Annotated in this window: 89 protein-coding genes and 2 pseudogenes (2 of these 91 only partly in view); 46 read left to right on the top strand and 45 right to left on the bottom strand. The window is 68.1% G+C overall.

Annotated elements, in window-relative coordinates; genetic code table 11:
- The 5 genes from IEY60_RS30000 to IEY60_RS29980 form a co-directional block, all read left to right on the top strand.
- Window positions 1–1027 carry the 3' portion of an acyl-CoA dehydrogenase family protein gene (locus IEY60_RS30000; RefSeq protein ID WP_189033932.1) on the top strand. It extends 131 nt beyond the left edge of the window, so only the last 1027 of its 1158 coding nucleotides appear in the window; the start codon falls outside the window, past its left edge; its stop codon occupies window positions 1025–1027.
- Window positions 1028–1306: 279 nt separating this feature from the next.
- Window positions 1307–1633 (top strand): hypothetical protein, encoded by a 327-nt coding sequence (locus tag IEY60_RS29995; RefSeq protein ID WP_189033869.1) that lies wholly within the window; start codon window positions 1307–1309, stop codon window positions 1631–1633.
- A complete protein-coding gene (locus tag IEY60_RS29990) occupies window positions 1630–1797 on the top strand; it encodes a hypothetical protein (RefSeq protein ID WP_189033868.1) in 168 nt (55 codons plus the stop codon). The genes IEY60_RS29995 and IEY60_RS29990 overlap by 4 nt, the downstream gene beginning before the upstream one ends.
- 162 nt (window positions 1798–1959) lie before the next feature.
- The gene (locus IEY60_RS29985) at window positions 1960–2751 is read left to right on the top strand and encodes a GTP pyrophosphokinase (protein ID WP_229740255.1); all 792 of its coding nucleotides are present in this window, start codon (window positions 1960–1962) and stop codon (window positions 2749–2751) included.
- A 176-nt stretch (window positions 2752–2927) separates the two neighbouring features.
- Window positions 2928–3725: an SAM-dependent methyltransferase gene (locus tag IEY60_RS29980; protein WP_189033866.1), complete on the top strand. Its 798-nt coding sequence runs from the start codon at window positions 2928–2930 to the stop codon at window positions 3723–3725.
- Between the two features lie 10 nt (window positions 3726–3735).
- Here IEY60_RS29980 and IEY60_RS29975 read toward each other — a convergent pair whose 3' ends face one another.
- The gene (locus IEY60_RS29975; protein ID WP_229740263.1) at window positions 3736–4980 is read right to left on the bottom strand and encodes a PucR family transcriptional regulator; all 1245 of its coding nucleotides are present in this window, start codon (window positions 4978–4980) and stop codon (window positions 3736–3738) included.
- Between the two features lie 127 nt (window positions 4981–5107).
- Between IEY60_RS29975 and IEY60_RS29970 the strand changes: the two genes are divergently transcribed.
- From IEY60_RS29970 to IEY60_RS29915, 12 genes are all read left to right on the top strand, one after another.
- Window positions 5108–6031, top strand: a complete 924-nt coding sequence (locus IEY60_RS29970) for an SMP-30/gluconolactonase/LRE family protein (RefSeq protein WP_189033864.1) — start codon at window positions 5108–5110, stop codon at window positions 6029–6031.
- A 33-nt stretch (window positions 6032–6064) separates the two neighbouring features.
- Window positions 6065–7324 (top strand): acyl-CoA dehydrogenase family protein, encoded by a 1260-nt coding sequence (locus tag IEY60_RS29965; RefSeq protein WP_189033863.1) that lies wholly within the window; start codon window positions 6065–6067, stop codon window positions 7322–7324.
- Between the two features lie 2 nt (window positions 7325–7326).
- Window positions 7327–8112, top strand: coding sequence for an SDR family NAD(P)-dependent oxidoreductase (locus IEY60_RS29960; RefSeq protein ID WP_189033862.1), 786 nt, complete (start codon window positions 7327–7329; stop codon window positions 8110–8112).
- On the top strand, window positions 8109–8852 hold the full coding sequence (locus IEY60_RS29955) for an SDR family oxidoreductase (RefSeq protein WP_189033861.1): 744 nt from the start codon (window positions 8109–8111) through the stop codon (window positions 8850–8852). Before IEY60_RS29960 ends, IEY60_RS29955 begins: the two co-directional genes overlap by 4 nt.
- A 337-nt stretch (window positions 8853–9189) precedes the next feature.
- Entirely contained in the window at window positions 9190–11091 is a 1902-nt protein-coding gene (locus IEY60_RS36060) for an N-acetylmuramoyl-L-alanine amidase (RefSeq protein WP_229740254.1), read from the top strand.
- Between the two features lie 264 nt (window positions 11092–11355).
- Complete coding sequence (locus IEY60_RS29945; RefSeq protein WP_189033860.1) at window positions 11356–11523, top strand: hypothetical protein; 168 nt, start codon at window positions 11356–11358, stop codon at window positions 11521–11523.
- A 455-nt stretch (window positions 11524–11978) separates the two neighbouring features.
- Window positions 11979–13007 (top strand): fused (3R)-hydroxyacyl-ACP dehydratase subunits HadA/HadB, encoded by a 1029-nt coding sequence (locus tag IEY60_RS29940; protein ID WP_189033859.1) that lies wholly within the window; start codon window positions 11979–11981, stop codon window positions 13005–13007.
- 611 nt (window positions 13008–13618) lie between these two features.
- Window positions 13619–14584 carry a GGDEF domain-containing protein gene (locus IEY60_RS29935; protein WP_189033858.1) on the top strand — a complete coding sequence of 322 codons (966 nt, stop codon included), beginning with the start codon at window positions 13619–13621 and terminating at the stop codon, window positions 14582–14584.
- Between the two features lie 1230 nt (window positions 14585–15814).
- Entirely contained in the window at window positions 15815–16927 is a 1113-nt protein-coding gene (locus IEY60_RS29930; protein ID WP_229740253.1) for an AraC family transcriptional regulator, read from the top strand.
- Between the two features lie 54 nt (window positions 16928–16981).
- A complete protein-coding gene (locus IEY60_RS29925) occupies window positions 16982–18577 on the top strand; it encodes a GMC family oxidoreductase N-terminal domain-containing protein (protein ID WP_189033857.1) in 1596 nt (531 codons plus the stop codon).
- On the top strand, window positions 18574–19410 hold the full coding sequence (locus IEY60_RS29920; RefSeq protein WP_189033856.1) for an SDR family oxidoreductase: 837 nt from the start codon (window positions 18574–18576) through the stop codon (window positions 19408–19410). The genes IEY60_RS29925 and IEY60_RS29920 overlap by 4 nt, the downstream gene beginning before the upstream one ends.
- Window positions 19411–19483: 73 nt before the next feature.
- A complete protein-coding gene (locus IEY60_RS29915) occupies window positions 19484–20218 on the top strand; it encodes a transposase (protein WP_189033929.1) in 735 nt (244 codons plus the stop codon).
- 119 nt (window positions 20219–20337) lie between these two features.
- Here the strand turns inward: IEY60_RS29915 and IEY60_RS29910 are convergent, their stop codons facing one another.
- Window positions 20338–20556, bottom strand: a complete 219-nt coding sequence (locus IEY60_RS29910; RefSeq protein WP_229740252.1) for a hypothetical protein — start codon at window positions 20554–20556, stop codon at window positions 20338–20340.
- 2763 nt (window positions 20557–23319) lie between these two features.
- Between IEY60_RS29910 and IEY60_RS29900 the strand changes: the two genes are divergently transcribed.
- Together IEY60_RS29900 and IEY60_RS29895 are read left to right on the top strand one after the other, a co-directional pair.
- Window positions 23320–24156 (top strand): metal-dependent hydrolase, encoded by an 837-nt coding sequence (locus IEY60_RS29900; RefSeq protein ID WP_189033854.1) that lies wholly within the window; start codon window positions 23320–23322, stop codon window positions 24154–24156.
- Between the two features lie 437 nt (window positions 24157–24593).
- Complete coding sequence (locus IEY60_RS29895) at window positions 24594–25340, top strand: phosphotransferase family protein (protein ID WP_189033927.1); 747 nt, start codon at window positions 24594–24596, stop codon at window positions 25338–25340.
- Between the two features lie 135 nt (window positions 25341–25475).
- Here IEY60_RS29895 and IEY60_RS29890 read toward each other — a convergent pair whose 3' ends face one another.
- Window positions 25476–25901: a hypothetical protein gene (locus tag IEY60_RS29890; protein WP_229740249.1), complete on the bottom strand. Its 426-nt coding sequence runs from the start codon at window positions 25899–25901 to the stop codon at window positions 25476–25478.
- A gap of 679 nt (window positions 25902–26580) precedes the next feature.
- On the opposite strand from IEY60_RS29890, the gene IEY60_RS29885 reads away from it, so the two are divergent.
- Entirely contained in the window at window positions 26581–27456 is an 876-nt protein-coding gene (locus IEY60_RS29885) for a serine/threonine protein phosphatase (protein WP_229740248.1), read from the top strand.
- On the opposite strand, the gene IEY60_RS29880 is transcribed toward IEY60_RS29885, so the two are convergent.
- Entirely contained in the window at window positions 27441–27992 is a 552-nt protein-coding gene (locus tag IEY60_RS29880) for a dihydrofolate reductase family protein (protein WP_189033852.1), read from the bottom strand. The genes IEY60_RS29885 and IEY60_RS29880 overlap by 16 nt on opposite strands.
- A 122-nt stretch (window positions 27993–28114) precedes the next feature.
- On the opposite strand from IEY60_RS29880, the gene IEY60_RS29875 reads away from it, so the two are divergent.
- Window positions 28115–28660, top strand: coding sequence for a nitroreductase/quinone reductase family protein (locus IEY60_RS29875; protein WP_189033851.1), 546 nt, complete (start codon window positions 28115–28117; stop codon window positions 28658–28660).
- Between the two features lie 147 nt (window positions 28661–28807).
- Here the strand turns inward: IEY60_RS29875 and IEY60_RS29870 are convergent, their stop codons facing one another.
- Window positions 28808–30094: an NADH:flavin oxidoreductase/NADH oxidase family protein gene (locus IEY60_RS29870; protein ID WP_189033850.1), complete on the bottom strand. Its 1287-nt coding sequence runs from the start codon at window positions 30092–30094 to the stop codon at window positions 28808–28810.
- Window positions 30095–30199: 105 nt separating this feature from the next.
- Between IEY60_RS29870 and IEY60_RS29865 the strand changes: the two genes are divergently transcribed.
- Entirely contained in the window at window positions 30200–30778 is a 579-nt protein-coding gene (locus tag IEY60_RS29865) for a TetR/AcrR family transcriptional regulator (protein WP_189033849.1), read from the top strand.
- Window positions 30779–30787: 9 nt separating this feature from the next.
- On the opposite strand, the gene IEY60_RS36420 is transcribed toward IEY60_RS29865, so the two are convergent.
- From IEY60_RS36420 to IEY60_RS29835, 5 genes are all read right to left on the bottom strand, one after another.
- Entirely contained in the window at window positions 30788–31996 is a 1209-nt protein-coding gene (locus IEY60_RS36420; RefSeq protein WP_308426141.1) for an aldehyde dehydrogenase family protein, read from the bottom strand.
- Window positions 31993–32145: an aldehyde dehydrogenase family protein gene (locus IEY60_RS29850; RefSeq protein ID WP_229740247.1), complete on the bottom strand. Its 153-nt coding sequence runs from the start codon at window positions 32143–32145 to the stop codon at window positions 31993–31995. The genes IEY60_RS36420 and IEY60_RS29850 overlap by 4 nt, the downstream gene beginning before the upstream one ends.
- 224 nt (window positions 32146–32369) lie before the next feature.
- The gene (locus IEY60_RS29845) at window positions 32370–33323 is read right to left on the bottom strand and encodes an alpha/beta hydrolase (RefSeq protein ID WP_189033848.1); all 954 of its coding nucleotides are present in this window, start codon (window positions 33321–33323) and stop codon (window positions 32370–32372) included.
- Window positions 33324–33337: 14 nt separating this feature from the next.
- Window positions 33338–33592 carry a hypothetical protein gene (locus tag IEY60_RS29840; protein WP_229740246.1) on the bottom strand — a complete coding sequence of 85 codons (255 nt, stop codon included), beginning with the start codon at window positions 33590–33592 and terminating at the stop codon, window positions 33338–33340.
- Window positions 33564–34265, bottom strand: coding sequence for a type 1 glutamine amidotransferase domain-containing protein (locus IEY60_RS29835; RefSeq protein WP_229740245.1), 702 nt, complete (start codon window positions 34263–34265; stop codon window positions 33564–33566). Before IEY60_RS29835 ends, IEY60_RS29840 begins: the two co-directional genes overlap by 29 nt.
- Before the next feature lie 189 nt (window positions 34266–34454).
- Between IEY60_RS29835 and IEY60_RS29830 the strand changes: the two genes are divergently transcribed.
- From IEY60_RS29830 to pepN, 5 genes and pseudogenes are all read left to right on the top strand, one after another.
- Window positions 34455–35249: an alpha/beta fold hydrolase gene (locus IEY60_RS29830; protein WP_229740244.1), complete on the top strand. Its 795-nt coding sequence runs from the start codon at window positions 34455–34457 to the stop codon at window positions 35247–35249.
- 51 nt (window positions 35250–35300) lie between these two features.
- A pseudogene (locus tag IEY60_RS29825) lies at window positions 35301–38611 on the top strand (protein kinase domain-containing protein).
- 99 nt (window positions 38612–38710) lie between these two features.
- Complete coding sequence (locus tag IEY60_RS29820) at window positions 38711–39247, top strand: hypothetical protein (RefSeq protein WP_189033846.1); 537 nt, start codon at window positions 38711–38713, stop codon at window positions 39245–39247.
- A 95-nt stretch (window positions 39248–39342) separates the two neighbouring features.
- Window positions 39343–39792, top strand: coding sequence for a DUF4383 domain-containing protein (locus tag IEY60_RS29815; RefSeq protein ID WP_189033845.1), 450 nt, complete (start codon window positions 39343–39345; stop codon window positions 39790–39792).
- 65 nt (window positions 39793–39857) lie between these two features.
- The gene (gene pepN / locus IEY60_RS29810; RefSeq protein ID WP_189033844.1) at window positions 39858–42335 is read left to right on the top strand and encodes an aminopeptidase N; all 2478 of its coding nucleotides are present in this window, start codon (window positions 39858–39860) and stop codon (window positions 42333–42335) included.
- 64 nt (window positions 42336–42399) lie between these two features.
- On the opposite strand, the gene IEY60_RS29805 is transcribed toward pepN, so the two are convergent.
- Window positions 42400–47865 carry an ATP-binding protein gene (locus IEY60_RS29805; RefSeq protein WP_189033843.1) on the bottom strand — a complete coding sequence of 1822 codons (5466 nt, stop codon included), beginning with the start codon at window positions 47863–47865 and terminating at the stop codon, window positions 42400–42402.
- A gap of 296 nt (window positions 47866–48161) precedes the next feature.
- Here IEY60_RS29805 and trxA point away from each other — a divergent pair, with 296 nt between their 5' ends.
- A complete protein-coding gene (gene trxA / locus IEY60_RS29800; RefSeq protein ID WP_189033842.1) occupies window positions 48162–48488 on the top strand; it encodes a thioredoxin in 327 nt (108 codons plus the stop codon).
- A 13-nt stretch (window positions 48489–48501) separates the two neighbouring features.
- Here trxA and IEY60_RS29795 read toward each other — a convergent pair whose 3' ends face one another.
- From IEY60_RS29795 to IEY60_RS29780, 4 genes are read right to left on the bottom strand one after another with little or no spacing between them, the layout of a single operon-like run.
- On the bottom strand, window positions 48502–49467 hold the full coding sequence (locus tag IEY60_RS29795) for an ABC transporter substrate-binding protein (RefSeq protein WP_189033841.1): 966 nt from the start codon (window positions 49465–49467) through the stop codon (window positions 48502–48504).
- A gap of 9 nt (window positions 49468–49476) precedes the next feature.
- Window positions 49477–50235: an ABC transporter ATP-binding protein gene (locus tag IEY60_RS29790; protein ID WP_189033840.1), complete on the bottom strand. Its 759-nt coding sequence runs from the start codon at window positions 50233–50235 to the stop codon at window positions 49477–49479.
- Window position 50236: 1 nt separating this feature from the next.
- Window positions 50237–51076, bottom strand: coding sequence for an ABC transporter permease (locus IEY60_RS29785; RefSeq protein ID WP_189033839.1), 840 nt, complete (start codon window positions 51074–51076; stop codon window positions 50237–50239).
- Window positions 51073–52416 carry an aryl-sulfate sulfotransferase gene (locus tag IEY60_RS29780; protein ID WP_189033838.1) on the bottom strand — a complete coding sequence of 448 codons (1344 nt, stop codon included), beginning with the start codon at window positions 52414–52416 and terminating at the stop codon, window positions 51073–51075. The genes IEY60_RS29785 and IEY60_RS29780 overlap by 4 nt, the downstream gene beginning before the upstream one ends.
- A gap of 163 nt (window positions 52417–52579) precedes the next feature.
- On the opposite strand from IEY60_RS29780, the gene IEY60_RS29775 reads away from it, so the two are divergent.
- Window positions 52580–53599 (top strand): LacI family DNA-binding transcriptional regulator, encoded by a 1020-nt coding sequence (locus IEY60_RS29775; protein WP_229740242.1) that lies wholly within the window; start codon window positions 52580–52582, stop codon window positions 53597–53599.
- Window positions 53600–53653: 54 nt separating this feature from the next.
- On the opposite strand, the gene IEY60_RS29770 is transcribed toward IEY60_RS29775, so the two are convergent.
- Window positions 53654–54310: a CatB-related O-acetyltransferase gene (locus IEY60_RS29770; RefSeq protein ID WP_189033836.1), complete on the bottom strand. Its 657-nt coding sequence runs from the start codon at window positions 54308–54310 to the stop codon at window positions 53654–53656.
- A gap of 158 nt (window positions 54311–54468) precedes the next feature.
- On the opposite strand from IEY60_RS29770, the gene IEY60_RS29765 reads away from it, so the two are divergent.
- The gene (locus IEY60_RS29765) at window positions 54469–54633 is read left to right on the top strand and encodes a hypothetical protein (RefSeq protein WP_189033835.1); all 165 of its coding nucleotides are present in this window, start codon (window positions 54469–54471) and stop codon (window positions 54631–54633) included.
- A gap of 16 nt (window positions 54634–54649) precedes the next feature.
- Here IEY60_RS29765 and IEY60_RS29760 read toward each other — a convergent pair whose 3' ends face one another.
- The 4 genes from IEY60_RS29760 to IEY60_RS29745 form a co-directional block, all read right to left on the bottom strand.
- A complete protein-coding gene (locus IEY60_RS29760; protein WP_229740241.1) occupies window positions 54650–55729 on the bottom strand; it encodes a PQQ-dependent sugar dehydrogenase in 1080 nt (359 codons plus the stop codon).
- Window positions 55730–55792: 63 nt separating this feature from the next.
- On the bottom strand, window positions 55793–58375 hold the full coding sequence (locus IEY60_RS29755; RefSeq protein ID WP_189033833.1) for a helix-turn-helix transcriptional regulator: 2583 nt from the start codon (window positions 58373–58375) through the stop codon (window positions 55793–55795).
- A 92-nt stretch (window positions 58376–58467) separates the two neighbouring features.
- Window positions 58468–59562 carry a catalase family protein gene (locus tag IEY60_RS29750; protein WP_189033832.1) on the bottom strand — a complete coding sequence of 365 codons (1095 nt, stop codon included), beginning with the start codon at window positions 59560–59562 and terminating at the stop codon, window positions 58468–58470.
- Window positions 59559–61340 (bottom strand): peroxidase family protein, encoded by a 1782-nt coding sequence (locus IEY60_RS29745; protein ID WP_189033831.1) that lies wholly within the window; start codon window positions 61338–61340, stop codon window positions 59559–59561. The genes IEY60_RS29750 and IEY60_RS29745 overlap by 4 nt, the downstream gene beginning before the upstream one ends.
- Window positions 61341–61576: 236 nt before the next feature.
- On the opposite strand from IEY60_RS29745, the gene IEY60_RS29740 reads away from it, so the two are divergent.
- Window positions 61577–62329 (top strand): hypothetical protein, encoded by a 753-nt coding sequence (locus tag IEY60_RS29740; protein WP_189033830.1) that lies wholly within the window; start codon window positions 61577–61579, stop codon window positions 62327–62329.
- Window positions 62330–62339: 10 nt separating this feature from the next.
- On the opposite strand, the gene IEY60_RS29735 is transcribed toward IEY60_RS29740, so the two are convergent.
- The 6 genes from IEY60_RS29735 to IEY60_RS29710 all read right to left on the bottom strand — a co-directional run bounded on the left by IEY60_RS29735 (window position 62340) and on the right by IEY60_RS29710 (window position 69150).
- Window positions 62340–62744: a hypothetical protein gene (locus IEY60_RS29735; protein WP_189033829.1), complete on the bottom strand. Its 405-nt coding sequence runs from the start codon at window positions 62742–62744 to the stop codon at window positions 62340–62342.
- Window positions 62745–62860: 116 nt separating this feature from the next.
- Window positions 62861–64849 (bottom strand): trypsin-like serine peptidase, encoded by a 1989-nt coding sequence (locus IEY60_RS29730; RefSeq protein WP_229740240.1) that lies wholly within the window; start codon window positions 64847–64849, stop codon window positions 62861–62863.
- A 117-nt stretch (window positions 64850–64966) separates the two neighbouring features.
- On the bottom strand, window positions 64967–66838 hold the full coding sequence (gene legP / locus IEY60_RS29725) for a Dot/Icm T4SS effector Zinc-dependent metalloprotease LegP (protein WP_189033828.1): 1872 nt from the start codon (window positions 66836–66838) through the stop codon (window positions 64967–64969).
- Window positions 66839–66932: 94 nt separating this feature from the next.
- A complete protein-coding gene (locus IEY60_RS29720; RefSeq protein WP_189033827.1) occupies window positions 66933–67283 on the bottom strand; it encodes a hypothetical protein in 351 nt (116 codons plus the stop codon).
- A gap of 21 nt (window positions 67284–67304) precedes the next feature.
- Window positions 67305–67751: a hypothetical protein gene (locus IEY60_RS29715; RefSeq protein ID WP_189033826.1), complete on the bottom strand. Its 447-nt coding sequence runs from the start codon at window positions 67749–67751 to the stop codon at window positions 67305–67307.
- A gap of 220 nt (window positions 67752–67971) precedes the next feature.
- A complete protein-coding gene (locus IEY60_RS29710) occupies window positions 67972–69150 on the bottom strand; it encodes a cytochrome P450 (protein WP_189033825.1) in 1179 nt (392 codons plus the stop codon).
- 93 nt (window positions 69151–69243) lie between these two features.
- Between IEY60_RS29710 and IEY60_RS29705 the strand changes: the two genes are divergently transcribed.
- Entirely contained in the window at window positions 69244–70056 is an 813-nt protein-coding gene (locus IEY60_RS29705; RefSeq protein WP_229740239.1) for an SAM-dependent methyltransferase, read from the top strand.
- Here IEY60_RS29705 and IEY60_RS29700 read toward each other — a convergent pair.
- Both IEY60_RS29700 and IEY60_RS29695 read right to left on the bottom strand, forming a co-directional pair.
- On the bottom strand, window positions 70053–70901 hold the full coding sequence (locus tag IEY60_RS29700; protein WP_189033824.1) for an alpha/beta hydrolase: 849 nt from the start codon (window positions 70899–70901) through the stop codon (window positions 70053–70055). The two genes, IEY60_RS29705 and IEY60_RS29700, sit on opposite strands and share 4 nt — an antisense overlap.
- A gap of 47 nt (window positions 70902–70948) precedes the next feature.
- On the bottom strand, window positions 70949–72418 hold the full coding sequence (locus IEY60_RS29695) for a long-chain-fatty-acid--CoA ligase (protein WP_189033823.1): 1470 nt from the start codon (window positions 72416–72418) through the stop codon (window positions 70949–70951).
- A gap of 106 nt (window positions 72419–72524) precedes the next feature.
- Between IEY60_RS29695 and IEY60_RS29690 the strand changes: the two genes are divergently transcribed.
- Both IEY60_RS29690 and IEY60_RS29685 read left to right on the top strand, forming a co-directional pair.
- Window positions 72525–73712, top strand: coding sequence for a PucR family transcriptional regulator (locus tag IEY60_RS29690; protein ID WP_189033822.1), 1188 nt, complete (start codon window positions 72525–72527; stop codon window positions 73710–73712).
- Window positions 73713–73837: 125 nt separating this feature from the next.
- Window positions 73838–76744, top strand: coding sequence for a UPF0182 family protein (locus IEY60_RS29685; RefSeq protein WP_189033821.1), 2907 nt, complete (start codon window positions 73838–73840; stop codon window positions 76742–76744).
- Window positions 76745–76756: 12 nt separating this feature from the next.
- On the opposite strand, the gene IEY60_RS29680 is transcribed toward IEY60_RS29685, so the two are convergent.
- The 5 genes from IEY60_RS29680 to IEY60_RS29660 form a co-directional block, all read right to left on the bottom strand.
- Window positions 76757–77866, bottom strand: coding sequence for a carboxylate-amine ligase (locus IEY60_RS29680; RefSeq protein ID WP_189033820.1), 1110 nt, complete (start codon window positions 77864–77866; stop codon window positions 76757–76759).
- Between the two features lie 182 nt (window positions 77867–78048).
- Window positions 78049–78426 carry a DUF5313 family protein gene (locus tag IEY60_RS29675; RefSeq protein ID WP_189033819.1) on the bottom strand — a complete coding sequence of 126 codons (378 nt, stop codon included), beginning with the start codon at window positions 78424–78426 and terminating at the stop codon, window positions 78049–78051.
- A complete protein-coding gene (locus IEY60_RS29670; protein WP_189033818.1) occupies window positions 78426–78884 on the bottom strand; it encodes a MarR family winged helix-turn-helix transcriptional regulator in 459 nt (152 codons plus the stop codon). The genes IEY60_RS29675 and IEY60_RS29670 overlap by 1 nt, the downstream gene beginning before the upstream one ends.
- A gap of 86 nt (window positions 78885–78970) precedes the next feature.
- On the bottom strand, window positions 78971–79852 hold the full coding sequence (locus IEY60_RS29665) for a siderophore-interacting protein (RefSeq protein WP_229740238.1): 882 nt from the start codon (window positions 79850–79852) through the stop codon (window positions 78971–78973).
- A 14-nt stretch (window positions 79853–79866) separates the two neighbouring features.
- Complete coding sequence (locus tag IEY60_RS29660; RefSeq protein ID WP_189033817.1) at window positions 79867–80481, bottom strand: TetR/AcrR family transcriptional regulator; 615 nt, start codon at window positions 80479–80481, stop codon at window positions 79867–79869.
- A 59-nt stretch (window positions 80482–80540) separates the two neighbouring features.
- Here IEY60_RS29660 and IEY60_RS29655 point away from each other — a divergent pair, with 59 nt between their 5' ends.
- Entirely contained in the window at window positions 80541–81005 is a 465-nt protein-coding gene (locus tag IEY60_RS29655) for a nuclear transport factor 2 family protein (protein ID WP_229740236.1), read from the top strand.
- Between the two features lie 9 nt (window positions 81006–81014).
- Here IEY60_RS29655 and IEY60_RS29650 read toward each other — a convergent pair whose 3' ends face one another.
- From IEY60_RS29650 to IEY60_RS29625, 6 genes are read right to left on the bottom strand one after another with little or no spacing between them, the layout of a single operon-like run.
- A complete protein-coding gene (locus tag IEY60_RS29650) occupies window positions 81015–81476 on the bottom strand; it encodes a VOC family protein (protein ID WP_189033816.1) in 462 nt (153 codons plus the stop codon).
- The gene (locus IEY60_RS29645; RefSeq protein WP_189033815.1) at window positions 81473–82306 is read right to left on the bottom strand and encodes an alpha/beta fold hydrolase; all 834 of its coding nucleotides are present in this window, start codon (window positions 82304–82306) and stop codon (window positions 81473–81475) included. Before IEY60_RS29645 ends, IEY60_RS29650 begins: the two co-directional genes overlap by 4 nt.
- Before the next feature lie 45 nt (window positions 82307–82351).
- Window positions 82352–83785: an MFS transporter gene (locus IEY60_RS29640; RefSeq protein WP_189033814.1), complete on the bottom strand. Its 1434-nt coding sequence runs from the start codon at window positions 83783–83785 to the stop codon at window positions 82352–82354.
- Window positions 83782–84480, bottom strand: coding sequence for a DUF3108 domain-containing protein (locus IEY60_RS29635; RefSeq protein ID WP_189033813.1), 699 nt, complete (start codon window positions 84478–84480; stop codon window positions 83782–83784). Before IEY60_RS29635 ends, IEY60_RS29640 begins: the two co-directional genes overlap by 4 nt.
- A 14-nt stretch (window positions 84481–84494) precedes the next feature.
- A complete protein-coding gene (locus IEY60_RS29630) occupies window positions 84495–85889 on the bottom strand; it encodes a condensation domain-containing protein (RefSeq protein WP_189033812.1) in 1395 nt (464 codons plus the stop codon).
- A 20-nt stretch (window positions 85890–85909) separates the two neighbouring features.
- Window positions 85910–92323 (bottom strand): type I polyketide synthase, encoded by a 6414-nt coding sequence (locus IEY60_RS29625; RefSeq protein WP_189033811.1) that lies wholly within the window; start codon window positions 92321–92323, stop codon window positions 85910–85912.
- A 317-nt stretch (window positions 92324–92640) separates the two neighbouring features.
- On the opposite strand from IEY60_RS29625, the gene IEY60_RS29620 reads away from it, so the two are divergent.
- Entirely contained in the window at window positions 92641–94836 is a 2196-nt protein-coding gene (locus tag IEY60_RS29620; protein ID WP_189033810.1) for an MMPL family transporter, read from the top strand.
- Window positions 94837–94878: 42 nt separating this feature from the next.
- On the opposite strand, the gene IEY60_RS29615 is transcribed toward IEY60_RS29620, so the two are convergent.
- Window positions 94879–95916 (bottom strand): alpha/beta hydrolase, encoded by a 1038-nt coding sequence (locus IEY60_RS29615; protein ID WP_189033919.1) that lies wholly within the window; start codon window positions 95914–95916, stop codon window positions 94879–94881.
- A 417-nt stretch (window positions 95917–96333) separates the two neighbouring features.
- Here IEY60_RS29615 and IEY60_RS29610 point away from each other — a divergent pair, with 417 nt between their 5' ends.
- On the top strand, window positions 96334–97557 hold the full coding sequence (locus tag IEY60_RS29610) for a PucR family transcriptional regulator (protein ID WP_189033809.1): 1224 nt from the start codon (window positions 96334–96336) through the stop codon (window positions 97555–97557).
- Here IEY60_RS29610 and IEY60_RS29605 read toward each other — a convergent pair.
- Window positions 97552–98772, bottom strand: a complete 1221-nt coding sequence (locus tag IEY60_RS29605) for a PucR family transcriptional regulator (RefSeq protein WP_189033808.1) — start codon at window positions 98770–98772, stop codon at window positions 97552–97554. The genes IEY60_RS29610 and IEY60_RS29605 overlap by 6 nt on opposite strands.
- A 161-nt stretch (window positions 98773–98933) precedes the next feature.
- Between IEY60_RS29605 and IEY60_RS29600 the strand changes: the two genes are divergently transcribed.
- From IEY60_RS29600 to IEY60_RS29585, 4 genes are all read left to right on the top strand, one after another.
- Window positions 98934–100376 carry a class I adenylate-forming enzyme family protein gene (locus IEY60_RS29600; RefSeq protein WP_189033807.1) on the top strand — a complete coding sequence of 481 codons (1443 nt, stop codon included), beginning with the start codon at window positions 98934–98936 and terminating at the stop codon, window positions 100374–100376.
- An 89-nt stretch (window positions 100377–100465) separates the two neighbouring features.
- Window positions 100466–102277, top strand: coding sequence for a DUF3556 domain-containing protein (locus IEY60_RS29595; protein ID WP_189033806.1), 1812 nt, complete (start codon window positions 100466–100468; stop codon window positions 102275–102277).
- Window positions 102172–103722, top strand: a complete 1551-nt coding sequence (locus IEY60_RS29590) for a phytoene desaturase family protein (protein ID WP_373291788.1) — start codon at window positions 102172–102174, stop codon at window positions 103720–103722. The genes IEY60_RS29595 and IEY60_RS29590 overlap by 106 nt, the downstream gene beginning before the upstream one ends.
- A 184-nt stretch (window positions 103723–103906) precedes the next feature.
- Complete coding sequence (locus tag IEY60_RS29585) at window positions 103907–105124, top strand: sensor domain-containing diguanylate cyclase (protein ID WP_189033804.1); 1218 nt, start codon at window positions 103907–103909, stop codon at window positions 105122–105124.
- Window positions 105125–105256: 132 nt separating this feature from the next.
- Here the strand turns inward: IEY60_RS29585 and IEY60_RS29580 are convergent, their stop codons facing one another.
- Window positions 105257–107179, bottom strand: coding sequence for an acyl-CoA dehydrogenase family protein (locus IEY60_RS29580; protein WP_189033803.1), 1923 nt, complete (start codon window positions 107177–107179; stop codon window positions 105257–105259).
- A 108-nt stretch (window positions 107180–107287) separates the two neighbouring features.
- On the opposite strand from IEY60_RS29580, the gene IEY60_RS29575 reads away from it, so the two are divergent.
- Window positions 107288–107914 (top strand): TetR/AcrR family transcriptional regulator, encoded by a 627-nt coding sequence (locus tag IEY60_RS29575; RefSeq protein WP_189033802.1) that lies wholly within the window; start codon window positions 107288–107290, stop codon window positions 107912–107914.
- Here IEY60_RS29575 and IEY60_RS29570 read toward each other — a convergent pair.
- Both IEY60_RS29570 and IEY60_RS29565 read right to left on the bottom strand, forming a co-directional pair.
- Window positions 107898–108921: pseudogene (locus tag IEY60_RS29570) on the bottom strand (AarF/UbiB family protein). The gene IEY60_RS29575 and the pseudogene IEY60_RS29570 sit on opposite strands and share 17 nt — an antisense overlap.
- Window positions 108922–108974: 53 nt before the next feature.
- Complete coding sequence (locus IEY60_RS29565; RefSeq protein WP_229740235.1) at window positions 108975–109796, bottom strand: TetR/AcrR family transcriptional regulator; 822 nt, start codon at window positions 109794–109796, stop codon at window positions 108975–108977.
- Window positions 109797–109862: 66 nt separating this feature from the next.
- Here IEY60_RS29565 and IEY60_RS29560 point away from each other — a divergent pair, with 66 nt between their 5' ends.
- From IEY60_RS29560 to IEY60_RS29545, 4 genes are all read left to right on the top strand, one after another.
- Window positions 109863–111587 (top strand): FAD-dependent oxidoreductase, encoded by a 1725-nt coding sequence (locus IEY60_RS29560; protein WP_189033801.1) that lies wholly within the window; start codon window positions 109863–109865, stop codon window positions 111585–111587.
- Window positions 111588–111774: 187 nt separating this feature from the next.
- Window positions 111775–113196, top strand: coding sequence for an ATP-binding protein (locus IEY60_RS29555; protein WP_189033800.1), 1422 nt, complete (start codon window positions 111775–111777; stop codon window positions 113194–113196).
- Window positions 113193–113612, top strand: a complete 420-nt coding sequence (locus tag IEY60_RS29550) for a roadblock/LC7 domain-containing protein (RefSeq protein WP_189033799.1) — start codon at window positions 113193–113195, stop codon at window positions 113610–113612. Before IEY60_RS29555 ends, IEY60_RS29550 begins: the two co-directional genes overlap by 4 nt.
- A gap of 98 nt (window positions 113613–113710) precedes the next feature.
- Window positions 113711–114928 carry a cytochrome P450 gene (locus IEY60_RS29545; RefSeq protein WP_189033917.1) on the top strand — a complete coding sequence of 406 codons (1218 nt, stop codon included), beginning with the start codon at window positions 113711–113713 and terminating at the stop codon, window positions 114926–114928.
- A 39-nt stretch (window positions 114929–114967) separates the two neighbouring features.
- Here IEY60_RS29545 and IEY60_RS29540 read toward each other — a convergent pair whose 3' ends face one another.
- Window positions 114968–115343 carry the 3' end of a cytochrome P450 family protein gene (locus tag IEY60_RS29540; RefSeq protein ID WP_189033798.1) on the bottom strand. It continues 860 nt past the right edge of the window, so only the last 376 of its 1236 coding nucleotides appear in the window; its start codon lies off the right edge, out of view; the stop codon is at window positions 114968–114970.

Genomic DNA, 115343 nt, shown 5'->3' with positions numbered 1-115343 from the left:
GAGCCGGGAGGTCTACCGCAAGGCCGGCGAGCTCGGCCTGTTGTGCATGTCGATCCCCGAGGAGTACGGCGGTGGCGGCGGCACCTTCGCCCACGAGGCCGTGCTGTTCACCGAACAGGTCAAGGGCGGCGATTCGGCCATGCAGCTCGGCGTGCACACCGGCATCGTGCCCCACTACATCCTCGCCTACGCCTCGGAGGAGAACAAGAAGCGCTGGCTGCCCAAGCTCGCCTCGGGCGAGTGGATCGGGGCCATCGCCATGACCGAGCCCGGCACCGGCTCCGACCTGCAGAACATCGCGACCAAGGCGGTCAAGGACGGCGACGACTACCTGATCACCGGCGCCAAGACCTTCATCTCCAACGGCCGCAACTGCGACCTGCTGATCATCGCGGTCAAGACCGATCCGACCCAGGGCGCCAAGGGAGTCTCGCTGGTGGTCGCCGAGGTTTCCGACGACACCCCCGGCTTCGAGCGCGGCAGGCTGCTCAAGAAAATCGGCCAGAAGGGCCAGGACACCACCGAGCTGTTCTTCGACGGCCTGCGTGTGCCGCAGGCGAACCTGCTCGGCGCCGAGGGCGAGGGCTTCATCCAGCTCATGCAGCAGCTGCCCCAGGAGCGGCTGATCTGCGGTGTCGCGGCCGCTGCCGCGATCGAGGCGGCCGTCGACGAGACGCTGGCGTATGTCAAGCAGCGCAACGCTTTCGGCAAGCCACTGTTCGCCATGCAGAACACCAGGTTCGAGCTGGCCGAGTGCGCGACGATCGCCGAGGTGGTACGCACGTTTGTCGACTCCGCCGTAGACAAGCACCTGCGCGGCGCTCTGGACGTCAAAACCGCCGCGATGGTCAAGTACTGGACCACCGATCAGCAGTCCCAGGTGATCGACCGGTGCGTCCAGCTACACGGTGGCTACGGCTACATGGAGGAGTACCCGATCGCCCGAATGTGGGCCGACGGCCGCATCTCGCGCATCTACGCCGGCGCCAACGAGGTCATGAAGGACCTCATCGCCCGCTTCCTCTGACGTGCGCCGCCCGCGCCTCCTCGCCCCCCTGCGCGACGGGCGCGGGCCGGCGATTCCTCCCCGGCGGTGCCGGTCAGCGTGTACGGGAGCGAGTGGTGCGGGCGGGCTCGCTCTTCCAGAAGACATCGCGGACAACAGATCTGGAACACGTACTGCACCAATCCGCGGGTGAGGATGTTCTCGAATTGCAGGCCGAGCTTGGCGATGTTGGCCCCGCCTCGGCGAATTCGACCGTCCCGCAGCAAGCTAAGGTTGTCGGTACTGCCGTTACCGGATAACGTGGACGAAGTCAGTGCACAATTGTTCACTCAACAGTTCAGCGGGGTGGCGGCGATGAGGTTGCTGGTGTCGGCGATGGTAGGCGCCTTGGTCGAGAAGACCGCGGAAGATCGGCAGGCGATCGGCGAGTTCGCGCGGGAAGTGCGGGCCGCGGTGGTCGCTCGCCAGGGGGAGATCGGGCGGGCGGCGTCCGCCTCTGGCCGCGAATTGCTACGGGAGGGGCGTTCACTGGCCTTCGACATCGCCGATCTGGCGGATGCGGCCAGGCGGGCACGGGCAGACCGGCTTCGGAAGGACCAGCGCCGGTCTGCCGGGAGGAAGTGGTGATCGGCACGGCATTGGCGGTGCTGGTCGGACTCTGCGTGCTCGCACTGTGCTCGCTGCTGGCCGGATACGCCGTCGTGGTCGTCATCTACTGGCTCGAACTGCACCGGCGGCCGGTCGTCGCGGAGCGCGATGGCGTGGCGCGAACGGACGAGCGCGCCGGCTGATCGTCCGGATCGTCAGGATTCCGCGGCGAGGCGTACACCGAACCCGACGAGGACCAGCGGCGCGGTGGAACCAGCCGCTGCGCCTGCCGCCACGTCGACTCGTAAACGGGCTCTACCTGGTGCGGCGGCGGCGCTCGCGGCGGAACAGGCACAATGGACTCGATGAAACCTTGGCAACCGGATCAGCTCACCATCGACGACGGCCCGCCCCACAACGGGGAGCGGGTCGTGATCGACGACCTCCGGTTGCTGCGGGAACAGTTCGTCGACTTCATGCTCGGCTACAAGTTCGCAATCGACGAGGTCACCACCAAGATCGATATCCTGCGTGAGGACTTCAACAACGCGCACGAGTACAACCCCATCGAGCATGTGCGGTCGCGGCTGAAGTCGCCGGAGAGCGTGCTGGAGAAGGTCCGGCGCAAGAACTACGCGATGAATCTCGCCGCGATCCGGGAGAACGTGCTCGATATCGCCGGTGTCCGGGTGGTCTGCAGCTTCATCTCCGATATCGACACGATCAGGGCCATGCTGGTCGGCCAGGAGGACATCACCGTCCTGGAGGAGCGCGACTACATCACCCACCGCAAGCCGAACGGCTATCAGAGCCTGCACCTGATCGTGTCGATCCCGGTGTTCCGCTCCGATCGCACCGAACGGATCCCGGTCGAGATCCAGATCCGCACCATCGCGATGGACTTCTGGGCCAGCCTCGAGCACAAGATCTACTACAAGTACCGCGGCGAGGTCCCCCCGAACCTGCGCAGCGACCTGGCGCAGGCCGCCGAGGTGGCCACCCAGCTCGACGAGAAGATGGAAGCCCTGCACCGCCAGGTCGATCGCGGCCCGCAGCCCAAGCGCGGCGCGGTCGATTCGCTCGATCTCAGCGTGCTGTACAACAGCCTCACCGCGGCCCATCCCGTTCACCTGCGGCCGGGCGATCTACCCACCTGACCAGGCCCGAAGCGACCGCGAATTCGGGAGCGTGCGGCCACAATTCGGCGCCTGCCCGATCCACCACCCAGGGGTGGCGTGAATCTTGTACTGTCGCAACAGATCAGGTGCTGTCCCGCCGACGGTTCCTTCCCCGGGATGGGCACCGCTGTCACACTTGCAGAGGAGCGAGGCGTATGGCCGACGTGCACACCCCGGTGATCCGGACCGACATTCCGCATTCGGCGCGGATCTGGAACTACTGGATGGGCGGCAAGGACCACTACGAGATCGACAAGATCGCCGGTGACGCGGGTCTGGCCGTCGACCCGGACATCTCGACCATGGCCGTGCAGTCGCGGCAGTTCCTGATCAGGGCCGTCCGGTTCCTGGCGCGCGAGCGTGGCATCCGCCAGTTCCTCGACATCGGCACCGGACTGCCGACGATGCAGAACACCCACGAGGTCGCCCAGGGCGTCACTCCCGATGCCCGCGTAGTGTACGTGGACAACGATCCGCTGGTACTCACCCATGCGCGGGCGCTGCTGACCAGCACCACCCCCGAGGGCGTCACCACCTACATCGACGCCGATTTCCACGATCCCGAACAGATCATCGCCGACGCGCGCAACGTCTTGAACTTCAACGAGCCGATCGCGGTGATGTTCATGGGCGTGCTCGGTCACGCCAGGACCTACGACGACCTGCTGCGGATCGTCCGGACCGTCCTCGGGGCGGTGCCGTCGGGCAGCCACCTGATCATGTGGGACGGCACCGACGACAGCCAGGCCTACGTGACGCTGTGTGAGAACTACACCGGCACCGGCGGCACACCGTACATCCCGCGGCCGCAGGCCCAGATCCGCGCCGTGTTCGACGGTTTGGAGCTGGTGGAGCCCGGCTTCACGTCGATCACCCAGTGGCAGGCGGAGGGCACCGAGGTGGGCGAGGTCCGTCCGATCTCGGCGTACGGCGCGGTCGCCCGCAAGCCCTGATCGCCAATGGTCAGCGAGGTGGCGACTGCTCGCGATGCAGCAGCCACCACGCGACGACGAGATCGTCGGTGCGGTCGAGGTCGAGGCCGGTGAGCTCGGCGAAGCGGGTGAGCCGGTTGCGAACGGTGTTGCGGTGCAGGTACAGCGCGGCCGCGGTGTCGTCGATGCGCCGGTCGCAGTCGAGATAGGTTTCGACGGTTCCGAGGATCTCCCCGGCCGCACCACCGTGGCGGCGCAGCGGCTCGAGGTGTTTGTCTTCGAGCAGCTGCGCGACGTCCTCGGCCGCCCCGAGCAGTGGTAGCGGGCCGAGGGATCCCAGATCGACCAGACCGCGGCGGCCGTGGCGCACAGCCAGATCGAGCGCGCGCCGGGCCTGGCGATAGGACGCCGGGGCATCGCCGAGCAGCACAGCGGATCCCAGGGCGACCACGCTCTCGTCCGGCAGCGAATCCGGGGTGCGTGGCAGCAGCGCGACGACGTGCTGGTCGACCACCGTGTCCACGACCGGGAGTTCCGCCGTCGATCCACGGGCCCGCAGGGCGGCGAGCAGGTCGGTGGTGGCGGCTGTTTCATTCCATGCGGCGCAGGCGATCCGGTAGCGATGCTCCGGGTCGAGGCGGTGGTCGCGGGCGTCGACGAGCAGCACGGCGGGTGAGAGGGTGCCGTCGACGAGGCTGCGCAGGAAATCCGCGCGGCGGGCGGCCCCGGCCACGGCCCGCTCCTGCGCCACGACGTGCACGGCGGTGGCTGAGGCAGTCGCCCATTCCCAGGTGAGGTCCTGCATCTCGTCGATCTCGGCGGCGGGGATGTCACGGGCCGCGGCGCGACGGCGGATCAGTTCGAAGATCCGGCGCGCGCCGATCTGGAGGCTGTGCGCCACCAGGTCGAGGGGGATCTGCTGGTCGGCCCAGGTTCTGGCGAGGGTGGTGAGCTCGTCGAAGCCCGCGTGCTGTGCTTGCGAGTCGCCGAGCTGGGCGACGACGATGCGCAGCACCGCGCGGGTGTTGTTCTCGATCGAGCTCGCGTCGACCTGGTCGTAGACGGGGATGTGCTCGCGGTACAGCCGGGTCAGGTCCGCCGCGATCTCGTTCAGCTCGGGGTCCATCTCCGCGATCATTGCCGCGATCTGGGCCGCGATCTTGCGGCGGTGTGGTCCCAGCGGGAGGGCCGGCACTGGCCTGCCGATGTGCATATGCACATCAAACTCGGTCTCCGCGCCCATTTCAATGCTGCCGACCGGCGTCGAGAATTGCATCTGCACACGCACAGCGTTGGGAGGCACGATGGGTGATGGTGTTGGGTCAGGGTCGCGCATGGAACCGGTTCGCTGGTCACCGCCGACGGCAACACCACGGGCAGGTACACGGCAGAGTTCCCCACCGATGCCCGCCGTACGACGTATCGAACTCCCCGGCGTCGGACCCGAAGACGTGGTCATCGGCACCGAAGGCCTCGCCTACACCGGAATCGGCGACGGCCGGATCCTGCGTGTCGACCTCACTTCAGGGGCCGTCGAGACGGTTCTGAACACCGGTGGTCGCCCGCTCGGTCTATGCGCGGGTAGTGATGGTTCGCTGCTCATCTGCGACGCGCACCGTGGCCTGCTGCGCTGGCCGGGCACCGGGACCGAGGTCGATGTTCTCGTCGACGCGATCGAGGGTGTGCCGCTGAACATGGCCAGCAATGTCGTGCAGGATCCCGCTGACGGCACCATCTACTTCACCGCGTCGTCGCGTCGATGGCCGCTGGATCAGTGGATGGGCGACATGCTCGAACATTCCGGCACCGGCCGCCTGCTGCGCTACTCCCCCGACGGCACGGTGGACACCCTGCTCGACGGTCTGCACTTCGCCAACGGCGTCGCCTTCGCACCCGATCGCGCCTCGCTGATCGTCGCCGAGACCGGCGCCTACCGGCTCGACCGGTACTGGTTGCGCGGCCCGAAGGCCGGTACGCGCGAGGTACTGATCGACAACCTGCCCGGCTTCCCCGACAACATCGCCCTCGGCAGCGACGGCCTGATCTGGGTCACCCTGGTCTCGCCACGCAACCCACTGCTCGACCTGCTGCTGCCACAACCTGGCCTCGTGCGAAAACTGCTGTGGCAGTTGCCCGATCGACTCATGCCACGGCCGGTGCGCACCGCCTGGGTGATCGCGGTCGATCAGGACGGAACCCTCGTCCACGATCTCCAGCGCGACGGCGCGGCCTACGCCATGGTCACCGGTGTCGCCGAAGCGCACGGCACCCTCGTCCTCGGCAGTCTCGACGAGGCCGCCCTCGCGGTGACCCGCATTCCGGCCTGAGCGCCCCGTTCCCCTTCACCGAAAGCAGACGATATGGACTTCGCCCCCAGCGTCCGCGCCACGGGTCTCGTCGACCGGGTCCGCGGTTTCATCGCCGAGGAGATCACCCCGATCGAGGCGGACTACCACCGCAGCGTCGCCGCCCTGCGCGATTCCGGCGCTGACCCGTGGAATCCGCTGCCCGTGCTCACCGAGTTGCGGACGAAGGCGCGCGCGGCGGGATTGTGGAATCTGTTCCTGCCCGCGGCGCACGCAGGCGAGTACGCCGCGCGGTTCGGCACCGACGGCGGCACCGGCCTGACCAATGTCGACTACGCGCCGATCGCCGAGGAGACCGGGCGCTCGTTCCTGGCTCCGCATGTCTTCAATTGCAACGCACCGGATTCCGGGAACATGGAGGTGCTGCTCCAGTTCGGTACTCCGGCCCAGCGACAGCGGTGGCTGGAACCGTTGCTGGACGGCACCATTCGTTCGGCGTTCGGCATGACCGAACCCGACGTCGCGTCCTCCGACGCGACGAATATGGCGGCGACCGCGATGCTCGACGGCGAGGACGTCGTGATCAACGGCCGCAAGTGGTGGACCACCGGCATCGGCCATCGCGACTGCGCCGTCATCATCTTCATGGGCCTCACCTATCCCGAGGCCGAGAAGCATCGCAGGCACACGATGGTGCTCGTCCCCGTCGACACCCCCGGCGTGCGGATCGAGCGGATGCTGCCCGCGATGGGCCGCTACGACGAGCCGTTCGGGCACGGCGAGGTGTCGTTCACCGATGTGCGGGTGCCCGCCGAGAACATCGTGCTCGGGCCGGGTCGCGCGTTCGAGATCGCGCAGGGCAGGCTCGGTCCCGGTCGCGTTCATCACTGCATGCGGCTGATCGGGCTGGCCGAGTCCGCGCTCGCGGCGGCGTGCGCCCGTGGCGTGGAGCGCACGGCGTTCGGCAGGCCGCTGGCCCAGCTGGGCGGTAACCGGGAGCGAATCGCCAAGGCGCGCATCGCGATCGACGCGGCGCGGCTGCTGGTGCTCAATGCGGCGTGGAAGCTCGACACGGTCGGCGCTTTCGGCGCGCTGAGCGAGATCAGCCAGATCAAGGCGCACGTGCCGATGATGGCGCAGGAGGTCATCGATTTCGCCATGCAGATCCACGGTGGTGCCGGGCTTTCCGATGATGTGCCGTTGTCGGCGGCGTGGACGACCGCGCGGGCGGTGCGGCTGGCCGATGGGCCCGACGAGGTGCATCTGGATGTCGTGGGCCGGCTCGAGCTCGCCAAGTACATGCAGGGGCGGTGAGCATGGCCAGGGTTCTGATCACCGGTGGGGCATCCGGTCTCGGTGCGGCGCTGGCCCGGCGGTTCGCCGGACGCGGTGACCGCGTCGTGGTCACCGATCTCGCCGAGGACGCCGTGGTCCCGGCGGGTGCGTCGTATCTCCGGCTGGATGTGACCTCCGAGGACGACTGGGTGCGGGCGCGCACCACCGTGCAGGAGAGCTTGGGCGGGCTGGACATTCTCGTCAACAACGCGGGCATCGCCGCCGGTGGGCGGATCGACCGTGTCCCCCAGAACGAGTGGGCGCGGGTCATGAACATCAATGTCCTCGGCGTCGCAACCGGCTGCCGGACGTTCACACCGATTTTCAAGGCGCAGCGCTCGGGTCATCTGGTCAACACGGCGTCGCTGGCCGGGCTCGTGCATCCGCCCGCGATGGCGTCCTACTCGGCGGCCAAGGCCGCTGTCGTGGCGCTCAGCGAGAGCTTGCGCTACGAGCTCGCCCCGCACGGCGTCGACGTCTCGGTGGTGTGCCCGTCGTTTTTCCGCACGAATCTGGCGGCGTCGCTGAGCGATGCCGATCCGCTGATGACCAAGGTCGCCCGGAGTCTGATCGACGGTGCGGCGCTGGATGCCGACGACATCGCGGCGGCCGCGCTGGCCGGGATCGACGCGCGTCGCTTCCTGGTGCTCACCGATCGCGCCGGGCGCAAGGCGTTCTGGACGAAACGACTGCTGCGCCCGCTCTACGACCGGCAATTGATGGGTATGGGCCGCCGTACCGCGGACGACAAGGAGATCTCCGGATGAGCACCAACGTCATCACCGGCGCCAGTTCCGGGCTCGGCGCGGAGATGGCGCGCCAATTCGCCGCTCGCGGTCACGATCTCGGGCTGTGTGCCCGGCGGGTGGATCGGCTCGACGCGCTGCGCGCCGAACTGCTCGCCGCCCATCCCGGGATCGTCGTGCACACCGCGGCACTCGATGTCACCGACGACGCCGCCGTGCAGACGGTGTTCGAGAAGTTCCGGGCCGAATTCGGCACGCTCGACCGGGTTGTGGTGAACGCGGGCATCGGCCACGGCGCCGCGCTGGGCACCGGCGGGCACGCGGCCAACCGGCGGACCGCGCTCACCAATTTCGTCGGGGCACTGTCGCAGAGTGAGCATGCGCTGGCGGTGTTCCGGGCGCAGGGTCATGGGCATCTGGTGCTCATCTCCTCGTTCTCCGCGGTGCGGGGCATGCGGCGGTCGATGACCACGTATGCCGCGAGCAAGGCCGGTGTGGCCGCGCTCGCCGAGGGGCTGCGTTCGGAACGGATTCCGGGCGTGGATATCTCGCTGATCTGTCCCGGCTATATCCGGTCGGAGATGACGGAGGCACAGGCCGATCGCGCCAAGTTCATGGTCGACACCGAGACGGGTGTCGCGGCGATGGTGCGCGCCATTGAAGCGCGCAAGGCCGTCGCGTATGTCCCGGCGTGGCCGTGGGTTCCGCTCGCGGTCGCGATGAAGGTGCTGCCCCTGTCCATCGTGAGAAAGCTGACATGACCCACTCCCCCCGCCGTCTCGGACGCACGGGACGTGCGTGCCGAGGACACCTTCGACGTCGCGGCACTGTCGGCATGGCTCCGCGCCGAGCTGGGCGATTCGTCGCTCGCGGAGCACCCGCAGGTGCGCCAATTCTCCGGTGGCGCTTCGAAGAGCGGGCTGACCAACTATGGCGGTGCGGATCGTCGATCGGCGGGTCGGCCCAGGTGTCGCATCGGGTTACCATCTGGCTATACTCTCAAGTGTCACTTGAGAGTTGGGGTGATTGTGGTTGATGTGATCGGTGGTACTCGTTCGGGGCTCCGCCAGTCGCGGTTGTACCGGAGTAGGAGTACCAGTGCCGAACTACGCACGCAGACGGTCCTATGCGCTTCCCGTGGTCGCGCTGGCTATGGTGGCAGCGCCGGTCGCGGCCGCTTTTCTCGGCGGCCCCGGACCGTACCGGTTCTCCAACGACACTGATACGGACGGTCTTTCGCCAACTGCGATCGCCCAGATCGGGCTGTCGGAGGCTCCGACAGTGGTGCTGCCGTTACGCGAACTGACGGGCATGCGATTGCCGGCCCTGCGAGTCGCTGATCTGAGGTTGGTGCCCGGTGCGCCGCCGCTACCTGCGGGTTCCGGGGTCAATCCGATCGGTCTAATCGCCGCCGAGGGCGCTGCGCCAGTCTCAGGCAGGACTTCGGCGTTGGACCCTGGTGTGGTGCCTGAGCAGTTGGCTGATCGAGTCGGCGCCCAGGTCAAAGAGCTCACCCGCCAGAGCCGTTTCAGCATGATCGGTTTGACCGCACCAGATCTGAAAGGCACCACAACGATGGTGCGGGCCCGGCAACTCGATGGTTCCTGGGGTCCGTGGTTCGAGGCCGGTATAGATGACAGCGTCGCGGCTCGTCGCCCGGGCACGGGGCGCAAGCAAGGTAGTGAACCGGTCTACATCGGTGACACCAACGCCGTGCAAATCCTGAGCACGCACGAACCCGACGCCACGGATCAACCCGGATCGCAGGGACCGAGTACGGTAGCGGGCGCAGACCATCTCGATCTCGCTATCCCCGAGTTGACTGCGGTCGTGCTCGATCCCGGGCGCGGCGAGCGGGACGAATTGGCGACCGCGACACCGCAGGCCGATGGATGGCCCCCAGTCATAAGCCGCGCCCAGTGGGGTGCGGATGAATCGATGCGATGTGAAGATCCGACCTACGACGACGGCCTCGCCGGTGTGGTCGTCCATCACACCGCGGGCCGCAACGACTACAGCCAGGCCGAGTCCGTGGCGATCGTGCGCGGTATCTACGCCTACCACGCCCAAACATTGGGGTGGTGCGACATCGGCTACAACGCGCTCGTGGACAAGTACGGCCAGATCTTCGAAGGACATTTCGGCGGTTTGGACCGGCCCGTCCAAGGTGCGCACGCCGGTGGATTCAACAAAAATACCGCTGGGATCGCGTTCATGGGTAATCACGAATCCGAAGAACCGACCCAGGTCGCGGTGACATCGATGGGTCAGCTCATCGGTTGGCGCACCCGTATCGCGGGATTGGATCCCCTAGGGACCACCACCATGATTTCCGAGGGCACCGACTTCACCCCCTTCGCCGAGGGTGAGCAGGTGCAGTTGCCGGTAGTGTTCTCCCACCGCGATGTCGGCAATACCGCCTGCGCCGGGGACGCCGCTTATGCCCTTATGGACCGCATTCGCGCGATCGCGGCTGGCGTGAATTCCGGTGCACCGTCAAGACAGACACCGGACGGACAGGATTCGACGACGCCCGTGCCCGCGCAGCCTGATCCCGAGACGGCAAGGTCTGCGGCGTTTACGGACAAGTTGTTGGATCTGGCCGACCGCAACGCACTGGCCCGACGTTGGGTCGATGCCGGTGGTCCGCAAGGGCAGCTAGGGTTGGCAGTCTCCGAGCCGGTTCCCACAACCGGGGGTAGTCAGTACGTCAAGTTCGTCAACGGGTACCTGTTCCAAGCCCCGGACGGTCAGGTGTACGAAGTGGCCGGGCGGATCGGACAGCGGTTTGCGCAGCTCGGCGGAGTCAGTGGCGCGCTAGGTGCGCCTCGCAGCAACGAGTATCCCGTCCCAGGCGGCACGCGTGTCGATTTCAATCACGGATCGCTGGTCTTCGAACAGGAGACCGGGATCGTCACCGTCCTCGGGCTGACCCAACCACCCGACACCACCGTAAGCACGTCGACACCGCTAGACGCCATACCGGATGCTGGGCGGTGAGGTGCCGCCGGCAGCGAAGCAAACAGTCGCCACGCAGCTCTGAGGTCGGCCTCAGTCGGGCGCCGAGGATTGCTGACGATCCCGTGGCTTGAGCAATTAAAAGTCGCACGGCGGCGACTTCTTCCAGTTCCGCAATCAGACCAGCTCGACCACGCCCATTCTTCGGATCGGCCGCACACCCCACACCGGGCACTTATTCATGCTTCCCTATCGGATACAGATTCTTCGTAGGGTTACGCTGTAGATTACAAAGGTTGGTGCAAAATGGTCATCACAGTTATCGCATCTGCGGTGTGGATTGCGGTGTCGATTGTGACCACCGGCCTGCTCGCGCTCCTGATCAGCAGAGGCAAACGACATCAGCAAAAGGACCTCAGAAATCCGAATATCTGGCATACCGAACATTCAGAAGTTCCCCAAGATTTGCTGTGACCGAAAGACCAAGGACCCGGTTCGAGATCGCGGACGACGACGTGCGCCATCGTCGTTGAAACTCGCCCCCCTTTCGCTTGATCGGTAGCCGGCGCCGCCGGCTGCGCACCGATGCCTCGGCCGAGGTAACGCGCCCTACGCTGGTCCGAGGTCAGGGCCGCGCGGCAGATCTATGGGTGGGCAACTGGCGACCAGCCAGCCCCGGAGGGTATCGACAGCCTGATCTGGCCCCCGGGTACGAACCGGCAATTGGCATCAGCGCTATTTGAGGCTGCAGAACCTGACGACCCGTCCCGCCATCGTTACATCGAATGTCGCCGGGAGTGTCTGTGAAAGTGGCCAGTAGAAAGATCCGACCGCCTGTGATATATCGAATTTCACTTCGGGCCGGACCCCGAAAAGCCTCATGGTGGTTAGCTGCCCGAATCCGAACCCGAACCGTTAGGCGCTTCCCCATGACCACGGCAGTCGACACCCCCGCGCTCGCCTCACGCGTAGGCCACTACCTCCCCTACGACGACATCTATGTGGTGGGGCGGGAGAAGATCCGTGAATACGCCGGCGCCGTGCAGGACTTCCACCCTGCTCACTGGGACGAGGCTGCAGCCACAGCGCTGGGCTACACCGGTCTGGTTGCCCCCATGACCTTCGTCTCCATCCCGGCGGCAAACGTGAACCAGCGCCTCTTCGAGACGGCGGTGATCGGCTACGACATGTTCGTGCAGACCGAGCAGGTCTTCGAGCAGCACCGCCCGATCGTCGCCGGTGACCGGTTGATCACCGACGCGGAGCTGTCCTCGGTCCGCCGCATCGCGGGCAAGGACCTGATCACGGTCACCAACACCTTCGCCGACGAGTCCGGCGAGCGGGTGCACACCATGCACACTACTGTCGTGGGCATCACCAGCGACGAGGTCGACCCGGCCCTCACCGACGCGGTGCAAGGCTCAATGATGTACGGCGTCAACGTCTTCGGCCGTGACGGCGCCGACGACTACCTCCCTGAGCCGCTGCGCCCGCGGATCGAAGTCCCCATCGCGCGACCGGAGCGGGCCTCGGCCACCGCCCGTTCCTTCGACGACCTCGTCGTCGGGGAGGAACTTTCGCTGCGCAAAACCCACCTCTCGCGCGGTGACCTGGTCAACTATGCCGGTGTCTCCGGCGACAACAATCCGATCCACTGGGATGCAAACATTGCCCGGCTGGCCGGGCTGCCGGACGTGATCGCACACGGCATGCTGAGCATAGGCTTGGGTGCTGGTTTCGTCTCAGACTGGACCGGCGACCCGGGCGCGGCCACCCGCTACGGCGTGCGTCTGTCACAGACCGCGGTCGTGGACGCCACTGTCGGCGGCGGGATCGAGTTCACCGGTAAGGTGAAATCCCTGGGCCCAGAGGCCCGCAGCGCGGTCATCGCGATCTCCGCCAAGTCCGGCGGCCGTAAGATCTTCGGCCTCGCCACCACCAACGTCACCTTCCGCTGAGTGCGAGACGGGTTCGGTGGCTAACCCCTCCCCGTAACGCCTGCTCCTATGCCGGACAGGCGAAACGGGGGCCGCGTGCGGAGCGTGAATCCACAGGCTCCCTTGCAGTCGTCGAAGCTGTGGTGACGTTGCTCGATGGCCTGATGACTCGGCCGGTAATCGTTGGCCGATGCCATCGGTGGTCATTTCCTGCTACTGGCCAGGTAGACATGAACCAGGTCCAGGCCATCCGCGATACATATAGGCGGACGGCCTTCGGCTGGCCCGATCGGCGAATTCCATCGAGACCATGCCGGAAATCCAGCGACGCGATCCGTCCCGCACATTCACAGTGGTCCCAACCCGCACGCACGCGTCGGGTATCAACTGGTTCGATCTAGACTAATGCCGATCCGCAGGCTGGATTTTCCACGAGTTCTCATAATCGGCGCGGGCGACGGTGGGCCAATGCAGTCTGGACCAAAGGTGAGCAGATGAATAACGGCAAGACGCTGCGCGCCTGGTGGAGTGACCCGGTCGACTACTGCTGGCTCGTCCGCACTCTGGCGGCTCGATCGGCGCTGATACCGCTGAAGATACTGATCGGCCTCGCGGGAGCGGCGATCGCGGTGATGGGTGCGGTGATCGCCGGCACGGCGGTGGGACCGCCTGGCGATCCCGGCCTCGCATCGACCATCGGCGTGCTGTCCGGCACCCTGTGGGCCGCCCGCTGGTGGCTATTACCTTGGCCGAACAGGACCGAATCGCTGGTGTTGGTCTGCTGCGCCGATGTTCTGTTTACGCTGGAATTCCTCCAGCTGCCGGACCGACTGTTCGGGGCGATGGGCGTGGTGCTGCTCCTGGTCACCGGCGGCTACGTGAGCTTTTTCCACAGCGCGCGGGCTTTGGCCGCGCATTCGGTCTGGTCCCTGCTGTCGGTGGCGGTGTTGTCGGTTCGAATCGCTACCGGCGGCGGAGATGTCCGCCTGGCACTCGCGGTAGCATTGCTGCTCGCATCGGTGGTCTGCGCGATACCTGCCTTCCAGATCCTCTCGTGGCTCCTGCGCACCGAATCACTGTCGGACCCGCTGACCGAACTGCTGAACCGCCGGGGCCTCGAGATCCGGCTGCCGCTGCTGATGGACCGCTACCCAGCAATCTGTGTGATTTGCTTCGATCTGGACCGATTCAAGAGCGTGAACGATACCTGGGGACACCGCGTCGGCGATCTTGTCCTGGTCCGGACCGCTCACCGGCTACGCGATGCAGTCGGGGAGATGGCGGTGGTGGCGCGGACGGGCGGAGAGGAGTTCGTGGTGGTCGCCCCGATCGACGCGGCCGCCGCGCGCAGCGAGGGCGAACGGTTGTGTCATGCGGTCGCCGAACCACGTGAGACCGCGGTGGTGGTCACCGCGAGCGTCGGAGTGGCGGTCTTCGATCCAGCAGTCTGTCCTCGGTGCCCCCGCCCGGCACCGGACCGACTGCTGCAATCCGCCGACGCTGCAATGTACCGGGCCAAACAGTCCGGCGGGAATCTGGTCGTGGTCGACGAACTCACTCCGCCGCTAGATCATCACCACCCGAACGAGCCCACATAGCGGCCGGTCGACAGCCCCATTGTCTAGGTGAGCCGTTCACGCTAAACCCCTGCACGCTCCACCTGCCAATCGGCCCACCTGGTCTCTTGTCGCTCCACCAGAGCCAGGCCCGTTCGCCCACGCCGCGTGGTCGGAACGATTACAGGGCCCGGTGATGAGTGTCAGCCGCGCATTGCTCGACGTGACGCCTGGGTACTGGGCATGCCATGGAGTTGCTTGATGACACCAGTAGTTCTGGTGAGCTCCCCGCCGACAAGCGGGTAGGCCGCCAGCCGGTCAGCAAGCTTGGCGACGACAGCGCCGCGTGGGAGATCCGTGATTCGACACAGTGGCTCGGCGACACCCAGGTCAGGTACAGACAGGAGTTCCGACGAGCTCGCTTTGACGATCGGGCGCGGGGTTGCCGACCGTACAGTCCCCGCTCCGACCATAACGGGCGTCGGAGTCGGCGGACCTGGTCGCCGTTGTCGAAGGAGGCGGGGGTTGGACAGCAGCAGCCAGTGCGCACCACTCCGACGACCCAGCTACGAGGGGGAACCAGAAACATCGATGGGCGAGGCCTGACTGCGAAACTCGAGACCCACTGTGCCGCCGCACAGTTCGTTACGCTCCCAGAGAACGCCCGATATCGGCGATGTGGCAGCGACACAGAAGGATCCCAACGCGCGCTTTCGATTCCTGGGTCGGTGGGGTCTTCTGGTCTTGGCAGGGGCTTAGCGCGCTCCTTTTCGCAACCGCCTGCCAAGACAATGAGGCCCGAACCGATGCGCGGTCATCGCTGTCTCCGACCGCCACAGCGCTACTGCCCCCGAGCAACTCTGCGGGCAACGCGAGCGCCTCGCTCGATGGAAAACTCGGCAAGCGCGGCGACATCGACTGCTTCGCGTGCCCGACGCACCGGTTGGATCCCCGCTCTCGCCTCTTTCGCAGCCAGGCACCCGGCGTCGGCCGCTCCGAGCCTCGCCGACACCCCACAAGTTGCTGTTGTCCTAGCCGCAGGTCTGCTCAGTGGTGGCCTCCATGCGCCCGATGTCCTGCTACAGACGTCGGGCGCTGACCCGGCGCCATTCAACGTCGTCGACACCGATATTGCGCACGGCCGCCACCAGTTCAGGAATCTGGCGGGCGAAGTCGGCGATGGTGCACCAGGTGGTCCTGTGCGGTCGGGACCTGCTTGCCGTGCTTCCGGCAGGAGCGGGCATACGAACTCGACAAGCTAGATTCGACCCTGTGAATTGGGATCTGCCGCGCCCGCCGACGAGTCTGTTGATCTCGACCGAGTACGCCGCGGAGTTCGGCATACCAGCAGAGCAATGCCTCGACGGCACCGGACTGCGGTTGCAGCAGCTGCTGGATCCGAATTTGGAGGTGACGGCCCACCATGACTTCATGGTGTCGCGCAATCTGGTCGCACTACTCGGCAATCGGGTGCGGCGACTCGGGCTCGAGGTTGGGCTTCGTTACCACTTGAGCGCCTACGGAATCTGGGGCTTCGCCCTGGTCAGCAGCCCAACACTGCGCGCCGCCATCGATGTTGGGCTCCGATTCTTCGACCTGACGTTTTCCCTTGGACGGTTGCAAGCACGCGAGGCGGTCGGCGGTGAGCTGATACTGGAGCTCGATGCGCCCGACGTGCCGCCCGGGATGCGTCGGTACTTCGTGGAGCGTGATGCCTCAGCGATCATGACGATCTATCGGGAACTGCTGACTGATCCATTGTCGCGCGGCCGTATCCAGTTCGCCTTCCCACCGCCGACTGAGGGCTCTGGGCGCTATCTCGAGATCTTCGGTGTCGTCCCAACCTTCGACGCAGCGGAAACAGTGATCGTCATCGATGCCGCTTTGACGAAAGCCCCTCTACCACAATCAAATCCGTATTCATCGGCCGCTGCCGTCGACCGATGCCGCGAGTTGCTCGTGCGGCGGCATGCACGCACCGGCCTCGCCGGCCGCGTCCGGGACGAGCTAGTGACACACATCGCTACTGCACCCGGCGCCGACCAGGTTGCCGCGATGTTGCATATCAGCGGGCGGACATTGCGCAAACGCCTCGCGGCCGAGGGGACCTCCTTCCGAAGACTCCTCGATGAAGTCCGCGAACATCTCGCGGAGGAATTGCTCATCACCGCAGGGCTGCCGGTCGAGCAGATCGCCTGTCGACTCGGCTACGTCGAGGTGTCCAGCTTCTCCCAGGCGTTCCGGAGATGGAAAGGAATGGGCCCTCGCGAATTTCGGTCGACCTATTCCGGCGCCAACTCCGTGCATTTGCTCCGGACAAGCAGTCCCATCGACGCAGGGGCCGAATCTAGTAACTCGCGGGCCGGTCATCACCTGGGAACCTAGATGTCGTCCTGCATAGCCTGATGCCGATGATCACCAGGCGAGGCGAGGAGAACAATGAAAAAGGCCCTCCCGGAGCCGGACATTCAGGACTGGATCGTCATCGGATCCGGGTTCGGCGGTAGCGTCGCCGCGTTGCGCCTGGCCGAGAAGCGGTATTCCGTTACGGTGCTCGAGCAGGGGAAACGCTACCGTGACGAGGATTTCGCCAAGAGCGCCTGGCGCCTCGACAAAGTCCTGTGGGCCCCGAAGATTCGGTTGAAGGGCATCATGGCGCTGACGGTCTTTCGGCACATATCGGTACTCAGCGGCGTCGGCGTCGGCGGCGGATCACTGGTGTACGGGAACACGCTCTACGTACCGCATTCGGACGACTTCTACCTGCACGAGCAGTGGGTAGATCTTGCCGACTGGCGATCGGTCCTTGCACCGCACTACGCCACCGTGCAGGGCATGCTCGGTGTCACCACCTTCGATCGCGACGGTGCCAGCGAGCAGATGATGCAGGCCATCGCCGCCGAACTCGGTGTGGCGACCACTTATCACCCAACGCAGGTGGGGGTATATCTCGGCACCCCTGCCACTCGAGTTCCCGACCCATACTTCGACGGAGCGGGTCCGCCACGTACTGGCTGCACACGGTGCGGGCAGTGCATGCTCGGCTGCCGGATCGGCGCCAAGAACACCCTTGTCAAGAACTATCTCTACCTCGCCGAGCAGCGTGGCGTCAGAATCGAGGCCGAACGGACTGTCATCGATATCCGTCCTATCGGCGCCGACGACGGCTCGGACGGCTACATCGTCACCACCGAGCGGTCCGGGGCCTGGATCCGACGACATCGCCGTGAACACCACACACGTGGACTCATTGTCGCCGCAGGCGCCCTGGGCACCAACCTGCTGCTACGCAAATGCAAGGACAGCGGTTCATTGCCCAATTTGTCGGACCGTCTCGGTGATCTGGTGCGGACGAACAGCGAAGCCATCGTGGCCGTCACGGCCAAGAATCACCGTACCGACCTGCGAGCAGATCTCGCGATCACCTCCAGTGTGCATCCGGACGAACACACCCACTTCACCAACAACACATATGGCTACCGCGGTGACGCCATGGCGTTGAGCTTCGGACCATCGACTTCCGGACGCCGCCGCCGACTCCAGTTCGTGCTGGCGATCTTGCGAAACCCGCTGCGCTGGCTCAACCCGTCACGCCCCCTGGGCTGGTCACGGCGCTCGGTCGTGTTTACCGTCATGCAGAGCCTCGACTCGTCGCTATCCCTGCGCCCGCGGCGAAAGGGCGGGCGGCTCAACACCGAAGTCACCGACGGCACGCCACCGTCGCCGTTTCTTCCCATCGCCAATCGAGTCGCCGAACTGGCCGCCGAGCACGTCGACGGATATGCGCAGACCTCGGTCCTCGAATCACTGATCAACACTCCCACCACCGCACACATTCTTGGTGGTGCAGTAATTGCAGACGACCCACAACGCGGTGTCGTCGACCGGTACCGACGTGTGTTCGGCTACAACGAATTCCTCATCACCGACGGCGCGACCGTCCCGGCCAACGTCGGAGTGAATCCCAGCCTCACAATCGCGGCGATGTCCGAAGAAGCGGTCTCTCACATCCCCGACAAGCAGGAGCCGCAATGAAGTTCACCCTGTTCAACCGTGTGGCAGGTCTTCGTGCCGGTCAGCACGCCGTGGTCACCGGCGGCTCGTCCGGCCTGGGATTGGCGCTGGCCCGCCGTTTCGCCGCCCGCGGACTGTCGGTCACATTGGTCGCTCGCACCGAAACCCACCTCGCCTCGGCCGCTGCCGATATCGTTTCCGCTGTGCCAACGGCTGTCATCGACTACATCCCAGTAGATGTCGCCGACGGCTCGGCGGTTGAGGCCGCCTTCGACGAGCTTCCTGCGGGCCTTGACGTTCTCGTCAACTCGGCCGGCATTCTGCGGGAAGGCTATTTCGAAAGGCTTGCGGCGATCGACTTCCGCACTGTCATGGACGTCAACTTTTTCGGTGCGGTCAACACGATTCGCGCCACGCTCCCCCGGCTGAAACGACGAGGCGGACGGATCGTGAACATCGCCTCAGTGGCAGGGCTCACCGGGGTCTTCGGTTACACCCCGTACTGCGCATCCAAACACGCTCTGGTCGGCTTCACTGACGCGCTACGCTTCGAGCTCAACCCCCAAGGGGTGGGTGTGCAGCTGGTCTGCCCGGGCGAATTCGACTCGCCCATGGTCGATGCCCTGGAACTAACACGGACACCTGAAAACCGCCAGCACACACTGACAATCCCTAAGCTCGGCATCGACGAGCTCGCCGATGCGACAGTGTCCGGGATCGACGGAGGACACCAGTTGATTATCCCCGGCGCGAAAACCAACGTCCTCGTCACAGCGCAGCGCCTGGCACCGGGTATTGCCAATGCCATTGCACAGCAACGGATCGCAGCCGTATACCGCGGACCCGGCCTCTAAGGGACGTCCCGTAAGTCGTTGATTACCAACAAGTATCGTGTCGCCGGTGGTGATCTCGGCATCTGATCCGGTGATGGTGGAGCTGTTCTCCGGGCTGCGGCCAGCGACGTTCGCTCGGCTGATCACACAGTTACGGCGCGAGGGCGCTGACCGCCCGTTACGCGGTCGACCATGGGGATTGTCTTTCGAGGACCGGGTGTTGCTGGTGGCGACATACTGGCGAACGAACCTGACGATGCGGCAGCTCGCGGCGGTGTTCGGGGTCTCGAAGTCAGCCGCGGCAAGGGTGATCGAGGACCTGGGACCGGCGTTGGCGCTACGGCCACGCGCCCGGTTTTCCCGCGGTGCGGTGTTGATCGTGGACGGGACTCTGGTCCCGACCCGCGATCACAAAGTCGCCGCACAGAGTAAGAACTACCGGTACTCGACCAACCATCAGGTCGTCATCGACGCCGACACCGAACTGGTCGTCGCGCTCGGAAAACCGCTGCCGGGTAACCGCAACGACTGCCGGGCGTGGACCGAGTCCGGTGTCGCCCACGCCTGCCGCAACGCGGTGGTGATTGCCGATGGCGGCTACCAGGGCACAGGTGTGATCATCCCGCACCGCCGATCACCTGGTCTTGAGCTGCCGGAATGGAAACAGGCCCACAACAAGTCCCACCGCAACGTTCGCGCTCGTGTCGAGCATGCCTTCGCCCGAATGAAGACCTGGAAGATATTGCGCGACTGTCGTTTACGCGGGGATGGGGTCGGCGGTGCGATGGCCGGGGTAGCGACTTTGGCCAACCTCGCCCACGCCCACTGATTCCTGACTGGCGGGACCGCTCGGCGTCACCGACCCAGACTTACGGGACATCACTTAGGCTGGAACATCCGTCAGACCCAGCGGCGCGCCTGCACCGGCCGACGAGGCTGCGCGGTGGATCACGGCAGGAGGTACAGGCGTTCGGTCGGCAACCGGGGCAGCCCGGCACAGTGCTCGGAATCGATAGTGACGGTGCAGAGGCGGCGGGCGCCAACCTCGCAGATGAATACCAACGCAGCAGTGAGGCACGCGACGAAATCCATGCGCACACTGGAGAACTCGACCGTGACATGGATGTCGGGCTCGTCCGGGCGCGGCGAACGACCGGCAAGGCTCATGGGCAGCGCTGCCTCGGGACGCAAGCGCGGATGCACCCCAGAACCGCAGCCGACTGTCCGATCACAGTGGGGACTGAGGCTATTCCGGTGTGGACGCTCAGGTCAAGCGCCATGGGCGAAGGCAACCCGACGCCGCAGTCACTGACCCCACACAATTGCTCAGCGGAGTCGATCATGTCGAAGCAAGACGCCGTCAGCATTGTTCGTTGGGCAACCCCGCCCCGGGCATTGGTACGCCTCCGGCAACAGAAAGCACCGGCGAGCGACCTCGCACGTTGGTGTCGAGCACAGGGGCTACGCATGTCTGTAGGCGATGCCGCCGGGTTGCGTGGTCGACGACACAATCCAACCCGCTTGCCTCATTGCTTCGAGAACCTCGACCAGGTTCGCAAGCGAAGGATTCGTCTGGGGGGTTTCAACCCCAGCAACAGGCGGTTGCAGCTCGGACATCGGACTACCCGACATCGGAATCCTCCCGATCGGTGACTTGTCCCGCCTGAGATCGATTGACTCGGCGGCTTCCCTGGCCATCTCGGCTCGTACACGGTCCCCGTGATCGAGGGAGTGCAGCCGCCCCGGCGACCATGTACGAGCCCGGTTCAGTTGCGGGCGATTCAGCCGCCGAGAACGTCTGGCAGACGTGCCCAGCTAGCGGATTCCCACCACCCTGCAATCGTACGTTGCAACATTTATAGTTGCAATGTGGCACTAGATCGGCTGGGTGCTGGTTGAAGTCTTCTCAGAAGTGCGCCGTTTAGATTTCTGACGGCCGCCGCCCAGACGAGCCGCCAACCATTGCCAACTGCCCAACCAGGCGAGGACTCAGTCGGCCGATCTACCGACAGCGTGACCACAGAGACGGGCATCGTCCAGTCATTTGATCAGACCTGTTTCACCTGTTCAGACGGCCGCGGAGCTTCGATGGCCTGTATGAGTCGCACCCCTGGCGCGAACTGACGGCTTCGGGCGGTCTACACGTCACCGGCTGGACATCCGCGACGGAACAGGGCCTGCCCGCGACCCGGAGAACGCAAGCTCCCACTCACGGGCGAACGGTGCGCGGAAGTCTCCCCGACCGCCGATCTGGTGCGGTGCGTCCTGCGCTACAAGGCACCACGGGAAGCCACCTCCCCGAGCGCGGCCACCCGTAGACAAACGACTGAAGCCGGGCACCCAACCGCCCACCTCGTCGTACACCAGACGTTCCCTCCGCGGGAGTACAGCAACGCGGGCCCTCGATTGGGCAGGTTGATCAGGCATTCACCGCGTTCACGGCCGAGGTTCTGCAATGAGACGACCCACACCTCGAACCGACCGAAAGACTCCGAACTATCGTTCGCGCCTTCGTCATCAGCAGCGCTCAATACCCGGACCTGATTCGGCTGGTCAACCAGGAAGCGAGCGTCGGGTCCGAACGTATCGAGTACCTCTATTCCACATACCTACAACCGTTCGCGGAACTGATCCGCGACACATCCGCCGATACCGCGCGGTCAACAGGAGCCGACCCCGCCCCGTGGAGGAGCCTGTACCTCATCGTCGCGGCCGGCGGTACAGCGTTGTCGTCCCATTCCGCGCTCGCCCGACTGATGGGCGCACCAGACGCCGAAGCCGACAGCCCCAACGAGCACGCATCGTTCGTAACAGACCTCGTCGTCAACGGACTGACGTCACCTAGCCACACCGTCAGCTCGACACGAATGGCAAATAGCCCTACAAGAACCCAGTGAGGTAGCTGCGAGGTCTCCGCAATCGACTATCCCCAGGCAACCGCCGTTGGCTGGCGACTTTCGCAGTTTTCAATCACCGATCCGAAGGATCGCCATGCCCGCCAGCGCTATTCCACTCCTACTTCTTCACGGCGTCACGATGTCCGAACGCGCCGGGACCACTGTGGTGCCGCTCCTGGCACCCCATCACAAGATCATCTGCCCCCACTACTCTCGGCCATCGCGACGGGCCGCCCGCAGTGCTGCGGCCTGCGCGATGCGCCAATCTCGTCGATCACGCCGAACGCGACCTCGATGCGAGGGGCCTCGACCAGGTAAACATTGCCGGCAACTCCCTGGGCGGCTGGATGGCCATCGAGTTGGCGCGCCGTGGTCGTGCCGTCACCGTCTGCGCCTTGTCCCCTGCCGGGTTCTGGGACTCGGATAGTGCGAGCCACTCCGATTCCACCGCGAAGATCGCGCGCGGACCGGCACTTGCCAAGCTGGCACGATCAGTGACGCCCCTGGCGGTACGTCTTTCGCTGATCCGCCGGGTCGTATTGCGCGACATCGCGACTCGGGCCGATCGAACGACCCCTGCAGCCGCTGTCGACATCGCTCGGGACCTGCTCGAATGCACAGTGACAACAGACCCGTTGAGCACCGATGAAACCATATCCATGCTCGGCCTCTGCCGTGCCCGATCACGCTGGCCTGGTCCGAACACGATCGGATACTCCCGGCCGCGATAGACGGCACCATCGCCCAAAGACGTGTGCCAGGCGCGAAATACCGGCCACCTACGCGCCCGCGTTGGCGCGGGTCGAGGGGTCGCTGGCTCGCGTCGCGGTCAGCTGTTGCTCAACGCCTTGGAGGATCGCGGTCTGCCGGTGCGGCGAAACGGCTGCGCACCGCTCTGATCGTGGCGGTGCCGCCCGGGGCGGTCGAATGCAGGTCGGCCCGGGCATTTTCCGCCCGTGGGTGGATGTGTGGGGGGAGTGCGCGCCGCTATCGTCTATGCGAGACACACTGTTTCATATAGATTGGTTCGGTCATGGTCAAGCGCGAGATCCCGGTACGGCGCATTCGGTTCGGTTACCCCGAGGTCAGTTCGGACCGGCATTTCGTCGACGGCGATCTGGTGATGAGCCATGCTGTTGCGTTCCTGTCCTCGGTATTTCCCGAGGGTGAGGATTTCTTCGTACGGTCGGTGCGGGAGTTCGACGCGCAGATCACCGATCCTGAACTGCGGCAACGCGTGAAGGGCTTCATTGGCCAGGAAGTCACCCATGGCCGCGAACACTCCGTGCTCAATGATCGGCTGCGCGCCATGGGCTATCCGATGGGTCGAGGCGAGCGGGCCACGCGTCGCTTCAATGCGGTGATGGGCCGTCGGTCGCCACACGCGCGCCTTGCCGTGACCGCCGCGCTAGAGCACTTCACCGCCGTACTGGCCGAAACCCTGCTGGCCGAACCACGTGCTCGCGCGCTTCTTGGCACCGGCGATGCGCGGCCGATCCTGCTGTGGCACGCGCTTGAGGAGTCCGAGCACCGCAGTGTCGCCTTCGATGTCTATCGTGCCGTTGGCGGTTCGGAACGGATCCGGATCCGGGCGATGCGAGTCCTGATGTTCACTTTCACGTTCAACACGGCCGTGCACACCCTGCTCTCCCTGGCCGGCGACCGCGCGGCATACAACCCGCGCCGCCTCTTCGCCAGCCTGGCCGCGCTGCGCCACTCACCCTTTCTCGCGGCCGCCGTCCGCAGCCGCCTACTCGACTACCTGCGCCCCGGCTTCCACCCCGACGACGTCGACAACACCGCGCTGCTCGCCGACTGGAACCTCCAGCTCTTCGGCCCGGACGGCGAACTCACCCCATTGACTCGCTAGTTCACCACATTGCCACGCGGCAGGACGGATCGTCCCCGGCCCGCGGCGAAGTCGACGATGGATTACTCGCTGACGGCCGAGCTTAGATTCCGAGTGAGGTCGCGATGGCTGGCCAGGACTGGTGTAGGCCGTCCTGCCAGTGGCCCAGGAGTGGGTGCCCGGTGGGCGGATGTGGTAGACGATATTGGCGCGGCCAAGTTCGGTGGTGCGCGTTCCATCTTGGTTGTGCAGTACCAGGATGCCGCCTCGATGGCGCCGCCGACGAGCATCTGATTGGTCAGGATCGCCTGCGGGTCCTTGCCCGCGATACGCACGCGCGAATTGTCAAGAGGCCCCTGCCCGACGTCTCGCAATGTCCGGAAGACCGCCGTAAGTACACGCTTTTGTGGCGTTTTCGCCCCACTTCGCGTGTACTAATACCTGATTAGTACTAATACCTGATAAAACGCCTCGACGGCCTCATCCCCCGCAAGGAACTCCCGCCCGGGCTCGCCCTGACGAACCCGCAGGTGCGCACGCTGTGCACCAATGTCCTCGATGTGCTGGTCGACCTGCACACCATCGATCCCGCTGCCGCCGGGCTGGATTGGCTGGCGAAGGGCCCCGGCTACGTCGCCCGGCAGGTCTCCGGCTGGCCCGACCGCTACCGCCGGGCCCGAACCCGCACTGTCGGATCCTTCGAATCCGTCATGACCTGGCTGGCCGCCAACCAGCCACCCGACCGCGCAGCAGTGTTGATCCACAACGACTTCCGCTTCGACAACATCGTCCTGGACCGCGCCGACCCGACCCGCCCCATCGGCCTGCTCGACTGGGAAATGGCGACCATCGGCGACCCACTCATGGACCTGGGCGGCGCCCTCGCCTACTGGGTCCAGTCCGATGACAACGCCGCCTTCGCATTCTTTCGCCGCCAGCCCACCACACCCCCGGGCATGCTCACCCGCGAAGAAGTAATCGAATACTACTGCCGCCGAACAGAAACCTGCCTGACCGACCGCGAATGGTCCTTCTACGAGAACTTCGGCCTGTTTCGCCTCGCCGTAATCTGCCAGCAGATCTACTACCGCTACTACCACCGCCAAACCACCAACCCGGCCTTCCGCTTCTTCGGCCTCGCCGTGCTCCTCCTGGAATGGCGCTGCCGCGGCATCATCCGCAGAAACAAGGGACTGGCAAGGTAGGTGGCCGTACAACTACCGGCGAGCGAAACAACGCTCCAACCACGCATGCAGGACGCGGGTCATCGCTGATCCATCGTGGGCAAGGCGATGGGTTCGACACCCAGGACCCGCAATACCTTTCGGAGACCGACGAGATCATCCAGTTGCACCGCTCGCTCGATGGCGACTACCACGTTTCGACGACATGCCCTGGCGGAGTTCGTCGGCAAGCTGTCGAGCCCGAGCGCAGTTTTGCGCTTCGGTCAGGGTGCTGATGGTGGGGACATCGACATATACCACCTTGTCGCCGAAACGCACCAGCACACCGTGGGCGGGGTCGTCCTCGTCCTTGGTGACAGTGCAGAACGCTTCGTCGCCGTGCCGGGTGTCGTTCAGGAAGAAGGCTCTCAGCGTTTGCGTGTCCTTGGGGTCGCGGGCGAGGGCTTTTGCCCGCTCACGCTGAAAAACAGCCGGCGCATCGCTCCCGGTCTGCGTCCTCGCGTACACCATGCTGTTGCCCTCGCGGTCGCCGTCCTTCCATCCGCTGACATACCTGGCGCAGATGTCTCCATCCACCAGCACGTTGCTGTCCAGATGCGGGGACGGAGCGCCGGAAGGCGGGGCATGTAATTGAACCCGTCAACCGTCGTTCCTGCGTCGAACACGCCGATGACGTCCGAATCCGACAGCTTCTTGCATCCATCTCTGAAGTCGGAGATCCAGGGGATGGCACATGCAGTAGCTGCCATCGCCACAGCCAGCGCGACTACCACCGCCGCCGCTGCTGTTCGCAGCGTCATTACGCGTTCGCGGAAGATTGAGCGCTGGACACGCGCCGGCAGCCGCCGATGGAGGTGCTGGGAGGTCCGGCGCTTGGGTGAGCGCGGATTGAAGCGACCGGGGTAAACGACCGTGCGGCCGGTGCGTTTGAAATCCATCGGTCCCCCGTACGGCGCCTTCGTTGTTCGACTGGCACCTAAAGAAGACCATCAGTTCCGGCCCTTGCATCATCGTTCCACAGCGTTGTCGGCCGCGAACTGGCCCCACCGAACGCGATTCGTCGGCCAGCGGGGCCGACGAACGGCCGCCGGGGAGGAGTCGACCAGCCGGTCGGTGGCAGAATCGTGCGATGACAGCTGCCAGGAGCGTTCGCCACCAAAGACTTTCGGTTTTCCTGGCTTCCCACAGCGACGTCGAGCTCGCGGAGCTCCTGGACACGGACCGCCCCGAGAGTGTGGGAGTGGGTGGAGGCTCGGCAGTCGTGGACGTCGACGGGGTGTCGGTGTTCGCCAAGCGCGTTCCGCTGACCGATCGGGAGCTCGCCCATCGGGGCTCGACCGCGAATCTGTTCGACCTGCCGGTGTTCTGCCAGTACGGGATCGGCGGTCCCGGCTTCAACGCTTGGCGCGAGCTGGCCGCGAATATCGTTGTCACCGACAGTGTTCTGGCCGGGAAGACTCAGGCATTCCCGATGCTCTACCACTGGCGGGTGCTGCCCGGCCGGTCGCCGGTCGCCGACGAACACGCCGATATCGATGCGGTGGTTGCCGCTCAGGGCGGCTGCCCGGCGGTTCGCGTCCGACTCGAAGCGCTGGCCGCCGCACGATCGAGCCTCGTGTTGTTCTGCGAGTACATTCCGCACTCGATGACGGACTGGCTGCGCGAGGACCCGGCGGGCAAGGCCGCCACCGTCGCGGAGCAGTTGTCGGAGATCGTGACGTTTCTGGCCGATCGGGAGCTGCTGCACATGGACGGGCACTTCGGCAATCTGCGCAGCGACGGGGAGCGGATCTATCTCAGCGACTTCGGGCTGGCCACCTCGCCGCGTTTCGAGCTGTCGACCGCCGAGCGCGACTTCGCCGAACGTCATGCCACGCATGACGCCGACTACGCCGCCATGCGGCTGGTCAATTGGCTGGTGACCGATGTCTGCGGAGTGCCGATGCCGACCAGCGGCGGTCCCGTCGCTCGCAACGAGTACGTAGTTCAGTGCGCCGCTGGTCTCATCCCTGACGACGTGTCGCCGGATGTCGCCGCGATCCTCGCCCGGCACGCACCTGCCGCCGCGAAGATGAACGCCTTCTACTGGAAATTGTTCGGCGGTGACATCCGTGCGGAATATCAGTCGGCGACGTAGCGCAGCATCACCACTGTTCTGAAGTGCTTCGTCTCGACCAGTCGGAGGCCGACGTGGTGGTCCAGTGCGGGGAACATCGGGGTTCCGCCGCCGAGGATCACGGGATAGACGAACAGCTGGTACTCGTCGATGAGACCGTGGGGCATCAGCGAGGCCGCGAGGCTCGCGCCGCCGACCTCGATGAGGCCGTCGCCGCCGGCTTTGAGCTTGCGGACCTCCTCGACCGCGTTCTCGCTGACCAGGGTGCTGTTCCAGTGGACCTCGGTGAGTGTCCGGGAGAAGACGACCTTGGGTTTGTCCAACCAGAGCCTGCTGAACTCGCGCTCGATGGGCGGCGCTGTCTCGGGCACGTGCGGCCAGTGTTCGGCCATCAGCTCGTACAGCCGGCGGCCGTGCAGCGAGACCTCGAGCGCGCTGTACCTGTCGTTGTGGAACTGGTGCAACTCGTCGTCCGGGTCGGTCCAGTTGATGTTGCCGTCGCGGTCGTTGACGTAGCCGTCCAGGGACACGCCGAACCCGTAGCTCAGTCTCCTCATAACCGTGTAGACCTCCTGCGCGATCGAAACTCATCGGTGGTTGCCACACACAAAACCCGTACGCACCGGCCGCATTGATCTACTATTCCCTGTAGTAGATCAATGCGGTGCGGGGGAACACTATGAAGATCTTCGTCGCAAGTACCACCGGAACACACACTTTTCGTTCGAGACCGGTCGACCCGGCCGGCAGGCCGGGGTGGTTCGTCCGGGTCTACTCGGCCTTCGCGGCCTGGCGCCTGACGCGACTCATCTCTCGTCACCTCGCGTGGAAGCTCGATCCGCTGCTCCTGCGCCTTACCCACGGCCGCCTCGCGACGACGCTCATCTTCCCGACGGCGATGCTGGAGACCGAGGGAGCCAGGACGAAGGCCCGGCGTCGCAACGCCATCATCTACTTCATGGACGGCGAGCACTTCGTCATCGTGGCGTCCAACGCGGGCAGCGCGGCCAACCCCGGGTGGTACTACAACCTTCTCGCCAATCCCGATGTCGTCTTCGGCGGGGCACCGATGCGGGCGACCGTGATAGCGGACGAGGCGCAGCGCCGACGACTCTGGACCATCGCCGACCGCGTTTTCCCAGCCTACATCCCCTACCGCCGGGAGGCGGGCCGAGCGGGCCGAACCGTCCCGATCATCCAACTCACCCCACGCAACACGCTCTGAATCGAATCAGACCGGGGGGAGCCCGACTTCGGCGCCGATCGACGCCAAGGCGTCGCGATTACGCCCTGCCACAACAGGTTTCAGTCCACGCTGCAGCAGGGCGTCGAGGACGAGACCGCCCGTGTAGCCGGTGGCACCGATCGTGAATCAGCGCACCGACGCACGCGACGGCGCCGTCGACTGGTTCCGCTGCTTGGCGGCGAGCCAGCGCGAATAGCGGCGCAGCGCACAAGTCTGCACACGCTGATCGGCGAGCATCGCCAGGGTCGGGCTGACAGTGAGTGCGGGATTGGAGCCGGTCGCCATGCGCCGCATCTGGTAGCGGACCATCGCCATGTCGGTCGCCGAGGCGAGCGCTTTGTCGGTCCAGGTCACCGGCTTCATGGTCCTGGTCGCCTCGAGCCCCTCCCGCCAGCGCTGCGGCAGATCGGGGGTGACCGCCAGCGCGGTGGCCATGCCGATGAGTTCGACATTGTTGTCCAGGACGCGTTCGGCGGTCTCCCGCCGCGAGATGCCACCGGTCAGCATGAGCGGCAGCGCGCTGGTCTTGGCCAGTTCGGCTGCCAACTCCAGGAAGTACGCCTCCCGCGCGGCGGTGCGGCCGTCGGTGGGGCGGCCGGACATGGCCGGACTCTCGTAGCTGCCGCCGGACACCTCGACGAGGTCGACGCCGAGTGAGGCGAGCATCTCGATCACCGTGTGCGCGTCGTCGGCATCGAATCCGCCGCGCTGGAAATCCGCGGAATTCAGTTTCACCGCGACCGCGAAATCAGGCGCCACCGCGCCGCGAATGCCACGCACGATCTCGATCAGCAGCCGCGCGCGGTTCTCGAGCGACCCGCCCCACTCGTCGGTGCGGTTGTTCACCAGCGGCGACAGGAACTGCGACAGCAGATACCCGTGCGCGGCATGGACTTCCACACCGTCGAAACCCGCCTCGGCGCGCTGCGCCGTGGTGACGAAACGACCGATGGTCTCGTGGATCTGCCACGGGGTCATCGCCACCGGCTGACCGAAGCGCTTGGAGTGCCGCCCCAGCTCGACCGCGATATCCGAAGGCCCCCAGACGACACCGGGCATGCGCGCCTGCACCTGCCGCCCGGGGTGACTGATCTGCATCCACATCGCCGCACCGGCGGCCTTGCCCGCCTTGGCCCACACCGCGAACGGTTCCAGCGGCGCGTCCGCGTCGAGGACGATGCCGCCGGGCCCGGTCAGCGCTTCGGCGTGCACCATCACGTTTCCGGTGATCAGAAGCCCGGCGCCGCCCGCTCCCCAGCGCCGATACAGAGCGACCAGGCGCTCGTCGGGCAGCTGGGCGGTACCCGCCATGCCCTCCTCCATCGCCGCCTTGGCGATCCTGTTCTGCAGCACCTGACCGGAGCGCAGCCGCAGGGGCGAGAACAATCCGACCGACTCCGAAACGCTCGACATCGGTGACTCCTTTCCGGCACACATATTTACACTGCTTACATTCGTGTGCGAGGGCTAACAGTAGGGATAAATGTAAGCACTGCCAACACTTGCTAAATTTGTTCCATGGCACTGTCGAACACGTCGTATCACCACGGCGATCTCCCGAGCGCGCTGGTGCGCGCGGCCGTGGAGCTCCTCGAAGAAGACGGTGCGGCAGACCTCTCGCTCCGAGCGGCCGCGCGCCGCGCCGGGGTGTCGACGGCCGCGCCGTACCGCCATTTCGCCGATCGCGATGCCCTGCTGTCGGCGGTCGCCGCCGTGGGCTACCGCGATCTGGCCGAACACCTGGTGGCCGCGAGCCCGGCGCCGAGCACCGCCGACGACCTCGCCGCGATCGCCGTCGCCTACGTCCGGTTCGCACTGGCCCGGCCCGCACTGTTCCGGGTGATGTTCTCCGATCCGTGCGATCCGACCAGCCCGGAACGAGTCGCCGCGACCACCGCGATCCACGAATACGTCAGATCGATTGTGCGGCAGGTGTTTCCCGACTCGGACGAGGAATCGCTGGCGACGGCGATGTGGGCACTGGTCCACGGCCTCGCTTTTCTGTACCTGCACGGTAAGTTCGACGCCGAGGACATCGACGAGCGGGTCCGCAGTACTGTTTTCGCGATACTCGAGCTGTCGGGCCCGCCCGCCTAGCGCGTCGGCTCAGGGCTCGCGGATGGTGAGCAGCACTTTGCCCACGGTCTCGCCGGAGTCCAGCAGCGGATGCGCCGCGGCGACGTCGGTGACGGGGATTTCCGCGGAAACCACCGGCGCGACAGCGCCTTCGGCGATCAGCGGCCACAGCTTCTGCCGCAGTTCGGCGATGATCTCGGCCTTGGAGCCCGGTCCGCTGCGCGCGCGGCGGCGCAGGTTCGTCACATGGACCGAAGCCCGTTTGAACAGTATGAGCCCGAGGTCGAGTTCGGCGGCGGCGCCGTCCTGCAGGCCGATGATGGTGAGGTCGCCGTTCTCGGCGAGCGCTTGCACATTCCGCTGGAGGTAGCCGGCGCCCATGATGTCGAGGATGACATCGGCACCGCCGTATTCCGCGGTCACGATCTTCACGAAATCGTCGTAGCGGTAGTTGATCAGGGTGTTCGCGCCGAGTTCCGCGCAGCGGTCCAGCTTGTACTGCGATCCGGCGGTGACCGCCACCGGGGCACTCAGTGCGCGGCCGACCTGGATCGCGTGCGTGCCGATGCCGCTGCCGCCGCCGTGCACCAGCAGGGTCTGCCCGTCGCGGAGCCCGCCGGTCATGACGACGCCCCGGCAACCATTCGAGACCACCGTCACCCTTTCGGACCTTCTGTGCGCGCCGAGCCGCTTCATTCCCTTCAGCACGACGGTCAGGGTGCTCGCCCACGCGCTCCCGGAGAAACCGCTCGGCGCGCTGAAGCCCAGAACTCGCTGGTGCGCAACGGTTTGCGCTTCGGTGTACTTCAGCATGCCGTCGGCACCGTGGCGGCGGCCGAGCCCGGAATCACCCATCCCACCCATCGGCGAATCGACACTGCCCCAGGCGGCGGCATAGGCATCGTTGACATTGACCGTGCCCGCGTGCACGCGGGCCGCGACCGCACGACCCTTGGCGCCGTCGCGGGTCCAGACGCTGGCGTTGAGGCCGTAGGCGGTGGCGTTCGCGCGCTCGATCGCCTCGTCGACATCACCGAAGGAGTAGATCGAGACGACGGGGCCGAAGGTTTCGTGGTCGTAGAGCGTCATGTCCGGGGTGACGCCGGTGAGGATGGTCGGTTCGTAGAACAGCGGTCCGAGATCGGGCCTGGCGCGGCCACCGGCCAGCACCGTCGCGCCCTTGGCGACCGCGTCCGCGACGTGCGCGGTGACGGTGTCGAGCTGGGACTGGTTGGTCAGGCAGCCGACGTCTCGTTCTGCCGCTCGAGCACCAGGTCGTGGAAACGCAGCAGGATCGTCTTACGCGTGGAGACCGGTGTGGCCGCCCGCGCGGCCTGGGCGGCTCGGGCGCGGGCGAACGCCGCCTCGACCTCGGCGGGTGTCGACACCGGCAGCGTGGCCAGCGGATCCCGGTGAACGGGATCGTGGTCGTGACCTGCGCGGCGTCCGGTCCGGCCGCGACGCGGGCGGCCAGTCGCCGCAGCAGCGCGGGGCTCAGCGACGGCGGACGACCTGCACTGCGGACAGCGTCGGGCCGGGTGGCGTGGTCCAGAGACATGAGGGGCTCCAAGATGTTCGACGAGAGAGGCAGGCGATCAGCGGCCCGCCGGATTCAGTGCAGCGCCGAGCGCAGGGTGTCCTGCGCCAGCTTGATGGCGGCGTTGGCCGCGTGGGTCGAGCGCATCGCGTTGATCATCACGAAGTCGTGGATGATCCCGCCGAAGCGCACCTGGGTCACCGGCACACCGGCCGCACGGAGCTTGGCCGCGTAGGCCTCGCCCTCGTCGCGCAGCACGTCGGCTTCCCCGGTGATCACCAATGCCGGTGGCAGACCACGCAATTGGTCGACCGAAGCACGCAGCGGGGCGGCGTAGACCTCCTCGCGCTGCGCGTCGTTGTCGGTGTACTGGTCCCAGAACCACTTCATGCCCTCGCGGGCGAGGAAATAGTGCTCGGCGAACTGGCGATACGACGGGGTATCGAAATCGGCGTCGGTCACCGGATAGAACAGCACCTGCTGCGAGATGTGGATATCACCGCGATCTTTGGCCATCAAGGTGAGGACGGCGGTCATATTGCCGCCCACCGAGTCACCCACCGCCGCCAAACGGGAAGCATCAAGGCCCTTTTCGGCGCCGTGCGCGACGACCCATTGCACGGCCGCGTAGTTCTGTTCGATCGCGGTCGGATACTTCGCCTCGGGAGACAGGTCGTATTCGGGGAACACGACAGCCGCGTCGGCGCCCACCGCCAGTTCACGGACCAACCGGTCGTGGGTGTGCGCGTTACCGAAAACCCACCCGGCGCCGTGGATATAGAAGATGACCGGAAGGGTCCCGGTGGACCCGGCGGGTTTGACGATGCGGACTTTCACCGAGCCGGTCGGCCCACCCTCGACGGTGATCCACTCCTCGTCGATCGCGGGTTTGCCCTCGTCGCTCGCCTGGACCTCGTCGACCACCTTGCGACCTTCGGCGGGCGGCATCTGGAAAAGGAACGGCGGGACATCGGTGGCTTTCGCGAACTCCGCCGCTTCGGGCTCGAGAACCGGCTTGATCTCCGTCATCGCGCTCTCCTTCGCTATTTTCGGCTCGGCACCGAGGTCGGAACCGGCATGTGCAGTGCGAGTTGACCTTCCGTTGTCACATCGAGGCGAACGTTCTTGAACGGGGGCTGGGCCGGCGTCGCGACCGACAACGACAGGTCCGTCTCGCCACCGTCGTCGACGACCCGGGCGGTGGTGCGCGTGGCGTCGATATCGACGTCGAGTTCGGTGACCCACTGGGTGTGATGCTCGCGAGCCTCGTCACGTCGACGGCCGCGCGGCGCCGACATCGGCGATGAGCCGATCAGCCAGCTCTTCGGAAGATTGCGGATTCTGCCCGGTGTAGAGATTTCCGTCGACCACGACGTGCGGCCGCAACGGGATCAGAGTCTTGGAATAGTCGACGCCCAGCTCTTTCAGCCTGTCCTCGAGCAACCACGGCGCTTTCCAGGCGAAGCGGTTGAGCAGCTCCTCACGATTGGACAGCCCGGTCATCCGGCGGCCGGCGAACGGGTTCTTTCCATCGGGCCCGGTCGCCGCCGTGATCGCCGCGGGAGCGTGACACAACAGCGCAAGGGGTCTGCCGGAGGCCAGCCGATCGGCGAGCAGCGCGCCGGAGGTCTCGTCGTAGGCCAGATCTTCCATCGGACCGTGGCCGCCGGGGTAGAAGACGACGTCGAACGCGTCGGCGTCGACCGTATCGAGCGGCACCGGCGTGGCGAGCTCATCCTGAATACCGTCCAGGTAGCGTTCCACCTCTCGGCGCTTTCCCGGCATTCCGCCGGAAATGCCGAGACTGAGCCGATCGAGCGTGGGCGCCTTTCCGCCCGGGGTGGCGATGGTGATTTCCCAACCGGCCTTGGTGAACGCCCGGTGCGGAAACGCCACTTCCTCGGCCCAGAAACCGGATGGGTGCACCGTGCCGTCTTTCAGAGTCCAGCGGTCCGCGGCCGTGAGCACCATCAGAACCTTCGTCGCCATTCATCCCTCCTGATGCAGTCGTACTCGAGACGGATGCGCCCGCCGACCAGCTCGACACAGGAGGCCGAGATGACGGACCCGCTGCCAGATGTTTTCGCCGCTTACATTAGCCTTGGTGTTGCCCACGGTCAATGAAGGCCGGGCACCGAGTCGGCATCGAAGGAGCACCAAGTGACCAGGTCGAGCGACCAGCCGGCGGATTCGCCCCTCGTCTTGATCGCACCCGCCATGGCGATCGGCTCCCGCTTCTACGCGCCGCTCGTCGCGGCATTCACCGATCGCGGCTGGAGCGCTCGCGCGCTGCCGCGTCGCGGTTTCGAGAAGGGAGAGGCTCCGGCCTCTCGTGGCAACGACTGGTCCTATCAGGACGAAATCGATGGCATCGCACAGGCTGTCGCCGAAGCCCGGAAACAGGCACCCGAGCGGCCGGTCATCGTTCTCGGCCACAGCCTCGGCGCCCAGCTCGCCGCGGGTCATGAGCTCGGCCACCCCGGCGCCGACGGGCTGGTCACCGTCGGCGGTTCGCTGCCCTACCACCGCCACTTCCCGAACTTCGGCCTGCCGGTCGCCGTCATGGCCCTGCTCGTGCCCCTGCTGACGTCGGTTTTCGGCCATCTGCCCAAGCCGGCGTTCGGTGCGCCCGGGGCACGCACGATGATGCGCGAATGGGCCAAGATGGTGCTGACCGGCCGCACGCCGTACCCCGCGCCGGAAGCGATCGCCACTCCGGCACTGGTGATTTCGCTCGAGGACGATGCCCTCGCGCCCCGACGTGCCATCGACGCCTTCGCGCGTGATCTCTTCGCTCCGGGGCAGGTGACCCGGTGGGACTACCGCACCGCCGATGTCCCCGCCGGTGCGAGCAACGACCACATCTGGTGGGTCCGGAATCCCGGCCCCGTGGTCGACCGCGTCGTCGACTGGTGGCAGGAGGTGTACCTGCCCGCGGAGTTATATCCTCGGTAGTGGTGATCGCAGCAGCGCACCGCCGGGAGGTCGTGACCGAATCGAGCCGACATGGCCGACATCCAGCCGACACAGCGCAGCTCCGCGTCGGGCATCGTGGCGGAGCTGGCCGCCGAGGGCTTCGAAGAGGCCGAGGAGATCGGCCGCGGCGGTTTCGGCGTCGTGTATCGCTGCACGCAGCCCGATCTGGACCGGGTGGTCGCGGTGAAGGTGCTGACCGCCGAGCTCGATCCCGACGGACTGCAGCGGTTCGTGCGCGAGCAGCAGGCGATGGGCAGGCTGTCCGGTCATCCGAACATCGTCGCGGTCTTCCAGGCAGGCACCACGCACGGCGGACACCCCTATCTGGTGATGCCGTATCACGCGCGCGGCTCGCTCGAGCAGCGCATCCACACCGTCGGCCCGCTCGACTGGTCGGCGATCCTGCGGCTCGGCGTGAAAATGGCGGGCGCGCTCGAGACGGCGCATCGGTCGGGCATCCTGCATCGTGATGTGAAGCCGTCCAACATCCTGCTCAGCGACTACAACGAACCGGAGCTCACCGATTTCGGGATCGCCAGGATCCAGGGCGGGTTCCGCACGACGACCGGCATCGTCACCGGCTCCCCGCCTTCGCCGCGCCGGAGGTGCTGCGTGGGGCGCCCGCGACCGTCGCCGCCGATGTGTACGGCCTGGGCGCCACGCTGTTCTGCGCGCTCACCGGGCATGTCGCCTACGAGCGGCGGGTCGGTGAGCAGGTGCTGTCGCAGTTCCTGCGGGTCTCTGCGCAGCCGAGTCCCGATCTCACCGAACAGGATGTGCCCGAGGAGGTGCGTGCCGTCATCGAGCACACGATGGCCACCGAACCCGGTGATCGGCCCGCGAGCGCCGCGGAGCTCGGCGCGGAACTTGTTGCGGCCCAGCGCAGTACCGGCACACCGGTCGATGTGCTGCGCGTCCCGAGCACCCAGCGTCCGGCCGCGGCGCCCCTCCCGCCCGCACCGCGGCCGCACGAACGGACCACCGCCCCACCGACACCCGCAACGAAGTACCGTCCGCCGACGCCCGCCAGGGCGACCCTGGCCAGGAAACGGCTGCTCGAACACCTGCGCACGAGCGAGCGCACCCGGCTCACCGTCATCCACGCACCCAGCGGGTTCGGCAAGACCACGCTGGCCGCGCAATGGCACGACGAGCTGGTCGGGCACGGCGCCGCGGTGGCGTGGCTGACCCTCGACGAGGACGACGACAATGTCGCCTGGTTCCTCACCCACCTCGTCGAGGCGATCCGGCCCACCGTCCCGGTACTCGCCGAGGACCTCGACCGGCTCCTCGAGGCCGACCCCGACGATCCGACCCGCGCCGTGCTCACCGCGCTCGTCGACGGATTGCACACCGGCGATCAGCGCGTGACCTTGGTGCTCGACGACTGGCAGCGGGTCTCCAGCCCCGCGTCGGTGGCGGCGGTCCGGTTCCTGCTCGAGCACGGCTGCCACCATCTGCCGCTGGTCGTCACCAGCACCACCCGGCTCGCGCTCCCGCTGAGCAGGTTGCGCATCCACGGCGAGCTCATCGAGATCGACGCCGCCACTTTGCGTTTCGACCCCGACGAGGTGCGGGCGTTTCTCGCCGAAGCGGGCGGGGTGCACATGACCGCCGACGAGATCGCCGCCCTCGCCCACGCCACCGACGGCTGGGTCGCGGCGCTGCAGCTGACCGTGCTGTCGCTGCGGGCGGGCGAGGATCCGGCGCGCCTGCTCGACAGCCTCGCCGGCCACCCCGACATCGGCGATTTCCTCGCCGAGAACGTGCTCGACGGGCTGGACCCGGACACCCTCGACTTCCTCATGACGACCTCGATCTGCGAGCGCATCTGCGGCGGCCTCGCCACCGCGCTGACCGGGCGTGCCGACGCCGCCGACCTGCTCGCCGACATCGCCGACCGCGGCCTGTTCCTGCTGCCCGACGGCCCGGACCGGAACTGGTATCACTATCACCAGTTGTTCGCCGGATACCTGTGCCGCAGGCTGTCTCAGGACCGGCCCGCCGACATCGCGCCGCTGCGGCTGCGGGCGGCGGACTGGTTCGCCCATCACCATCTGCTCAACGAGGCGGTCGAGCACGCGCTGGCCGCGGACGATCCGGATCGGGCGGCCGATCTCGTCGAACAGACCGCGGGCTACCTGCTGGAACGGTCGAGAATGGTGATGCTGCAAGGCATCCTGGCCAAGCTGCCCGCCGGGGTGTGCCGGGCGAGGCCTCGGATCCAGCTGTTCGGCGTCTGGGTCGATCTGGTTCTGCGTAGACCCGCGGCCACCGAAGCCGCCCTCGCCCGCTTCGAGATCGCGCTGGCCGCGGCCGCGCCCGCCGAACCCGAACGCACCGAGCTGCGCGCCGAGGCCGACGTCGCGATCAGCGTCCGCGAGATGTTCGCCGACCGGGTGGCCGACCTGGACGGCCTGACCGGTGAGGCGCTGGCGCGGCCCGATGCCTTCTCGCCGCGAATCCCGGGCGTGGCGGCCAATATCGCCACCTTCGCGGCGATCCAGCGCTTCGACTACGCCGAGGCCCGGCGGTGGCAGCTGTGGGCGGCGCCCTATCACGAGGCGACCGGCCCGTTCCTGTCCGTGTACGGGCGCTGCTTCGCCGCGCTGGCGGCCAGGGAACAGCTCGACATCAGGGGCGCGCAGGACCTGCTCACCGGCGCGCTCGACACCGCCTGCGCCACGATGGGTCCCGCCGCCCACGCGACCCGGCTCGCCTGCGCCCTGCTCGGCGAATTGCGATACGAGACAGGTGATCTCGACGCCGCGGAAGATCTGCTCACCCAGAGCAGGGAGCTGTCCGACGAGGGCGGTGGCGGTGTCGACTTCATGCTGGCGACCTACGCCGTCGGCGCGCGGGTGCGCACGCTGCGTGGCGATCGCGACGGTGCGCGCGAACTCCTCGACGAGGGGACGGCGCACGCCGAGCGCCTCGACCTGCCCCGCCTGGCCGCTCGGATGCACAACGAACGAGTGCGGCTCGGTTTCGGACTGGATCCCGGCCTGGCCGCGGCGATCCTGCGACCGCGCCGGATCCGTGACGACACCGGCATCCTCACCGCCGTCGACGAGCTCGACGAGGACTCCGCGATCCGGCTGTTGCTGGCCGAGCCCGGCGCCGACCGGCACCTGCTCGCGATCGAACGTGCCGAAGTCCTGGTCGCCGGCATCGACGCCGAACGCAGGCCGATGGCCGCGATGCGCGCGGGGTTCCTGCTCGGGAGCGCGCTGCGGCAGGTGGGCCGCACGGCCGAGGCCGAGGGCATCCTCACGCCCTTGGTGCGGCGGTGCGATCGCCTCGGGCTGGTGCGCCTGCCCACCGATGCGACGGCGACGTAGAGGTGGTCGGTGGTCAGGGATAACCAAGGGGAATCCCTGACCCGCGGTTCCGGGCCGGGACCGGATGTGCCGGGGCCGTCGCGGCACAACCATTGCGGTATGAAAAGTGTTGACGATCAGACAATTTCGGCGCGCGGCGGACGGTCAGGGCATTGGAGTGCGGCCATCCTGGCATCGGCGGTGACGGTCGCGGGAGTGTTCGGGCCGGCGGTGGGGACCGCGTCCGCGGACACCGGCGGCGCCTGTCTGTGGGCCGGGGCTCCCTATGCGCAGGGAACCACGGTCGTGGCGGGCGGATGGACATTCACGTGCGGCAGCGCGGGGACGGGGGACGCGCGCTGGAATCGCGGATCATCGGCGAATCGGCCGAGCACCGTCGCCAATCCCGGCGCGGCGGCCGATCCCACCGGCCGCTTCAGCGCCGGGGCGATCCAGCCGGGCACCGAGTACACCGACTACTGCGTGGGCGAGCAGCTGGTCAGCGGTAGCGACGCCATGTACGAGGTCGTGGCGGAGGGCGCCGGCCTGCGCTGGCGGGCGGTGGGGCCGATCGCACACTGGCGTTTCGATCAGGGCGAGGGCCACGTCCCGACCTCGCAGTCCGCGAGCCGGTGCCGGATGGATCCGCAGTACTGAGTCCGGTTTGCTCCGGAGCTGACCGGGCACGCGCAGGGTGTCCGAATGGTGCGAGTCGCCGTGCGGCCCGCCCACCGCAACGAAAGGACAACGCCATGTCCACTCCCGTCGGTAACACGATGGCCGCGCGGACGCCGATTCAGCTCGCCGCCCTGGCCGTGGGTGCGGTCTTCCTGCTGGTGGGCGTCCTCGGATTCATTCCCGGCGTGACCACCGACTACAGCAGTCTCGAATGGGCCGGCCACCACTCCCAGGCCCAGTTGTTCGGTATCTTCACGGTCTCGGTGCTGCACAATATCGTGCACCTGATCTTCGGGGTCGCTGGTCTGCTCGCCGCGGCCGGCGCCGCACAGTCACGGCTGTATCTGATCGGCGGCGGGCTGATCTATCTGGTCCTGTGGGTATACGGGCTGGTCATCGACCTGGACAGCGACGCCAACTTCGTGCCGGTCAATACCGCCGACAACTGGTTGCACTTCGGCCTCGGTCTCGGCATGGTCGCCCTCGGCGTGCTCCTGTCTCGCGGGGTACGCGTCGCACGATAGTGCGCACCTGATCTCCGCCGACGCGACCGGCCACGGCGGACTGCCGCGGCTGGCAGGATCGAGCCGTGCCTACCGCGAACCTGACCCGTTCCGAGACCGCCGCGCGCTCGGCGGCGGTCACCGTCCACGACTACCGCGTCGAACTCGACCTCTCGGGCGCCCGAGATCAGGATCGGGCCGGGTTCGCGACCACGACGACCGTCGCCTTCGACGCCACCATCGCCCGGACGTGGCTCGACTTCCTCGGACTCTCGGTCGAGTCGGTGACGGTGAACGGGCAGCAGGTGGACGTCGAGTACGACGGCGCGCGCCTCACGGTCGGCGGCCTGTCGGCGACGAATGTGGTCGTCGTGCGGGCCACCGGCGAGTACAGCCGCTCGGGTGAGGGCCTGCACCGGTTCCTCGATCCGGTCGACGGCGCGACCTACCTCTACACCCAGTACGAGCCCGCCGACGCGCGCCGGGTCTTCGCGTGCTTCGAGCAGCCCGACATGAAGGCGCCGTTCACCTTTGTGGTGACGGCGCCGTCCGGGTGGGAGGTCGTGTCGAACAGGCCCGCCGCGGTGATCGAGGACGACGGCGCGCACCAGCGGGTCGAGTTCTTCCCCACGCTGCCGATCTCCACCTACATCACCGCGGTGGCGGCGGGCCCCTACCATCGGGTCGAATCCTCCTGGACGCGAGGCGAACTCACCATTCCGCTCGGTGTCCTGTGCCGTGTCTCCCTGGCCGGATATCTGGACGCGGACACCCTCTTCGACGTGACGAAGCAGGGACTGGATTTCTTCGCCGAGCATTTCGACTACCCGTATCCGTGGGGCAAGTACGACCAGGTGTTCGTCCCCGAGTACAACCTGGGCGCGATGGAGAACCCCGGCCTGGTCACCTTCACCGAGGCGTATGTGTTCCGCGGCGCGGCCACCGCCGCGCAGTACGAGGGCAGGGCGAACACGATCCTGCACGAGATGGCCCACATGTGGTTCGGCGATCTGGTCACCATGGTGTGGTGGGACGATCTGTGGCTCAAGGAGTCCTTCGCCGACTTCATGGGCGCGCTGGCCAGTGTCGAGGCCACCGAGTGGACCGACGCCTGGGTGGCGTTCGCGAACCGCCGCAAGGCCTGGGCGTATCTACAGGACCAGCTGCCGACGACGCACCCGATCGTCGCCGACATCCCCGATCTCGAGGCCGCCAAGCTCAATTTCGACGGCATCACCTACGCCAAGGGCGCCAGCGTGCTCAAGCAGCTGGTCGCCTATGTCGGCCGGGACGAGTTCTTCACCGGGGTGCGCCGATATTTCCGGACGCACGCGTTCGGCAACACCACGCTGGCGGATCTGCTGACCGAGTTGTCCGCGGATTCGGGACGTGACCTGGCGGGATGGGCGCAGGCCTGGCTGCAGACGTCCGGGATGTCCACGCTGACACTCGACGGCGGTGAGATCGTGCAGACCGATCCGCGACCGCACCGGCTGGCTGTCGGGCTCTACGACTTCGATGCCGCGGGCGACCTCGCCTTGCGCGAGCGCGTGGAGCTCGACATCGTCGAGGAACGCACGCCGGTCGCGCTCGCGCCCGCTCCGCTGCGCCTGCTCAACGATGGGGACCTCACCTATGCGAAGGTCCGCCTCGACGCGGATTCCCTTGCCACCGTGGAACGTTCGCTGGACCGGGTCACCGATCCGCTGGCGCGCGGACTGATCTGGTCGGCGCTGTGGAATGCCGCGCGCGACGGTGAACTCGAGGTCGGCCGCTATCTGACGATGGCCCGCGACTTCGCGCCCGCCGAAACGAACATGGCGCTGCTGACCGCCGTGCTGTCGAACGCGTCCTTCGCCGTCAACCACTATCTGCCGGCGGCAGAGCGCGACCGGTGGCGCGGCGAGTGGCTCGAATCCTGCTGGGCGACACTGCATTCGTCGGAACCGGGTTCGGGTGCGCAGCTGGCCTGGGCACGGGCGACGGCCACCGCCGCCACCTTCGACGGCCGCCACGCCGCGGATATTCGCTCGATCCTCCTCGGCGATACCCCCGCACCGCAGGGACTTCCCCTCGATCCCGATCTGCGCTGGGCGCTGTGGACCGCGCTGGCCGCGACCGATGCGGCGACCGCGGCCGACCTGAATGCCGAACTCGCCCAGGACGACACGGCGTCGGGCCGCACCGCACACCGGCGGGCACTGGCGGCACGACCCGACGCGGAGGTGAAGGCCGCGGCCTGGGCCTCGGCACTGGGCGACACCACCCTGACCAACGACCACCTCGACGCGGTCATCACCGGTTTCCGTGCGGGTGGACGCCGCGATCTGATCGCCCGCTACGACGACGAGTACTTCGCGGTACTGCGCACGGTGTGGGAACAGCGCAGCATCGAGATCGCCCGCCGCATCGTCGACGGGTTGTTCCCCGCGGGCGATTCGCTCGAGCCCGTCGACGCCTGGCTCGCCGACCACGCCGACGCACCGGGAGCACTGCGCCGCCTGGTCATCGAACAGCGCGACCACCTCGCCCGCGACCTGCGGGTCCGCGCCGTGGCCGGCTAGCTCGCTCCGAAACGCGGCCGCCCACCCCGGATTACCCGGGGTGGGCGGCCTACTTCACCAGCGATTACCGAGGCAGACGGGTCTCGATGGCGTCGATGATCCGGGGGCGCAGGTCGGAGACGCTGACGATGGCGTCGACCGAACCGACCTCGACGGCGCGCTGGATGTTGTGGACGCGGTCGAACTCCGCGGCCACATCGCCCAGCTTCTCCGCGCGGACCGAGGAGCGGACCTCGTCGAGTTCCGCGGTCAGCGTCGCGCGGTCGGTGCCGAACGCGTTGGCGGCCTGGGTTTCCAGGTCGCGCACGCGCGGGTCGGCCGCGGTCCGGGAGTTGACCTCGCCGGCGAACACCACCGCGGCGGCCGGAGCGCCACCGAGGACCGACGCGAACGAGCCTTCCAGCGCGAGCACGGTCATGTTCGGGTTCAGCGCCTTGGAGAACACCACGAACGCACCGCCGTGGTAGCGCGAGATCACGCAGAACACGATGGGGCCCTCGAAGTTCACGATGGCGCGGCCGATCTCGGCGCCGTACTCGAGCTGCAGCTTGCGCATCGACTCCGGGGAACCATCGAAGCCGGACAGGTTCGCCAGCACCACCAGCGGCCGGTTGCCGCTGGCCGCGTTGATGGCCCTGGCCGCCTTCTTCGACGACTGCGGGAACAGCGTGCCCGCGGTGTAGGTGTCGGGGCCGTCGGTCGACGGGTAGCCGCGCCGCGGCACATTGCGCGACTCGATGCCCAACAGGCACACCGGGATTCCGCCCAGATGCGCGTCCTGCACCACCGCGGTCTCGGCGTCGGCCATCCCGGCCCAGCGCTCCAGCACCGGGTGGTCCTGGTCGGCCAGCGCCCGCATCACGGTCCGGATGTCGAAGGGCTTCTTGCGATCCGGGTTGGCGGCGGCGGAGAAGATCTCGCCGACGGTGGCGAAGGTGCTGTCGGCGAGCACGTGCGGGAAGCCGGAGATGTCACGGTCGATCGGGTCGACCGTCTGCGACCGGCGCGGCGCCTGCTCGCCAGGGGCGACGTAGGTGTGGTCGTAGTGCGCCATCAGCACGTCCCGGGCGGCGGGCAGGTTCGGCGCCCAGTACTGCGCCTGGCCGTTGGGGCCCATCACCCGGTCGTAGCCGCCGATACCGAAGTTGTCCTCGGCCGATACGCCACCGGAGAAGTCCAGCGACTGCTTGCCGGTGAGCACCATCGCCGACTCCGGGGTCATCACCAGCACGCCCTTGGTGTGCATCAGCATGGTGGCCTCGGCATTCCAGTACGGCTGCGCGCCGACGTTGATGCCCGCGACCACGATGTTGATCTCGCCGCCGTCCTGGGTGAACTCGACGATCCGCTTGAGCGCGGCGGCGACCCAGTCCATGTTCTCGGTGCCCGATTCCATCGAGATCCGGGCGCCGGAGGACAGCGCGTACCACTCGAGCGGAACCTGCAGGCGTTCGGCGAGATCGAGGGCGGCGATCACCCGGCGGCACTCGGGTTCCGAGAGCGCGCCCAGCGACTTGGTCGGGTCACCGAGCAGCAGCACGCGGGTGACGCCCTCGGGATGCTGAGTGGTCGGCGTGGTGACGACACCGGCGACGATCGCCGCGGTATTGCGGCCCTTCGGCCGGTCGACGGGCACCAGCGCGTTGTCGGCGTCGAGGTCGTACTCGGCGAAACTGCCCAGCAGACCGGTCAATTCGTAGGGGTACACGGTGTTGCGCGCCGCGGCACGCAGCACCTTCTGCCGGTACTCGTCGACGGGCTCGACCGGCTCGTCGGACAGGTCGCCGACCGTCACCTGGGAGCCGCCGGTGGCGTCGAAGGAGATGCGCACCCCGACCTTCGTCAGCTCAGCGGTCTCGGCGTCGCGCCTGCGCGCGATGAGCAGGATCTCCTCCAGCCCGGCGCCGGCCGCGGTCGGCAGCACGTGCCCGCCGATCGTCGCCAGCTCCTCGCTGGTGACATCCATCGGCGGCCAGATGTACATCACGATGCGGTTGGTGTTGAGGCGCTTGGCCGACGGCCGCCGGGACTGGGCGCGGCGGATCGAGTCGACACAGGTGGCGATGGTGGCCTCGGCCGTGGGCAGCGCCAGCAGCCTGCCGTCCTGATCACGCAGCGCGGCCAGGTCGCGGACCTGGGCGAAGGCGATGAGGCGGTCGTCGGACGGATTGCCCTTCGCCACACACCGGAACAGGTAGACCTCCTCGTCGTCCGAGGACGGCAGCCGGGTGAGGTCGAACTTGCGCAACCGCTCCATCTGCATCCGCTGCGCGATGTAGGGATGCAGGCCACGGATCAGCCGCTCCTCCGCCATTCCGGTGGCCGAGGGGCGGAAGGTGAAGTGGTGGTGCATGACCGCGCCGTTGCTGCCCGCGACCGTGGCCGTGATCCGGTGCACCTGCGGGGGCAGCTGGTGCGCGGCGAGGACGTCCTGCAGCGCCGCCGCCATCGCGTCGGAGTCCTCGGGCTGGGCTTCCCAGCTCAGGTAGATGTCGGCGTCGACCGAGGCCGCGCCGCTCGCCAGCTCGCCGAGCCCGCTCAGCGCGGTGCCGAGCGCGTCGAAGTTCACCGCGGTCGAGGCCAGGCTCGCGCCGTCGCGCTCGGCGACGACGAAGGCGCAGCCGCCGACGTGCTCGGTGTGGACGCCGGTGACGCCCTTGTTGCCGTAGTAGCGGCGGGTCAGCACCTCGAGCATCGGGGTGTGGTCGGGCTTGTTGCGCTCGAGCCGCTGGCCGAGCAGCCGCACCAGCGGTTCGGTGCTGCGCACCATGTCGGCGATGCGCTCGGCGCGATCGGCGGTGTCCGGGTGCGCGTCCAGATGCGTCAGGTGCCTGCGGACATTGGTGTAGACGCGGGCCCGGTTGCGGCGCAGCAGCGGCTGGCCGTACCAGCCGTACACCAGGCCGCGGCACAGGTCGGCGATCACCGGGAAACGCACCTGGGTGGCCACGACGAGGCGTTCCAGCGTCAGGCCGACGGGTTCGCGCAGCACCTGGTCGGGCATCGGCTCGCGCAGCCACTCCCGCAACAGCGTCGTGATGACTTCGACGGTGTCGGCGGGGCGCTGCTGGGCCAGGAAGATCCGGAAGACCGCGGATTCCAGGTCGGGCGTGCGGTCCAGCTCGGTGACGCCGTACTGGCCGAGCGCCTGCGCGAGCTTGGCGCGGTAGGACTCCGGCAGACCGGCCCGGTCGGCATCGAGGCTCTGCAGGTAGGTGTGGAAGTACTCGCGGTCGCTGTGCACGTGGCTCTGGCCGGGTTCGTCGTCGGCCGAGCGGTTGTGGCTCAGCGCGGCGAGATCGGCGAACACCTCGACGAGTTCGAGTTCCTCGGCCAGCGGCCGGTGGTTGGCGGCGACGGATTCGCGGCGGGCCGCGAGGTAGTCGTCGAGAACGCGGCGGTTGTCGTGCGGATCGACGTCGAAGCCGAGCAGCAGACTCCGCAGGTCCTGCAGGCCGCGGGCGAGCCGCTCGTGCGTCTGCCGCGGCGCCGGCTCGCTGGGCAGGTCGAGCTCGACGGTGCCCGCCGTTTCGGTCTCGGCGGCCTCGTCGTCGTCTGCGAGCGGTTCCAGGCGCAGCAGCGGCGCGCCGGTCTCGACCTGGGTGCCGACCGAGACCGCGCATTCCTTGAGCCGGGCGCGGAACGGCGCGCGCAGCACCGTCTCCATCTTCATGCTCTCCAGCACGAGCACCGCGGCGCCCGCCTCGACCTCGGCGCCGACCTCGACCGGGGTGCCGACGACCAGCGCGGGCGCGGGCGAGCGCACGACGCCGCCCTCGTCACGGCTGATCCGGTGGGTCACGCCGTCGACGTCGATCACATGGGTCGGGCCGTGGGTGCCGGTGACCAGGCGGTAGCGGCTGCCGTTGACGACGATCTGGCCGGTGTGCAGATCGAACCGCTCCAGATCGACATCGGCGGTGACCAGCTCGGTCCCCGCCTCGATGCCGACGCGGAAGCGGTGCGCGCCGATGCGGGCGACGCGGACCCGGTAGCTCGCGCCGCGCAGCTTGAGATCGAGCGGGCGCCCGCTCTCGTGCTGCACCTGCGGACGCCCACCGGACGCGGTCGAGATCAGCCGGTGCCGCTCGACCCGCTCGTCTTCCTCGTAGGCATCGATCGCGGCGGCCGCCAGCGCGATGGCGGAGTGGCGATGCGTGACCAGGCGGCCCTCGCTGCGCACCCGGTCGATCCAGCCGGTGTCGGCGCTGGCGTCGATCACCTCGGGCTGGTCGAGCAGGTCCAGGACGAAGCTCTTGTTCGTCGCGCCGCCTTCGATGACGACCCTGGTCTGGGCCATCGCCCGGCGCAGCCTGCCCAGCGCCTCGTCGCGGTCGCGGCCGTAGGCGATGATCTTGGCGATCATCGAGTCGAAGTCGGCGGGAATGGTGTCGCCCTCGCTGACACCGGTGTCGACGCGGATGCCGGGGCCCGCGGGCAGGTCTAGGCGCACGATGCGGCCCGGCGCCGGCGCGAAGTCGCGGTCGGGGTCCTCGGCGTTGAGCCGCGCCTCGATGGCGTGGCCGCGCTCGGCGGGCGGTTCGCCTTCGAGCTTGCCACCGGAGGCGACCGAGAGCTGGGCCTGGACGAGGTCGAAACCGGTGGTGCACTCGGTGATCGGGTGTTCGACCTGCAGGCGGGTGTTGACCTCGAGGAACGCGAAGAGCTGCTCACCCGGGTGGTACAGGAACTCGACGGTCGCCGCGCCGCGGTAGCCGACCGCGACGGCCAGGCGCTCGGCCGAGGCCTTCAGTTCGGCGGTCTGCTCGGGGCTCAAGACCGGTGAGGCCGACTCCTCGATGACCTTCTGGTTACGCCGCTGCACCGAGCAGTCGCGGACGCCGAGCGCCCACGCGGTGCCCTGACCGTCGGCGATCACCTGTACCTCGACGTGGCGGGCGCCGGTGACCAGGCGCTCCAGGAACACGACGCCGCTGCCGAAGGCCCGCGCGGCTTCCTGGCGGGTGCGCTCGTAGGCGTCGACGAGTTCGGCTTCGTTGGTGATCATGCGGATACCGCGGCCGCCGCCGCCCGCGGTCGCCTTCAGCATCAGCGGGTAGCCGATCTCGGTGGCTGCCGCGATGGCGTCCTCGACCGTGTCGACCCCACCCCGGCTCCACGGCGCGACGGGGACGCCGACCTCTTCGGCGAGCAGCTTGGCGCCGATCTTGTCGCCGAGCTTGCGCATGGCGTCCGCGCTGGGGCCGATGAAGGTGACGCCGATGTGCTCGCACAGTTCGGCGAAGGCCGGGTCCTCGGCGACGAAGCCCCAGCCGACCCAGGCCGCGTCGGCTTTGGTGGCGACCAGCGCCTGCTCGAGCACCTTGAGATCCAGGTACGGGCGCGCCGAGGCCGGACCGAGGTCGTAGGCGATATCGGCCGACCGCACGAACGTGGCGTTGCGGTCGACGTCGGTGTACAGGGCGACCGTTTCGATCGGTAGCCCGGTGGCCGCTGCCAGATCACGGACGGCATGGATGAGCCGCATTGCGGCCTCTCCCCTGTTGACGATGGCGATGCGGCTGAACACTCGCCGACTCCTTTCCATTACCAAGGACGTGGCCCGGGACGGGTGCGAATTCGAACTCCGGTTCAAGGGCAGTGTGCACCTCTACTCCGTATATGTGAACAGCGCACGAGGGTTACCGGCACGTATAGATGGAAGATTGCATCGTCCGGCCGGTCAGCGCTATCGCCGCTGCTCGTCGCCCGGGCTCCTGGACAGCCGATCCAACAGCTCCGGACGACTTGCCTTGACGTCGAGGTCAATCCCTACCGTCACCTCATCGGGGCGATTTTCCGGGCCCCGGCCACCGAGGAGAGACCATGACCAAGACCGTCGCCACCGTGAACGATGTGACCTTCGCGCGCGAGGTACTCGATGCCGAACTGCCGGTGCTCGTCGAGTTCACCGCCGCGTGGTGCCCGCCGTGCAAGATGATCGAGCCGGTGCTCGACGAGCTGGCCCACGAGGAAGCGGGCCGGATGGCGATCGTCAAAATCGATGTGGACGCCAACCCGCAGACCACCGCGGACTACGCCGTCCTGTCGATGCCGACCCTGATGCTGTTCCGCGACGGCATCCCGGTCCGGACCGTCGTCGGCGCCAGGTCCAAGCGACGCCTGCTCGACGACCTGGCAGGCGCGCTCTGAATCCGATGTGTACCTACCCTGCCTTCGGCAGGAATTCGTCGTCGAGGAACGTGGCGTAGTCGGGCACCTGGGTCGCCGGGTCGATCCGGCCCTGCGTCTTGGCCCAGTTGCCCAGTTCGGCGAGTTTCGCCGCGAGATCCGGTGCCAGTTGCAGCGTGAAGTCGAACTGGGGCAGGACATCGCGCAACAGTTCCGGGTCGAGTTGCGTCGCTTTCGCGACGGCGGTCACCGCGGCATCGGACGTCGCGGCGAGCTGTGTTCCCGCCTCGGCGAGCGCGGCGAAGAAGGCCGACAGGGCCGCGGACTTGGTCGCGATCGCGGTCTGGGTGGCCAGGTAGAGGCTGTGCTGGCGGTAGCTGCCGCCACGCAGTTCGACCGCGTCGGCGCCGAGCGCCCGCACGACCTGTGCCTGGTACGGCTGGAAGATCGACACCGCGTCGACATTGCCCTGGGTGGCCGCGGTGACCGTCGCCGACGGTGACACCTGGACGAGCGTCGCGTCGACGCGGTGCTGCGCGAGCGCACTGGCCGCGAAGTAGGCCGCGCTGGTGCCCAGCGGCGTGCCGACCGATTTGCCCGCCAGGTCGGCGACGGTCGAGATGCCCGCGCTCCGGCGGGCGACGATGCGCGAGCCCTCCCAGCGGGAACCGTCGCCGACCACCCGCAGCGACGGCGATCGGGTGAGCACGGCGGAGGTGGGGACGTCGGCCGCGGTCGCGATGTCGACCTGGCCCGCGGCGACCGCCTGGAGCGCCTCGACACCCGACGGGAAGTTGATCACCTTGACGGTGATGTCGCGCGCGGTGAAAAAGCCGCTCTCGGCGGCGACCGGAATCTGCGCCCAGGACGGGTCGACGACGAACCCCACGGTGAGTGTCGTCGGATCGGTCTTGTCGGCGTCGGCGCACGCGACGACCGTGGTCGACAGTGCGGCAACGGTAAGGGCTGCGACCAGCAGCCGCGGGATCAATGACTTCACGGGATTTCCTTAGGCGACGGTGTGATCGATGCCGAGTCGGTGATGCAGGGTCTTGCGGATCTCGCTGTAGCCCGGCTGGTCGGCGAGGGTGTCGGCCGGCCGGGGCCGGTGGACGGGGTTGGTGATCTGGTCGACGATCTGCCCGTCGCGCAGCACGCTGATCGAATCCGCGAGCCGGATCGCCTCGTCGATGTCGTGGGTGACGAACACGATGGTCCGGTCGAGCCGGGTCCACAGGTCGATGAGCAGGTCCTGCATGTTGAGCCGGGTGAGGGCGTCGAGGGCGGCGAACGGCTCGTCCATCAGCATCACGTCGGGCTCCCCCGCCAGCACCCTGGCGATGCCGACCCGCTGCCGCATGCCACCGGACAGTTCGCTGGGCCGCAGCCGCGCGACGTCCGCGGACAGCCCGACCAGCGAGAGCAGTTCGGCGATGCGGGCACGGCGGCGATGCGCGGGAACCGCGCGGGCGCGCAGCGCGAAGGTGATGTTGTCGGCCACGCTCATCCACGGGAAGAGGACATCGCGCTGAAATGCCATGCCGCGCTGTGGATCCGGTGCGGTGACGAGGCGGCCGCTGTCGGTGACCGTCCCCGAGGTCGGGGTGATGAACCCGGCCAGGCAGTGCAGCAGGGTCGATTTGCCGCTACCGGAGGCGCCGACGAGCACGGTGAACGCGCCGTCGGGAATGGTGAGGTCGATCCGGTCGAGGGTGGCTGCGGGGCGACCGGGGAAATGCACGACCAGATCGTGGGTCTCGATGGCCATCTCAGTGCTCCTCGCGGGCCCAGCGGGTCAGTGGATCGGTGATCGAGGCGATCGCTAGGTCGCAGAGCGCTCCGATGGCACCGAGAACGAGCAGGCAGAAGATCAGCCGATCAGCCTGGGAGAACAGCTGTGCCTGATAGATCCGGTAGCCGATACCCGCTGTGGTGCCGGTCATTTCGGCGACGACGATCAGGACGAACGCCATCGCGGCGCCGACCCGCAAGCCGGCGACGATGTCGGGCGCGGCTTCGGGCAGGATGATCCGCGCCAGGGTCTGCGCCCGGCTCGCGCCGAGGCAGCGCGCGGCCTGCAGGTAGTCCTCGGGGGTGCTCGCCAAGCCGGCGTGGCTGTTGATCCAGACCGGCACGAACACGCCGAGGGCGATGACGAGGGTCTTGCTGCTCTCGCCGAGCCCGAACCAGAGGATGGCCAGCGGCACCAGGCCGATCGTGGGGATCGGCGCGAGCAACCGCAGGACCGGCTGGAGCAGGTTGCGCCCCGCCGCGGTGGTCGCGGTCACGATCGCGGCGCCGAGCCCGGCGAACGCGCCGAGGGCGAAGCCGACGACGGCCCGTTGCAGGCTGGCGGTGATGTCGTCGGCGAGCAGTCCGTCCACCCACAGCGTGTGACCCGCGCGAATGATCTGCGGTACCTCGGGAAAGAGTTCGCGCGGGAATCGCCCGGTCTGCACGACCAGGGTCCAGACGATCGATGCGAGGGCGAGCCCGGCGATCGTCCATCCGGCTGTCCGCAGGCGCCGCGTCCAGGGCCGGTGCTGCCTGCGTGCTCGTGGAGCCGTGCTCGGCACCGGCGTGTGCGCCACCTGCGCCGCGGCCCTCATGTCGCCGAACCTGTCCGCGCGCCTGCGGATTCCCGCCGATCGACCGACCGCGGCGTCGTCCGGGCTGTGCCGTCGGGAACCCAGTCGAACGGGACGGCCTGGGCGCGATACACCAGCGGCGTCAGGGTGAGCCGGTCGACCCCGGGCACCCGCGGCTCGCGTACCTCGGGCTCACCGGCCACGCCGTAGCCGAGATACGGGCTGCAGTACTCCCACACGATGTCGCCGCCCGGGGTGACCTGGAACAGCCTGCCCCGCATGCCTTCGGTGACGAGCGTGTTGCCGTTCGGCAGGCGCTGCGCGTTGCTGACGAACGAGCTGAAGAACGTCCACGACGGCAGCCCGGAGTCCTCGGCGGTGTACTGCCACACGATCTGGCGGGTGGCCGGATCGACCTCGAGCACCCGCGAACCCGCGTAGATGCCCAGTGCGGCAGGCGGATAGCCCGCGCCGCCTTGATTGTCGAAGATCAGGATATTGCCCGTTCCCGGCAGCCCGGCGGCGATCATGTGCGGGTTGTGCTGGCCCGAGATCTGGTCCAGTGCGCGCGGCACCTTGTGGACGTTGATCCGCTGATGCTGCGCGCCCGGCGCCGCGTCGAAATACGGCCCGAGCTTCCACACGACCGCACCGGAGGCCTTGTCGATCAAGGCGACCACATTGGCCTTGCGGAAACTGACGAGAATATTGTCCGGCTGGAACACCGAGTCCGGATCGCTGTCGTGCCAATGGTTGGGGCCCAAGGATTTCGCGCTGTTCATCTCGAGGTAGCCCCACGGATCCTCCGGGTCCCTGGCCGCCGTCCGGCGCAGGGCGTCCCAGCCGTCCTCGGAGAAGCCCAGCTCGTCGAGATGATCACCGGCCAGCCACTGCCAGACGATGTCACCGTCGGGGCCGACCTCGACCAGCCCCTGGTCGCCCACCGCGACCTCGCTCAGCCCCGGCACGGCGCGCGGCACGGTCACCAGCAGCAGCCGGTGCCCGCCGGGCAGCAGCTCCCAGTCGTGATTCTGCCGCGCCGCGCCGCCGGGGGCCTGAGAACCCCACTCCCACAGCGGCTCTCCGGACCAGCTGAGCTGGCCGACCGTCCCGTTGGCGTAGATCCCGCCGCGTGCGTCGCCGCTCGGCGCCAGCTGCACGCCGACGTCACCGCGCCGTCCGCCGTTGAGCGCGGGGTCGATGATCCGCGGCGGCACGCCCGGATACGGCCACTCGTTCACCACCGCGCCGTTCAGGTCGATCAAGCGGGTCACGGAGTCGGCGCCCGTGAAGAGCACGAAGCTGTCGTGTGCGGTCTCGGCGTCGTAGTACGTGACGCCTGTCAGTCGAACGATTCCCATGCCACCTGACTCCACCAGTGATGTGTTACGACCTCGGGTCGTGACGGTTACTCTTCTAATCGATTAGTGTTGCCGCGACCTGGGCGGCGGCACAGGGTAAAAATCGTGGTGAACGGAACTCGCCGCTGATTCGCCCGATATTGCCGAGAGCAGGTTGACTGGGATGGTGAGAGCAAAACGCCCGACGCTGGCCGACGTGGCCCGTCGCGCAGGAACGTCGACCGCGGTGGTCAGCTATGTGCTGAACAACGGACCGCGCCCGGTCTCGGATGCCCTGCGCACCAAGGTCGTCGCCGCGCTCGACGAACTCGACTATCGCCCCGACCGCGTCGCGCAGGCCCTGCGCCGCCCGCGTCGCTGGCGTCAGATCGGCCTGCTTGTCCCCGATCTGACGATGCCGCTCTACGGCGCGTTCGTCGGGCGGATCGAGATCGAGGCGCGCGCCAACGACCACCTCACCATGATCGGCAACACCGGTTTCGATCCGGCGCGTGAGCTCGAATTCGCCCGGGCTTTCACCGATGTCGGCATCGACGGGCTGATCGTGGTCGGCGCGGTCGACGCGCCCGCCACCGCGGAGCTTTGTCATCGGGCCCGGGTTCCGGTGGCCTGGGTGCACAACAGCCGCGGCGTCACCGACGCGCCGGTCATCGGCGCCGACCATGTCGAGGCGGGCCGGCTCGCCACGCGGCATCTGGCCGACGCGCATGGTTGCCGGCGGATCGTCTTCGTGGGTGGGTACACCGCGGCCGAGGTCGAACACGGCGACCGCGAGACGGTCGCCCAGCGGTTCCGCGGCTTCTCGTCGATCGCCCGCGAGACCGGCGTGATCAGCACGGATTTGACCGCGTCCGGCGCCTATTCCGCGGTCACCGAGCACCTGCGGAGCTGTCCGGAACCGCCCGACGGGATCGTGGTCGGCACCCACGGGCAGGCCGCGGCAGTGGTGCGCGCGGTCACCGACGCCGGACTGCGGGTGCCCGGCGATGTCCGCATCACCGGTTTCGATGCCCATCCCACCGCCGACTACAGCCAGATCACCCTCACCTCGGTGACGCAGCCGATCGACCGCATCACCCGCCGCGCCCTCGGCCTGCTGTTGCCGGGCGATCGACAGGATGCGGAGTCCGAGCCGATCGAGGTGGTCATCGAACTCGGCGAAACCTGTGGATGTGCAGGCTGATTCGAGCGGTCGACTGTGTCGGCCTGTCGCAGGCGGCGGACCCGCTCCAGCCGGTCAGTGCTGTGGGGCGGCGGCTTCGAGGTCGGCGACGGTGCCCGACATGATGGTCGGCACGTGGGCGGTGAGGTGGTCGAGGGGCCAGTCCCACCAGGCGACGGCGAGCAGGCGGGCGATGTCCTCGTCGGTGTAGCGGGAGCGGATGAGGCGAGCCGGGTTTCCGCCGACGATGCCGTAGTCGGGTACGTCGGCGGTGACCACCGAACCGGTGCTGATGATCGCGCCGTGCCCGATCCGGACGCCGGGCATCACCGTCGCGCCGTTGCCGAACCAGACGTCGTTGCCCACGACGGTGTCGCCGCGGCTCGGCAGGCCGGTCAGCAGATCGAAATGGTCCGACCACGAGCCGCCCATGGTCGGGAAGGGGAACGTCGACGGGCCGTCCATGCGGTGGTTGGCGCCGTTCATGATGAACCGCACGCCCGTGCCCAGGGCACAGAACTTCCCGATGATCAGCTTCTCCGGCCCGTAGTGGTACAGGACGTTGCGCGTCTCGAAGGCCGTCGGATCGTCGGGGTCGTCGTAGTAGGAGAACTCCCCGACCTCGATCAACGGCGAGGTGACCAGTGGTTTCAGTAGCACCACGCGCGGCTGGCCAGGCATCGGATGCAGCACGGCCGGGTCGGCGGGAACCAACGCGGGACTGTCTGACATCGGGAAACTCCTTCGATGAGCGGCTGCCCGGGATCGGCCATCGGCCTGGGCAGGGTGCCACACCTAGGGCCTGGCAAGCAATCGGTTTGCCGGCCAAGTCTTTCCCGACCTCGCAGGCGCCGACATTCGGTAGCCTGGAATCGAACGAAGGGGGCCCCATGCGGAGTGAGCAGAACGAAGCGGACGATCCGCGCGCACGGTGGCGGCAGTTGCCGCCGGAGCCGCAGCGGTTGATCGAGGAGACCGCGGTCGATACCAGGGTGTCGGGTGTCGAGCTCGGCGTGAACCCGGAGGAAGAGTCCATTCGGCGCAACGCCGGGTAGCGGTGGCCCGCGAAGGTCAGCGGGCCGGGAAGCGCAGGATGCGGTCGTCGCCGTCGCGGATGTCGCCGCGGCCGTCGGTGTTCGAGGTGGTGAGCCAGAGGGCGCCGTCCGGTGCCACGGTGACGGTGCGCAGTCTGCCGTAGGAATCACGGAGAACGTCGCGCGGATTCGTCGCGGTGCCGTTGGATACTGTTGCGGTCCAGAGTCTTTCACCACGCAGAGCGGCTACGTAGAGCGTGTCCCCCGCGATGGCGATGCCGGAGGGGGAGGCTTCCGAGGTCGACCAGGTGAGCAAGGGATCGGTGAAACCATTGTTCGCACCACCGGATCCCTCGACCTCGGGCCAACCGTAGTTGCGGCCCGGTTCGATCAGGTTGAGCTCGTCCACCCGGTTCTGGCCGAACTCGGCGGCGTAGAGCGCGCCCGTGCTGTCCCAGGCCAGACCCTGGACGTTGCGGTGGCCGAGACTGTAGACCGGCGACCCGGGGGTCGGATTGCCCGGTGCGGGTTCGCCGTCGGGGGTGATCCGCAGGATCTTGCCGTTGGGGCTGGCGGCGTCCTGGGATAGCTCGCTCCGGCCCGCGTCCCCGGTGCCGACGTAGAGCATCCCGTCGGGTCCGAAGGCAATGCGGCCGCCATTGTGGTTGCCCGCCTTCGCGATTCCGTCGAACACGACCTCGGCCGGCTCGCCGGGCCGGAACCGCACGATGCGATTGTCGTCCTCGGCGGTGAAATACGCGTAGACATACCGGGTTCGGTCATAGTCAGGGGCGACAGCGAGGCCGAGCAATCCACCCTCGCCGCGCGCGGCCACACCAGGCAGCTCGGCGATGAGCTCCGGTTCGCGGCCCGGCGCCACGCGCAGTATTCGCCCGGAATCTCGCTCGGCCACCAGCGCCGTGCCGTCGGGCAGGAAGGCCAGGCCCCACGGGACGTCGATTCCGCGTGCCACCTCCTCGGGCGCGCCGAGGTCGGGGACGCCGGAGGGCACGCTCGGCGCGGGAGCGGTGACGATCGCCGTGAGCGGTGCGCGACCAGCGGGCTCGTCGCCGGTGCACGAAGTCGCCGCGCAGACGATCAGTATGGCGCCCACCATGTTTCGCGCGCCTCGGCGCGACATCGCTTCCCGCGGAGAGTCTCTCGCGACGGCCACGGCGCTTCAGATCAGCTTCGCGAGTTGTTCGCGATCGGAGGCGTCGAGCTTGATGCAGGCCCGGTAGATATGGCCTTCGACGGTGCGCACGGAGACGCACAGGCGTTCGGCGATGGCACGGTTGGACAGTCCACGACCGATGAGCGCGGCGATCTCGCGTTCCCGTTCGGTGATCGGGAGCGGGCGCGCGGCGGCGGTGATGGCCGGGGTGCAGGCGCCGTCGCAGCGGGCGGCCAAGGCTTGCGCGCGAGCGGCGGCTTGGGCACTCGGACGGCGCTGGCCGGCGTGGTCGTGGATCGGGACGGCCTGCGCTGCCGCGTCGGCGGCGGCCAGCAGCAGGCCCGCGGTCTCGAATTCGAGGCTGACGGCGGCCAGCGCGCGCGTATCGGCATGGGCGAAGGCGGCGGCGTGGCGGGCGTAGATGCCCGCGGCGGGCCCCTGGAGGCGGGCGGCGACGGTCGCCAGCCGGGTGGCGACGGTGCGGTCACCGAAGCGGGCGGCATGATGCAGCGCCTCGGCTTCCAAGGCGTACTGGCCGGTGCGGTGCGCGAGGTCGGCCGCCTTGCGTGCCAGCTCGATCGCCGCGTGCTGGCTGTGCTCGGCGGCGACCACCCAGGCGCGCGCGATCAACCGCTGTGGCTCGTGCAGGGCCATGTGGGCGCCGCGGTGTTCCTCGGCATCAGCGAGGACCCGCTCCGCCTGCTCGACCTCGCCCAGCGCCGCATAGGCCCGCGCCAGCAGCAGCCGCGCAGGCAGCTTCCACGCCAGGGAGCTTTCGGCGTTGAGCGCCGCCAATGCCTGTTCGAAGGCGGTGATCGCTTCGCGGAACCGGCCACGATAGGTGGCGACGACGCCGACCGCGATTCTGGCGATCGCCCAGCCGATGAACTGGCCCGCCGAGGAGAACTCACGGTACTCGGAGGCCCGCTGCTCGGCGCGGTCGAGCTCGCCGATGGTCGTCAGGGCCAGCACGTCCCCGTACCTGACCATGACCCGGACGAGGCCGTCGGTGGACTTCTGCTCGGCGGTGATCCGGGCCGCGATCGGCGCGAAATCGGCGCCGCGTCCGGCCACCGGCATCGCCAGACCGAGCGCGAAGGCGGCGAAATCGACGGCCTGCCGCGGTGAATCCGGGTCGGCGATGACGCGCTCGGCGGTCTCGATACCGACGGCGATCCGGCTCTCGTGCACCGCCATCGCCGCGCCGAAGGCATCGACCGTCAGCCGCAGCGCGGGATACTCGACCCGGGCGGCGAGCAGGTCGAGCAGGTCACGGGCACGCGCGACATTGCCGAGCGACCAGAACTGCAGGCCAGCCCTGAGCACGCCCCACTGGACGAGTTGCAGCGGATCGAGGCGGTCGGGGTCGAAGCGGGCCAGGATCTCGTCGGCTTCGTGCGGCCTGCCCTGCCACAGCAGCGCCCGCGACAGCAGTTCGGCCGCACGCAGGCCGCCGCACCGCTCGCAGGCGGCGCGCGCGAGGCGTTCGGCCAGCGGCAGGTTGGACATGGCCACCGCGTCCTTGGCCGCGTTGATCAGCACGACGATGTCGATCGGCTGATCGCTGTCGACACACAGCTGCGCCAGCCGGATCCGATGCGCCGGCGTGCTCAGATCCCGGTCGCGCAGTGTCTCGACGATGCGCCCGCGCCGCGTGCGGGCGGCGGCGGTGCCGACCCGGCGGCGGATCACCTCGCCGAGCAGGGGATGGCTGAACCGGACGTCCACCGTCGGACCGTGGCGGCCGACCCGGATCATGCCGGTGAGCTCGGCCGTGTCGACGGCCTCCACGCCGACCAGTTCGGTCAGGATGTCGATGTCGAGCGGTTCGTAGACGGCCAGCATCTTCAGCGCCTCCAGCACCGGCCCGCCAACCCGCGCCAGCCGCTCCTCGAGCAGCTCGACCAGCCCCGACGGCACCGCGGTCGGCCCACGCAGCTGCCAGACGCCGTTGCTGTCGGTCAGGGTGCGCGCCTCGACCGCGCCCTCGACCATATTGCGCAGGAACAGCGGGTTGCCACCGGAGGATTCCCACATGACATCGGCGCTGAGCCCTTCCAATGTCCCGCCGAGGACGGTCTCGACCAGTGCGGTGCACTGCTGTTTGGTCAGCGGTGTCAGCTCGATCCGTTCGAGATAGCCGTCCTTCCACAGTGAGGTGACCGCGTCCGGCACGGTTTCCCCGGTGCGGACCGTGGCGACGATGCGCGCGCTGCGATCCACGGCGATCTGATGCACCAGCGTCGCGGACAGCGTGTCGAGGAGGTGGGCGTCGTCGACACCGATCACGGTGCCGGGGTGGGCGAGCAGGTTCTCGCGCGCCGAGTGCAGCAGCGCGAGCGGGTCGCGCGAGGCCGACGCGGCGATCCAGGGCGCGAACGCGCCCAGCGGAATGGCCTGGGAGGAGGCGGTGCAGGCCGCCCAGCGCACAGGATTCGGCAGCACCGAGGTGACGAGCCGCGCCAGGGTGGTCTTGCCGATACCGGCGGCGCCGACGAGCACGACGCCACCGGTGTTGCCGTCGGTCAAAGCTGTACGGACGGCGTCGTATTCGGCGGGGCGATGAAGCAGTTGCCACAGTTCGCCCATACGGCAAAATTCTAGTTCCCGCCCGGCCGTGTCACAACGGATATGTGCAGGTGCAACTAATTTCCGGGCTGGTCGGTCGGGTAGGGCGATGGTCATGGCGGCAGCTCGGTGGCGTCGCGTGGCTCGAGCCGGGGCGCGTTGTTGACGTCGTGGCGGAAGTTGCTCGACGCCTCGTAGACGCGCTGCTTGAGCCGGTTGATCGAACCGAGCGGACGGTGCGCGTCGAGACCGCGCCAGGAGTTGAACGACAGCACATCATCGCCGTAGGCACGCCGTTCGGGCGTGTAGGGATCCTGCACGTCGAAGCGGATCGTCGCGACGGTGCGGTGCGGTGATTCGTCTTCCGGCCACGGCACGGTCGCGTCCTCGATCGGCATGGTTGCGGCGTCGGTGCACAGTTGCGCACGCAGCTCGTACGTGGCGCTGTGCGAGGCGAAGAAATCGATGACCGAATCCTGATGGACGTTCACTCCCGCCGCTTCGCTCACCGGCTGCCCTTGCAGCGCAACGACTTCCGGCGACACCGGAACATAGAGCAGCTTGGCCACGTAGTCGCCGTAGCGCACGGGCGCCGAGGTGTAGAACGTCTCGCCCAGAATGTGGGTGTTGGGCGCGATGAAGACGCCCAGATTCGGTGGCACGCCCTGTCCGAACCGCCGCAGCACGTGCTGGTCCAGGGCGGCGAGAAGGCTACTGCCGGATTGCAATACGGGATCGGGCAACCGCGCGAGCACCCAGGCGGTCGGCATGCCCTTCATCAGGTAGGCGTGCGCGTCGGCGAACAGGAATTCCCGGTGGGTGACCATGATGAAGTCCTGCGTGGTGGCCTCGTCGCCGGGCAATGCCCGTGGCCCGTCCACGCCGAGCACTTTGATCCCCAGCCCGCGGACACCGCGCAACTGGTCGCTGCGGATCACCCCGGAGGTGCTCGACAGCCGGGCGATCACCGGATAGGTGGCCGGGGTGGCGAACAGACCCTGTGCCAGTTCGGGCGGCAGGCCCGCCGGCACGGTCAGCTCGCCGCGCAGGATGCCGTGGCTCTTGGCGTGCGCGTCGCGCAATCCGCGCTTGTACTTGCGGTAGGCGCGTTCGTTGTTGTCGCGCAGGACCGCGATGATCTTGTCGATGTCCTGCTCTTCGTCGGGCCGCGGGTTTTCGAGGTCCTCGTGGTAGCGCAGGTAGGTCATCGTCGGCTCCTCCACGGCGCGAACGGATTCGCGACGCCGTCGAGTGCGGGCGCCAGCGTGGGAAAGTGGCGCAGCAGGACGCTGCGCATCGAGTTGTCGCGCACCCACGCCATGCCCGCCTCGGTGTAGACCTCGGGGCGGAAGTCGGTGGTGAAGAACCGGTCGGCGGACAGCCGCCGCGACGCCATCAGCACGAACACCCGGAACGCGGTGTCGCTGAAGCCGAAACCGGGCGGCTTGGGCTCGGCATAGAGCCCGATCATGAGGTCGACGTCGTCCACGTCGCCGTAGATCTGCTCGAGTTCGCTGGCCCACTGCGGATTGTCGGTCAGCTGGTCGAACGAGGTGGCCGGGGGCAGTCGCAGGTGCTTGCGGAATTCGTTGTAGCGCGGCACGCCCCGCTCGCGGACCCGCAGGATGTCGACGGTCGCCAGGTCGAGCAGCGGACGCCCGGGGCGGGTGAGGTTCTGCAGGTGCCGCGGATAGTTGTGCAGAGTCAGCGCGCCGGGGTTGGCGCGACCGAACGAGTAGAGCAGCGTGTCCATCGGTGTCTCGGCGAGGCGTTCGCGAATGTGGGCGACGCCCAGCTCCGGGAGCGGATATTCGGCCAGGACGCTGTCGTCGGCGCGGCTGCGGACAACGAGTTCGTCGGGGATGAGCGGATGCATTCGGTACACGGAGACGAATTCCTCGGTCAGCGAGTACGGCACGCCGTGGTCGTCGACCGCGGATCCCGGTATGCCGCACAGCACTTCGTTGTCGGCGAGCCTGCCGAACCGGCGGGCCACCCGCTCGCCGAGCACCCCGAACCAGTTGGCGCGCATGGCGGCGACGGTGGTGGGATGCGCGATGACGGCCGGTGTCCAGTCGACGGTGTGGATCTTCGCGATCAGGGCCGAGTTGACCAGACGTGCGGTGTCGTAGAGCTGTTGGTCGTCGAGGTCGGGGTAGCGCCTGCTCAGGCGACGGCAGATCGCATTGTGTTCACGCAGGAACAGCGAATGCAGCAGGGCAAGGCCGACCCAGGCGTTGGCCGCCGCGTCCGACAGCGCGATCAGGCTTTCCGCGTCCAACGGTGGCAGGCCCAGTTCGTCGATGACGAGTTCGCCGCCCTTGCCCGATCGCATGGCGGCCGCGAATTCCGCTGTGCTGCCATAGATCTGAGAGGCGTCCCACCAGTGGCTCTCCACGGTGGTGTACGTCGGCGGACCGCCTGGTTCGGGGCTCGGCACCGAGGCGGTGCGCGGGATGGTCATCGGCGGGTCCGGCCACGGATCCTGCGCGTCCAGTGTCACCGTGAACGGCTCGGTGTCGGCGTCGTCGTGGTCGAACCAGTCGTGCACCTCGAATTGGATCCAGGCCGCCGCCAGCAGGTTCAAAGTCGTGGCGGGCTGGAACCGGTCGCGGGTCAGCAGTTGCGTGCTGATCAGGCGCGGGTTGGGTTCCAGAATGCGCGCGGCGTCCTCCGGGTGGGTGTGCGCGAGCGGGAAGTTGCGGCCGAAACGGCAGCCGACCGACCCTGTCCTCGGATCGGCGGGGTTGTTGTAGGTGCCGTCGACGGTGCGCGCGCCCCGGTGCTCGCCTGCCTCGTCCGGTGGCAGCGGGTCGCCCGGATGCCCGCCGCTGTCGAAGAGATTCTGCGCGCGGAGCCGGCTGCGCAGGCCGACCAGGACGGCCAGCCCCAGCGGCGGCGGCAAACGGAACCAGCCGATGCGCCGATCGAGTGCTTCGGCGGCCCCGACCGCCAAGCGGGTGACAAACGGAGTCGTCTTGACCATCGAGAACCTCCACGTGGCTGGCTCGAATCGCGGCGTACGAGAACTGGTCGGAAATCAGTGTCCGGCACGGGCGGACTCCCTGTCACGGGTAGTGGACTACTCGCCCATCGCGTACGTCCGCACGCGGGTGATGTTCCGGATAACGATTTCGGCGACCACCACCGCGGCTCGCCTTTCAGCAATCGAGTAGCGAATTACGCGCGCCGGGTGGCGGGGCGATGGGTCACGCTGCTTGGGTGATTACTCCGATCGAAATCAAGGTCAATCTCGACGGCGATCTCGTCGACGTACAAACCCGGCTCGGGTGTACGAACGCCGCCGCGATCAGCCGCGACGTGTGGTTCGCCGAACCCCCTCGCCCTGATGTGGGTGATGCGTCTGGCCGTGCGGGCCGGATCGCCATCCGGCTGCGTAGCGGCGAGCACGACGACCTGACCGTCACGCTGCGGCCGTGCGAGCCGTCCCAGCTGATGGGGCGCTGGTCGACCTCGTTCACCGACGAGGCGGTGCGATACCGCATCGAAGGCGACTGGTGCGGCGAGGAGCGGGTGCTGTCGGCCTCGCTGGTGAGCAAACGCCCGCCCGGCTCGCTGCGGGTGGCCGCGCTGCGCGGTGAGGACGTCACCGAGGCCCTCGACTCCGCTCAGCGCCAATTCGTGGTGAGCTGCACGCCCCCCGGCGTCGCGGTCGAGCACCTGCGGGCGATGGGCCCGGTCGCGTCGACGAGGTGGACGAAGGTGCACCTCGGCGGGCTGGAAGTCGACGCCGAACGCTGGACCGTCGGCGGCCTCGACCTGTTCGAGCTGGCGCTCACGGTGACGCCAGTACCCGGGGAAGCACCGGCGCAACTGCGGGCGCGCGCCCTCGAGGTGCAGCGCCGGTTCCACGCCACCGTGCGCGGGCACGGCCTGTCGATCGCGACCGGGCCCGCCAAGACCGAACAGGTACTCGGCGCGCTGACGGCAGCCGGATCGGTGCGCAGCGAGTAGTGCGTTGTCGTCAGTTCACGACGATGAAGTTGAACAGCACCCTGAGGTTGGCGTCCCAGCCGACGTGGTACCGCACCGTCATGGTGCCGTCGGCATGCGGGACGACATTGCGGACCTGCATCGTTGCGCGTCCGAAAAACGGGATGCCGTTGCCATCCAGCTCGGTCATGGTGACCGACACCTGGCTGTCGGCACAGACCTGGGTGGTCGGGAATCCGAACACCCAGGCGCCGGTGCCGTGCGTGTGCAACACCCGCTGAGCCCAGAAGATGGACGAGACGTTCGTGTGGCCGACTCCCCTGATCCCGACGCCGTTGTCGCGATATCCGGCCTGCGATTTCGTCTCCACGAACAGCTCCTCTTCGGTGTCCGGGCTGGCTGCCAGGACCGCGTCTTCCATCTCCGAAACCAACATCTCCCTGTCCTTTCGAACCATGTGGAGAAACCCTGCGCACTGATCATCTCGCGCGGGCAGGCCATTCCGAACGCGTAACGCACTACCCCACATCCGCGGCTCCGCACCGATTCGTCTCAGGCGGACAGTGTCCGTCCGATCGTCGCCGCCACCGCGGCATGGGCGAGGTATTCGGCGATGTCGTGTGCCCGTTCCTTGGGGTTGTCGACCGGGAGATCCCGCAGGTCGTTGCCCCACGCCGGGCGCAGCGGGCAGCCGATGGCGATCGGATCACCGGCGTACCAGGTGTTGAGCCACTCGCCGACCCGTTCCGGCCTGCTCGCTCCACCGCTGAGCAGCTTGCCGTAGACCCCGTCCAGGCCGAGCGGGCTGCCCGCGGTCACCAGCAGGCTCACGTCCAGTTCCCGTGGCAGCTGGGTGAGCAGGTCCATCGCGACGACGGTGCCCAGACTGTGGCTGACCAGGATCACCTCGCCGCCGGCGGGCATGTCGGCGAGTACGGTGTCGAGCACGCCCTTGCGCACCCGCTCGTCGTCGAGATAGGCGGCGACATCCTTGAAGATCGCCCCGATGAGCAGCGAGTCGAGGCCGCTGCGCGCGGCGATCCAGCCGAGCTGGTCGCGCACCCGGCCGAGGACGACCGAGCCGAACCCGCCGAACCGTTCCTCCGCGATCGGATCGGTGGCGACCTCACCGGCGCTGGGCATGCCCGCGCGCTGTGCCGCCTCGGCGACCAGGCTCTCGTAGAGTTCCGAGCCGGTGTCGACGACCGATTCCTGGGTGCCGAGGCTCGCGACGAGCTGGTCGCCGTAGAAGGGGAAGTAGGCGTCGGCGGGGTCGATCGGGCTCAGGTCGGCGAGGGTGAGGCCTTTGTTCAGGCCCGCGGTCCAGGCGCGACGCAGGTCGGTCGGGTCGCGGCCCTGCTGACTACGCCCGTGCAGGAACACCACACTGCGCCGACCACCGAACGCGCTCGACCTGCCCTGCACGCCGCGCACCACCGCCTCGACCGCCGAAATATGCCGTGGCGCAGGCATTGTCACGTCGGCGACCACGGTATCGGCCGACAAGCCTGCCGTGGGCCCGAGTTCGTCGAGGAGCTTTCGCTGTGCCGGATCGAACGACTGCTTGCCGAGATCTCGCAGCAGCACGCTCACCCGGACGCCCTCGTTGGCGATCCAGTGGATCGCGTCGTCACCGTCGCCGCTCTGCCACACCTTGCCGTCCTTGCGCAGCATCCGGCCGTTGTCGTCCTTCTTCGGGACGCCCGCGTGGTGCAGCGCGACCATCTCCCACTGATCGTTGAAGACGGGCGAGCCGGAATTGCCCGGTTCGGTATCGGAGGTGTAGTGCAGGAAGTCGTCGAGTTGCAGGTCGAGCCGGTTGTCGCGGATCGAGATCTCCTTGAGCCTGCCCTGCGGGTGGCCGATGACGTTCATCGCCTCGCCGACCACGATCTTGCCGGTGTCGGCGATCAACCGGTTCCAGCCGAATGTCGTGCCGGGGACGGCACCGTCGGGTCCCGGCGCCACGCGCACCAGCGTGTAGTCGAGATGTTTGTTCGTGACGAAGAAGTCGCCCGGCGCGAGCCGATACTTCGTCACCGGGTTGTGCTGATTATCGATACCGGTCTCGGCCCCGAACTCGATCACGACCGACTCGGCCTTGTCCGCTGTCGGCAGCACATGGTTGTTGGTGAGCAACAGTTGCGGTGACACCAGCGATCCGGTGCCCATCGGCACCTCACGGCTGTTGTGGGACAGGGTGATCCGGGCGACCGCGGCCGCCGCGCGGGCACCGCGGGTCAGGAAATTGACGGCCTGGAGGTCGTTGGCGAAGCCGATGATGCGTTCCAGCGAGCCGATGGTGTCGAGCGGTTCCTGTCTGCCCAGTTCGACCGCCGCCTGGGCGGGCACTTCGCCGCTGGTGAACAGCCGGTCGGCGCGGGCGATGATCTGTTCGTCGGTGTCGACGACGTCGGATTCGGTCGCCTTGCGTTTGCGGGTCACCTCGGCGCGCTCGTCGGCGCTCTTGGCGAAGCGCCGCGCCGCGGCGTCCATCTGTTCGCGCCATGCGGCGGTGCGTGTTGCGCTCTCGGTATCCATGGGTCACCTCGCCTGGAGAAGTATGCAGCTGGCGTTCTCAGGGTGAGCGCGGTGCCCGGTGCCGAGCACGAGTAGTCGACCACTCGATTTTCCCGTGACCGGCACCGGAGGTGGTGGCTACTGTTCCCACCAGGAGGTGTAGACCCGGCCGTCGTTGCCGGTGGTGAACGCGTCCAGTTCGCCCGCGCTGCGGGCAACGGCCGCCACCGGCCCGCCGACGGGGAAGACCCCGCCGATATTGCGCCACCGGTTGCCGATGCCCGACCAGTCCGAGCCCGCCTGCCACCACGAGGTGTAGACGCGGCCGTCGTTGCCCGTGATGAACAGATCGAGATTGTTCGCTGTGCGCGCCACCGCGGCGACCGGCGCCCCGGGCGGGAAGACGCCACCGATATTGCGCCAGCGGTTGCCGATGCCGGACCAGTCCGACCCGGCCTGCCACCACGACGTGTAGACGCAGCCGTCGTTGCCCGTGATGAACAGATCGAGGATGGTCTCTGTCCGCGCCACCACCGTCACCGGCGCGCCGGCCGGGAAGACACCGCCGATATTGCGCCAGCGATCGCCGATGCCCGACCAGTCCGAGCCCGCCTGCCACCACGACGTGTAGACGCGGCCGTCGTTGCCGGTGATGAACAGATCGAGAATGTCCGACTTGCGCGCCACCGAGGCCACCGGCGCGTTCGGCGGGAACACTCCGCCGATATTGCGCCACCGGTCACCGATGCCCGACCAGTCGCTGCCCTGCTGCCACCACGACGTGTAGACCCGCCCGTCGTTGCCGGTGATGAACAGATCGAGATTGTTCGCTGTCCGCGCGACCGCGGAAACCTTTGCCGTACGCGGGAATACCCCGCCGATATTGCGCCAGCGATCGCCGATGCCCGACCAGTCCGAGCCCGCCTGCCACCACGAGGTGTAGACGCGGCCGTCGTTGCCGACGGTGAACACATCGAGGTTGTTCGACGTCCGCGCCACCGAAGCCACCGCGGCGCCTGCCGGGAAGATCCCGCCGATGTTGCGCCACCGGTCCCCCGCGCCCGACCACTCCGACCCCGCATGCCACCAGGAGGTGTACACGCGGCCGTCGTTGCCGGTGATGAACAGGTCGAGATGGTCGGTGCGCCGGGCGGTCGCGGAAACCCGTGCGGTGCGCGGGAATACGCCGCCGATACTGCGCCACCGATCGCCCACGCCCGACCAGTTCGGGTAGATCGTGTGCGCGGCCTGGACATCGCCCGTCGACAGCGCCGTGCGCTGTCCCATCGTCACCCCGGGTGGCAGCGTCACCCGCGGCACGATCGTGGCCTGCCCGTTGGTACTGAAAGCTGTTGCCGGGTAATGCATGATCGAGCCGAAGTCGTAGCCTCCGATATCGTCGCCGTCGGTGATGTGCTGGGCGAAGTTGTGCCGATTCGCCGCGGTCACATTGGCCAGCCGCACCTCGACGAACCGTTCCCGGTCCTCCCTGCTCTGTTCGTGCCACAGCCCGATCGCGTGTCCCATCTCGTGGATGACGGTCCCGGTCGGCGCGCCCGCGGTCAGTTCGATGGTCTGCATGCCGCCCTGCCTGCCGACCGGCGAGCGGCTCGCGGTGCTCGGCACGAACCGCACGTAGTCGGCGTGGACGCTGGTGCGCGGGACGAATCGCAGTCTGGTGCGGGCATTCCAGTGCGCGACCGCGTCGGTGATCCGCTGCTGCCCCGGCAATGCCGGATCGACCTCATAGGGGACAACGGCACTGGGCCACCGGAAGTGCGCACCCGAGATCGCTATGCCCTCCTGCCCCTGGCGGGCGGCGATCTCGGCGAGCGTGCCGAGAACGATGTCGCCTTCGAAGATCGCGAGGTCGTCGACCGCCGCATAGGGCACTTCGCGGAGGCCGTGGTTGACGCTGGGAATCAACGTCGTACCCGCTTCGGGGCCGGAATGGAATTCGCCGGTGTCGTCCATGTCGGCGGTCGTCGGGACGGTGTCTTCGATGATCATGGGCCGCACTTCCTCTGCGTCGTCGCCTGGTCAGGGAAGTGTCCGGCCGATGGCCTCCCGGACTCACGCGTAGCGCGCTACCCGATCGCGGCGCTCAGACCGGGCGCACGGGGATGATCACGCCCGACACCGACCCGTGTGGGGGCACCGGAATCGCCTGCGTGGACACCAGGTCCCCGGTTCTCAGCACGCCGTCGCCCGCTCGGTCTATCTGGCAGGCCAGGCCCAGTGCGGTACCCGCCGGACTCTCCGGTGCCGCGAGGTCGAACGGAATCCGCGCGCCGGGTTCGATCGCGACGCCGATGGTCACGGTCTCGGCGACCAGCGGCGCCGCGCCGTCGGCATAGGTCACATCACGCAGTTCGACGACGATGCGCGCCGTCGTCACCGGGGCGTCCGGCGGCAGGACGACGAAACCCCGGATCCGGCGAACGTCGGCGGCCATACCCCGAGGGTAGGCGGAGGGTCACCACTCGAGTTGGCTCACGGTGTCGCGCCACGGACCGACACCGAAGCGCTGCTCGGCGACCTCCGCGGATTCGGTGCCGATCACCTGCCCGATCGATTCCCAGGATGCCCCCGTCGACCGGACGAAACGGACGGCCTCGACGAGCCGCTGCCGGGCCGACTCGGAATCCTGGAAGGCCAGCCGTACCGGCATCAGCGCCTGCATCTCGAAGTGGTGGCACTCCCACTCCTCGAGCACCAGCCGGGTGAGAGCCGGGTCGAGGTGCCCGCCGGGGCAGTGCAGTCGCCGCTCGGCCGGGACATGGCCGTCGGGCAGCGCCGACCGCTGCCACGGCTGCCCGTACCAGCGGCCGCACGAGCACATCGCCCGCCAGCCGATCAGGTCGATGCCGTCCGCGACGATATCGACGACCCATCCGTGGTGACTCTCGAACACAGCGCTCATACCGACTCCGATGTCGATTCCACTACTGGCGGTCTCGGCCACGATCAGACCGCATGGTGTGTGGGACTGATACTCCCAGGTACCTACCTTCGACGACGGCGCGGCCGAACGCAACTCGCCCCCGTGTTTTTGGGAGCAGTCACACAACCGCGAGTCCACACCTGGCGGGAACACCGAACGGCCCGCCCACCACGGCGGACGGGCCGTTCTCGGTGCGCTCTCAGCGCAGCATCACCGTCGTCGGTAGCGAGGCGAAGCCCCGGTTGTTGGACGAGTGGATGCGCACCAGATTGTCGGTATCGATCTCGTAGTCGGCTACCGCCGCGACGATCTCCTGCAACGCCACCCGCAGCTCCAGCTGGGCCAGGTTCATCCCGAGGCAGTGGTGACGGCCCGCGCCGAAGGCCAGCGAGGCGCTGGTGTCACGGTCCAGGTCGAAGACGTCGGGGTTCTCGAAGACCGCCTCGTCGCGGTGGGCCGACCCGGTGAGCAGCAGAACGCGGGCATCGGCCGGGATCTGCACGCCGTGCAGCTCGACCGGCACCGTCGTGGTGCGCAGCTGCCCCTGGGTCGCGGGGTCGTAGCGCATCGACTCGGCGATCCAGTCGTCGATGCGGCCGTCGAAGGCCGCGCGGCGCTGATCGGGGTGCAGCGCGGCGGTGTGCCACGCGTTGCCCAGGGTCAGCATGACCGTCTCGATGCCGGCGCCGACGAGCAGGATCAGCACCCCGACGATCTCCTCCGGGGTGAGCCGGTCGTCGCCGTCGGCCGCGTCGAGCAGACCCGACAGCAGATCATCGGTCCGGTTCCGACTGCGGGCGATGGTCAACTCCGTGTAGTAGCCGACGAGCGCGCCGATCGCCTGCATCGCCTCGGGCCGCAGATCGGTCGACTCGGCGTCGGTGTACATGATCTCCATGCCGAGCTTGCGCAGCAGCTCGCGATCCTCCTCCGGCACGCCGACCAGCTCGGAGATCACGTCGGTCGGAAACGGGCCGGCGAAGTCGGCGATCAGGTCGAAGCTGCCGCGCTCGAGTAGCGGCTCCAGTGTGCGGCGGGCGATTTCGCGCAGGCGCGGCTCGAGGCTCTGTACCCGGCGCTGGGTGAACGCCCGGACAACGAGCTCGCGCATCCTGGTGTGCTTGGGCGGGTCCATCGCCACGAAGGAGAAGAACTTCTCCGCCTGCGGTCCCCAGAACGCGGGCTCCATGCGCAGGCCGTTGGCGCTGGAGAATCGGTCCGAATCGCGCAATGCCGCCCGGACGTCCGCGTGTCGCGACAATGCCCAGAAGTCGTCGGTCGTGTTGCGGTAGACGGGGGCCTCGGTACGCAACCTGGCATAGTACGGATACGGATCGGCATGGACAGCGAAGTCGTAGGGGCTGAACTGCAGGGGCATGGCCGTGCCTTTCGCGGCGACGTGACAACGCCACCACCGGTCTCGTGTCGGGCTGAATAGGGACGACCGTAGTCGAGAGAGAGGACACGCGCCGTGGACTTCGAAGCCGCCGCTGATCGGGTGGATGTCACCAAGCCACACCCGGCCCGCCGGTACGACTACTGGCTGGGCGGCAGCGCCAACTTCGAAGCCGATCGCAAGTCGGCCGACGCGGTGGCCGCGGCATTTCCCTCGATCCATTTCTCCGTGCTGGAGAACCGCAGCTTCCTCCGTCGCGCGATCCCGTATCTCGTCGACACGGCGGGCATCCGGCAATTCCTCGACATCGGCACCGGGCTGCCGACCGCGGGCAACGTCCACGAGCTGGCCCAGGCGATCGCCCCGGAGTCGCGGGTCGTCTACGTCGACAACGACCCGATCGTCCTCTATCACGCTCGCGACCTGCTCGACAGCTCCCCGAGCGGCGCGACCGCCTACATCGACGCCGACCTACGCGACCCCGCCTCGATCCTCGAACACCCCGCGCTGCGCGGCACTCTCGATCTGGACCGGCCGGTGGCCCTCATGCTCTGCGCGGTGCTGCACTTCCTGACCGACGAGATGCAGCCCTACGACGTGGTCAGGCAGCTCCGCGCGGCACTGCCTTCGGGCAGCTACCTGACCATGACCCATGCCACCGACGACCACCTGTCCGCCGAGGACCTGCAGGCGACCATCGAGGCCAACGAGCGCAGCGGCGTCCCGTTCCGGCTCCGCTCGACCGCGGAGTTCACCCGGTTCTTCGACGGCCTCGACCTGGTCTCCCCCGGCATCACCTCGGTGATCGACTGGCGTCCCACCGAGTGGCGCCCGCATCCGCGCAAGGAAGCGGTGTCGATGCTCGGCGCCATTGCCCGCATCCCCTAGCGCTGGTCCCGTGAGATCCAGGCGATGAGCTCGTTCTCCACCTCGTCGCGGTTGATCTCGTTGAGAATCTCGTGGCGGGCGTTCGGATAGACCCGATAGGTGACGTCGGTGAGACCCGCGTCGCGGTAGCGCTGCACCTGCAGATCACTCAGCCGCGCACCGGCATTGAGCGGATCGCGGTCACCGACCATCACATACAGCGGAAGATCGGTCCGGATGCCGCGGGGTTCGGCGAGCCGTTCGGTGCCAGAGCGGGCCAGCAGCGCCATATTGGTCGCATCGATCTCGAAACCACACCACGGGTGCGCCAGGTAGGCGTCGACCTGGGCCTCGTCGCGGCTGAGCCAGTCGGCGGACGTACGAGTCGGCTGGAATCCCCGGTTGAACAAACCGAGCAGATCGCCTTCGGCGGCGGCGATCTCGATGAACAACTCGTCCACCGCGGTGGTGCCGCACAGCACGGCGGCGTCGATCAGCGCGTCGTGATCGAGCAGATACTGCTGCACCGCGAACGAGCCGAGGCTGTGCCCGAACAGCACCAGCCGCTGCCCGGGATGGGTAGCGCGCAGGATCGTGGTGAGCGCTGCCATGTCCTCGACGAGCAGGTTCCAGCCGTTGGCGCCGAGATCGCCCGGCGCACCGGCCATGCTGTGGCCGTGCCCGCGGTGGTCGGCGGCGTAGACGGCGTAGCCGAGTGCGGCGAGGCGTTCGGCCAGATGGCTGTAGCGCGCGGCGTACTCGCCCATGCCGTGCGCGATCTGGACCACGCCGGTGATGTCGGTGCCTGCGGGCAGCCAGGAGCGGACGTGGATGGTCGTGCCATCGCTGCTGGTGTAGGTGAACATGGATCACTCCTGTGTGGTGTGCGGATAATGTTGTGCGACAGCATGTTTCATGGTCGGGCAATGGCGCGTTTGAGGATCTTCCCCGTCGGCCCGGTCGGCAGGGCATCGAGCAGCCAGACCTGCCGCGGGTACTTGTAGGCGGCCACCCGGTCCTTGACGAAGTCCTGGATCTGGTCGCCGCTTGTCGTCGCACCGGCGCGCAGGGCGACGGCGGCTACGATCTCCTCGCCCAGATGCGGGTCGGCGATCCCGATGACCGCGGCCTGCGTGATCTCGGGGTGTTCGTAGAGCACCTCTTCGATTTCGCGCGGATACACGTTGTAGCCACCGCGGATGATCATGTCCTTCTTGCGGTCGACGATGAAGAGATAGCCGTCCTCGTCGCGGCGGGCGAGGTCACCGGTGCGGAACCAGCCGTCGGGGATCGCCGCTGTGGTGTCGGCGGGGCGTCGCCAGTACCCGAGCATGACATTCGGTCCGCGCACCGCGATCTCACCGATGCCGTCGAAACAGTCGACGAGTTCGACCTCGACGTCGCGGATCGGGGTGCCGATCGAGCCGGGTTTGCGTGGCCGTCCCGCGTGGTTGAACGCGACCACCGGGCTCGTCTCCGACAACCCGTATCCTTCGAGAATTACACAGCCGAAACGATTTTCGAATCCGTGCAGCAGCTCCACCGGCAGCGAGGCGCCGCCGGAGACGCAGCGCCGCAAGGTCGACACGTCCGCGGCGGCGGCGCCGGGATCGTGCAGCAGTGCCGAATACATCGTCGGCACACCGGCGAACACGGTGGCGCCGTCGCGCGCGATCGCCTCGAACACGGCGGCGGGCTCGAAGCGCGACACCAGCGTCAGACAGGCGCCGCTGCGGATCGCGGTATTCATCGCGCAGGTCTGCCCGAACGTGTGAAACAGCGGCAGGCAGCCCAGGATCACGTCCTCGGGGCCGATGTCGAGCACGGTCGCCGAGTAGACCTCGGCATTGTGGACCAGCCCGGCATGCGACAGCGCCGCGCCTTTGGGTGTGCCGGTGGTGCCGGAGGTGTAGAGGATCACCGCGGGCTCGTCGGCGGTGACCGTGTGCTCGTCGCGGCGGGGGCTGTGCCCGGCGAGCAGCGCGGCCAGGACACCGGCATCGATCGTGAGCACCGCGGTCCCCGCCTCGTGCGCACCCTGGGGGCCCTCGCCTGGTCCGCCGACCCAGTCGAACAGCAGTGCCGCGTCCGAATCCCGCAGGTAATAGGCGACTTCCCGCGATTTCAGCAGCGGGTTCATCGGCACGACGACAGCGCCTGCGCGCAGGATCCCGTAGTACAGCACGACGAATTCCGGCACATTCGGCAGCATCAGCGCCACCCGATCCCCCGGCTCGACACCGCGGTCGCGCAGGAGCGCGGCGACCCTGGCCGTTCGCTCCTCGAGTTCGTCGTAGGTCAGCACGGTCGAACCCGAGCGCAGCGCGGGCCGGTGCGGGTGGCGCAGCGCGGAATGGAGCAGGTTCTCGCTCAGAGCAGGCATCGAAAAATCGTCGCACCGCTGTGACGCCGATCCCATGGATCGCCGGACAACATCGCCGCGGAAGCCTTGTCTGCGGGAACAACCACACCCCCGGTAAGCTGCGGAAATGGCTCGAAATCCGTCGCAAGGCCCGATCGTCGACGTCGCGGCGGCGCTGCTGGCCCGCATCGACGATCTCGGGTTGCAGCTGGCACAGCGCTTCGTCGCCGACCTCGACACCTACCGCAACGAGAACCAGGTGCCGTTCGACACGATCCGCACCTCCTGCACCCGCAATCTGACGCTGATGGTGCAGCACTTCACGACCGACGAGCCGGTGGATCCCGAGCCGCCGAAGGAGACCGGCAGGCTGCGCGCCAAGCAGGGCGTGCCGCTGGCGGAGACCCTGCACGCCTTCCGGATCGGGTTCGAGTTCCTGTGGTCGGAACTCGTCGCCGAGGCCAGGCGTCACCCGGCGGTCACCGACGCCGTGCTGGTCGACCTGGCCGCCGAGGTGTGGGCGCTGGCCGGCGACTACTCCGTCGCCGTGGCAGCCGCGTACCGGGAGATGAGCTCGGAGCTGATGCTGCAACGCGAGCACGAACGGTCGGTGCTGGTCGAGGCGTTGTTCACCGGTGTCATCGCCGATCCGGCCACGCTCGGTGAGGCCACCCGCATCCTCGGTCTGCCGCCGCGGGGACGGTATGTCGTGGTCGCCGCCGAGGTCACCGTCGCGGGCCGGGAGGCGCTGCCCGGCATCGAGACCGCGCTGCGCCATGCCCGGATCACCTCCGCCTGGCGGCTGCAGCCCGATCAGCAGGTGGGCGTCCTCGCGCTGCCAGGGAACCGGGAGTCCGCCGCGCTGGCGGCCCTGCGCAAGCATCGCGCGCGGATCGGGATGAGCCCACCGTACGAATCGCTCACCGATACGCCGCAGGCCTTGCATTTCGCCCGGCTGGCGCTGGTCGGCCTGGCCGGTCGCGCCGCCGGCGTCGCCCGATTCGACGACAACCCCCTGGGTATGGTGGTCGCCGCCGCGCCGCTGGAGGCCGCGCACATGGTCGACGTGCGGCTGCGCGAGGTGCTCACGCTCCCCCACGACGAACGTCTCCGGCTCCTGGAGACGCTCGAAACCTGGTTCGCCGCAGGCGGTTCGGCCGCCACCACCGGTGAACGCCTCTACCTGCACGCCAACACCGTGCGCTACCGCTTGCGCCGGATCGAGAAACTCACCGGACGTTCGCTCGGTGATCCGGCCGCGGTGCGGGATCTCGGTGCGGCACTACAGGCTTGGCAGGTCCTGCGGACCCGTTGAGGACCGGGCCGCCACCGCCCGGCGCCCCTCGGTGAACGAGCACGGTCGAGGTGGCCCCGCCGAGTAGAATCGGTGGCGGTGGCCAGCGTCGGTCGTACGGCCCGGCATGGTCACGGGAGTGGCAGATGAGCGCTCGTGACGACACTGAATCGGGACAGCTGCCCCGAGGTCTTCGCCTGCTGCTGACGTCGGTCACGGTGTTCTTCGTGATCATCCTGGTGGTGCCGCGGCTGGTCCACACCTACATCGACTGGCTGTGGTTCGGCGAGGTCGACTATCGCACTGTCTGGTCGACCGTGCTGCTCACCAAGCTCACGCTGTTCGCCGTGATCACGGTGCTCGTCAGCGGCGTCGTCTTCACCGCGATGTGGCTGGCGTACCGGTCACGTCCGGCGTTCTTGCCCGCACGCGAGGACGACCCACTGGGCGAAATCCGGCGGATGGTGGCGCGGTGGCCGCTGCGATTCGGGGTGGGGATCGCCGTCGGCTTCGGTCTGATCTGCGGTCTCATCGGCAAGTCGCGCTGGGAGACGGTGCAACTGTTCCTGCGCGGCGGGTCGTTCGGCGTGCACGATCCCCAGTTCGGCCACGACATCGGGTTCTATGTCTTCGACCTGCCGTTCTACCGGCTCGTCCTGAGCTGGTTCTTCGCCCTGGTGATCTTCGCGTTCCTGGCGAATCTGGCCACCCACTATCTGTTCGGCGGGCTGCGGCTCGGCGGCAAGTCGTTCGGTCTCACCGTGGCGGCCCGCGTCCAGCTGGCGGTGATCCTCGGACTGTTCCTGCTCATGAAGGTGGCCGCGTACTGGCTCGACCGGTACATCCTGCTGTCGAGCGAGCGCAGGGAACCGACCTTCGCCGGCGCCGGCTATACCGACATCAACGCCGTGCTCCCCGCCCGCCTCGTCCTGTTCGCGATCGCGCTGGTCTGCGCCGTCGCGGTGTTCTCCGCGGTCGTGCTGCGCGACCTGCGGATCCCGGCGATGGCGGCCGCCCTGCTGCTGCTGTCCTCGATCGTGGCCGGTGGTGTCTGGCCGCTGGTGGTCGAACAGTTCTCGGTGCGCCCCAATGCCGCCGACATGGAGAGCCCGTACATCGAACGCAATATCGCGGCGACCCGCCAGGCCTACGGGATCGGCGGCGACCGGGTCGACTATCAGCCGTATCCGGGTGTCGGCTCCACGCAGCCACCGCGCGTGGCCGCCGACGCGACCACCATCGCCGATATCCGGCTGCTCGATCCGCGCGTGCTCTCGCGGACCTTCACCCAGCAACAGCAGCTGAAGAACTTCTACAGCTTCCCCGATCACCTGGATCTGGACCGGTACCGCATCGACGGCCGCCTGCGCGACTACGTGGTCGCGGCCAGGGAACTGACGCCGGGGGCGCTCAGCGGCAACCAGTCGCACTGGGTCAACCGGCACACCGTCTACACCCACGGCGACGGGTTCGTCGCGGCGCCGGCGAACCGGGTCAACGCGGCGGTCCGGGATGCCGCCGCCGACAGCTCGGCGAGCAACAGCGGCTATCCGATCTACGCCGTCAGCGACATCGCCTCCCAGCAGGCCGGGCAGCAGATCATCCCGGTCGAACAGCCGCGGATCTACTTCGGTGAGGTGATCGCCAGGACGGACCCGGACTACGCCATCGTCGGCGGCGGCACCGAGCCGCGCGAATACGACACCGACGCCACCAAATACACCTACGCCGGCGCGGGTGGCGTGCCGATCGGCAACTGGCTCAACCGGCTCGCCTTCGCCACCAACTACACCGAGCGAAACATCCTCTTCGCCAAGGCGATCGGGCCCGAGTCGAAGATCATCTACCATCGCGACCCGCGGGAACGCGTCGAGCTGGTCGCACCGTGGCTCACCGTCGACAACAATCCGTACCCGGCGGTCGTGGACGGCCGCATCGTCTGGATCGTCGACGCGTACACCACGATCGACGGCTATCCCTACGCCGCACGCAGTTCCCTGGAGGCCCTGCACCACGAGGACGACGGACCGCCGCGCAATCCCGAAGAGATCTCCTACGTGCGGAATTCGGTGAAGGCCACCGTCGACGCCTACGACGGCACCGTGACTCTCTACCAGATCGACGCCCAGGACCCGGTGCTGGCGACGTGGATGCGGGTCTTCCCCGGCACGGTCGAGCCCGAGTCCTCGATCAGCCCCGTCCTGCGCGCGCATTTCCGGTACCCCGAGGACCTGTTCGTCATCCAGCGCGACATGCTCGCCCGCTATCACGTGGACGAACCGCGAGAGTTCTTCACCAACAACGCTTTCTGGTCGGTGCCCAGTGATCCGACGGTGGAGGCCAATCCGCAACAGCCACCGTTCTATGTCCTGCTCGGTGACCCCGAGACCGCCGAACCGTCGTTCCGGCTGGCCAGTGCGATGGTCGGGTTCCGGCGAGAGTTCCTGTCGGCCTATATCTCGGTGCGCTCCGACCCGGAGAACTACGGCAAGTTCCACATTCTGCAACTGCCCACCGACACGCTCACCCAAGGGCCGCAACAGATTCAGAACTCGATGATCTCCGATACGAGGGTGGCCTCCGAGCGCACCCTGCTCGAGCGCTCGAACCAGATCCAGTACGGCAACCTGATCACGCTGCCGATCGCCGACGGCGGAGTGCTCTATGTCGAACCGCTGTTCACCGAACGGATTTCGACGGCGCAGAACGGTTCCACCTTCCCGCAGCTGGCACGCGTGCTGGTCAGCTACCGGGAGCCCGGCACCGGCGGGGTCAGGGTCGGTTACGCCCCGACTCTCGGGGAGGCGCTCGACCAGGTCTTCGGCCCGGAGACCGGCAATATGGCGACCGCGCCCGGCGGCGGTCCCGGCGCGCCACCCCCACCCGGTCGACCGGCGGCGCCGCCACCCGGTCAGCCGCAGACCTCGCCCGTCGGGCCACAGGTGGACGAGGCGGCGATCGCCCGGCTCGAGGCCGAGCTCGAAGCGGCCCGTGCCGCGCTGGAACGGCTCGAACAGCAACTCGGCGAGATCCTGCGTCCCCCGAACAAGTGACCGAGGTGGGAGCTACGGGCAGCCTTCGAGAGTCGCCCGCGCCAGTTCCGCCACCACGTCGGTGACGTCGCGCCGTGCCCGCATGGCCACCACTTGCCGTTGGGCCCCGTTGCCGCGCTTGCCCACGGCGGCGATCGCGTCGGTGACGAAGGCGAGGTCGCCACTGTGGCGCAGTGCGGGTTCGATCCGGTCGACGAGTTCGGCGAGCAGGTCGCGATACGGGACGACACTGCCGCGGACCGGGTGCAGGCCGTTTCCGTCCAAGCCTGAGTGCGCGGCATTCCAGTAGGCGGCGTGCAGCATCTCACCCGGCACGGGTGGCGCCGGCTCGTTTTGGGCGATCGACCGGAGCCCTGTGGTGACCATGCCCCTGATCAGCGCGGCCAGCAGGGCGGACTCCTCGGCCGTGGCCGGGATATCGCTCACCCTGATCTCGACGGTCGGGAACGACTCCGACAGGCGGACGTCCCAATAGACCATCTTCTTGTCCAGAATGCTGCCGCTGGCGTGCATCATCGCCACGAGCGACTCGTACTGGGCCAGCGACGCGAAATACGGCGGCGGGCCAGCGCTGGGCCAGCGCCGCCACATAATGTTGCGCCAACTCACGTACCCCGTTTCGGTGCCGCGATAGATCGCCGAATTCGCGGTCAGCGCGAGCAGCAGCGGCAGCCAGGGCCGCACGTGATTGCTGACCTGCACGGCCGTCTCCCGATCGGGCACCGCGACGTGGACGTGACAGCCGCACAGGCCCTGCTCGTGGGCGAGCATGCCGTAGGTGTGCGCGATCCGCTGGTAGCGCGGCGTGTCGGTCACCGGGTATCCCTCCGGCACGGTTGGCGGGACCGCCACCGCCAGCAGCCGGGCATCGTGCTCGGCCGCGCAGTCGGCGACCCCGCGCCGCGAGGTGCGCAGCTCGGCCAGCAGTTCGCCGATATCGGAGTGCACCGCGGTGCGGGTCTCCACCTGACAGCGGGTCAGTTCCAGTTGCAGATCGATCCCAGCCCGCCGCGCCGTCTCGGCGACCTGGGCGTTCCTCGGTGCCGGCGCGCCGGTTCCCGGGTCGGTCAGCAGGAATTCCTCTTCGACCCCCAACGTCGGCACATCTTCGAAGTCACCCACAGCCACCCTCCTCCACTCACTGAGCTCGCCTGGTGTCACCGGACGAACCCGGTCACACAACCAGCACGAGCTCGTAGCGATGGCGCACTGCCCGAGCGAGGGTGTGGAGGTGCGTGAACGAGTCTGATCGGACGCTACCCGTGATCGCGGCGAGCCGACAGTCCCGGCACCGGATCCCCAGGTCAGGCGCGGTTGTGGCGTGTCTCGTAGGCGATGCGCTCGGCTTCGGCACGGCGAACCTCGGCGGTGTCGGCGAGTTCGGGGTCGAATCCGTGGCTGACCAGGCGGTGCCGCCGGTACACGTAGACCAGGGCGACGGTGAAGTAGATCAGCGGCAGATACAGCAGCGCCATCATCGACAGCCCCATCCACAGCGGCCCCGGCACCAGCAGGAACAGGCACAGCACCGGCAGGACGGGCAGCAGGAACCGCATCAGGTAGCGGCGGGTCGCTCCGGGACCGGTCAGGTCGTTGAGCACCCAGTCCGCCATCGACGGCGGCAGTGTGCCGCCGCCGACGTAGCGCAGTCGCTGCCAGAGGTTCGGGGTCGAGTCGGTCATCACTGCTCCCTCGCATCGGCTGCGCGCAGCGCGGCCGCGTTGACCCGGCCGAGCACGTCACGCAGTTCTTCCAGATCGGCCAGGCTGACGCCGAGCCGGGCGACGACGGCGGGCGGGATCTGCTCGGCCTGCCTGCGCAGGTCCTGTCCGGCCTCGGTGAGGTCGATGAGCAGCGTGCGTTCGTCGTGCGGATCGCGGCGGCGGGTGATGAGCCCGGCCGATTCGAGCCGCTTCAGCAGCGGCGACAGCGTCGCCGAGTCGAGCTGAATCGCCTCGGCGACGGACTTCACCGACATCGGCGCCTCGCCCCAGAGCGCGAGCATCACCAGGTACTGCGGGTGCGTCAGCCCCATCGGCTCGAGCAGCGGCCGATAGACCGCGAGCACCGAGCGATTGGCCACCGCCAGCGCGAAGCACACCTGCCGGTCAAGCCGCAGCGGATCGTCGAGCTCCAGCATCGTTCCACCTTCCTTCGTCCACACAGTATTATGCCACTAATAGTTAGTGCAATAACTATTAGTGGCGTCACTATGCGGCCCGGTGGTCAGTCCTCGTCGACCAGCGGCTCCCCGGCGACGGCGCGGCGCACCTTCTCGCGGCCGTTGTCCTCCTCGTTGCGACCTTGGCGCCAGTAGCCGGTGAACGTGATCGCGCGCTGGTCGATCCCCCGATCCCGGACGAGATTGCGCCGCGCGAGCTTCACCAGGGTCGCCTCGCCGGAGATCCACGCGTAGGGCACACCCTCGGGAAGCTCTGCGGCGCACACCGTTTCGACGACCGCCTCCCCATGGGCGCGGTCACCGCGGTGCACCCACTCGATCCGCACATCGGCGCCGGTGTCGAACCGCTGCTCGTCCTGAGGTCCCGCGACCTCGATGAAGGCCCGCACCGTCACCCCCGCGTCGAGACGCTCCACGATCGCGCCGATCGCCGGAATCGCCGTTTCGTCGCCGACCAGCAACTGCCAGGCCGGATCCGGCTGCGGGCTGTACAGCGCACGCGCCGGGCAGAGCAGACCGATCTCGTCACCGGGCGCCGCCGCGGATGCCCAGTCCGAGGCGGGCCCGGCATGGTCGGGATGCAGCGCGAAGTCGATGTCGAGTTCGCCGAGCGCTGGTCGCTGCGCCCGGATCGTGTAAGTGCGCATCGGCGGCCGGATCTCGTCGGGCATGGCGAGATACCTTTGGTACCAACTCATTACGCCACCCACGGCGTCGTCGACCGGCGGCGGTACGGCCGGACGCGCCTGACCCGGCAGCGGGAAGAACAGCTTGGTGTACTGATCGGGCCCCACATCGGCCAGGGCGGCGGGATCCGCACAGGTGAGCGTGATCCGGACCATGCGCGGGGTCAGCCGCACGACGCGACGAACCCGCAGAGTCGCGTAGGCCATGGTCGAACGATTCGCGGCGGTGACAGTAGCCATTAGGCAAGGCTAACCTAGCTATGTCTGCGGTCGACCGCCAGACCGGAGATCAGCTGCTCGATCACCGAGCGAATGGCCGCGATGTCCTCGACATCGTCGCTGTTCGCCAGATACTGCGCCGCCTCGTCGAGGGCGCCGACGACGACCAGCGCCAGGGGCCGCACCGGCTGCGCACGGACGCGACCCGCGGCGATGGCCCCGGCCAGAGCGTTTTCCACCAGTCCGATCGTGTGCCGGAGCTCGATCTCGCGCCACCGGCTCCAACCGAGGACCGCGGGGGCGTCCAGCAGCGCGATCCGCCGCACTTCCGGAGCGGTCGACGCCTGCAGCCACGCCAGGCAGCCCACGATCAGACTCGCCACCGGATCATCCGACCGCGCTTCGGCGACCGCGGTGGCGATCACCTCGACCAGGTCGCGCTCGAGATCCTCGAACACCGCCTCGAACAGATCGCGTTTCTCGCCGAACTGGTGATAGAGCGCACCACGGCTGACCCCCGCCGCCTCCGCGACCGCGATCGTGCTCACGGCCCCATACCCGTACTGCCCGAACAGTTCTCGCCCGGCACGAACGACAGCGGAACGCGTCGCCGCCGAGCGTTCGGCCTGGGTTCTGCGGTCAGGGTTCATGGCGACGTCGAAGTCTAGGGCAGGACTGCGGTCACGGCGGATCCGAGGCCCTTCGACCCTTGACCGACTACACCGCGTTCCGGGAACATACAGTCACCCTGTTTGTATCTTGGAAGGGGCTTCAGCCCATGTCCGATGCCACCAAAGATCTGTTCGAGCGCTATCACGCCTGCTGGGCCGACCGCGATCCCGACCGCATCGTCGAATTGCACACGCCCGATTCGATTTTCCACCTGCACTCCGGCGGCAAGCCGGCGCACGGGCGCGCCGAGATCCGCACCGCCGCCGCGGAAACGTTCGCGCTGGTCCCGGATCTGACGTTCACCATGGTCGATCTCCGGGTCGGCGACGACTTCTGGGTGGTTCAGTGGAAGCTGTCCGGTACCTCGGTCACCGGCGGCGCTGTCGATGTGGACATCGCGGATGTGGTGCTGGTCGAGGACGGTGCGGTGCGGGAGAAGCACACCTATGTCGACGGTGTCGCGATGCAGGCCGCGTTGTCCGTTCCCGCCGAGACCGCCTGAACCCCGGGATCAGTCCAGGCAGAACTCGTTGCCCTCGGGGTCGGCCATGACGATGAAGCCGGTGCTCATCGGCGGGTCGGGTTCGAACCGCTGTCTCCGGGTCGCCCCGAGGGCGACGAGCCGTTCGCACTCCGCCTCCAGCGCCACCATCCGCTCCTCCCCCGACAGGCCTGGCGCGGCACGCACGTCGAGGTGGACGCGATTCTTGGCGACCTTGTCCTCGGGGACCTGCTGGAAGAACACGCGCGGTCCGTGCCCGTCCGGGTCCTCGATGGCCGACCTCGTATTGCGCTGATCCTCCGGCACCCCGATGCGGGCGAGGAATTCCTCCCACGCGGCCAGCGGATCGGCGCCCGCGGGCAGTTCCACGCCGGGCGGGCCGGGGTGCACATATCCCAGCACCTCGCGCCAGAAGGTCGACAGTGCTCTCGGGTCGTGCGCGTCGAAGGTGATCTGGATGTGGCGGCTCATCGTGTTCCTCCATTCGCGTAGTCGATCGCGGAAAGGATGGCGTCGGTGACCGTTTCGGGTGCTTCCACCATGACCAGGTGGCCGGCGCCCTCGACTTCGATCGCCCGCACCGGTTTCAGTGTCTTGTTCAGCGTGGCGCCCGCCCGTGCCGAGAGCACCTTGTTGCGAGTGCCCCAGACGGTCGTGATCGGCGGGAAATCAGTGGGCGGGGAGAAGGTGTCCAGTTGCGCGAGTCGCGGGATCTGGCGGGAGATCGCGGCGGTCACCATCAGCCTGCGACGCTCGGTCCACCGGGTCCGCAGGTGTGCGGCGGTCTCGGCGGTGTGCGGTCCGGCGGTGGCGATCTGCTCCGCGACGATCAGCCCGGCGAGCGGGCCGGGAATCCGCACCACCGACAGCAGCGAGTCCAGGTGCAGGTATCGGCCGAGGAGCGCGGCCAGGCCGGTGCGGGTCGGGCGCAGGGTGGCGGCGGTGAGCGGGCTGCTCAGTACCAGCGAGCGCACCAGTTCGGGGTGTTTCTGCGTGAAGAGCAGCGACAGCGCGCTGCCGAAACAGTGCCCGACCAGCGTCACGTCCCGCAGGTCACGGTCGGCGAAGAACGCCTCGAGCATGGCGAGGTAGTTCTCGAGGGTGTAGCCGTCGTCGGGCGCGTCCGAATCGCCGTACCCGATGAGGTCGATCGCGAGCACCCGGTGCGACTGCCGCAGTTCGTCGAACTGGGCACGCCAGATGGAGCGATCACCGCCGAGGTTGTGCAGGAAGACAACCGGTGGCCCCGATCCCGCCTCGTCATAGGCGATCGAGGTTCCGCCGATTTCGAAAAATGGCATCGTCTGATGCCCCCTTCCCTCCACCTCGTTGTGGTGTCACTCACGCTAACCGACAGTGGTGACAGGTGCCCGGCGGTGTTCGGTCATAGCCAGGGTCGCGACGGCCAGGATCATCGCGACGACCGCGACGGCCGCCATCATCATGATGCTCCCGCCGAGGCTGTGTGAGCGGAAGAACACCGTAGTCAGTACCGCCAGGCCGACGGCGTTGCCGACCTGCTCGACGGTCGGGAGGACACCGGAGGCTTCGGCCATCCGGTCCGGATCCAGCCCGGACAGCATGATCGGTTGCAGCTGCACACCGAACAGCCCGACGCCGAAGCCGGCCAGGAAGACCGGGCCCGCGGCCAGGAGTGGGTTCATCTCGCCGGACGTGAGATGCAGGTAGACCGCACCCGCGGCCAGGCACCCGCCATACTGTGCGATTCCGGCAGCCAGAGCCCGAATTCCCCACCGGTTCACCAGAATCAGCGAACCGATAGCGCCGCTACCCGCGCCGAGGGCGAACAACGTCATCACCAAACCGGTCAGCAGCGGCGAGTAGCCGAGAACGTCCTGCATGGTGATGGAAGCGGCGAAGACGAACGCGGTGAACAGCCCGAAGAAAGCGCCGACCAAGAGCGAGCCGATCCGGAATCGGCGGTCGTCGAACAGGTCCAGCCGCACGAGAGGGTGCCCACCCCGTGCCGTCCGCCGCCGCTGGTGGACCAGGAAGACGATGGTCAGCACGAGACCCGCGCCGATCAGCACGACCAGATCGAGTCGCCAGCCGTATTGCTGGATCTCGGCGAGCGCGGAGATCAGCGCGAACAACCCGACGGCCGACAGTGCGGCGCCGCCGAGATCCAGCCGTTGACGCCCCTCGGGCACTCCCCCGCGCAGGTATCGCCAGGCCAGCGCGAACGCGAACACCCCGATGGGCAGGTTGATCAGGAAGACCGACCGCCAGCCCCAGCCGCCGAGATCGACGGTGAGGAGCACCCCGCCGACGATCGGACCGAGCATGCCCGCGAATCCGGCGACGCCACCGTAGAGCGCGAAGACCAGCGGGTGCCGTTCCCGCGGGAAACCGGCGGTGAGAATCGCGATGGTCTGGGCGGCCATCCCCGCCCCCGCCGCACCCTGGACGACCCGCGCGATCACCAGTTCCGTTGCCCCGCTCGCCAGTCCGCACCACACCGACGCAGCGGTGAAGGCGGCGACCGAGGCCAGGAACATCGCCCGCCGACCCACCATCGCACCTACGCGCGCGGCCGTGAGCAGGGTGCAGGCGAAGGCCAGCGAGTATCCCGAGATGACCAGCAGTTGGGCCGATCTGGACGCACCGAGATCGGCGGTCAGACTCGGCAGCGCGGTATTGATGATCGTCACGTCGATCATCTGCATGAAGACCGCGATCAGGCACGCCGCGAAGGCCAGCCAGGCGGTGTACTCCTCACGCAGCTGGGTCTTGATGGTCGCGAGTCCCGCCCCGCTCATGCGACGAGTTCCATGACCGCCCGGGGAGCCGTCAGTGACAGCTGCGTCGGAAAGCTCATCCGCACCAGCCGATGGGGCGCCGCCTCCTCGAAATGCGCGACGAAAGGCGGCAGCACACTGCCGATCACCTTGTCCAGCACCGTGTTCACCTGCGCGAACCCCGGCCGGAGCCGCACCTGCCAGCACGGCACCGACCCGGCAGGCGCGTCGACCGTCGTCTGCTTCTCCACGCGGGCGACCAGCGGCCAGTGCACCGAGAACGCCAGCCACACATCGATGGTCTCCACCAGGCCCTCGGTGAAGTCCAGTCCGCGCAGCAGGGTCAGCCCACCGGCGATCGGCATCACAGTGAGCGGGAAAGGCGCCGGCCCGCTGCCGAATTGCAGATGCTCGGTGTCGACGAAGTTGGCTTCCTCCCGCGAGACCACCGTCTGCCCCGAACGGGTCTCGGCGCGATAGTGCTCGGCACGTAACCGTCCGCCGATCCGGCCGAATCGCTGTTCGATGGTCATGGCGAGATCCGCGCCACCGAAGACCCGCCCACCCGGACGCGCGTCGAGAACCGTTCGGTACCCGCCTTTTTCGCGGGTCACGACATGGGTCATCTCGAAGCCTGGCGGCTCGCCGACGAGACCGACGGTGTAGACCGACTTCTCGCCATCGGGAATGAACGGGTCACGAAAGGCGGTGTGCACACGGGCTCCTCGGGTCAGCTGGGTTCGGCCGCGATGGCCGGGAACACCGATTTCATGGCGGTGAGATAGCGGCCCACCGATTCCCGCGCGACGGCGGTATCGGGGAAGATGACGCTCAGCGAGGTCCCGCTCGGCAACCGGTTGATCCAGATGAGCACCTCTTCGGACGCGGCCCGATTGGCGAACACCCCGGCCTCGATCTCGTCGAAGAACTCGTGGCCGACGAAATCGCGGGCGTCGATGAACGAGATCATCGGCGTCACCCAGCCCGGCTCCGCCTTGATCTCGGAGTCGGCGGGCAGCAATTCCAGCACCCGGTGAAAGGACGTGGGCGCCAGCCGGAGTCCGTTCTCGTAGGCCCGCTGGGCGATGGTCAGCGCACGCGAGAGCGGTGTGCGCCGTCCGAGCGGGAAGGCCACGGGCACCAGCGTCACGTACCAGCCGACCGAGGCGTTCTCGGCGGCCGAGGTGCGCGTGCTGATGGGTGTCATGCCGAAGTAGTAGTCGGAGCCGGTGAGGTCGCGTTCGGCCAGTGCCGCGGCGGCGAAGGCGCCGCCGACGAATTCGGCGCCGTTGGCCCGGCAGACTTGCTCGAACCGGTCCCCTTCCTCGGTGTCGAGCAGCTCGATACTGCGGTGCGCACTGCGCTGGTAGCCGTCGGAGCGTTTGCCCAGGTCCAGCGGGAACGTCGGCAGTGCGTTGTCGTTGCCCCGCACCAATTCGAGCCACTTCTTCACCCCGGGCGACGCCAGCGTCAACCGGTCGCTGTAGGCACGCTCGGTGACGCAGTAGTCCAGATAGCTCGCGGCGGGCAACGGTGGTTCGGCCTCGCCCCAGATCTGCGCGGCGTAGAGCTGGGCGAAGTCCGCGGCGGAAAGATACTGCCCCAGTCCGTCGGTGTGCAGGTGGTCGACCGCGAGGTAGACGGTGGTCGACTCGCCGTGCTCGATCGCGCCGAAGGTGAAGCAGTCCCACTGGAACGGGTCGGGGGTGGTCTTCTCGACGTGGTTGCGAATCGCCGCCGGGTCGTCGATGTGGCCGTAGTCGATCGGCTGGAAGTCGACGTCGTCCGGGGGAACGAGGTGCCGCCGCACCGTGCCACCCTCCACGTCGAACCAGGTGCGAAAGGTGTCGTGGCGCAGCAGGAATGCGTTGATCACCCGGGTCATGGCGTCGCGATCCAGGTCGCCGGTGGGAAGCTCGGCGGTGACCAGGCACAGTCCCGAGAAGCGGAAGTTCGCGCCCGAATGCCGGTCCGCCAGGCGCAGATACTGTTCCTGCTGGAGCGAGGGCGGTGCGGGATGTACCGGCGCCGCCGCCGCGCGCCGGATCGATTCCGGTGTGGCGAACCAGGTCACGAGCCGGCCGGGGGACGGCTCCCATTCGTCGATCAGTCCGAAGTTGACCACCGTGATTGCCCCGTTCGTCCTCAGCGCGAGACGGCCAGCGCGTGGTCGCCGACCACCTCACGTGGCTCGACCACCCAGTTCTCCTGGTGGCGCTCTTCGCGGTCCGGAAGCGGCTCGGCCACAACAGGTTCGGAGGCGAGGACCAGTTCCGCCACCTTCGGACCCGCCTGTTCCAAGCTGAACGACCGGCCCATCTGCAGTGACATCAGGTCGATGCCCAGCGTCTTGGTCACCCGGGCGCCCAGCTCCACCGCCATCAACGAGTCGAGGCCCAGCTCGGGCACCGGAATCGTCATATCGATCGACTCCACCGCCACACCCATGACCACGGCCAGTTCCTCGGCCATCAGCCGGGCGATGTGCGGGCCGCGCTTGGTCTCCTCCATGGCGGCCAGTTCCTCGCGGAGCCGGGCCAGTTCGGAGGTGTCCTTGGCGGAGGCCTGAGCCAGGGCGATGGTGCGGCCGGTGCGGGTCAACTGCGGGAAGGTGCCGGTCAGCTTGCCCCAGTCGGTGGGGATGATCGCCGCGCGCGTGACCCCGAGTCGGAGGGTCTGTTCCAGGTACGCCGTGGCATCGGCCATGTCGATCGGCCCGAAACCCACCAGATCGAGGTATTTCTCGGCGGTTTCGTCGGCCGCCATGCCGCCGGTCGCGCCGGAGAGGTGACCCCAGCCGACGCACAGCGCGCGCTCGCCTGCCCTGGTCCACTGCTCGGCCAGCGCCTCCACCGCGACATTGGCGGCGCAGTAGTTGTACTGGCCGTAGATGCCGTACATCGAACCGCCCGAGGAGCACAGCACGAACATGTCCAGCGTGATGCCCGCGTCGGCGACCGCCTGGTGCACGACCTGCGCACCGTGGACCTTCGGCCGGTACACCCGGTCGAGCTCGTCGAATTCCATCTTGCCGAGGCGATTGTCGGCGACGGCGCCCGCCGCATGGAACACCCCGCGCAGCGGATGCTCGGGGCTGTGCGCCCTGGCGACGACCCCGGCGACGGCCGCGGTGTCGGTGACGTCGACGAGTTCCTCGATCACCTCGAGCCCCAGCGTGCGCCAGGCCTCGAGCTGCCGCCGCGCCTCCTCGGTGCGCGCACCGCCGCGCCCGGCCAGCACCAGCCTGCGGGCGCCGCGCAGCGCCAGCCAGCGCCCGATCGCCAGCCCGAAGCCGCCGAACCCTCCGGTGACGAGATAGCTTGCGGCGCTGTCGATCTCGACGTGCGGAAGATAAGGTCGCACGGCGGGCTCGGGTGTATCGATCCGTACCGCGATCCGCGCGAGCCGCGAGGACCGCAAGGTCTCCTCGAAGGCCTTGCTGACCTCCTCGGTCTCGAACATCTGGTATGGCAGCGGCGTGTAGGTACCCTCGGTGACCTTCTCGAACACCCGCTCCAGCAGGCGCGCCAGCCGCTGCGGGCGCACGGCGACCAGGCGGTCGAGGTCCATCGAGTAGTAGGCGAGGTTCTTGTCGAAGTTGGCCAGTTCCAGCAGACCGCCGGTGTAGATGTCGGCCTTGCCGACCTCGACGATCCGGCCGAATTCGGCTGCGGCATTGAAGTTCTGCCGCAGTATCTCCCCGGGCGCGCTGCTGACGATCACGTCCGCGCCCGCACCGTCGGTCAGGGCCAGCACATCGTCGACGAAGTTGAGCGAGCGCGAGTTCACCGCGTGATCGGCACCCATGGCCAGCACGTGGGCGCGCCGCTCCGGCGTGCTCGCGGTGCCGATGATGCGGGCACCTTGTGCCTTGGCCACCTGGATGGCGGCCGTGCCGACACCGCCCGCGGCGCCGTGGATGAGCACGGTCTCGCCCGGTTGCAGCCGGGCCAGATCGAGCAGCGCGTACTCGGCCGTGCCGAAGGCGATGGTGCTCGTGCAGTGGCCGGGATCGGTGCCTGCGGGCAGGGCGACGACGAGCTGCCGGTCGACGACGGCGAACCGGCGCATCATGCCCTTGGACGCCACGGCGACGAGGTCACCGGCCGCGACATCGTCGACGCCGGTGCCCACGCGGACGACGGTCCCGACGCCTTCCATGCCGGGGACGGTGCCGAAGTAGGTCGGTGCGAGTTCCCGTTCGCCGAGCAGCCCGATGATCTTCAGCGGGTCCTTGTAGTTGAGTCCGATGACCTGCATCCGGACTTCCACTTCGCCGGGACCGGGTGCGGGGCGCGGGCATTCCCGCCACGCCACCTGCGACAGCAGCCGCGTCCGCGGTGTGTCCAGCTCGAAATTCGCCTCCGGGTCGGTCAACGGCTCTGCGGTGTCGAGTCTTTCGAGCCGCTCCGGCAGCGGCTTGGTCACCACCGGCGCCCACCGTTTTCCGGCGCGCAACAGCACCTCGTCGCAGTTGTCGTGGGAGAACGCGCCGGGTACCGCGAGTTCGGCGACGACATCGGCGACCGGGGTGGCGGGTTCGGTGTCGACCAGCCGCCAGCGCAGCGGTGTCTGCTCGTTGAGCAGCACCCGCCTGGCCCCGGCCAGCGCCGCATGACGCGGATCGGGCGCGACGTCGCTGTCGGGCAGGGTGAAGGCACGTTCGGTGACCAGCGTCGCGTGCACGACCCCGTCACCGAAAACAGACTGCGGCGCACCACCTTCGACGGGTGGATTGGCGAATTCGTCCACGGTGACCGCGATCCGTTTCAGTGTCCACAAGTAGGCCAGATCGTCGGTCACCTCGCCGACCACGACACAGACGTGCAGTCGCTGCGCCGGGTCGGTCGTCGCGTCGCGCAGCCTCGCGACCAAGCCCTGTTCGAGCGCGGGATCGGCCGGATGCGCGACATACACCTGCGACGACGGCACCTCCGCCGCGAGCTCGACCGCCAGCCTGCTCTCGCCGAGCGCGACGATCAGCATCGATGCCGGGCCCGCATCCGCGAACGCCGCCGGGTCGACGGGATCGCGTTCCTCCATCGTGTCGCCGTAGTAGAAGTCGGCCATCCGATGCAGCGGGTCGTCGCCGGGTTTCAGCGCGCCGATCTGCAATCCGGTCAAGCGCGCCACCAGGTTCCGGTCCTGGTCGAGCAGCTCCACATCGGCGCGCAGGCGCGCGTGCGGGTCGCGCCGGGCGACCACGGTGACGGTCTCGGGAAGCTCGGCGAGCAGGCGCACCGCCGCGACGCCGACGGGCACCATCACCCCCTCGTTGATCCGCTCGTCGGCGAACAGCATGGCGGCGCACTGCATGGCCGCGTCGACGACGGCCGGGTGGGCCAGATGCCCCGAAGCCGCGGCGATGCTGCCGTCGACGGTGGCGACCACGACGTCCTTGCCGACCCGGACCGAGGTCACCCGCTGGAACGAGGGACCGTACTGCAGGCCCGCCGCGGCCAGGCCCGCGTAGAACATCGCCGGGTCGACATCGACACCGACGTCGATGGTGGGCACCGTGACCGTCGTCTGCTCGTGACTGCCGGTCAGGGTCCGGCCCGAGGCGTGCACGGTCCACGCGGTCCCGGTGGCACTGCGCGACCTGATCAGGAAGCGGCCGCTGGCCTCCTCCACGCTCATCGCCACGAGCGGCACATCCGGTGCGCCCATGATCAACGGTGCGACGAACCTGACCTGTTCCAGTGCGACCTGTTTCATCCCGATCCGCGACGCCGTGGCACTGAGCGCCGCGTCGAGATAGGCCGCGCCCGGCATGATCTTGATGCCGTTGACGACGTGGTCGGCCAGCCAGGGCAGCAGTTCGGTGCCGACCTGCAGCAGCCATTCCGGCCTGCCCTCCACGTCCGGGTCGCCGAGCATCGCGTACCCGTCGGGCGTGCCGAGCCTGGCCTGTTCGAACAGTGGCAGGGCGGCGTGCAGGCGCGTGCGCTGCCACGGGTACCGGGGCAGCGGCAGGTGCGGGGTCGCGGGCCGGTCGGCGGGGAACAGCAGGTCCCGGTCGAGGACGCCGGCGGCGTGCAAGCCGATGAGCGTGCGGCGCAGGCTTTCCGAGTCGGACTGTTCGCGGTCCAACGTCGCCACGGTCGTGCCGTTCACATCCGCGTCGAGCAATGCTTCGCGAATATTGCCAGACAGCACCGGATGCGGACCGACTTCGAGGAAGATCCGGCTGCCCGCGCCGATGAGGCGGCCGATGGCATCGAAGAAGCGGACGGGCTGTCGCACATTCGACCACCAGTATTCGGCGTCCCAGTTCGCCTCGGTCACCAGCTCGCCGGTCACCGTCGAATACAGCGGCACGGTGGGCTGTCGCGGTGTCAGATCGGCGAGCACGGTGCGCAGTTCGTCTTCGATCGGTCCCATCAACCGGCTGTGATAGGGCACCTCGACCCGCAACCGCCGCGCGAAAACTCCGTCTTCGGTGAGCTTTTCGGCGATCTCGTCGAGTCGTTCGGCGTCGCCGGACAGCGTGACGGCGGTGGGGCTGTTGATCGCCGCGATATCGATACCCGGTTCGCCGGCGACGAGCGCCTGCGCCTGATCACGGGTCGTGCCGACGGCGAACATCCCGCCGGTGCCCGCGGTGGTCGCTTGCAGTCGCGCGCGGTGGTACGCGACGCGCACCGCATCGCGCAGCGACAGCATCCCGCTCACATAGGCCGCCGACACCTCGCCGACGCTGTGACCGACGATGGCGGCGGGGGTGATGCCGCGCGCGGCGAGCTCGCGCACCAGCCCCACCTGGATCAGGAAGTTCGCCGGCTGCGCCACTTCGGTGCGGGTCACGCGCGACTCGTCCTCGGGCCGCAGCAGTTCCTCGACGATCGACCAGCCGGCGACCGCGCGGAACTCGGCATCGATCTCCGCGGCGGCAGCGGCGAACACCCCGCCCGCGGTCAGCAGGTCCCGGCCCATCTTCCAGTGCTGCGGGCCCATCCCGGAGAACACGAAGACCGGCTCCGCGGTACCGGAGACGATGGTGCGCGACGCGTCACGCCCCTCCCCCGCCGCGTACTTGCGCAGCTCCCGCACCAGGTCCTCGGTGGAGTCACCGACCAGCACGCCGGTACGGAACGGGTGGTGGGCCATCCGAGTCCACGCCGCTTCCGCGAGGTGGTCCGGGTCGGCGCCCGCGGCGAGCAGGTCGGCGAACCCGCCCGCGAGCGCACGCGCGGCGGCGGTGCTGCGGGCCGAGATGGGCAAGATGCCGAGGTGATCGCCGGCCGCGGCCGGGGGCTGTCGTGGTCCGGCGAACTCGGTGAGGATCGCGTGCGCGTTGGTGCCGCCGTAGCCGAAACCGTTGACCGCCACCGACATCGGGCCCGCGCCCAGCGGCAGCGGCCGGGCGTCGACCTGCACGTGCAGGCCCAGTTCGCCGAACGGGATATCCGGGTTCGGGGTGTCCAGCCAGCCCTGCGGCGGCAGGGTGCGGTGGCTGATCGCCAGCGCCGCCTTGATCACACTGGCCACGCCCGCCGCGGCCTCGGTGTGCCCGATCGTCGCCTTCACCGAACCGACCCCGACGGTCCCGGTGCGCCCGGAGGCGGTGCCGAAAACCCGGCCCAGCGCCCGCAATTCGACGGGATCGCCGACGAGCGTTCCGGTGCCGTGCGCCTCCAGATAGGTGATCTCGTCGGGGGCGAGCCCCGACCGGGCACAGACGGCGCGGGCCAGCGCCTCCTGCGAGTCGACGTTCGGCACCGTGATGGCGGTGGTGCGCCCGTCCTGATTGGCGCCGGTGGCCTTGACGACCGCGTAGATCCGATCGCCGTCGCGCACCGCGTCGTCCAGCTTCTTCAGCACCACCATGCCTGCGCCCTCGCCGCGGCCGTAACCGTCGGCGGCGGCGTCGAAGGACTTGCAGCGGCCGTCGGTGGCGAGGAAACCGCCCTTGCACATGAGGACGAAGGTCTCCGGCTGCAGCATCACGTTCACCCCGCCCGCCACGGCGACGCGGCAGTCGTCGTTCGCCAGCGCCTGACAGGCCAGGTGGAACGCCACCAGCGATGACGAGCAGGCCGTGTCCACGGTGATCGCGGGACCGACGAGGTTGAGCGCGTAGGCGATCCGGTTCGACAGCATCGTGTAGGACGCGCTCGCCGGGGTGTGCATGTCGGTGTGGAACAGTGCCGGACCGACGACACCGATGACGGACTGGTCGACCACGAACCCGCCGACGTAGACGCCGACCTGTTCGCCGGCCGAGCGTCCCGCGACTCCAGCGTCGTCGAGAGCCTCCCAGGTCACCTCGAGCAGCAACCGCTGCTGCGGATCGAGGACGGTGGCCTCGCGCGGGGAGATACCGAAGAAGTCGGGATCGAACTCCCACGGATCGGTGGTCATGAACGCGGCGCGTTTGGTGTAGCTGCGCCCCGGGGTGCGTGGCTCGGGATCGTAATATCGGCGGTAATCCCACCGGTCCGCCGGAATATCGACGACACCGTCGCGCTTGTCGACGACGAAGTCCCAGAACGTTTCCGGCGAATCGATGCCACCCGCGAAACGACATCCGATACCCACAATGGCAATGTCCGACACGCAATTTCCTCTCGGCGCCACGGTCGATTTCCCGCGATCTTCCGCATTCGACCCCTGATGCCAAACGTAGGAGCCCACCGCCGCGACATCGGCGCGAATCCGGACGTCTGGAAACTCCGACGGGTTCTGCGGCGAGGCGTTGTGACGGTGCCCAATCCCGCCACCGCGGGGGTTCAGGCGGGCTGAAAGGTAAGGATCACAACAGAATTCGGACACCTGTTGTGACCAGCCGGAACGTTCGCTTTTCGCCGCCTCGGCGGCCGTGGACGGTGACATGTTCGACCAAACCGAGCAGCGACGGCAGGCGGGAGGCGACCGTGTTCGCCGAGTTGACACAGTGGGCCGACATCATGGTGCGCAGGCGATGGACGGTGATCGTGGTGCTGGTGGCCGGATTACTTGCCCTCGGCGGGTACGGAATCGGTCTCGGCGAGCACGTGAGTTCGAGCGGCTGGGACGATCCGTCGTCGGAATCCGTGCGCGCGACGCAATTGCGTGACCGGACATTCGGGCGCGATCACAGCGGCGACGTCATTTTGTTGTTCCACGCACCCGAGGGAACAACGATCGACGATCCGGCATTCGCCGGCACCGTCGTCGCGCAGTTGAACAGTCTGCCGCAACGGTTCCCGAACGAGATCGATCGGATCAACGGCGCCTATTGGCCGACCGACACCGGCCTGGCACTGCCCGACATCTTCGGGTCGGCGGACCGCGCGCACGCCTTCGCCTCGGTCGCCGTCAGCGGCACCGACGCCACCACGCAGATGCGCAACTTCCGCGCGGTCGCCTCGGCGTTCGAGTTCCCCGGCATCGATGTCGAGGTCGCCGGTGGGCAGCCGGTGGCGGGTGCGCTGAACGACACCATGGCCCACGATCAGCGGCGGGTGGAACTGTTCGCGATCCCGGCGGTGGCGGTCCTGCTGTTCTTCCTGTTCGGTGGCGTCGTCGCGGCGGCGCTGCCGCTGATCATCGGCGGGCTCACCATGCTCGGCGCGTGGGGTCTGCTGCGGCTGCTGACGACGGTGGTCGAGGTGAATTCGTTCGTCTCCCCCGTGGTTTCGATGATCGGCCTCGGCTTGGCGATCGATTACGGGCTGTTCGTGTTGAGCCGGTTCCGGGAAGAGCTCGCTGCGGGTCGCGAGGTCGACGACGCGGTGCGGCGGGCGATGTCGACCGCGGGCCGCACCGTGCTGTTCTCCGCCACGATCGTGGCGGTGGCCGCCGCGGCCATCCTCGTGTTCCCGCAGGGCTTCCTGAGGTCGTTCGCCTATGGCGCGATCATCACCGTCTCACTGGCCGCGCTCACCTCGATCACGCTGCTGCCCGCCCTGCTGTCGGTCATCGGGCGGCGGGTGGACCGGTTCGGCGTCGACTGGTTCCGCAAGACCGCTCCGCCGGACCAGGTGGCCGGGAACCTGTGGGGCCGCGTCGCCGACGGTGTGATGAAACGTCCACTCGCGGTGGCGCTTCCGGTGTGTATCGGCTTGCTGTTGCTCATCCTGCCGATGCAGAATCTGGCCTTCGGGTCGATCAGCGAGCGGTTCCTGCCACCGGAGCACCCGCAACGGCTCGCCCAGCAGCACTTCGACGAGCTGTTCCCGCTGCGCCAGATCGACCCGATCGACCTGGTCGTCGTCACCTTCGACACCAAGTCCGGCGACGCCGTGCTGGCCGCCGCCAACCACGCGCCCGGCCTCGCCACGCCGTTTCCGGCCCTGATGCAGTCACCGTTCCAGCCGCAGGTGCTCACCTCACAGACGGTCCTCGCTTCGTCCGGCGACGCCGAGGCGACCATCGGCTATCTGCGGTCGATGCCCTTGCCGAGTGGGACCACGCTGCTGGTCGGCGGCCAGCCCGCGGTCGACATGGACAGCCTGGACGCGCTGGTCGACCGCCTGCCCCTCATGATCGCGCTCGTCTTCCTAGCCACCACCGCCCTGCTCGCCCTGACCTTCGGCTCCCTCGTCCTGCCGCTGAAGGCCGCCGCGCTCAACCTGCTCGGGCTCGGCGCCACGCTCGGCATTCTCACCTGGATCTTCATCGACGGGCACGGTGCGGACCTGCTCGGCTTCACGCCGCAGCCGATCATGGCGCTGATTCTGGTGGTGATCGTCTCGGTGATCTACGGCCTGTCCACCGACTACGAGGTCTTCCTGCTCTCGCGCATCGTCGAAGCACGGGCGGAAGGCGCGACGACCACCGAGGCGGTGCGGGCAGGCATCGCGCAGACGGGCCGGATCATCACCGCGGCGGCACTGATCCTGCTGGTCGTCACCGGCGCCTTCGCGCTGTCGGATCTGCTGATGATGCAGTACATCGCGTTCGGCATGGTGGCGGCGCTGCTCATCGACGCCACGATTCTGCGGGTGCTGCTGGTGCCCGCGACCATGCGGCTGCTCGGTGACGCCTGCTGGTGGGCGCCCGCCTGGATGACCCGGTCGAGCCGACCCGCTCCCCCTGCCGTCGCGCCCTCCGAAGACTCCGCACCGGTCTCGGCCGAACCACGCTGAAGTTGCCCCTCATCGATGGGACGTTGCGGCCGGGCGCGTGATTCAGCGGGTGAGTGCGGCCTCGAGCAGTGGCCACGATTTGTGCAGGTCCTGTTCCCAGTAGCCCCAGGAGTGGGTGCCGCTGGGCCGGATGTCGAAGGTGGCCGGAATATCGAGCTCCCGCAGTCGATCCCGCAGTTGCCGCGTGCACAGATCGGCGACCGCGTCCAGGACACCGCCGATCAGCAGCTGGTCGGCCAGCTTCACCGGATTGCGGTGAATTCCCGGGCCGTCGAGGGTGTCCAGCGATCCCGGCCAGCCGTTGCCGGTGGCCACATAGACCGCGGTCCCCCGAAGTTCGGCAGCCCGCAGGTAGGGGTCGTTGGCGGCCCAGCGCGGGTCGGTCGGCGGACCCCACATATTGAACGGATTGCCTTGGTGCCCTATCACCACCGCGTCGACCAGCGCCTGACCGCCGGGGTCGCTGGTGCGTACGCAGCCGCTGTAGGCGGCGACCGCGCGGTAGGTTCCCGGTGCTTCGATGGCCAGCTGGAAGACGGCGGCGCTCGACATGGACAGCCCGGCGACCGCGCTCGCACCGGTGCCGCGGAAGGCGGAGTCGACCACCGGCGGAAGTTCTTTCGTGAGAAAAGTGGTCCAGCGGTGTCGGCCGAGCCGAGGATCGTCGGCCAGCCAGTCGGTGTAGAAGCTCGCCCCGCCGCCGACCGGCATCACCACGGTGACTTGTTTGTCGGCGAAGAACTCTTCGACGTCGGTCTTGGTGAGCCAATTGCTGCCGTCGGTCCAGATGCCGGTGTCGGTTCCGCCGTCGACTCCGTTGAGCAGCAACAGGGTCGGCGCGGGACGTGAATTATCCGCCGCCGGAAGCACTTCCACCGCGATGGACCGGCCCATCGACTCCGAGTGCACCATCAGGTCGACCAGACGCCCCGGCCCCTGGCGCGCGGTGACCAGGCGAGACCCGTTGGCGGCGGGTTGCGCCGCCGCCATGGCCCGCACGGGAACCGGGGTGTCGACGGGAACGTCCGGCGCGGCCATCGCGTCACTACTGCTGACTCCCAGCACTGCGGCGACGGTCATCACGGCGACACGGGTGCCTGCCGCCAGACGGAAACGCTCGGCGTGGTCGATACCCACACGGCACCTCATCATCGGATGCGAGAACGGCGATTTCCCGTCAAGGTACGGCCGGATTTCGCGGGACCGGGATCAGATATTCCGAGTCTGGGCACCTTCCAGGTGCGGCCGTCCGCGGTCTGGTGCCGACCACAACATGTCGATGCAGCACAGGAAACAACGTCCGCTCAAAGGGATCACCGAAAACTGAGCATCGGTCTCCGAAATGCCGATCCAGATTCTGCCGCCAGCTGTCGTTCACGGAATATTCGCAGATCAGAGCCCTGCGATGAGATCAACGGGACGCTGCCGAAGAGGAGTAGAAGGTGAGCAGTCGCTCAGCCTACAGTCGTGCACACAGCGAACGAGGAGGAGTCGACGATGACCATCCACCTGGACCATCCACCGATCTCGCGGCCGATGCGTGATCTGCGTACCCGCCCGGGCAGGCTCGTCGGCCATGTCGCCGACGACGCCGCGGCCCACCGGCCCCGGCCGGTCGACGCGACCGCGGGCGAGAACGCCGCGGTGACCCGGATCTGCGTGGACATCGCCGGCGAGATCCTCGACGGCCACGACGTCGCGGAGAAGGCAGACCAGCTCGCGGTGGCCGCCGCGGGCTGGGCGCACGACGGGATCCCGATCGACATCGTCCTGCACGCCGTCCACGAAAGCCTGCGCCGGAGAATGGAGTTCGCCTCGACCGACGATCACGCGAGTCTGCTCGACGGATTCCGCCAGGCCGTCGCCACCTCGGATCTGATGTGCACCACCGTGTCCCGTGCCTACATCAGGGAGCACCGCGAAGTCGCGAGCGAACACCACACGGCGGTCCACACGCTCGCCTCCGCGCTACTCGCGGGAAAGCCGACCGCGACGATGGCCCGCGAGTGCGGAATCGCTGTCGCGGACGCGTATTCGGTGCTGGCGCTGTGGATCCAGGCACATCCCGACGAGCACGACTCCCGGATGGACGGCGCTGTCGTCGCCCGCCGCACGCTGCGCCGGGTGCAGGCCGCGCTCGCGCAACGCTGCGGCGAGCGGGCGCTGGCGCTGCTCTCGGTCGACGGCGGCACCCTGCTGATCCCCGCGAATCTGCTGGCCGGCAAAGAACTCGACACCCTCGTCGAGTCACTCTCGCGCGCCGCGCGCGTCGACATCATGGCGGCGCTGGTGCCCGCGGCGACCGACGAGATCCCGGCGGCGGCCGAGCGCGCACACGAACTGCTGGACATGGTCGAACGTCTCGACTGCCCGCCCGGCCTCTACCGGTTCGCCGACCTGGCCCTGGAATACCAGCTGACCCGCCCCGGCCCCGGCCGCGCCGAACTCGGAGAGCTGCTGCGCCCGTTGGACAATCACCCCGAGCTCTATGAGACGCTGCGCGTACACATCGCCAACAACATGAACCGCCAGCGCACCGCCCGGCTCCTGCACATCCACACCAACACGGTCGACTACCGCATCCGCCGCGTCGCCCACCTCACCGGACTCGACCCCGCACAGGGCTCGGGACTGTGGCAGCTGCGCTCGGCGATGATCGCGCGCAGCTTCCACACCCGCCCGCCACGGCACCGCCGCGCGCATCTGAGGGACCGGTCATGACCTAGGTAGCCCTAGCTGCGCGCAGGCCAGCAGCGCCACCTCGATGTCGAGCCTGCGTTCGGTGAGCGGATGGCCCAGCAGCTCTTCGGCTTTGCGCACTCGGTAATGCACGGTGTTCTTGTGCACGTGCAGCCGGGCGGCGGCGTCGGTGTAGCTGCCGCGGGCGTCGAGGAACGCGCGGACCGTTTCGCGGAGGCGCGCGGCGGTGTCGTCCTCGGCCATCAGCCCGCCGAGCACCCGGCTCGCCCACGCCTGCACCTCGGGCACGCGGTCGGTGAACAGGGCGGACAGCGCCACCTCACGGTAACCGGTGAGCCCGCGCCTGCCGGTCGCCAGCGCGACGGTGCGTGCGCGCTGGGCGTCGCGGAAGGTGCGGCGGAAACCCTCGAGGCCGCTGGCCGGATCACCCAGGGCCAGACACAGATTCGGCTGGGCGCGCAGCGCCCGGACCAGTTCCTCGGTGTCGAGCGCCGGGCGTGACACCGAAGAGATCCACACCCACCGGCTGTGGTCGTCGGCTTCGACGGTCATCGGCGTCTTGCCGGTCGCGGCGGCCAGCAGGGCGGTGCCCGCGCGCAGCACCGCGCCGGGTTCGCGGGTGCCGGGCGGGGTCCACAGCATCGCGAACTGATGCCAGCCGCGCAGCGAGGTCGACAGCATCTGCTCGGCCGAGGACACGTCGAGATCGTCGGCGTCGAGCACCGCGCGGACCTGGGCGGCGCGGGCGGCGTCGGTGCGCGCGTCCCAGCGACGGCGTTCGCTCGCGTAGATGTCGATCAGGCCCTCGATCACCTGGTCGATGTAGCTGTTGACCAAAAACGCGATGCGCGCCGCGGCAGCAAGGGCGACATCGGTGGGCGGGTTCAGCTCGGCCAGCTGCGTCATCGTCCACTGTACGAACATGTTCTCGCCGAGCCGGTAGGCGCGCAGCAGCGCCTCGAGCGACAGGCCGTGCTGGGCGAAGCGGCGGGCGTATTCGGCGGCGGCGGGCGGCACCGTGATGTCGTCGAGGCCGATGTCGAGGGTCAGCATGTCCAGGATCGCGGCGAGGTTGGAGTCGGTGCTGGCCACCATCAGCCTGCGCACCTCGTCGTCGTGCCGGAATTCAGGAATGACCTCGACGAACATCGAGATCATCGTCGGCGCCAACCGCTCCAGATCCGTCTTGATCCGCAGCGCCACCTCCCGCACGAGCGGATCGTTGTCGAGAGCCATGGCCGCAGACAGTACCCCCGGTGAGCGGGCGAACGGCGCTGTTTGTGCTCGTGGCACAACACCTCGCCGCAACGCTGGTCCGCGGGCCCGTAGTCGGCGCCGTATCCGCGCCCTACCTTGAGATATGTAATCCAGATCACATTCATCTCCGGTGAGGAATCATGCGACACATCGCCGAATTGCCCGACGTCAGAGCCACGGCCGACCCGCACGGGCACAGCGTGGCCGACGACACCAGCGCGCTGTCGAACGCGCAGTTCCTGGCGCGGGTCGAGGCGGCCGCCGCGGTCCTGCACCGGGCGGGTGTGCGGGCCGACGATGTCGTCGCGGTCGTGCTGCCCAACCGGGTGGAACTCGTCGTCGCGCTGTTCGCCGCCTGGCGGCTCGGCGCCGCGGTCACGCCGGTGAACCCGGGTCTCACCGACGACGACATCCGCTACCAGATCCAGGATTCCGGCGCCGAGGTCGTGATCGGCGACCCCGATCGGGCCGCGGTCACCCTCGACGTCGCCGCACTGGCCGAGCCGGTGGGCCCGGTCGCCGTGGCCACGCCGCACAACAGCCTGGCGCTGATCATCTACACCAGCGGCACCACGGGCAGACCCAAGGGCGTGCTGCTCGGGCACGAGAATCTCGCCGCCATGTGCACGATGATCATCGATGCGCTCAGCCTGGACGACGGCGATCACAGCCTGCTGATCCTGCCGCTGTTCCACGTCAACGGCATTGTCGTCAGCGTGCTGTCCCCGCTGCTGGCGGGCGGGCGCACCACCATCGCGGGCAAGTTCTCCGCGTCCGGGTTCTTCGACATCGTCGAACGGGTCCGTCCCACGTACTTCTCGGCCGTACCCGCCATCTACGCGATGCTGGTGGCCCAGCCCGACGGCGAGCGCCCCGACACGTCCTCGCTGCGGCTGGCGATCTGCGGCGCGGCGCCCATGCCCGCCGAACTCATCGCCCGCTTCGAGCAGCGCTACGGTGTCCCGATCGTCGAGGGCTACGGACTGTCCGAGGGCACCTGCGCCTCCACTCTCAATCCGGTGGCGGGCCCGCGCAAGCCGGGCACCGTCGGCGTACCGCTGCCCGGCCAGACGGTGGCGATCATGAATCCCGACGGCGAGCCGGCGGCGCCCGGCGAACCCGGGGAAGTCGTCATCAGCGGCCCGAACGTGATGCGCGGCTATCTCGGCAAGCCTGCGGAAACCGCCAAGACCGTGGTGGCGGGGCGGCTGCGCACCGGCGACGTCGGCTACTTCGATGCCGACGGCTACCTGGTCCTGGTCGACCGTATCAAGGACATGATCATCCGGGGCGGGGAGAACCTGTACCCCAAGGAGATCGAGAACGCGCTCTACCGCCATCCGGCGGTCCACGAAGCCGCCGTCGTCGGCGTGCCCGACGCCGTGCTGGGCGAGGTACCCGTCGCCCACGTGGTGGCCGCGCCACACGCCACGGTCACCGTCGAGGAGCTGACCGCGCACTGCCGGGCGGAGCTGGCCACGTTCAAGGTGCCCGCCGCGATCGTGTTGACCGCGGAGATGCCGCGCAACCCCGTCGGCAAGATCGACAAGAAACAGCTGCGGGTCATCGCCGCACGCGTCTGAGCGGTTCTGCACCAGCTCAATTCGAACGAAAGACAGACTTTCGGTCGCGGTCGTCCGCGCCCGGAATCAGGGAAGAAAGGGATCGAGCCATGGGATTCAAGACGGGAGATTTCCCGCCGGTGGACACCGACACATTTCTGGATCTACCACTGCGGGAACGCATGCGGACGCTGGCACTGCACTGGGCGGAATACGGTTTCGGCACGCCGAAGATGATCCACACCATCTACATCGCGAAATTGCTTGTGCTGTATATGTTCGGCGGCGTCCTGATCGCCACGGCCACCTCCGGTACCGGCCCGTTCTGGGATGTGGCGCAGTGGTGGAACCAGCCGATCGTCTACCAGAAGCTGGTCCTGTGGACGGTGCTGCTCGAAGCGATCGGTGTCGCCGGTTCGTGGGGACCGCTGGCAGGCAAGTTCAAGCCGATGACCGGCGGCGTGCTGTATTTCGCCCGGCTGGGCAGCATCCGCCTGCGGCCGTGGCATCGGGTGCCGTTCACCGACGGCGACTCGCGCACCCTGCTGGACGTGGTGCTGTACCTGAGCTTCCTCGCGTCCCTGCTGGTCGCGCTGCTGGCACCGGGACGGACCACCGCCGCGCTGCTGGAAGCGTTGCCGGACAACACCTCCGGGCTGGTGCGCCCCGCACTGCTGATCGCGCCGATCGTGCTGTACATCCTGTGCGGACTGCGCGACAAGACGATCTTCCTGGCCGCGCGCGGCGAGCAGTACCTGCCCGCACTGCTGTTCTTCGCGGTGCTGCCGTTCACCGACATGATCATCGCGGCCAAGCTGTTGATCGTCATCGTGTGGGTCGGTGCCGGTGCTTCCAAGTTCGGCAAGCACTTCACCAATGTGGTGCCGCCGATGGTCTCCAACAGCCCGTCCATGCCGTTCCGGTCGATCAAGCGCGCGCACTACCGTGACTTCCCGCGCGATATCCGCCCCTCGCGCGTCGCCTCGTTCATGGCACACGTCGGCGGCACCACCGTCGAGGTGATCACCCCGATCGTGCTGCTGTTCGCGACGAACTACTGGCTGACGCTGGCAGGTGTCGTGATGATGGTGGTCTTCCACCTGTTCATCACCTCCACCTTCCCGCTGGCGGTGCCGCTGGAGTGGAACATCCTGTTCGCCTATCTGACCGTCTTCCTGTTCCTCGGCTTCCCGAACTCGGCGGGCTACGGGGTGTTCGACATGTCCTCGCCGTGGCTGACGGTGGCGATCGCGGCCGGGCTCGCCTTCTTCCCCGTCCTGGGCAATCTGCGCCCCGACCTCGTGTCGTTCCTGCCGTCCATGCGCCAGTACGCGGGCAACTGGGCCTCGGCGCTGTGGGCCTTCGCGCCCGGCGCGGAAGCGAAGCTCAACACCATCGCGCGGCGTCCCGCCGACAATCAGGTCGACCAGCTGCTGGCCATGGGATACCCGCCGGCGATCGCCGAGATCACCATGCAGCAGACCATCGCCTGGCGTTCCATGCACAGCCAGGGCCGCGGGCTGTTCTCCCTGCTGTACAAGCACATTCCCGAGATCGATCGCTGGACCGTGCGCGAGGCCGAGTTCGCCTGCAACTCGCTGATCGGCTTCAACTTCGGTGACGGCCACCTGCACAACCTCGATCTCATCGACGCGGTGCAGGCGCGGGTCGGGTTCGCACCGGGAGAATGGATCGTGGTGTGGGTGGAGTCGCAGCCGATTCACCAGGACACCCAGCAGTACATGGTGGTCGACGCGGCGCTGGGCGTGCTCGAACGCGGTACCTGGCGGGTCGCCGACGCGGTCGAGGCCATGCCGTGGCTGCCGAACGGGCCCATCCCGCACCGGGTGACCTGGCGGCGCGAGGACGTCGGCGGCACGGTCACCCCGCACCAGGACACCGTGGCCCAGCCCGCCGAATAGCGAGCGCGGATCGAGAACGAGAGGACGAGTCGATGACAACGGCGACTGTGATCGGCAGCGGCCCCAACGGACTGGCCGCGGCCATCACCCTGGCCAGGGCGGGCGTGGAGGTGACGGTGCTCGAGGCCGCCGACACGATCGGTGGCGGCACCCGCTCGAGCGAGGCGATCGTGCCCGGTCTGCTGCACGACCACTGCTCGGCCATCCATCCGATGGCCGTGGGGTCGCCGTTCCTGCGGCGCGTCGATCTGGAGCGGTACGGATTGCGGTGGGCGTGGGCCGAACTCGACTGCGTCCACCCGCTCGACGACGGCACCGCCGGTGTACTGCACCGCTCGGTCACCGAGACCGCCGCGGGCCTCGGTGCCGACGAACGGTTGTGGCGCACGCTGTTCGAGGGGCCGGTCGCGGGCTACGACCAGACCGGCACCGACATCATGCGGCCGCTGCTGCGGATTCCGCGGCATCCGATCCGGTTGGCGCGCTTCGGCATTCCCGCGACCGCGCCCGCCAGTCTGCTGGCGCGCGCCTTCCGCACCGAACCGGGCCGTGCGCTGTTCGGTGGTGTGGCCGCGCACGCGTTCCACCCGCTCGAGCGGCCGTTGAGCGCCAGCGTCGGGCTCGGCATCCTGACCGCGGGACACCGCTACGGCTGGGCGGTCGCGGTCGGTGGTTCCCAGCAGATCGCCGACAGCATGGCGGCGGTCCTGGCCGATCACGGCGGAAAGATCGAAACCGGCGTCCGGGTGCGCACTCTCGCCGACCTGCCACCCTCTGACCTCACCCTCTGGGACGTCGCGCCGACCGCGGTCGCCGAGATCGTCGGCGACCGGCTCCCGGCCCGAATCGCCCACGCCTACCGGCGATTCCGCTACGGCCCCGGCGCCTTCAAGGTCGACTTCGCGGTCGAGGGCGGCGTCCCGTGGACCGCCGAGGCGGCCCGCCGCTCGGGCACCGTGCATCTGGGCGGCTCGTTCGCCGAGATCGCCGCGACCGAACGCGACATCCACGCGGGCCGGATGCCCGATCGTCCGTTCGTCCTGGTCGGCCAGCAATACCTCGCCGACCCCCAGCGTTCGGCAGGCTCGGTGCACCCGGTGTGGACCTACGCCCACGTCCCGAACGGCTACACCGGCGACGCCACCGAGGCGATCATCGCCCAGCTCGAACGCTTCGCCCCCGGCTTCCGCGACCGCGTGGTCGGCCTGACCACCCGCACCACGACCGGCTTCGCCGACTACAACCCCAACTACGTCGGCGGCAACATCATGACCGGCGCCAAGGACATTCCTCAACTGATCTTCGGCCCCCGAAAGACCCTGCAGCCCTATGACATCGGCCTACCCGGCCACTACCTGTGCTCGGCGGCCACCCCACCCGGCCCCGGCGCACACGGCATGTGCGGCGCCAACGCCGCCGAGCGGGCCCTGCGCCGGTTGCGCTGACCCGCATCGACGCTGTCAGCACGGCGATCAGCACCGACGGCGGCAGCGGGTATGGCCCGCTGTTCGTCACCGCCGACATCGTCCTGCACCGGTCCCTCCCGTCCTCTGTCACTGTGGTGGTAGTTTCGATTGCCGGTGTGTAGCTGGTAGTCGATGCCGCTCGGCCAGGAGGTGGTCTGCCGACATGTCCTGCAACTTCGCTGCGCGGTGGGCGGCGCAGCTGACCGAGGGTGCGGTGCCGTCGGATCACCGCGTGGCGGCGCTCGAGACCTGGACGGATCGGCTGCTCGCGACGCTGGCCACCGGGGCGCCCGATCCCGTCGTCGCCGAGCAGGCCGGGGCCGCCGTCTACGGACTCGGGTGCACCGATCCGGTGGTGATCGCCCGCTCGATGCCGATTCTGCAGGAACTCAGCGAGCACGCCGGTGCGGATACGGCGGCGTTCGGCCTTGTCGCGGGCGGTTTCGGGCACGGGTTCGCCCGCGCGCTGGCGGCGGCGACACCGGCCACCGAGGGGCTCGAAGCGGCGTTCCGGCACGCGTCCATCGCCATCTCGATCGGCGACGCCCACGGCAACATCATCAACGCCAATCCGGCCTTCGCGAGGCTCACGGGCAAGAGCCTGGCCGAGCTGCAGGGCACATCCGGCTTCGAGCTGGCCGACGTCGACGTCCACAGCATCCGCGAACAGGTCCACGGCGAGCTCGAACGCTCCGAGAACGGGACCATCCGACTCGAAGGCGAATACGTGCGTCCGGACGGCACCCAGGGCTGGGCCACGTGGACGGTGACGCGCTGTGTCTCCGCCTCCGGTGGCCGCTACCTGCTCGGCTTCGGCGAGGACACCACCGAACATCGCACCACGACCGATCGACTGCACTGGCAGGCCCACCACGACCCGCTCACCGCGCTACCCAACCGCAGGCATCTGCTCACCCAGCTCGACACCCTCATCACCGAGGCCGGACCGGACGACCTCGCCGCGGTGTGCGCACTGGACATGGACGGATTCAAAGACATCAACGACGCCTTCGGCCACACCGTCGGCGACAGCCTGCTCATCGAGGTCGCCGCACGCCTGCAGGCCTGCCTCGATCCGGAGACCGACGTGCTGGCGCGCATCGGCGGCGACGAGTTCATCGCTGTCCTCCCGCCACCCGCCGACGAGGATCGTGTCGAGAAGACCGTGCACCTGCTCCAGGCGGCCGTCGAGGAGCCCTTCCTGGTCGCCGACCACCAGATCGAGATCACCATCAGCCTCGGCGCCGTCATGTCGCGGATCGCCGGTGGCGCGCCGAGCGATCTGCTCACCGCGGCCGACAACTGCCTCTACGCCGCCAAGGCGCTCGGCAAGAACCGCTGGATCCTGCGACGCTGGGATCCGGTGCGCCGCGGATCCTGAACGGCGACGTACGCTCGGGAGGTGGTGCGGCGCAACAGGTCTGCGGGATCCATCGGCCACACCACCACCGGGAACACTACCAATAATGTTGCACTGCAACATAATTCGAGTTCGCGGTCGAGCTCCTGACGCCTAGGCGTTCATCTCGTAGACCCCGGCCAGCGACCGCGCTTCGTCGAGCACCCGGGCGAAACGCCGCTCGTCGACCACGGGGCGGCGGACGAGATCGAGTGCCCGGCGCTCCTGCGCGGACGTGGCGGTCGGCTTGTTGTGCAGGGTCACCGCGTTGGCGGAGAAGGTGCGCACGAAGACGTCGAAGATCTGATCGAGCACGTCCTTGTCGGTACCGTCGATGCGCGCCTGCTCCAAGATCAGCTGGGCGTAGGGCACCGCGGTGAACAGCTCGCCGAGCGCGAAGAGGAAGTCGACATCCTTCTGCTGCGCGGCCGTCGGCGCCGCGGCGGCCAGCAGGCCCTGCAGCGCGAGCACCTGCTCGAGGAACACCGCCACGTTCGGCACGTCACGGAAACCCTCGAACACCGGACGCCAGTCCTCGAACCGGATCCGCCCGAGACCGCTGCTCGGACCCTGCCGGAACAGGAACTCGTCGTCGGCGGTGTCGCGACGCGTCGGCACCGGAGCATAAGTGGCGCTGGCGAATTCGGCGCCCAGCGGCTTCACGACCGTCCCGAGTCGCGGAGCCAGCTTGCGGCTCGACCAGCTCAGCGCGCCGGTGACCGCCCGCGCGGCACCCGTCGGCGCCACGGCGGCACCGGGAATCGACTGCAGCGCCGCCAGTCCCGCATCGGCGGGGTGGAACATGTAGTTGGCCATGAACTTCAGTGACAGCGCCATGTTCACGTGCACCGTGCCCTCGAGCCGCGGCAGCCCGAACATGGCCGTCATCGCGACCGGGAAGTACATGTCGTTCTCGAAGCCGCGCGCGGCGATGACGTCGGCGAGATCCTCGATGACGCGCTGCCCCTGCCGGGTGACCGACATCTTCTCGATGGCGTTGAACAGCAGGTAGCGCCGGTCTTGCGGCGAGGCCGAGCGCATGTAGTCGATCGCACGCTCGCTATAGAGCTTCATCGCCACGATGCGCGCGTAGGAGTCGGCGATCAGCGAGCGGACCTGCGGGAACTCGGTCACCTTGTGCCCGAAGAGAATCCGGTTCTCGGCGTGGTCGATCGCCTCGTAGAAGGAGTGCTCACAGGCGCCGATGGCGCCGAAGCCGAGATTGAACTTGCCGACGTTGACGGTGTTCATCGCCGCGTGGAACGCGTCCTCACCGCGATGCAGGATGTCGGCCTCGGCGACCGGATAGTTGTCCAGCTCGAAGGCCGCGACATAGATCTGGCTGTTGACCACATTGCGGTGCAGCTTGTACACCGGGTGCTGGCTGTCGGCGACGAAGAACAGATACCCCTCGTAATCCGCTTCGGTCGGCTTGCCGGTGAGCGCCTTCGCGCTGTCGATGATCGGCTTGTCGGAACGGCGGCCGAACACCGACACCATCGATGCCAGGTTGCCGTTGCCGATGTAGTGCTTGGCGCCGGTGGCCGAGTACCCGCCGTCGGGCTGCGGGTCGACGATCATGTCGGTGGAGTACACGTCGGCGCCGTGCTCCTTCTCCGAGAGCCCGAAGGCGAAGATCTCGCCGGAGTCGAGCTGCGCGGCCGCCTTCTTCTTGGCCTCGGCGTTGCCGCTCTGCCAGATCGGGCCGAGCCCGAGGATGGTGACCTGCCAGACGTACCAGTAGGTCATGCCGTAGAAGCCGAAGATCTGACTGAGCATCGCGTTGCGGCCGGTGTCCCAGCGCTTGTTCGGATCGCCGTCGGCCTCGGCCGCCGGGGTGAGGAATGTCGCGAACAGGCGCTCCCGCTTCACGAAGTCCAGGAAGTCCGCGGGCCAGACCTGCTCCTTGTCGTCCTGCAGCAGCCGTCTCTTTCCCCTGGCCTCGAACCAGTCGACGACCGCGCGCAGCAGTCTGCGGGTCTCGGGGTCGAACTGGGCGAAATCGCAGCTCTTCGGGTTGAACAGGACCTGGGACATCGTCGGCTCCTCGTGCGTGCGTCCAGCGACGCCGGACAGATTCATTCATCAATGTAGCATTTTTCTACATTTATGTAGGAAGTGGTTCGTAGTTGCTATCGTGGACGGATGGGTAGTGATTCGGCCGTGCGCCGGCGAGAACGGGCGGCGCATCTGGGTCCGGAGCGCAGACGCCCACAGGTCCTCGATGCCGCGCTGGCCATCGCGGCCGAGGAAGGCATCGCCGCGGTGACCATGGGTGCGATCGCCGAGCACATGGGGGTGACCAGGCCCGTCGTCTATTCTTGCTTCCCCGATCGGGTCCAGCTGATCGACGCGCTGATCGAGCGCGAGGAGGCCTTCCTCATCTCCGGGGTGCTGGATGTGCTGCCGCCGCGGACGACCGACGCCGACGAGACGGTGTTCGTCGAGGGCTTCCGCGCGCTGCTGAACAAGGCGGCGAGCAGGCCGTCCGCGTGGCGGCTGCTCTACGGCAATCCAGACCCCGCGGTCGCCGGTTCCTTCGGCCGTGGCCGCAGCCTGGCCGTCGCGCGCTGCACCGAACTGCTGCGCCCGACGCTGCATGCCTGGGGTGTCGAGGATGCCGAGCGCAAACTGCCCGCCCTCGTCGAGTTGTGGGTCTCGGCGGGTGAAGGCGCGGTGCGGACGCTGTTCGCCGACGAATCCGAATGGGACCCCGACACTCTCGGCGCCTTTGTGGGTGCGGCCGTCTTCCGGGCTATGCGCGCGGCCTGATATCTCGCACTGTCTCGTCCCGCCGGCCCGCGATCCGCCGGCCGATCTCGGTGACCGGCAGCTCACCGTGGAGCCACTCCCGCGCCAGGCGATGCCAGTTGTTCGTCGCCTCGATCTGCCCGAGCGCGGTGAGGGTGAACAGATCGGCCCGGCGGGAGAACACGTGCTGGGGTGGCAGCAGCAGGTGGCGCACGTCGCGATGCTCCGCGGCACGCGGATCGGTGGCGAGAACGACGGCGCTGGTGGCGATTTCGGGAGTGACGGTGACGTCCTCGTCGAGCAGATGCCAGCCGGTCACCGACCACACGTACTCCAGGCATTCCCGCTGACCCGCGCCGGGGTGCGGGTCGACGATGCCGTGTTCGGCCCACAGCCGGTGCACCTCGTCGGCGCGATAGTCCGCCGCCGCGCACAGCACCTGCCGCTCCAGTTCGAGGTGCTCGCGATCGATCTGGTTGTAAGACCGAAGTCGACGAAGCCGACGCGGCCGTCGTCGGCCAGGATGATGTTGCCCGAATGGGGATCGGCGCAATACTCGCCGTCGACGAACATGCCGGTGATGTAGAAGCGGTAGACCAGTTCCCCGATGCGATCGCGCTCCGGCGCCGGCAGCGCCCGGATCCGCTGGAACGACCGGCCTTCGACGAACTCGGTGACCAGTACATTGTCGGTACAGAACCGGCCGATACTCGACCACCGCCCGCATCTCGGCTAAGGGCACCTGCGGTGCACTGTCGAGCAGTTCGGTCAACTTGGTCCGGAACATCTCGCGATACTCCGCGGGAATCAGGTCCAGATCCAGGACCGAGGCCATCTGGCCGAGCTTCATCGCCGCCCCCCTTCATCCCGCCCAGGACGGTGACGATCTGCTGGGCGGCGCGCAGCGAGGAGCGCCGCGCCAGCGCCGATCGCGCCTGCTCGGTGCGCCCGGTCATCGCCAACCGGGTCCCCACCCCACGCGCGGCCTGCCCAGCGGCCAGTCGGCCCAGCCGGGTGCCCCGCGACACCCGCCGTCGGTACCCGCCTTTCCGGCATGTTGTCTCCTTCGTCGACGGCGAGCTCAGCCCGCTTCGATCACCGCGCTGTCGCGTGCGGCGACCTCGGCGGCCAGCCAGGTGCCCATCATTCGCGCGGTCATCGCGATGGCATCGACGCGCTCGGACTCCGAGACTTCCTCCGCTGCCGCGCGAACGACGGCCGCGAAGCCGGTATTGATGAAGACGAAGGCCACCGTGTCGAGATAGCGGTCGTCGGCCGGTCCGAGCCCCTGGATCAGCACGACCTTGACGATCAACCGGAGCCGCTGCTCGAACTGGGGCAAGCCGGTGCTGTAGAACTGCACCCCACCGATCAACGCGCGCAGCAGCGCCGAATTCGCCACCAGGATGTCGCTGAAAATGGCCAGGATCTCACTGACGACACTGGTGCAATAGTCGACCGACGCCACCACGCGGGAACCGGAGAACTCGAATGCCCGTGCGGTGAAACCGCCTTCCAGATCGGCGAGCAGGCGATCGAGCAGTTCGTCGACGATGACCGACCGATCCGCGAAATACCGGTACAGCGTGCCGATGCTGACGCCCGCTTCGGCGGCGATGCGATTGGTCGAGGTCTGCGCGACACCGAGCGAGCCGAACAATTCCGCGGCGGTGTCGAGAATGTGATCGCGCGTTTCCTTCGCCCGATCCTGCGAAGGCTGTCGGCGTGCCTGACTCGGCTGCTTCCGTCGATAGGTGGCTTTGGGCGGCACCGTAACCTCCAAACTTGCGCCCGGGAGTTGAAGCGCTCCCCACAATAAGGGGGCCTGCCCTCCCGCGGACCCGGACTGCGCAGCGCACGACGGCGGAACTGTTGTCCGTGACAGCCCGGACGCGGCGCTCATCGTGAATTCCTCCAACTCCCGGTGACCATCCGGTCCGGCGCGGAGTTCGACCCTAGTGTCTGGACGGTGTTGGAACAGATCGCCGACGATGCTGATCACCGGTTCGATTTCGATGTGCTGATCGTCGGCTCCGGGTTCGGCGGCAGCGTCACCGCGCTGCGCCTGGTGGAAAAGGGCTACCGGGTCGGTGTCGTCGAAGCGGGCCGCCGGTTCGCCGACGCCGATTTCGCCACGACGAACTGGGATATGCGCCGGTATCTGTGGGCGCCCCGGCTCGGCTGTTTCGGAATCCAGCGCATCCACCGCCTGCGCGACTGTTTCATTCTGGCCGGAGCGGGAGTCGGCGGTGGCTCACTCAATTACGCCAACACCCTCTACAAACCGGGTTCGGCGTTCTTCGGCGACAAGCAATGGGCCGATATCACCGACTGGGAGGCCGAGCTCACCCCGCACTACGACCAGGCCCGGCGGATGCTCGGCGTCGTCACCAACCCCCATCTGACACCGGCCGATACCGTCATCCGCTCGGTGGCCGAGGAGATGGGCGTCGGCGAGACCTTCGTGCCGACACCGGTCGGCGTCTACTTCGGCGAACCGGGGCGGACCGTCGCGGATCCCTATTTCGGCGGTGTCGGGCCTGATCGCGCCGGCTGCATCGAGTGCGGGGAATGCATGACGGGATGCCGCCACGGTGCGAAGAACACCCTGGTCAAGAACTACCTCGGCTTGGCGGAAAGCGCGGGCGCGCAGGTCCTTCCGATGACGACGGTCACCGCGCTCCGGCCGCAACCGGACGGCAGCTGGGTGGTCGAGACGCAACGGACCGGCGCCTGGTTGCGCAAGCGCCGCGCCACCCTGACGGCACGGCAGGTGGTCCTGGCCGCGGGCACCTGGGGCACCCAGAATCTGCTGTTCCGCATGCGCGACACCGCGGTGCTGCCCGGCCTGTCGGACCGACTGGGCGTGCTGACCCGCACGAATTCCGAGGCCATCCTCGGCGCCGGGCGCACCACCGTCGATCCGGAACGCGACCTCACCGCGGGCGTGGCGATCACCTCGTCGTTCCATCCCACCGCGGACACCCACATCGAGCCGGTGCGCTACGGCAAGGGCTCCAACGCCATGGGACTGCTGCAGACCTACCTGGTGGACGGCGGCCACCGGCTGCCGCGGTGGGCGCGCGTGCTGTTCACCGCGCTGCGGCACCCGATTCTGACGCCGCGGCTGCTGCGCACCGGGCGCTGGAGCGAGCGGACCCTGATCCTGCTGGTGATGCAGAGTCTGGACAACTCGATCACCACCTACACCCGTCGCGGTCTGTTCGGCCGCCGCTTCACCAGCAAGCAGGGCTACGGCGAACCGAATCCGTCCTGGATTCCGGCAGGCCACGAGGCCACCCGCCGCGTCGCGGAGAAGCTCGGCGCCACCCCGGGCAGCACCTGGCCCGACGTGTTCAACGTCCCCGTCACCGCGCACTTCATCGGCGGGTGCGTGATCGGGACCGACGCGCAGTCCGGCGTCATCGATCCGTTCCACCGGGTGCACGGCTATCCCACCCTCAGCATCGTCGACGGGTCGGCCATCTCGGCGAATCTCGGTGTCAATCCCTCGCTCACGATCGCCGCGCAGGCCGAACGCGCTGCCTCGCTGTGGCCCAACTACGGCGAGGCCGACCCGCGGCCGCCGATCGGCGAAACCTACCGGCGCATCGCACCGGTCGCGCCCGCACATCCCGTCGTGCCCGCCGCCGCCCCCGCTGCGCTGCGACTTCCCCTCTGGCCGGTGGGATGAATACCTCATCCCACCAACGCATTTCGGCAGTCTAACAAAGCACTGCTAGGGTGTTCGGGATCGCCGGAAGCGCAGGGTAAGCGAGCTCGGGCAGGACCCGACTCACCCGTCGGCGACGCGGCTCGCCGGACGGCCCGGCGAGGTTCCGGCCACATGGGCTCTTCGGTCGGTGACGACAAAGGAACCGATGACTCCGACACTCGCGGTGTTCTTGTTCGGTCTCGCAACCCTGGTGTTGCTTGGAGCGGTGACGGTAGCGGTTCTCGCGCTGCGTAACGAGCGCCGGGTCCGCACTCGCCTGGACGTGGCTGAGCGTGAGCTCTATGCCCACGAGGAGTCGATGACGCGGCTCGTCGAGCTGACCCTGCCGCGGATCACCGACGCCGTCCGCCAGCACAGCGACCCGGTGGTCACCGCCGAAGTACCTGCCCTGTTGCAGGATTCGCCCTTCGCGCACAAGCTGGCCCGGATCGCGGTCGCCCACGCCGACGACCTGCGCCAGGTGCAACACGAAACCGCCGTCGCCGTCGAGCGCGCCGCCGAGGAGCAGACCGTGGCGCAGGTCGAGACGGCGGAGGCCGCGGCGCGGGCCCAGGTCGCCGCCGACGCGCGCGCGGCGACCAACAGCGCCGTCCGCGCGTTCGGCACCACGGTGGTCAGCCTCGGCGCCGACGTCGGGCAGGTGGTCAGCAATGCGTTGCGGGAGAACCGCAACGACGAGGTCTACGCGATCCTGAGCCGCATCGACCACACCGTGCAGCAGATGATCCGGCAGGCACAGTCCTACGTCATCGTCTCCGGCGGCCTGCCCGGCAGGCGCTGGCCGCAGCAGACCGTCACCGAGGTGGTCGGTGGCGCCACCAGCCGGGTGCGCGACTATCTGCGGATCCGGGCGGGCAACTGCGATCAGGTCATCGTCAGCCGGGCGGTCGAGCCCCTGGTGCACACCGTGGCGACGCTGCTCGACAACGCGCTGCGCTATTCGCCGCCGTCGTCGTTCGTCGACATCACCTTCCAGGAGGGCCACCACGGCGTCACCCTGATCATCGACGACGCGGGCGTGCGGATGAGCCAGGAACAGATGGAGGAAGCGCGCCAGGTGCTGTCGGGTGAGCGCGCCGTCGACATCAACTCGCTCGGGCCGTCCCCCAGGGTCGGGTTTCCCGGCGTCGCCGCGCTCGCCCGCCGCTACGGCTTCGCCGCCTATGTCGACGGACCCAACATCTACGGCGGCACCCGGGCCATGGTCTTCATCCCCGCGGCCCTGTTGGTCAACGCCGCCGAGGCGCGCCGGATCGACTTCGACAGCCCCGAACCCCCTGCGCGCAGACCGGTTTCCGTCGCGGCGGAACAGGCCGTGACCACCGGGAAGCACCGGCCGCCTGCCGTGGTGCCCGCCGCGAAGGCGCCCGAACCGGAGGCCGACGACTACGCCAGAACCACCGGCGGACTTCCCAAGCGCAGGCGCCGCGCGGTCGCCCCGCTCGACGACCGCGCGAACACGGCCGAGACGCCGGGCAGGCCCGAACTGGTCGCCGCCTGGCACAGCGGTTCCCGACACGGTCGCGCCGCGGCCGAGCAATCGACGGAAGGGCAGAACATCCGATGAGCATGCCGATCGCAGACAGCACCAACCGCCTGGCGTGGTTACTCGACGATCTCGAGCTCGACGGCGTCCGCTTCTCGGTCCTGTTGTCCGACGACGGGTTACGCGTCGCGCACTCCCCCGGGATCACCCGCGACGAGGCCGAGCGATTCGCTGCCGCCGCGTCAGGCCTGCGGTCGCTGGGTAAGGCGCTCGGCGAGTTCTGCGGCGGCCCGGGAAACCCGGTGCGCCAGAACATGACCGAATACGAAGACGGCATGATCCTGATCACCGCCGCCGGCGCGGGTACCCAGCTCGGCGTCGCGACGAGCAGCGAGGTCGACCTCGCCCTCGTCGCCCACCGGATGAACGAACTGGCGGCGCGGGTCGGGCGTGAACTGGGGACGGCGCCGAGACGCGGTGATCGATCACCGTCCTGAGTTCCGCTGGGGGGTCAGTCGACGATCTTGTTCCACCGAGAGGACAACACGCTGTGCAACTCGAAGCATCGCTCTACCCCGATCCCACCCGAGACCAGGTGTCGCCGGATTCGCGCGGCGGCCAGGACCGGGTACCGCTGTACTCGGAGGAATTCGCCGCCGACCCGCAGAGCGCCTACCGCGCCATGCGGGATCGCTACGGCTCACTCGTTCCCGTCGACCTGGTGCCCGGTGTCCCCGCCACCCTGGTGATCGGCTACCGCACGGCGGTGCAGATCCTCAACGACCCCGACCACTTCCCCGCCGATCCGCGCATGTGGCAGCGCGACATTCCCGCGGACTGCCCCGTGCTGCCGATGATGTGCTACCGCCCCAACGCCATTCGCACCAGCGGTACCGAGCATGTCCGGTACCGCCAGGTCACCGTCGCCGGTCTGGCCGGCGTCGATCTGTACCGGCTGCATCGCACGGTGGAGCAGATCGCGATGCCGGTGATCAACGCGTTCTGCACCGACGGCACCGCGGACCTGCTGAGCCAGTACGCCTTTCCCGTCATCTTCGCGACGATCAACGCCATGCTGGGTGTGCCCGAAGAGATCGGCGGGCGGGTCGCCACCGGGATGGCGCAGATGTTCGAGGGCGGCGACACCGCGGTCCAGGGTGCGCAGATGCTCGAGGACGCTCTCTACGACCTGGTCCGGCTCAAGCAGACCGCGCCGGGCGACGACATCACCACCCGGCTGGTCCAGCATCCGCAGCAGCTCAACGACGAAGAGCTGATGAACCAGCTGCTGACCATGTACGGCGCGGGGATCGAGCCGATGCTCAATCTGGTCCTCAATACGATCCGGCTGATGCTCACCGATCATCGATTCGCGGGCAGCCTGCTCGGTGGCAGCCTGTCCACCCGCGACGCGCTCGACGAGGTGCTCTACACCGACCCGCCGATGGCCAACTTCTGCACCACCTACCCGCGCCAGCCGATCCTCGTCGACGATGTGTGGTTGCCCGCCCATCAGCCGGTCGTCATCAGCATGGCCGCGTGCAACAACGATCCGGCGATCGGCAGCGGTGACTTCCTGGACAACCGGGCGCACCTGGCGTGGAGCACCGGCCCGCACGGCTGCCCGGCCAAGTCCCCCGCCTACCTGATCGCGCAGGAGGCGATCGATCAGCTGCTCGACGCGCTGCCCGAACTCGAGCTGGCGGTGCCTGAGCACGAATTGGTCTGGCGGCCGGGGCCGTTCCACCGGGCGCTGGCCGCGTTGCCGGTCCAGTTCCCCAAGACTCCCCCGCTGTCGATGCCGACGCGCTGAGCACGGTCCCTGCTCACACCGAGCAGGGACCGCTCTGCGCTACTCGCCGTGGATGCGCACCGGCAGGTGACGGTGACCGTTGGAGATGAAGCTGGGCACCGTGCCCAGTTCGTCGACCGGAGCGGCCAGACTCATCTGCGGGAACCGCTCGAACAGCGCGGGCAGCGAGACCAGCGCTTCCAGCCGCGCCAGCGGGGCACCGAGGCAGTGGTGCGCGCCGTAGCCGAAAGCCATGTGGGACTTGTCGGCCCGGGTGGGATCGAACCGGTCGGCGGTCTCGCCGTGGCGCTTCGGGTCACGGCCGGCGCCCGCGTAGCTCGCCAGGATCGCCTCGCCCTGCGCGATGCGGACACCGTCGATCTCGATGTCGGACACCGCGAACCGCAACGGCAGGTGCGCGACGGGCGACTCGTAC

The organism is Nocardia rhizosphaerihabitans (genome assembly GCF_014646295.1).
In the GTDB taxonomy this organism is placed as follows: domain Bacteria; phylum Actinomycetota; class Actinomycetes; order Mycobacteriales; family Mycobacteriaceae; genus Nocardia; species Nocardia rhizosphaerihabitans.
This window is presented reverse-complemented; position numbering and strand designations above follow the sequence as displayed.

What these genes read in the sequence shown, in the direction of transcription:
- IEY60_RS29985 (WP_229740255.1), top strand. Translation starts at nt 1,960, where the DNA reads ATGAAACCTTGGCAACCGGATCAGCTCACCATCGACGACGGCCCGCCC.
- IEY60_RS29980 (WP_189033866.1), top strand. Translation starts at nt 2,928, where the DNA reads ATGGCCGACGTGCACACCCCGGTGATCCGGACCGACATTCCGCATTCG.
- IEY60_RS29975 (WP_229740263.1), bottom strand. Translation starts at nt 4,980, where the DNA reads ATGCAATTCTCGACGCCGGTCGGCAGCATTGAAATGGGCGCGGAGACC.
- IEY60_RS29970 (WP_189033864.1), top strand. Translation starts at nt 5,108, where the DNA reads ATGCCCGCCGTACGACGTATCGAACTCCCCGGCGTCGGACCCGAAGAC.
- IEY60_RS29965 (WP_189033863.1), top strand. Translation starts at nt 6,065, where the DNA reads ATGGACTTCGCCCCCAGCGTCCGCGCCACGGGTCTCGTCGACCGGGTC.
- IEY60_RS29960 (WP_189033862.1), top strand. Translation starts at nt 7,327, where the DNA reads ATGGCCAGGGTTCTGATCACCGGTGGGGCATCCGGTCTCGGTGCGGCG.
- IEY60_RS29955 (WP_189033861.1), top strand. Translation starts at nt 8,109, where the DNA reads ATGAGCACCAACGTCATCACCGGCGCCAGTTCCGGGCTCGGCGCGGAG.
- IEY60_RS29945 (WP_189033860.1), top strand. Translation starts at nt 11,356, where the DNA reads ATGGTCATCACAGTTATCGCATCTGCGGTGTGGATTGCGGTGTCGATT.
- IEY60_RS29940 (WP_189033859.1), top strand. Translation starts at nt 11,979, where the DNA reads ATGACCACGGCAGTCGACACCCCCGCGCTCGCCTCACGCGTAGGCCAC.
- IEY60_RS29935 (WP_189033858.1), top strand. Translation starts at nt 13,619, where the DNA reads ATGGGTGCGGTGATCGCCGGCACGGCGGTGGGACCGCCTGGCGATCCC.
- IEY60_RS29925 (WP_189033857.1), top strand. Translation starts at nt 16,982, where the DNA reads ATGAAAAAGGCCCTCCCGGAGCCGGACATTCAGGACTGGATCGTCATC.
- IEY60_RS29920 (WP_189033856.1), top strand. Translation starts at nt 18,574, where the DNA reads ATGAAGTTCACCCTGTTCAACCGTGTGGCAGGTCTTCGTGCCGGTCAG.
- IEY60_RS29915 (WP_189033929.1), top strand. Translation starts at nt 19,484, where the DNA reads ATGGTGGAGCTGTTCTCCGGGCTGCGGCCAGCGACGTTCGCTCGGCTG.
- IEY60_RS29910 (WP_229740252.1), bottom strand. Translation starts at nt 20,556, where the DNA reads ATGAGCCTTGCCGGTCGTTCGCCGCGCCCGGACGAGCCCGACATCCAT.
- IEY60_RS29900 (WP_189033854.1), top strand. Translation starts at nt 23,320, where the DNA reads ATGGTCAAGCGCGAGATCCCGGTACGGCGCATTCGGTTCGGTTACCCC.
- IEY60_RS29880 (WP_189033852.1), bottom strand. Translation starts at nt 27,992, where the DNA reads ATGAGGAGACTGAGCTACGGGTTCGGCGTGTCCCTGGACGGCTACGTC.
- IEY60_RS29875 (WP_189033851.1), top strand. Translation starts at nt 28,115, where the DNA reads ATGAAGATCTTCGTCGCAAGTACCACCGGAACACACACTTTTCGTTCG.
- IEY60_RS29870 (WP_189033850.1), bottom strand. Translation starts at nt 30,094, where the DNA reads ATGTCGAGCGTTTCGGAGTCGGTCGGATTGTTCTCGCCCCTGCGGCTG.
- IEY60_RS29865 (WP_189033849.1), top strand. Translation starts at nt 30,200, where the DNA reads ATGGCACTGTCGAACACGTCGTATCACCACGGCGATCTCCCGAGCGCG.
- IEY60_RS29845 (WP_189033848.1), bottom strand. Translation starts at nt 33,323, where the DNA reads ATGACGGAGATCAAGCCGGTTCTCGAGCCCGAAGCGGCGGAGTTCGCG.
- IEY60_RS29840 (WP_229740246.1), bottom strand. Translation starts at nt 33,592, where the DNA reads ATGTCGGCGCCGCGCGGCCGTCGACGTGACGAGGCTCGCGAGCATCAC.
- IEY60_RS29835 (WP_229740245.1), bottom strand. Translation starts at nt 34,265, where the DNA reads ATGGTGCTCACGGCCGCGGACCGCTGGACTCTGAAAGACGGCACGGTG.
- IEY60_RS29820 (WP_189033846.1), top strand. Translation starts at nt 38,711, where the DNA reads ATGAAAAGTGTTGACGATCAGACAATTTCGGCGCGCGGCGGACGGTCA.
- IEY60_RS29815 (WP_189033845.1), top strand. Translation starts at nt 39,343, where the DNA reads ATGTCCACTCCCGTCGGTAACACGATGGCCGCGCGGACGCCGATTCAG.
- trxA (WP_189033842.1), top strand. Translation starts at nt 48,162, where the DNA reads ATGACCAAGACCGTCGCCACCGTGAACGATGTGACCTTCGCGCGCGAG.
- IEY60_RS29790 (WP_189033840.1), bottom strand. Translation starts at nt 50,235, where the DNA reads ATGGCCATCGAGACCCACGATCTGGTCGTGCATTTCCCCGGTCGCCCC.
- IEY60_RS29785 (WP_189033839.1), bottom strand. Translation starts at nt 51,076, where the DNA reads ATGAGGGCCGCGGCGCAGGTGGCGCACACGCCGGTGCCGAGCACGGCT.
- IEY60_RS29780 (WP_189033838.1), bottom strand. Translation starts at nt 52,416, where the DNA reads ATGGGAATCGTTCGACTGACAGGCGTCACGTACTACGACGCCGAGACC.
- IEY60_RS29775 (WP_229740242.1), top strand. Translation starts at nt 52,580, where the DNA reads ATGGTGAGAGCAAAACGCCCGACGCTGGCCGACGTGGCCCGTCGCGCA.
- IEY60_RS29770 (WP_189033836.1), bottom strand. Translation starts at nt 54,310, where the DNA reads ATGTCAGACAGTCCCGCGTTGGTTCCCGCCGACCCGGCCGTGCTGCAT.
- IEY60_RS29765 (WP_189033835.1), top strand. Translation starts at nt 54,469, where the DNA reads ATGCGGAGTGAGCAGAACGAAGCGGACGATCCGCGCGCACGGTGGCGG.
- IEY60_RS29760 (WP_229740241.1), bottom strand. Translation starts at nt 55,729, where the DNA reads ATGGTGGGCGCCATACTGATCGTCTGCGCGGCGACTTCGTGCACCGGC.
- IEY60_RS29755 (WP_189033833.1), bottom strand. Translation starts at nt 58,375, where the DNA reads ATGGGCGAACTGTGGCAACTGCTTCATCGCCCCGCCGAATACGACGCC.
- IEY60_RS29750 (WP_189033832.1), bottom strand. Translation starts at nt 59,562, where the DNA reads ATGACCTACCTGCGCTACCACGAGGACCTCGAAAACCCGCGGCCCGAC.
- IEY60_RS29745 (WP_189033831.1), bottom strand. Translation starts at nt 61,340, where the DNA reads ATGGTCAAGACGACTCCGTTTGTCACCCGCTTGGCGGTCGGGGCCGCC.
- IEY60_RS29735 (WP_189033829.1), bottom strand. Translation starts at nt 62,744, where the DNA reads ATGTTGGTTTCGGAGATGGAAGACGCGGTCCTGGCAGCCAGCCCGGAC.
- IEY60_RS29730 (WP_229740240.1), bottom strand. Translation starts at nt 64,849, where the DNA reads ATGGATACCGAGAGCGCAACACGCACCGCCGCATGGCGCGAACAGATG.
- legP (WP_189033828.1), bottom strand. Translation starts at nt 66,838, where the DNA reads ATGATCATCGAAGACACCGTCCCGACGACCGCCGACATGGACGACACC.
- IEY60_RS29720 (WP_189033827.1), bottom strand. Translation starts at nt 67,283, where the DNA reads ATGGCCGCCGACGTTCGCCGGATCCGGGGTTTCGTCGTCCTGCCGCCG.
- IEY60_RS29715 (WP_189033826.1), bottom strand. Translation starts at nt 67,751, where the DNA reads ATGAGCGCTGTGTTCGAGAGTCACCACGGATGGGTCGTCGATATCGTC.
- IEY60_RS29710 (WP_189033825.1), bottom strand. Translation starts at nt 69,150, where the DNA reads ATGCCCCTGCAGTTCAGCCCCTACGACTTCGCTGTCCATGCCGATCCG.
- IEY60_RS29700 (WP_189033824.1), bottom strand. Translation starts at nt 70,901, where the DNA reads ATGTTCACCTACACCAGCAGCGATGGCACGACCATCCACGTCCGCTCC.
- IEY60_RS29695 (WP_189033823.1), bottom strand. Translation starts at nt 72,418, where the DNA reads ATGCCTGCTCTGAGCGAGAACCTGCTCCATTCCGCGCTGCGCCACCCG.
- IEY60_RS29690 (WP_189033822.1), top strand. Translation starts at nt 72,525, where the DNA reads ATGGCTCGAAATCCGTCGCAAGGCCCGATCGTCGACGTCGCGGCGGCG.
- IEY60_RS29685 (WP_189033821.1), top strand. Translation starts at nt 73,838, where the DNA reads ATGAGCGCTCGTGACGACACTGAATCGGGACAGCTGCCCCGAGGTCTT.
- IEY60_RS29675 (WP_189033819.1), bottom strand. Translation starts at nt 78,426, where the DNA reads ATGACCGACTCGACCCCGAACCTCTGGCAGCGACTGCGCTACGTCGGC.
- IEY60_RS29670 (WP_189033818.1), bottom strand. Translation starts at nt 78,884, where the DNA reads ATGCTGGAGCTCGACGATCCGCTGCGGCTTGACCGGCAGGTGTGCTTC.
- IEY60_RS29665 (WP_229740238.1), bottom strand. Translation starts at nt 79,852, where the DNA reads ATGGCTACTGTCACCGCCGCGAATCGTTCGACCATGGCCTACGCGACT.
- IEY60_RS29660 (WP_189033817.1), bottom strand. Translation starts at nt 80,481, where the DNA reads ATGAACCCTGACCGCAGAACCCAGGCCGAACGCTCGGCGGCGACGCGT.
- IEY60_RS29650 (WP_189033816.1), bottom strand. Translation starts at nt 81,476, where the DNA reads ATGAGCCGCCACATCCAGATCACCTTCGACGCGCACGACCCGAGAGCA.
- IEY60_RS29645 (WP_189033815.1), bottom strand. Translation starts at nt 82,306, where the DNA reads ATGCCATTTTTCGAAATCGGCGGAACCTCGATCGCCTATGACGAGGCG.
- IEY60_RS29640 (WP_189033814.1), bottom strand. Translation starts at nt 83,785, where the DNA reads ATGAGCGGGGCGGGACTCGCGACCATCAAGACCCAGCTGCGTGAGGAG.
- IEY60_RS29615 (WP_189033919.1), bottom strand. Translation starts at nt 95,916, where the DNA reads ATGACCGTCGCCGCAGTGCTGGGAGTCAGCAGTAGTGACGCGATGGCC.
- IEY60_RS29610 (WP_189033809.1), top strand. Translation starts at nt 96,334, where the DNA reads ATGACCATCCACCTGGACCATCCACCGATCTCGCGGCCGATGCGTGAT.
- IEY60_RS29605 (WP_189033808.1), bottom strand. Translation starts at nt 98,772, where the DNA reads ATGGCTCTCGACAACGATCCGCTCGTGCGGGAGGTGGCGCTGCGGATC.
- IEY60_RS29600 (WP_189033807.1), top strand. Translation starts at nt 98,934, where the DNA reads ATGCGACACATCGCCGAATTGCCCGACGTCAGAGCCACGGCCGACCCG.
- IEY60_RS29595 (WP_189033806.1), top strand. Translation starts at nt 100,466, where the DNA reads ATGGGATTCAAGACGGGAGATTTCCCGCCGGTGGACACCGACACATTT.
- IEY60_RS29585 (WP_189033804.1), top strand. Translation starts at nt 103,907, where the DNA reads ATGTCCTGCAACTTCGCTGCGCGGTGGGCGGCGCAGCTGACCGAGGGT.
- IEY60_RS29580 (WP_189033803.1), bottom strand. Translation starts at nt 107,179, where the DNA reads ATGTCCCAGGTCCTGTTCAACCCGAAGAGCTGCGATTTCGCCCAGTTC.
- IEY60_RS29575 (WP_189033802.1), top strand. Translation starts at nt 107,288, where the DNA reads ATGGGTAGTGATTCGGCCGTGCGCCGGCGAGAACGGGCGGCGCATCTG.
- IEY60_RS29565 (WP_229740235.1), bottom strand. Translation starts at nt 109,796, where the DNA reads ATGAGCGCCGCGTCCGGGCTGTCACGGACAACAGTTCCGCCGTCGTGC.
- IEY60_RS29555 (WP_189033800.1), top strand. Translation starts at nt 111,775, where the DNA reads ATGACTCCGACACTCGCGGTGTTCTTGTTCGGTCTCGCAACCCTGGTG.
- IEY60_RS29550 (WP_189033799.1), top strand. Translation starts at nt 113,193, where the DNA reads ATGAGCATGCCGATCGCAGACAGCACCAACCGCCTGGCGTGGTTACTC.